General features: G+C 60.4%; 107 protein-coding genes (1 of these 107 cut by a window edge). 65 read left to right on the forward strand and 42 right to left on the reverse strand.

The features are described 5' to 3' along the window. Positions 1-48: 48 nt before the first annotated feature. From M1D99_RS00005 to def, 6 genes are all read right to left on the reverse strand, one after another. Positions 49-495: a tetratricopeptide repeat protein gene (locus tag M1D99_RS00005; protein WP_458131216.1), complete on the reverse strand. Its 447-nt coding sequence runs from the start codon at positions 493-495 to the stop codon at positions 49-51. Positions 496-756: 261 nt separating this feature from the next. After that, positions 757-1,068 carry a tetratricopeptide repeat protein gene (locus M1D99_RS00010; RefSeq protein WP_458131217.1) on the reverse strand — a complete coding sequence of 104 codons (312 nt, stop codon included), beginning with the start codon at positions 1,066-1,068 and terminating at the stop codon, positions 757-759. A 173-nt stretch (positions 1,069-1,241) separates the two neighbouring features. Next, a complete protein-coding gene (gene trkA / locus M1D99_RS00015; RefSeq protein WP_434573301.1) occupies positions 1,242-2,615 on the reverse strand; it encodes a Trk system potassium transporter TrkA in 1,374 nt (457 codons plus the stop codon). 24 nt (positions 2,616-2,639) lie between these two features. After that, positions 2,640-3,950: a 16S rRNA (cytosine(967)-C(5))-methyltransferase RsmB gene (gene rsmB / locus M1D99_RS00020; protein ID WP_434573303.1), complete on the reverse strand. Its 1,311-nt coding sequence runs from the start codon at positions 3,948-3,950 to the stop codon at positions 2,640-2,642. Then, positions 3,947-4,906 (reverse strand): methionyl-tRNA formyltransferase, encoded by a 960-nt coding sequence (fmt, locus tag M1D99_RS00025; protein WP_458131218.1) that lies wholly within the window; start codon positions 4,904-4,906, stop codon positions 3,947-3,949. Before fmt ends, rsmB begins: the two co-directional genes overlap by 4 nt. A 71-nt stretch (positions 4,907-4,977) precedes the next feature. After that, positions 4,978-5,484 carry a peptide deformylase gene (gene def / locus M1D99_RS00030; protein WP_030138961.1) on the reverse strand — a complete coding sequence of 169 codons (507 nt, stop codon included), beginning with the start codon at positions 5,482-5,484 and terminating at the stop codon, positions 4,978-4,980. A 154-nt stretch (positions 5,485-5,638) separates the two neighbouring features. Here def and M1D99_RS00035 point away from each other — a divergent pair, with 154 nt between their 5' ends. The 3 genes from M1D99_RS00035 (at position 5,639) to M1D99_RS00045 (ending at position 8,458) form a co-directional block, all read left to right on the forward strand. Continuing rightward, positions 5,639-6,664: a LysM peptidoglycan-binding domain-containing protein gene (locus M1D99_RS00035; protein ID WP_458131219.1), complete on the forward strand. Its 1,026-nt coding sequence runs from the start codon at positions 5,639-5,641 to the stop codon at positions 6,662-6,664. Between the two features lie 80 nt (positions 6,665-6,744). Then, the gene (dprA, locus tag M1D99_RS00040) at positions 6,745-7,839 is read left to right on the forward strand and encodes a DNA-processing protein DprA (RefSeq protein WP_458131220.1); all 1,095 of its coding nucleotides are present in this window, start codon (positions 6,745-6,747) and stop codon (positions 7,837-7,839) included. Between the two features lie 61 nt (positions 7,840-7,900). Continuing rightward, positions 7,901-8,458 carry an L-threonylcarbamoyladenylate synthase gene (locus M1D99_RS00045; RefSeq protein ID WP_014335849.1) on the forward strand — a complete coding sequence of 186 codons (558 nt, stop codon included), beginning with the start codon at positions 7,901-7,903 and terminating at the stop codon, positions 8,456-8,458. A 396-nt stretch (positions 8,459-8,854) separates the two neighbouring features. On the opposite strand, the gene M1D99_RS00050 is transcribed toward M1D99_RS00045, so the two are convergent. Continuing rightward, complete coding sequence (locus tag M1D99_RS00050) at positions 8,855-9,832, reverse strand: NADPH:quinone reductase (protein WP_458131221.1); 978 nt, start codon at positions 9,830-9,832, stop codon at positions 8,855-8,857. Positions 9,833-9,996: 164 nt separating this feature from the next. Here M1D99_RS00050 and hemF point away from each other — a divergent pair, with 164 nt between their 5' ends. Continuing rightward, the gene (gene hemF / locus M1D99_RS00055; RefSeq protein ID WP_186706406.1) at positions 9,997-10,911 is read left to right on the forward strand and encodes an oxygen-dependent coproporphyrinogen oxidase; all 915 of its coding nucleotides are present in this window, start codon (positions 9,997-9,999) and stop codon (positions 10,909-10,911) included. Positions 10,912-10,924: 13 nt separating this feature from the next. Beyond that, a complete protein-coding gene (gene aroE, locus M1D99_RS00060; protein WP_458131222.1) occupies positions 10,925-11,746 on the forward strand; it encodes a shikimate dehydrogenase in 822 nt (273 codons plus the stop codon). A gap of 203 nt (positions 11,747-11,949) precedes the next feature. On the opposite strand, the gene M1D99_RS00065 is transcribed toward aroE, so the two are convergent. The 3 genes from M1D99_RS00065 to betC all read right to left on the reverse strand — a co-directional run bounded on the left by M1D99_RS00065 (position 11,950) and on the right by betC (position 16,130). Continuing rightward, positions 11,950-13,518, reverse strand: a complete 1,569-nt coding sequence (locus M1D99_RS00065) for a SulP family inorganic anion transporter (RefSeq protein WP_186706408.1) — start codon at positions 13,516-13,518, stop codon at positions 11,950-11,952. Positions 13,519-13,678: 160 nt separating this feature from the next. Then, on the reverse strand, positions 13,679-14,599 hold the full coding sequence (gene choX / locus M1D99_RS00070) for a choline ABC transporter substrate-binding protein (protein WP_434573315.1): 921 nt from the start codon (positions 14,597-14,599) through the stop codon (positions 13,679-13,681). A gap of 16 nt (positions 14,600-14,615) precedes the next feature. Continuing rightward, complete coding sequence (gene betC, locus M1D99_RS00075) at positions 14,616-16,130, reverse strand: choline-sulfatase (protein WP_458131223.1); 1,515 nt, start codon at positions 16,128-16,130, stop codon at positions 14,616-14,618. Positions 16,131-16,244: 114 nt separating this feature from the next. Here betC and M1D99_RS00080 point away from each other — a divergent pair, with 114 nt between their 5' ends. Then, positions 16,245-17,195, forward strand: coding sequence for a choline sulfate utilization transcriptional regulator (locus tag M1D99_RS00080; RefSeq protein WP_186728495.1), 951 nt, complete (start codon positions 16,245-16,247; stop codon positions 17,193-17,195). Positions 17,196-17,268: 73 nt separating this feature from the next. On the opposite strand, the gene M1D99_RS00085 is transcribed toward M1D99_RS00080, so the two are convergent. Further along, entirely contained in the window at positions 17,269-17,928 is a 660-nt protein-coding gene (locus M1D99_RS00085; RefSeq protein WP_186728494.1) for an NAD(P)-dependent oxidoreductase, read from the reverse strand. 84 nt (positions 17,929-18,012) lie between these two features. On the opposite strand from M1D99_RS00085, the gene M1D99_RS00090 reads away from it, so the two are divergent. From M1D99_RS00090 to M1D99_RS00115, 6 genes are all read left to right on the forward strand, one after another. Continuing rightward, positions 18,013-18,351 (forward strand): DOPA 4,5-dioxygenase family protein, encoded by a 339-nt coding sequence (locus M1D99_RS00090; RefSeq protein ID WP_186706413.1) that lies wholly within the window; start codon positions 18,013-18,015, stop codon positions 18,349-18,351. A 447-nt stretch (positions 18,352-18,798) separates the two neighbouring features. Then, entirely contained in the window at positions 18,799-20,106 is a 1,308-nt protein-coding gene (locus M1D99_RS00095) for a CitMHS family transporter (protein WP_458131224.1), read from the forward strand. A 77-nt stretch (positions 20,107-20,183) separates the two neighbouring features. After that, positions 20,184-20,951, forward strand: coding sequence for a TerC family protein (locus tag M1D99_RS00100; protein WP_186706414.1), 768 nt, complete (start codon positions 20,184-20,186; stop codon positions 20,949-20,951). Between the two features lie 349 nt (positions 20,952-21,300). Next, on the forward strand, positions 21,301-22,959 hold the full coding sequence (locus M1D99_RS00105; RefSeq protein ID WP_458131225.1) for a Na/Pi cotransporter family protein: 1,659 nt from the start codon (positions 21,301-21,303) through the stop codon (positions 22,957-22,959). A gap of 215 nt (positions 22,960-23,174) precedes the next feature. Next, positions 23,175-24,563 carry a M16 family metallopeptidase gene (locus tag M1D99_RS00110; protein WP_458131226.1) on the forward strand — a complete coding sequence of 463 codons (1,389 nt, stop codon included), beginning with the start codon at positions 23,175-23,177 and terminating at the stop codon, positions 24,561-24,563. A 263-nt stretch (positions 24,564-24,826) separates the two neighbouring features. Next, complete coding sequence (locus M1D99_RS00115) at positions 24,827-25,834, forward strand: DUF5924 family protein (RefSeq protein WP_186706417.1); 1,008 nt, start codon at positions 24,827-24,829, stop codon at positions 25,832-25,834. Positions 25,835-26,131: 297 nt separating this feature from the next. Here the strand turns inward: M1D99_RS00115 and M1D99_RS00120 are convergent, their stop codons facing one another. The 5 genes from M1D99_RS00120 to M1D99_RS00140 form a co-directional block, all read right to left on the reverse strand. Continuing rightward, entirely contained in the window at positions 26,132-27,361 is a 1,230-nt protein-coding gene (locus M1D99_RS00120; RefSeq protein WP_458131227.1) for a nucleoside recognition domain-containing protein, read from the reverse strand. 280 nt (positions 27,362-27,641) lie between these two features. After that, positions 27,642-28,973: a glutamate/aspartate:proton symporter GltP gene (gene gltP, locus M1D99_RS00125; protein ID WP_434573328.1), complete on the reverse strand. Its 1,332-nt coding sequence runs from the start codon at positions 28,971-28,973 to the stop codon at positions 27,642-27,644. A 704-nt stretch (positions 28,974-29,677) separates the two neighbouring features. Beyond that, positions 29,678-30,142 (reverse strand): inhibitor of vertebrate lysozyme family protein, encoded by a 465-nt coding sequence (locus M1D99_RS00130; protein WP_186728490.1) that lies wholly within the window; start codon positions 30,140-30,142, stop codon positions 29,678-29,680. Positions 30,143-30,144: 2 nt separating this feature from the next. Then, positions 30,145-30,309 carry a DUF1328 domain-containing protein gene (locus M1D99_RS00135; RefSeq protein ID WP_003177151.1) on the reverse strand — a complete coding sequence of 55 codons (165 nt, stop codon included), beginning with the start codon at positions 30,307-30,309 and terminating at the stop codon, positions 30,145-30,147. 80 nt (positions 30,310-30,389) lie between these two features. Further along, complete coding sequence (locus M1D99_RS00140; RefSeq protein ID WP_186706421.1) at positions 30,390-30,695, reverse strand: hypothetical protein; 306 nt, start codon at positions 30,693-30,695, stop codon at positions 30,390-30,392. Between the two features lie 438 nt (positions 30,696-31,133). On the opposite strand from M1D99_RS00140, the gene algB reads away from it, so the two are divergent. Together algB and M1D99_RS00150 are read left to right on the forward strand one after the other, a co-directional pair. Next, on the forward strand, positions 31,134-32,480 hold the full coding sequence (gene algB / locus M1D99_RS00145) for a sigma-54-dependent response regulator transcription factor AlgB (protein WP_003177149.1): 1,347 nt from the start codon (positions 31,134-31,136) through the stop codon (positions 32,478-32,480). 10 nt (positions 32,481-32,490) lie between these two features. Then, positions 32,491-34,281: an ATP-binding protein gene (locus tag M1D99_RS00150; protein WP_186706422.1), complete on the forward strand. Its 1,791-nt coding sequence runs from the start codon at positions 32,491-32,493 to the stop codon at positions 34,279-34,281. Positions 34,282-34,289: 8 nt separating this feature from the next. On the opposite strand, the gene M1D99_RS00155 is transcribed toward M1D99_RS00150, so the two are convergent. The 7 genes from M1D99_RS00155 to M1D99_RS00185 form a co-directional block, all read right to left on the reverse strand. Further along, complete coding sequence (locus M1D99_RS00155) at positions 34,290-35,903, reverse strand: EAL domain-containing protein (RefSeq protein ID WP_434576653.1); 1,614 nt, start codon at positions 35,901-35,903, stop codon at positions 34,290-34,292. Positions 35,904-35,978: 75 nt separating this feature from the next. Beyond that, on the reverse strand, positions 35,979-36,758 hold the full coding sequence (locus M1D99_RS00160; RefSeq protein WP_434573331.1) for an N-acetylmuramoyl-L-alanine amidase: 780 nt from the start codon (positions 36,756-36,758) through the stop codon (positions 35,979-35,981). 103 nt (positions 36,759-36,861) lie between these two features. Next, positions 36,862-38,913 (reverse strand): diguanylate cyclase, encoded by a 2,052-nt coding sequence (locus M1D99_RS00165; protein WP_458131228.1) that lies wholly within the window; start codon positions 38,911-38,913, stop codon positions 36,862-36,864. Then, complete coding sequence (locus M1D99_RS00170; RefSeq protein WP_186706426.1) at positions 38,910-39,788, reverse strand: endonuclease/exonuclease/phosphatase family protein; 879 nt, start codon at positions 39,786-39,788, stop codon at positions 38,910-38,912. The genes M1D99_RS00165 and M1D99_RS00170 overlap by 4 nt, the downstream gene beginning before the upstream one ends. A 15-nt stretch (positions 39,789-39,803) precedes the next feature. After that, the gene (locus M1D99_RS00175; RefSeq protein WP_186706427.1) at positions 39,804-40,445 is read right to left on the reverse strand and encodes a thiol:disulfide interchange protein DsbA/DsbL; all 642 of its coding nucleotides are present in this window, start codon (positions 40,443-40,445) and stop codon (positions 39,804-39,806) included. A 187-nt stretch (positions 40,446-40,632) separates the two neighbouring features. Then, positions 40,633-41,244, reverse strand: coding sequence for a c-type cytochrome (locus tag M1D99_RS00180; RefSeq protein ID WP_186706428.1), 612 nt, complete (start codon positions 41,242-41,244; stop codon positions 40,633-40,635). A gap of 46 nt (positions 41,245-41,290) precedes the next feature. Then, entirely contained in the window at positions 41,291-41,581 is a 291-nt protein-coding gene (locus M1D99_RS00185) for a c-type cytochrome (protein ID WP_003196231.1), read from the reverse strand. Positions 41,582-41,772: 191 nt separating this feature from the next. On the opposite strand from M1D99_RS00185, the gene yihA reads away from it, so the two are divergent. After that, positions 41,773-42,414 (forward strand): ribosome biogenesis GTP-binding protein YihA/YsxC, encoded by a 642-nt coding sequence (yihA, locus tag M1D99_RS00190; protein WP_186706429.1) that lies wholly within the window; start codon positions 41,773-41,775, stop codon positions 42,412-42,414. A gap of 399 nt (positions 42,415-42,813) precedes the next feature. Here the strand turns inward: yihA and polA are convergent, their stop codons facing one another. After that, entirely contained in the window at positions 42,814-45,582 is a 2,769-nt protein-coding gene (gene polA / locus M1D99_RS00195; protein ID WP_434573338.1) for a DNA polymerase I, read from the reverse strand. Positions 45,583-45,656: 74 nt separating this feature from the next. Here polA and M1D99_RS00200 point away from each other — a divergent pair, with 74 nt between their 5' ends. After that, on the forward strand, positions 45,657-45,944 hold the full coding sequence (locus M1D99_RS00200; protein ID WP_053126892.1) for a DUF2782 domain-containing protein: 288 nt from the start codon (positions 45,657-45,659) through the stop codon (positions 45,942-45,944). Positions 45,945-46,002: 58 nt separating this feature from the next. Continuing rightward, positions 46,003-46,953, forward strand: a complete 951-nt coding sequence (locus M1D99_RS00205; RefSeq protein ID WP_434573340.1) for a homoserine kinase — start codon at positions 46,003-46,005, stop codon at positions 46,951-46,953. Between the two features lie 135 nt (positions 46,954-47,088). On the opposite strand, the gene znuA is transcribed toward M1D99_RS00205, so the two are convergent. After that, a complete protein-coding gene (znuA, locus tag M1D99_RS00210; protein ID WP_411386060.1) occupies positions 47,089-48,021 on the reverse strand; it encodes a zinc ABC transporter substrate-binding protein ZnuA in 933 nt (310 codons plus the stop codon). A 66-nt stretch (positions 48,022-48,087) separates the two neighbouring features. Here znuA and zur point away from each other — a divergent pair, with 66 nt between their 5' ends. The 4 genes from zur to M1D99_RS00230 are packed head-to-tail and all read left to right on the forward strand — an operon-like array spanning position 48,088 to position 50,884. Continuing rightward, on the forward strand, positions 48,088-48,570 hold the full coding sequence (gene zur, locus M1D99_RS00215) for a zinc uptake transcriptional repressor Zur (protein WP_245145387.1): 483 nt from the start codon (positions 48,088-48,090) through the stop codon (positions 48,568-48,570). Then, entirely contained in the window at positions 48,570-49,352 is a 783-nt protein-coding gene (gene znuC, locus M1D99_RS00220) for a zinc ABC transporter ATP-binding protein ZnuC (protein ID WP_186728484.1), read from the forward strand. The genes zur and znuC overlap by 1 nt, the downstream gene beginning before the upstream one ends. Then, complete coding sequence (gene znuB / locus M1D99_RS00225) at positions 49,345-50,133, forward strand: zinc ABC transporter permease subunit ZnuB (RefSeq protein WP_186728483.1); 789 nt, start codon at positions 49,345-49,347, stop codon at positions 50,131-50,133. Before znuC ends, znuB begins: the two co-directional genes overlap by 8 nt. 37 nt (positions 50,134-50,170) lie before the next feature. Further along, positions 50,171-50,884 (forward strand): PA5502 family lipoprotein, encoded by a 714-nt coding sequence (locus tag M1D99_RS00230; protein WP_186706435.1) that lies wholly within the window; start codon positions 50,171-50,173, stop codon positions 50,882-50,884. A 133-nt stretch (positions 50,885-51,017) separates the two neighbouring features. On the opposite strand, the gene katE is transcribed toward M1D99_RS00230, so the two are convergent. After that, positions 51,018-53,234 carry a catalase HPII gene (katE, locus tag M1D99_RS00235; RefSeq protein ID WP_458131229.1) on the reverse strand — a complete coding sequence of 739 codons (2,217 nt, stop codon included), beginning with the start codon at positions 53,232-53,234 and terminating at the stop codon, positions 51,018-51,020. A gap of 186 nt (positions 53,235-53,420) precedes the next feature. On the opposite strand from katE, the gene M1D99_RS00240 reads away from it, so the two are divergent. From M1D99_RS00240 to M1D99_RS00250, 3 genes are all read left to right on the forward strand, one after another. Further along, positions 53,421-54,428, forward strand: coding sequence for an ATP-binding cassette domain-containing protein (locus M1D99_RS00240; protein WP_186706437.1), 1,008 nt, complete (start codon positions 53,421-53,423; stop codon positions 54,426-54,428). Further along, positions 54,428-55,090, forward strand: a complete 663-nt coding sequence (locus M1D99_RS00245) for a methionine ABC transporter permease (protein WP_030139002.1) — start codon at positions 54,428-54,430, stop codon at positions 55,088-55,090. Before M1D99_RS00240 ends, M1D99_RS00245 begins: the two co-directional genes overlap by 1 nt. 79 nt (positions 55,091-55,169) lie before the next feature. Beyond that, entirely contained in the window at positions 55,170-55,943 is a 774-nt protein-coding gene (locus M1D99_RS00250; RefSeq protein ID WP_186706439.1) for a MetQ/NlpA family ABC transporter substrate-binding protein, read from the forward strand. 285 nt (positions 55,944-56,228) lie between these two features. On the opposite strand, the gene M1D99_RS00255 is transcribed toward M1D99_RS00250, so the two are convergent. Then, entirely contained in the window at positions 56,229-56,588 is a 360-nt protein-coding gene (locus M1D99_RS00255; RefSeq protein ID WP_434573349.1) for a DUF6124 family protein, read from the reverse strand. 678 nt (positions 56,589-57,266) lie between these two features. Between M1D99_RS00255 and M1D99_RS00260 the strand changes: the two genes are divergently transcribed. Then, positions 57,267-57,641: a lysozyme inhibitor LprI family protein gene (locus tag M1D99_RS00260; RefSeq protein ID WP_033062452.1), complete on the forward strand. Its 375-nt coding sequence runs from the start codon at positions 57,267-57,269 to the stop codon at positions 57,639-57,641. A gap of 81 nt (positions 57,642-57,722) precedes the next feature. Here the strand turns inward: M1D99_RS00260 and M1D99_RS00265 are convergent, their stop codons facing one another. Beyond that, positions 57,723-58,373 (reverse strand): glutathione S-transferase, encoded by a 651-nt coding sequence (locus tag M1D99_RS00265; RefSeq protein WP_458131230.1) that lies wholly within the window; start codon positions 58,371-58,373, stop codon positions 57,723-57,725. Positions 58,374-58,569: 196 nt separating this feature from the next. On the opposite strand from M1D99_RS00265, the gene M1D99_RS00270 reads away from it, so the two are divergent. Both M1D99_RS00270 and M1D99_RS00275 read left to right on the forward strand, forming a co-directional pair. Beyond that, a complete protein-coding gene (locus tag M1D99_RS00270) occupies positions 58,570-59,133 on the forward strand; it encodes a TetR/AcrR family transcriptional regulator (protein ID WP_458131231.1) in 564 nt (187 codons plus the stop codon). A gap of 187 nt (positions 59,134-59,320) precedes the next feature. Next, positions 59,321-60,445 carry a diguanylate cyclase gene (locus M1D99_RS00275; protein WP_458131232.1) on the forward strand — a complete coding sequence of 375 codons (1,125 nt, stop codon included), beginning with the start codon at positions 59,321-59,323 and terminating at the stop codon, positions 60,443-60,445. Between the two features lie 96 nt (positions 60,446-60,541). Here the strand turns inward: M1D99_RS00275 and M1D99_RS00280 are convergent, their stop codons facing one another. Further along, positions 60,542-60,907 carry an NIPSNAP family protein gene (locus tag M1D99_RS00280; RefSeq protein ID WP_434573357.1) on the reverse strand — a complete coding sequence of 122 codons (366 nt, stop codon included), beginning with the start codon at positions 60,905-60,907 and terminating at the stop codon, positions 60,542-60,544. 399 nt (positions 60,908-61,306) lie between these two features. Here M1D99_RS00280 and M1D99_RS00285 point away from each other — a divergent pair, with 399 nt between their 5' ends. After that, positions 61,307-61,726 (forward strand): organic hydroperoxide resistance protein, encoded by a 420-nt coding sequence (locus tag M1D99_RS00285; protein WP_458131233.1) that lies wholly within the window; start codon positions 61,307-61,309, stop codon positions 61,724-61,726. Between the two features lie 26 nt (positions 61,727-61,752). After that, positions 61,753-62,160: a hypothetical protein gene (locus M1D99_RS00290; protein WP_434573359.1), complete on the forward strand. Its 408-nt coding sequence runs from the start codon at positions 61,753-61,755 to the stop codon at positions 62,158-62,160. 114 nt (positions 62,161-62,274) lie between these two features. Here the strand turns inward: M1D99_RS00290 and M1D99_RS00295 are convergent, their stop codons facing one another. From M1D99_RS00295 to M1D99_RS00305, 3 genes are all read right to left on the reverse strand, one after another. Further along, positions 62,275-63,063 carry an SDR family NAD(P)-dependent oxidoreductase gene (locus M1D99_RS00295; protein ID WP_186706446.1) on the reverse strand — a complete coding sequence of 263 codons (789 nt, stop codon included), beginning with the start codon at positions 63,061-63,063 and terminating at the stop codon, positions 62,275-62,277. Between the two features lie 164 nt (positions 63,064-63,227). Further along, positions 63,228-63,581: a VOC family protein gene (locus M1D99_RS00300; RefSeq protein WP_458131234.1), complete on the reverse strand. Its 354-nt coding sequence runs from the start codon at positions 63,579-63,581 to the stop codon at positions 63,228-63,230. Positions 63,582-63,768: 187 nt separating this feature from the next. Next, positions 63,769-64,494, reverse strand: coding sequence for a hypothetical protein (locus M1D99_RS00305; RefSeq protein WP_434573364.1), 726 nt, complete (start codon positions 64,492-64,494; stop codon positions 63,769-63,771). 185 nt (positions 64,495-64,679) lie between these two features. On the opposite strand from M1D99_RS00305, the gene M1D99_RS00310 reads away from it, so the two are divergent. Then, the gene (locus M1D99_RS00310; protein ID WP_434573365.1) at positions 64,680-65,138 is read left to right on the forward strand and encodes a hypothetical protein; all 459 of its coding nucleotides are present in this window, start codon (positions 64,680-64,682) and stop codon (positions 65,136-65,138) included. Positions 65,139-65,150: 12 nt separating this feature from the next. Here M1D99_RS00310 and M1D99_RS00315 read toward each other — a convergent pair whose 3' ends face one another. Beyond that, complete coding sequence (locus tag M1D99_RS00315) at positions 65,151-66,038, reverse strand: lysophospholipid acyltransferase (RefSeq protein ID WP_207963584.1); 888 nt, start codon at positions 66,036-66,038, stop codon at positions 65,151-65,153. A 43-nt stretch (positions 66,039-66,081) separates the two neighbouring features. Beyond that, positions 66,082-66,639, reverse strand: coding sequence for a DNA-3-methyladenine glycosylase I (locus M1D99_RS00320; RefSeq protein WP_186706450.1), 558 nt, complete (start codon positions 66,637-66,639; stop codon positions 66,082-66,084). 81 nt (positions 66,640-66,720) lie between these two features. On the opposite strand from M1D99_RS00320, the gene glyQ reads away from it, so the two are divergent. The 4 genes from glyQ to M1D99_RS00340 all read left to right on the forward strand — a co-directional run bounded on the left by glyQ (position 66,721) and on the right by M1D99_RS00340 (position 71,122). Next, on the forward strand, positions 66,721-67,674 hold the full coding sequence (gene glyQ / locus M1D99_RS00325; RefSeq protein WP_003177094.1) for a glycine--tRNA ligase subunit alpha: 954 nt from the start codon (positions 66,721-66,723) through the stop codon (positions 67,672-67,674). Further along, positions 67,671-69,725 carry a glycine--tRNA ligase subunit beta gene (gene glyS, locus M1D99_RS00330; protein WP_434573368.1) on the forward strand — a complete coding sequence of 685 codons (2,055 nt, stop codon included), beginning with the start codon at positions 67,671-67,673 and terminating at the stop codon, positions 69,723-69,725. The genes glyQ and glyS overlap by 4 nt, the downstream gene beginning before the upstream one ends. A 3-nt stretch (positions 69,726-69,728) precedes the next feature. Then, positions 69,729-70,262 (forward strand): D-glycero-beta-D-manno-heptose 1,7-bisphosphate 7-phosphatase, encoded by a 534-nt coding sequence (gene gmhB, locus M1D99_RS00335; protein ID WP_434573370.1) that lies wholly within the window; start codon positions 69,729-69,731, stop codon positions 70,260-70,262. A gap of 80 nt (positions 70,263-70,342) precedes the next feature. Beyond that, positions 70,343-71,122, forward strand: a complete 780-nt coding sequence (locus M1D99_RS00340; RefSeq protein WP_186706453.1) for a lysophospholipid acyltransferase family protein — start codon at positions 70,343-70,345, stop codon at positions 71,120-71,122. A 201-nt stretch (positions 71,123-71,323) separates the two neighbouring features. Here M1D99_RS00340 and M1D99_RS00345 read toward each other — a convergent pair whose 3' ends face one another. After that, on the reverse strand, positions 71,324-72,841 hold the full coding sequence (locus tag M1D99_RS00345; RefSeq protein WP_186706454.1) for a sensor histidine kinase: 1,518 nt from the start codon (positions 72,839-72,841) through the stop codon (positions 71,324-71,326). Positions 72,842-73,059: 218 nt separating this feature from the next. On the opposite strand from M1D99_RS00345, the gene M1D99_RS00350 reads away from it, so the two are divergent. After that, the gene (locus tag M1D99_RS00350) at positions 73,060-73,794 is read left to right on the forward strand and encodes a response regulator transcription factor (RefSeq protein ID WP_186706455.1); all 735 of its coding nucleotides are present in this window, start codon (positions 73,060-73,062) and stop codon (positions 73,792-73,794) included. Positions 73,795-73,914: 120 nt separating this feature from the next. Here M1D99_RS00350 and gabP read toward each other — a convergent pair whose 3' ends face one another. The 5 genes from gabP to dnaA all read right to left on the reverse strand — a co-directional run bounded on the left by gabP (position 73,915) and on the right by dnaA (position 81,822). After that, the gene (gene gabP, locus M1D99_RS00355; protein WP_458131235.1) at positions 73,915-75,309 is read right to left on the reverse strand and encodes a GABA permease; all 1,395 of its coding nucleotides are present in this window, start codon (positions 75,307-75,309) and stop codon (positions 73,915-73,917) included. A gap of 303 nt (positions 75,310-75,612) precedes the next feature. Next, positions 75,613-78,030, reverse strand: coding sequence for a DNA topoisomerase (ATP-hydrolyzing) subunit B (gyrB, locus tag M1D99_RS00360; protein ID WP_434573377.1), 2,418 nt, complete (start codon positions 78,028-78,030; stop codon positions 75,613-75,615). Positions 78,031-78,035: 5 nt separating this feature from the next. Further along, positions 78,036-79,139, reverse strand: a complete 1,104-nt coding sequence (gene recF, locus M1D99_RS00365; RefSeq protein ID WP_092167953.1) for a DNA replication/repair protein RecF — start codon at positions 79,137-79,139, stop codon at positions 78,036-78,038. A 14-nt stretch (positions 79,140-79,153) separates the two neighbouring features. Further along, positions 79,154-80,257 (reverse strand): DNA polymerase III subunit beta, encoded by a 1,104-nt coding sequence (dnaN, locus tag M1D99_RS00370; RefSeq protein WP_003196145.1) that lies wholly within the window; start codon positions 80,255-80,257, stop codon positions 79,154-79,156. Positions 80,258-80,295: 38 nt separating this feature from the next. Next, on the reverse strand, positions 80,296-81,822 hold the full coding sequence (gene dnaA / locus M1D99_RS00375) for a chromosomal replication initiator protein DnaA (RefSeq protein WP_186728442.1): 1,527 nt from the start codon (positions 81,820-81,822) through the stop codon (positions 80,296-80,298). A 568-nt stretch (positions 81,823-82,390) separates the two neighbouring features. Here dnaA and rpmH point away from each other — a divergent pair. The 27 genes from rpmH (at position 82,391) to M1D99_RS00510 (ending at position 109,928) form a co-directional block, all read left to right on the forward strand. Next, positions 82,391-82,525 carry a 50S ribosomal protein L34 gene (gene rpmH, locus M1D99_RS00380; protein WP_003213577.1) on the forward strand — a complete coding sequence of 45 codons (135 nt, stop codon included), beginning with the start codon at positions 82,391-82,393 and terminating at the stop codon, positions 82,523-82,525. Positions 82,526-82,541: 16 nt separating this feature from the next. Beyond that, positions 82,542-82,943, forward strand: coding sequence for a ribonuclease P protein component (rnpA, locus tag M1D99_RS00385; RefSeq protein ID WP_003207107.1), 402 nt, complete (start codon positions 82,542-82,544; stop codon positions 82,941-82,943). After that, positions 82,936-83,181 (forward strand): membrane protein insertion efficiency factor YidD, encoded by a 246-nt coding sequence (gene yidD, locus M1D99_RS00390; RefSeq protein WP_010465488.1) that lies wholly within the window; start codon positions 82,936-82,938, stop codon positions 83,179-83,181. The genes rnpA and yidD overlap by 8 nt, the downstream gene beginning before the upstream one ends. Before the next feature lie 2 nt (positions 83,182-83,183). Next, positions 83,184-84,866 (forward strand): membrane protein insertase YidC, encoded by a 1,683-nt coding sequence (yidC, locus tag M1D99_RS00395; protein ID WP_411386043.1) that lies wholly within the window; start codon positions 83,184-83,186, stop codon positions 84,864-84,866. Between the two features lie 79 nt (positions 84,867-84,945). Continuing rightward, positions 84,946-86,316, forward strand: coding sequence for a tRNA uridine-5-carboxymethylaminomethyl(34) synthesis GTPase MnmE (gene mnmE / locus M1D99_RS00400; RefSeq protein WP_458131236.1), 1,371 nt, complete (start codon positions 84,946-84,948; stop codon positions 86,314-86,316). 691 nt (positions 86,317-87,007) lie between these two features. Beyond that, the gene (gene mnmG / locus M1D99_RS00405) at positions 87,008-88,906 is read left to right on the forward strand and encodes a tRNA uridine-5-carboxymethylaminomethyl(34) synthesis enzyme MnmG (RefSeq protein WP_434573382.1); all 1,899 of its coding nucleotides are present in this window, start codon (positions 87,008-87,010) and stop codon (positions 88,904-88,906) included. Positions 88,907-88,911: 5 nt separating this feature from the next. Then, on the forward strand, positions 88,912-89,547 hold the full coding sequence (gene rsmG / locus M1D99_RS00410) for a 16S rRNA (guanine(527)-N(7))-methyltransferase RsmG (RefSeq protein ID WP_458132175.1): 636 nt from the start codon (positions 88,912-88,914) through the stop codon (positions 89,545-89,547). 18 nt (positions 89,548-89,565) lie between these two features. Beyond that, positions 89,566-90,363: a ParA family protein gene (locus M1D99_RS00415; protein WP_003187199.1), complete on the forward strand. Its 798-nt coding sequence runs from the start codon at positions 89,566-89,568 to the stop codon at positions 90,361-90,363. A gap of 9 nt (positions 90,364-90,372) precedes the next feature. Then, positions 90,373-91,245 carry a ParB/RepB/Spo0J family partition protein gene (locus M1D99_RS00420; protein ID WP_053126822.1) on the forward strand — a complete coding sequence of 291 codons (873 nt, stop codon included), beginning with the start codon at positions 90,373-90,375 and terminating at the stop codon, positions 91,243-91,245. Between the two features lie 148 nt (positions 91,246-91,393). Continuing rightward, positions 91,394-91,801, forward strand: coding sequence for a F0F1 ATP synthase subunit I (locus M1D99_RS00425; protein WP_053126821.1), 408 nt, complete (start codon positions 91,394-91,396; stop codon positions 91,799-91,801). Between the two features lie 16 nt (positions 91,802-91,817). Then, on the forward strand, positions 91,818-92,687 hold the full coding sequence (gene atpB / locus M1D99_RS00430) for a F0F1 ATP synthase subunit A (protein ID WP_039593180.1): 870 nt from the start codon (positions 91,818-91,820) through the stop codon (positions 92,685-92,687). Positions 92,688-92,818: 131 nt separating this feature from the next. After that, positions 92,819-93,076: a F0F1 ATP synthase subunit C gene (gene atpE / locus M1D99_RS00435; RefSeq protein WP_003097235.1), complete on the forward strand. Its 258-nt coding sequence runs from the start codon at positions 92,819-92,821 to the stop codon at positions 93,074-93,076. A gap of 58 nt (positions 93,077-93,134) precedes the next feature. After that, a complete protein-coding gene (locus M1D99_RS00440) occupies positions 93,135-93,605 on the forward strand; it encodes a F0F1 ATP synthase subunit B (RefSeq protein ID WP_003187193.1) in 471 nt (156 codons plus the stop codon). Positions 93,606-93,617: 12 nt separating this feature from the next. Beyond that, positions 93,618-94,154: a F0F1 ATP synthase subunit delta gene (locus M1D99_RS00445; protein ID WP_003207094.1), complete on the forward strand. Its 537-nt coding sequence runs from the start codon at positions 93,618-93,620 to the stop codon at positions 94,152-94,154. A gap of 21 nt (positions 94,155-94,175) precedes the next feature. Continuing rightward, the gene (gene atpA / locus M1D99_RS00450) at positions 94,176-95,720 is read left to right on the forward strand and encodes a F0F1 ATP synthase subunit alpha (protein ID WP_003207093.1); all 1,545 of its coding nucleotides are present in this window, start codon (positions 94,176-94,178) and stop codon (positions 95,718-95,720) included. Positions 95,721-95,770: 50 nt separating this feature from the next. Then, positions 95,771-96,631, forward strand: coding sequence for a F0F1 ATP synthase subunit gamma (atpG, locus tag M1D99_RS00455; RefSeq protein ID WP_014340988.1), 861 nt, complete (start codon positions 95,771-95,773; stop codon positions 96,629-96,631). A 27-nt stretch (positions 96,632-96,658) separates the two neighbouring features. Then, positions 96,659-98,035, forward strand: a complete 1,377-nt coding sequence (gene atpD / locus M1D99_RS00460; protein WP_014340987.1) for a F0F1 ATP synthase subunit beta — start codon at positions 96,659-96,661, stop codon at positions 98,033-98,035. Between the two features lie 45 nt (positions 98,036-98,080). After that, positions 98,081-98,497 (forward strand): F0F1 ATP synthase subunit epsilon, encoded by a 417-nt coding sequence (locus tag M1D99_RS00465; RefSeq protein ID WP_186706462.1) that lies wholly within the window; start codon positions 98,081-98,083, stop codon positions 98,495-98,497. 123 nt (positions 98,498-98,620) lie between these two features. Then, positions 98,621-99,988 (forward strand): bifunctional UDP-N-acetylglucosamine diphosphorylase/glucosamine-1-phosphate N-acetyltransferase GlmU, encoded by a 1,368-nt coding sequence (gene glmU / locus M1D99_RS00470; RefSeq protein ID WP_458131237.1) that lies wholly within the window; start codon positions 98,621-98,623, stop codon positions 99,986-99,988. A gap of 211 nt (positions 99,989-100,199) precedes the next feature. After that, complete coding sequence (locus M1D99_RS00475; RefSeq protein ID WP_060739917.1) at positions 100,200-100,976, forward strand: DeoR/GlpR family DNA-binding transcription regulator; 777 nt, start codon at positions 100,200-100,202, stop codon at positions 100,974-100,976. Between the two features lies 1 nt (position 100,977). Beyond that, positions 100,978-102,810 carry a glutamine--fructose-6-phosphate transaminase (isomerizing) gene (gene glmS, locus M1D99_RS00480; protein WP_186706464.1) on the forward strand — a complete coding sequence of 611 codons (1,833 nt, stop codon included), beginning with the start codon at positions 100,978-100,980 and terminating at the stop codon, positions 102,808-102,810. A gap of 505 nt (positions 102,811-103,315) precedes the next feature. After that, positions 103,316-104,287 carry a tripartite tricarboxylate transporter substrate binding protein gene (locus tag M1D99_RS00485; RefSeq protein ID WP_434573389.1) on the forward strand — a complete coding sequence of 324 codons (972 nt, stop codon included), beginning with the start codon at positions 103,316-103,318 and terminating at the stop codon, positions 104,285-104,287. Between the two features lie 76 nt (positions 104,288-104,363). Then, positions 104,364-104,837, forward strand: a complete 474-nt coding sequence (locus tag M1D99_RS00490; RefSeq protein ID WP_434573391.1) for a tripartite tricarboxylate transporter TctB family protein — start codon at positions 104,364-104,366, stop codon at positions 104,835-104,837. Positions 104,838-104,846: 9 nt separating this feature from the next. Further along, positions 104,847-106,367 (forward strand): tripartite tricarboxylate transporter permease, encoded by a 1,521-nt coding sequence (locus M1D99_RS00495; RefSeq protein WP_207963613.1) that lies wholly within the window; start codon positions 104,847-104,849, stop codon positions 106,365-106,367. A 70-nt stretch (positions 106,368-106,437) separates the two neighbouring features. Then, positions 106,438-107,595, forward strand: coding sequence for an L-talarate/galactarate dehydratase (locus M1D99_RS00500; protein ID WP_458131238.1), 1,158 nt, complete (start codon positions 106,438-106,440; stop codon positions 107,593-107,595). 14 nt (positions 107,596-107,609) lie between these two features. Then, the gene (locus M1D99_RS00505; protein ID WP_458131239.1) at positions 107,610-109,043 is read left to right on the forward strand and encodes an FAD-binding oxidoreductase; all 1,434 of its coding nucleotides are present in this window, start codon (positions 107,610-107,612) and stop codon (positions 109,041-109,043) included. A gap of 342 nt (positions 109,044-109,385) precedes the next feature. After that, positions 109,386-109,928 (forward strand): hypothetical protein, encoded by a 543-nt coding sequence (locus M1D99_RS00510; RefSeq protein WP_458131240.1) that lies wholly within the window; start codon positions 109,386-109,388, stop codon positions 109,926-109,928. Between the two features lie 75 nt (positions 109,929-110,003). On the opposite strand, the gene M1D99_RS00515 is transcribed toward M1D99_RS00510, so the two are convergent. Together M1D99_RS00515 and M1D99_RS00520 are read right to left on the reverse strand one after the other, a co-directional pair. Next, positions 110,004-110,711 carry an NUDIX hydrolase gene (locus M1D99_RS00515; RefSeq protein WP_458131241.1) on the reverse strand — a complete coding sequence of 236 codons (708 nt, stop codon included), beginning with the start codon at positions 110,709-110,711 and terminating at the stop codon, positions 110,004-110,006. After that, on the reverse strand, positions 110,701-111,258 hold the full coding sequence (locus M1D99_RS00520) for an adenylyltransferase/cytidyltransferase family protein (protein WP_434573400.1): 558 nt from the start codon (positions 111,256-111,258) through the stop codon (positions 110,701-110,703). The genes M1D99_RS00515 and M1D99_RS00520 overlap by 11 nt, the downstream gene beginning before the upstream one ends. 179 nt (positions 111,259-111,437) lie before the next feature. On the opposite strand from M1D99_RS00520, the gene M1D99_RS00525 reads away from it, so the two are divergent. The 3 genes in view from M1D99_RS00525 to nadE are tightly spaced (at most 9 nt apart) and all read left to right on the forward strand, a layout consistent with a single transcriptional unit that may run on beyond the window. Continuing rightward, on the forward strand, positions 111,438-112,085 hold the full coding sequence (locus M1D99_RS00525; RefSeq protein WP_186706471.1) for a nicotinamidase: 648 nt from the start codon (positions 111,438-111,440) through the stop codon (positions 112,083-112,085). 9 nt (positions 112,086-112,094) lie between these two features. Further along, the gene (gene pncB, locus M1D99_RS00530) at positions 112,095-113,324 is read left to right on the forward strand and encodes a nicotinate phosphoribosyltransferase (protein ID WP_186706472.1); all 1,230 of its coding nucleotides are present in this window, start codon (positions 112,095-112,097) and stop codon (positions 113,322-113,324) included. Position 113,325: 1 nt separating this feature from the next. Next, positions 113,326-113,992 carry the 5' portion of an ammonia-dependent NAD(+) synthetase gene (gene nadE / locus M1D99_RS00535; protein WP_458131242.1) on the forward strand. It continues 167 nt past the right edge of the window, so the window shows 667 of its 834 coding nt (coding positions 1-667); its start codon is at positions 113,326-113,328; its stop codon lies beyond the right edge, outside the window.

Consider the following 113,992-nt stretch of genomic DNA (forward strand, 5'->3'; position numbering starts at 1 on the left):
CAGCACCCATAACACGGCTAACAACCGGGAGTCCGCTTCATCGCTTTTTCACCCTGCGTCAAAATCAGCACGTGTCCTGAGAAAAGCCAAGTAGCGGACGTCTTCCGCGGCGAAAATCTGTGGGCCAGCTCCCATGTATGCACGCATTAACTCATCCGCTGCACGATCATCTTGACCATCATCGAGCAAAACCTGTCCAAGACGCAGGTGCAAAAAAGGATTTCCAATCCCGCCGGGACAAGTCATTGCGTACTGCAAAGCTTCGCGAGCGGAGGTCGTAAATCCGGATAGGAAGCAAGCGTCAGCGATAGCCGCCAGGATCCAGGTTGCAGCCTCCCAATCATTTTTTGGGGAAGGGATTAATGCCCACGCCTTGTTATATTGAGCTACTGCTTCCTCAAAGCGGCCTGACTCGGCCAGCAGATCTCCGTCACTACTGAATTTCAGTATTTGCGAGTGTAGATCCGGACTTAATTCTCTATTTTCGTTCGTCATTGTCCACTCCATAGATTTGGTAAAAATCGGTGGGCATCCTATTAAGAAGCAAATCTCTGTTAGTTTCCGGTACATCAGACAAACCGCGTTGGCTGTTTTGGGGCTGCTGCGCAGCCCAGCGGGGATAAATCCCCTCGCCACAGGGTTTTGTGTGTTGGCTGGTTGGCGGGGTGGTATTGAGAACGCGGTGGGCTTTTTTGTGAGTGCTTCGCACTCAAGCGGGAGCAAGCTCCCTCGCCACAAAAGCAGTTTTGTGTGAAGTCAGGGGTGGCGATCCAGCTTCTTGAGGAACACGGTCATTTCTTTTTCGGCTTGTTTGTCGCCGTGGGCTCGGGCGGCTTCAAGGCCTTGTTGCCAGGCTTGGCGGGCTGCGGCGGCGTCGCCTTGGCCTTGGTGGGCTTTGCCCAGTAGTTTCCAGGCGGCTGAGTATTTGGGGTCGAATTCGACGCAGCGTTGGAGATGTTCGGCGGCGCGGGGGTAATCGCCTAGGTCGAGGTAGCCTTTGCCGAGGCCGAAGCGCAGGAGGGGGTTGTCCATGCCCTTGGCGAGCATTTTTTCCAGGGAGTCGAGCATGGGGGCGCTTCCTCGGGGGTGTCAGTGATTGATCTGTTGGCCGTTGGTGCGCTTTCGCGAGCAAGCCCGCTCCCACAGTAGATCTTTGTTGCTCACCATTGTCGTGAACAACAGCAAACCTGTGGGAGCGGGCTTGCTCGCGAAGGCAGAGGACCAGCACCGCAGATGCTGGATCAGAAGAAACTCAACCCCACATGAAACAGCTTCTCGACATCGCGAATGTGCTTCTTGTCCACCAGGAACAGGATCACATGGTCGCCGGTCTGGATCACGGTGTCGTCGTGGGCGATCAGCACTTCTTCGTCGCGGATGATCGCGCCGATGGTGGTGCCCGGTGGCAGGCCGATGTCGCGGATGGCTTTGCCGATCACTTTGCTGGATTTGGCGTCGCCGTGGGCAATCGCCTCGATGGCTTCGGCCGCGCCGCGGCGCAGGGAGTGGACGCTGACGATGTCGCCGCGGCGTACGTGGGCGAGCAAGGTGCCGATAGTTGCCAGTTGCGGGCTGATGGCGATGTCGATGTCGCCGCCCTGGATCAGGTCGACGTAGGCCGGGTTGTTGATGATGGTCATGACCTTTTTCGCGCCCAGACGCTTGGCCAGCAGCGAGGACATGATGTTGGCTTCGTCGTCGTTGGTCAGGGCCAGGAAGATGTCGGCGTCGGCGATGTTTTCTTCCAGCAGCAGGTCGCGGTCGGAGGCGCTGCCTTGCAGCACCACGGTGCTGTCGAGGGTGTCGGAGAGGTAGCGGCAGCGTGCCGGGTTCAACTCGATGATCTTGACCTGGTAGCGGCTTTCGATGGCTTCGGCCAGGCGCTCGCCGATCTGGCCGCCGCCGGCGATGACGATGCGTTTGTAGTTTTCATCGAGGCGGCGCATTTCGCTCATGACGGCGCGAATATTCGCCTTGGCGGCGATGAAGAACACTTCGTCGTCGGCTTCGATCACCGTGTCGCCCTGGGGCAGGATCGGCCGGTCACGGCGGAAAATCGCGGCGACGCGGGTTTCGACATTCGGCATGTGTTCGCGCAATTGGCGCAGTTGCTGGCCCACCAACGGGCCGCCGTAGTAGGCCTTGACCGCCACCAGTTGCGCCTTGCCCTCGGCGAAGTCGATCACCTGCAAGGCGCCGGGGTGTTCGATCAGGCGCTTGATGTAGTTGGTCACCACCTGCTCGGGGCTGATCAGCACGTCCACCGGGATCGCTTCGTTGTCGAAGAGGTCGGCGCGGGTCAGGTAGGCGGCTTCGCGCACCCGGGCGATCTTGGTCGGGGTGTGGAACAGGGTGTGGGCGACCTGGCAGGCGACCATGTTGGTTTCGTCGCTGTTGGTCACGGCCACGAGCATGTCGGCGTCGTCGGCGCCGGCCTGGCGCAATACCGTCGGCAAGGAACCGCGCCCTTGCACGGTGCGGATGTCGAGACGGTCGCCGAGGTCGCGCAGGCGTTCACTGTCGGTGTCGACCACGGTGATGTCGTTGGCCTCGCTGGCCAAATGTTCCGCCAGCGAACCGCCGACCTGCCCTGCACCCAGGATGATGATTTTCATCCATTCACTCCTATCGAATCGGTTTTAACCGCGTGCGGCGGCGATTTTGATCAGCTTGGCGTAATAGAACCCATCGTGGCCGCCTTCCTGGGCCAGCAACTGGCGGCCGTGAGGCTGCTTGAGGCCGGCCTGGGTGGCGATGTCCAGCTCACGGGCGCCCGGCGTGCGGGCGAGGAAGGCTTCGATCACTTCGGTGTTTTCGGTCGGCAAGGTCGAGCAGGTGGCGTAGAGCAGCATGCCGCCCACGTCCAGGGTCTGCCACAGGGCATCGAGCAGTTCGCCTTGCAACACGGCCAATGCGGCGATGTCGTCCGGCTGGCGGGTGAGCTTGATGTCCGGATGGCGACGGATCACGCCGGTGGCCGAGCACGGCGCGTCGAGGAGGATGCGCTGGAACGGCTTGCCGTCCCACCACGCCGCCGTGTCGCGACCGTCGGCGGCGAACAGTTCGGCGTCCAGGCCCAGGCGTTCGAGGTTTTCCTTCACTCGCACGAGGCGCTTGGCTTCCAGGTCCACGGCCACGACGCCGGCCAGTTTCGGCTCAGCTTCGAGGATGTGACAGGTTTTGCCCCCTGGCGCGCAGCAGGCGTCCAGTACCCGTTGGCCGGGCGCCAGCTCCAGCAGGTCGGCGGCCAGTTGCGCAGCTTCGTCCTGGACGCTGATCCAGCCCTCGGCGAAGCCCGGCAGTGCGCGCACATCGCCTGGGGTTTCCAGGACGATGCCGTCGCGGCTGTACTGGCACGGGATGGCCGGGATGCCCGCCTCGCCCAGCAACGCCAGGTAGGCATCGCGTGTGTGGTGGCGACGGTTGACCCGCAGGATCATCGGCGGATGGGCATTGTTGGCGGCGCAGATGGCTTCCCATTGCTCGGGCCAGAAGGCCTTGAGGGACTTCTGCAACCAGCGCGGATGGGCGGTGCGGACCACCGGATCGTGCTCCAGTTCGGCCAGCAGGGTTTCGCTTTCCCGTTGGGCGCGGCGCAACACGGCGTTGATCAGGGCCTTGGCCCAAGGTTTTTTCAGCTTGTCGGCGCAGCCCACGGTTTCGCCGATGGCGGCGTGGGCCGGGACGCGGGTGTAGAGCAGTTGATAGAGGCCCACCAGCAGCAGCGCCTCGACGTCGGCATCGGCGGCCTTGAACGGCTTTTGCAACAGCTTCGCCGCGAGGGCCGAGAGGCGCGGCTGCCAACGGGCGGTGCCGAACGCCAGGTCCTGGGTGAAACCGCGATCACGGTCTTCGACCTTGTCCAGCTGGGTCGGCAGGGAACTGTTCAGCGAGGCTTTGCCGCTGAGGACGGCGGCCAGTGCCTTGGCGGCGGCCAGACGCGGGTTCATGAGGCGTCCGCCGCTTGGCCGAGGACGGTGCCGACGGCGAATTTCTCACGGCGGCTGTTGAACAGGTCGCTGAAGTTCAGCGCCTTGCCGCCGGGCAGTTGCAGACGGGTCAGGCACAGGGCCTGCTCGCCACAGGCAACGACGAGGCCGTCCTTGCTGGCGCTGAGGACTTCTCCTGGTGCGCCCTTCCCTTCGGCCAAGTTGGCGGCCAAGACTTTCAGGGCTTCACCGTTCAAGGTGCTGTGGCAGATCGGCCAAGGGTTGAAGGCCCGCACCAGGCGCTCCAGCTCGACGGCCGGGCGGCTCCAGTCGATGCGGGCTTCGTCCTTGTTCAGTTTGTGCGCGTAGATGGCGAGGCTGTCGTTCTGCACTTCGCCTTCCAGCGTGCCAGCGGCCAGGCCGGCGATGGCTTGGACCACCGCTGGCGGGCCGATCAGCGCGAGGCGGTCGTGCAGGCTGCCGCCGGTGTCTTCGGCGCTGATGGGGGTGCTGGCCTTGAGCAGCATCGGCCCGGTGTCCAGGCCGGCTTCCATGCGCATCACGGTCACGCCGCTTTCGGCATCGCCCGCCTCCACCGCACGTTGGATCGGCGCCGCACCGCGCCAGCGCGGCAGCAGCGAGGCGTGGCTGTTGATGCAGCCCAGGCGCGGGATGTCCAGCACCACTTGCGGCAGGATCAGGCCGTAGGCGACCACCACCATCAAGTCGGGCTTGAGCGCCGCCAGTTCGGCTTGGGCTTGCGCGTCGCGCAGGGTCGGCGGCTGCAACACCGGCAAACCATTTTCCAGTGCGAGTTGTTTGACCGGGCTGGGCATCAATTTTTGCCCGCGACCGGCAGGACGGTCCGGTTGGGTGTAGACCGCGACGATTTCGTGGGGGCTGGCCAGCAGGGCCTTGAGGTGTTCGGCGGCGAACTCGGGAGTGCCGGCAAAGACGATGCGCAGTGGCTCAGTCATGGAAAACTCTCAATTACAAAGCAGTCGCAAAAAGAAAAAGGCTTGCCGCGGCAAGCCTTTGAAGAGGGGCATCAAGCGTTCTGGCGATGGATCTTTTCCAGTTTTTTCTTGATCCGGTCACGCTTGAGATTAGACAGGTAATCGACGAACAACTTGCCGTTGAGGTGGTCGCATTCGTGCTGGATGCACACCGCCAGCAGGCCTTCGGCGATCAGCTCGTAAGGCTGGCCGTCACGGTCCAGGGCCTTGATCTTGACCTTCTGCGGACGGTCGACGTTTTCGTAGAAGCCCGGCACCGACAGGCAGCCTTCCTGGTATTGGTCCATCTCGTCGGTCAGGGTTTCGAACTCGGGGTTGATGAACACCCGGGGCTCGCTGCGGTCTTCGGAGAGGTCCATGACGACGATACGCTTGTGCACGTTGACCTGGGTCGCGGCGAGGCCGATGCCCGGCGCCTCATACATTGTTTCAAACATGTCATCGACCAGCTGACGCACTTCGTCGTCCACTACGGCCACCGGTTTGGCGATAGTGCGCAGGCGCGGGTCCGGAAATTCGAGAATGTTCAAAATGGCCATAAGCTTGATAAATGCACGTGTGAGGTAAAGTCGGGTGGCTGGCCTGGCGTGTGTCGGGATGCAGGCTACCGTTGTAAAACGTTGCTCTTGAACAGAGCGAGCCACGGGGGCTCTGGCGTTTTACGCGAACGCACATAATAAAGGGATTCACCGCATGAGGAAATCACTACTCGCCCTGCTGCTCCTGGCCTCGGCCGGTATCGCGCACGGGCAAGTGCAACTTCGGGAAGGTTTTCCCCAGCAATACACGGTGGTGACGGGGGACACGCTGTGGGACATTTCCGGTAAATACCTGCGCGAGCCGTGGAAATGGCCGGAGCTGTGGCAGGCCAACCCACAGATCGAAAACCCCAACCTGATCTATCCGGGCGACACCCTGTCGCTGGTCTACGTCAACGGCCAGCCGCGCCTGACCCTCAATCGCGGCGCCTCGCGGGGCACCATCAAGCTGTCGCCGCGCATTCGCAGTTCGCCGGTGGCCGACGCCATCCCGAGCATTCCGCTGCAGGCCATCAACAGCTTTTTGCTGAGCAACCGCATCGTCGACACGGCGGAAGATTTCAACAAGGCGCCCTACGTCGTCGCCGGCAATGCCGAGCGGGTGCTCAGTGGCATGGGGGACCGGGTCTTTGCTCGTGGTGCGTTCGATGAGAGCCAGACGGCGTACGGCATCTTCCGCCAGGGCAAGGTCTACACCGACCCCGAGACCAAGGAATTCCTGGGCATCAACGCCGACGACATCGGCAGCGGCGAAGTGGTCGCCAGCGAGGGCGACGTCACCACCCTGGCCCTGCAACGCACCACCCAGGAAGTGCGCCTGGGTGATCGGCTGTTCAGCGGCGAAGAGCGCTCGATCAATTCGACTTTCATGCCCAGCGCGCCGAAATCGGACATCCAGGGCTTGATCCTGGACGTGCCTCGGGGCGTGACGCAGATCGGCGCGATGGACGTGGTCACCCTGAACAAGGGGCGGCGCGACGGGCTGGTGGAAGGCAACGTGCTGGCGGTGATGAAGACCGGTGAAACCGTGCGCGACCGCATCACCGGCGAGCCAGTGAAAATCCCCGATGAACGGGCCGGCCTGCTGATGGTGTTCCGCACTTACGACAAACTCAGTTACGGCTTGGTGCTGTACGCCTCGCGGTCGTTGGCGATCCTCGACAAGGTGCGCAATCCGTAACGGGTCTCACAAGTTACCAACAGAGTTATCCACAGCTTGTTCCCGTTTCAACGGGACGATAATGATCAAGGATTGATCACATGCCATTGCCTGAATCTGCTTCGGTTCCGCCTGCGGAACTGGAGGCCCGTCTGCGCTTGCATCGCTTGCCGGAGCTGGGACCTAAACGTTTCATGACCTTGATGGAGGCCTTTGGCTCAGCGTCCAAAGCCATCAGCGCACCGGCCAGCGCCTGGCGGGCGCTGGGGTTGCCGGCCACGTGCGCCGAGGCCCGACGCGCCCCGGACATACGCGACGGCGCCGCCCACGCACTGGCCTGGCTAGACGGCCCGGCCCAGCATTTACTGATGTGGGACCAGCCTGACTACCCGGCGCTGTTGGCACAGATCAGCGATGCGCCGCCGCTGCTGTTCGTCGCTGGCGCCCCCTCGATCCTGGAAAAACCGCAGCTGGCGATGGTCGGCAGTCGCCGGGCATCGCGTCCCGGAATGGACACGGCGGCGGCGTTTTCCAGAAGCCTGGCCGGCGCTGGTTTTGTCATCACCAGTGGCTTGGCGTTGGGCATCGATGCGGCGGCCCATCAGGCGGCGCTGGACGTTGGCGGATGCACCGTCGGCGTGCTCGGCACTGGCCTGGAAAATTTTTATCCACAGCGCAATCGTCGGTTGGCGGACGCGATGATTGCCCAGGGCAGCGCGGTGGTTTCGGAGTTCCCGCTGGACGCAGCGCCCAACGCCAGCAACTTTCCGCGTCGCAACCGGATCATCAGTGGTTTGTCCCTCGGTGTGCTGGTGGTGGAGGCCAGTGTCGCCAGCGGCTCGCTGATCACCGCCCGTCTGGCGGCGGAACAGGGTCGCGAGGTGTATGCCATTCCAGGGTCGATCCATCACCCTGGGGCCCGGGGCTGTCATCAACTGATCCGCGACGGGGCGGCACTGGTGGAAACCGTCGAGCACATTCTCGAAGCATTGCGCGGTTGGCAGCGGCTGCCGCTGGCCGCCGAGCCTGTGCCCGTGACCCATCCGCTGCTGCGCCTGCTGCATGCCGCGCCGCAGAGCAGCGAGGCGTTGGCCGATGCCAGTGGCTGGGGTTTGCCCAAAGTGCTGGCGGCGCTGACTGATCTGGAAATGGAGGGGCGCGCCACTCGTGACAACGGACGCTGGTTCGCACGCTAGGTTTTATGGGGAAGATCGGTAAACTGCCCACAGCCTTAATTGCGTTGCGGGAGAATCTTTCATGGTCAACAGTTGGCGTGTGCAACAAGCCGCGCGAGAAATTCGCGCCGGGGCGGTGATTGCCTATCCAACCGAAGCGGTCTGGGGCCTGGGTTGCGACCCATGGAACGAGGAGGCCGTGGAACGCCTGCTGGCGATCAAGTCGCGGCTGCCTGACAAAGGCCTGATCCTGGTGGCGGACAATATCCACCAGTTCGACTTTCTGTTCGAAGACTTCCCCGAAACCTGGATGGACCGCATGGCCAGCACCTGGCCAGGGCCCAATACCTGGCTGGTGCCGCACCAGAATCTGCTGCCGGAGTGGATTACTGGCGTGCACGACACCGTCGCGCTGCGGGTCAGCGATCATCCCACCGTGCGTGATTTGTGTTCGCTGGTCGGGCCGCTGGTGTCCACCTCGGCCAACCCCCAGGGGCGCCCGGCAGCGCGCACGCGGATTCGCGTCGAGCAGTATTTCCGCGGGCAGATCGACCTGGTGCTGGGCGGCAACCTGGGCGGGCGCAAGAACCCCAGCGTGATTCGCGACCTGGCGACCGGCAAGGTCGTGCGGCCGGACTGAGCCCGAACACAAACTCTGCACTTGCATAAACCACTGTGGGAGCGAGCTTGCTCGCGATGGCGCCAGGTCAGTTGGCATTGATGTTGGCCGATCCACCGCTATCGCGAGCAGGCTCGCTCCCACAGGGTTTTGTGTTGCACACAGTACTTATGAACACCACCAAACAAGTGTGGGAGCGGGCTTGCTCGCGAAGGCGTCGGCACATTCAACATTGATGCAAGCTGACCCACCGAATTCGCGAGCAAGCCCGCTCCCACAGGGGATTTGCGGCGGCCAGGGAAATCGAACTCGCCTTCACAAGGTTTTGTGTTGTACCCAGTATTTATGAGCACCACAGAGCAAGTGTGGGAGCGGGCTTGCTCCCACATTGGTTTTTGCGAATACCTTCAGCTCAACTCAAGGCAGGAGAACGGTCGACCCCGTCGTGCGCCGCGCTGATAACTCGGTATGGGCCTTGGCCGCTTCCGCCAGTGGATAACGCTGGTTGATATCCACCGTGAGCTTGCCGCTGGCGATCATCCCGAACAACTCATCCGCCATGCGCTGCAGGTTTTCGGCGTTGTTCGCGTAGGTCGCCAGGGTTGGGCGGGTGACGTACAGCGAGCCCTTGGCCGAGAGAATCCCCAGGTTCACGCCGTCCACCGCGCCGGAGGCGTTGCCGAAGCTCACCACCAGGCCACGGGGCGCCGTGCAATCCAACGACGTCAGCCAGGTGTCCTTGCCAACGCCGTCGTACACCACCGGGACTTTCTTGCCGTCAGTCAATTCCAACACGCGCTGCGGGACGTTTTCCTTGCTGTAGTCGATGACTTCCCAGGCGCCGTGGGATTTGGCGATGGCGGCCTTTTCCACCGAGCTGACGGTACCGATCAGCTTCACGCCCAAGGCCTTGGCCCACTGGCAGGCCAAGGACCCCACACCACCGGCGGCGGCGTGGAACAAAATGGTTTCGCCGCCCTTGAGTTCATAGGTCTGGCGCAACAGGTATTGCACGGTCAAACCCTTGAGCATCACCCCAGCGGCCTGTTCGAAACTGATGGCTTCGGGCAGGTGCACCAGGTTGGCTTCGGGCAACACATGCACATCGCTGTAGGCCCCCAGCGGGCCGCTGCCGTACGCCACCCGGTCGCCAACCTTGAACCGCGTAACGTCTGCGCCGATCGCCTCGACCACGCCCGCGCCCTCGGCGCCCAGGCCAGAAGGCAACGCCGGTGGCGGATACAGGCCGCTGCGGTAATAGGTGTCGATGAAATTCAGGCCGATCGCCTTGTTGCTGACGCGCACCTGCTGCGGGCCGGGCTCGGCAGGCGAGTAATCGACGTACTCGAGCACTTCGGGACCGCCGTGGGAACTGAACTGGATACGTTTGGCCATCTTCACTTTCTCCTTGTCGCAGGACTTTTTACCAAGCCTGCTATCGGACTCCTAAGCTTGACCGTCGTCAACTGTGGCGTGGGCAAGTGCGGTGGTATCCTGTGCGCCCATTTGCCACCGGCCCGCTATACGCCGCGTAGCGTAGCCCTGATCAAGGTGATGTCATGTCCACTCGCACCGAGGCCGTGAAAGCCTACCTGCTCGACCTGCAAGACCGTATCTGCGCCGCCCTGGAAACCGAGGACGGCGGCACGCGCTTCGTCGAAGACGCCTGGACCCGGCCTGCCGGCGGTGGCGGTCGCACGAGGGTGATCGAAAACGGCACGGTGATCGAAAAGGGCGGCGTCAACTTTTCCCACGTCTTCGGCAGCGGTCTCCCTCCGTCGGCAAGCGCCCATCGGCCCGAATTGGCCGGTCGCGGCTTTGAAGCCCTGGGCGTGTCGCTGGTGATCCACCCGCACAACCCCCACGTGCCGACTTCCCACGCCAACGTGCGCTTTTTCATCGCCGAAAAGGAAGGCGAAGAGCCGGTCTGGTGGTTTGGCGGTGGCTTCGACCTGACGCCTTATTACGGCGTGGAAGAGGATTGCGTGCACTGGCACCGCATCGCCCAGCAAGCCTGCGAACCGTTCGGCCCGGACGTCTATTCGCGCTACAAGGCCTGGTGCGACAGCTATTTCCACATCAAGCATCGCAACGAGCCCCGTGGCATTGGCGGCCTGTTTTTCGATGACCTGAACGAGTGGGACTTCGACACCAGCTTCGCCTTCATGCGCGCCATCGGCGACGCCTACATCGATGCCTACCTGCCGATCGTGCGTCGTCGCAAGCACGATGCGTTCACCGCCCAGCAACGGGAGTTCCAGGAATACCGCCGCGGGCGCTACGTGGAATTCAACCTGGTCTACGACCGCGGCACCCTGTTCGGGCTGCAATCGGGCGGGCGTACCGAATCGATCCTGATGTCCCTGCCGCCGCAAGTACGCTGGGGCTACGACTGGAAAGCCGAACCGGGCAGCGAAGAAGCGCGGCTGACCGAGTATTTCCTGCAGGATCGCGATTGGCTGGCTACGGCCTGAACGGGGATTATCCATGGACCGCTACGTTGTAATGGGTAACCCGATCGGCCACAGCAAGTCGCCGTTGATCCATCGCCTGTTTGCCGAGCAGACCGGGCAACGCCTGGACTACAACACGCTGCTGGCACCGCTGGAGGATTTTTCCGGGTGCGCCCAGGCATTTTTCCGCGAGGGGCGTGGGGCGAACGTCACGGTGCCGTTCAAGGAAGACGCCTTTCGCCTGGCCGACAGCCTGACCGAGCGGGCTCAACGGGCCGGGGCGGTCAATACGTTGAGCAAGCTGGCCGACGGTCGCCTGTTGGGTGACAACACCGACGGCGCCGGCTTGGTCCGCGACCTGACCGTCAACGCCGGCTTCAGCCTCAAGGGCAAGCGCATCCTGTTGCTGGGGGCCGGCGGCGCGGTGCGCGGCGCCCTGGAACCGCTGCTGGCCGAGGCGCCGGCCTCGGTGATCATCGCCAATCGCACGGTGGAAAAAGCCGAATTGCTCGCCGAGTTGTTCGCCGACCTGGGGCCGGTTTCGGCCAGTGGCTTCGACTGGCTGCAAGAGCCGGTGGACCTGATCATCAACGCCACCTCCGCGAGCCTGTCAGGGGACGTGCCACCGATTGCCGCCAGCTTGATCGAGCCCGGCAAGACGGTTTGCTACGACATGATGTACAGCAAGGAACCGACTTCATTCTGCCGTTGGGCCCGTGAGCACGGGGCGACAGTGGCGATGGATGGCCTGGGCATGCTCGCCGAGCAGGCGGGCGAAGCCTTCTACCTGTGGCGCGGGGTACGCCCGGACACCGCGCCGGTGCTGGCCGAGCTGCGCCGCCAGTTGGCGCTATGAACGGTGAACTGAACCTGTGAACTGTGAACTGTGAACTGTGGCGAGGGAGCTTGCTCCCGCTCGGGTGCGAAGCGCCCGCCTGACTGACCGCACGACATTTAAGGTTGGCAAGCCCTCTAGGACTGCTTCGCAGCCCAGCGGGAGCAAGCTCCCTCGCCACAGGGAATGTCTGCCTTGAGCACAGGGGATGTCTGCCTTGAGCCCTAGTCTTCGAAATGAATCGGGCACGCCTGCGCCCCTTCCAACTTCAACAACTCCTCCACCACCTGCGGCCGGGCCATGCGCAACGTCAGGCTACGCCCCTGGCCGCGCAGGCGCCGGGCTTCCTGATGGAGCATTTCCACCCCGGAATAATCAATGAAGTTGATCTGCTGGGCATCGATGACCACCCGCTGCGCCTGCAACCGTTGCAGGCGCACTTGCAGGTAATGGCTGGCGCCGAAAAAGATCGAGCCGCCGACCCGCAAAATCTCCGCCTCCCCTTCGCGAAAATGCTGCACACGGGGCTGCGAGGTGCGCTTGAGGTAAAAGAACAGCGAAGCGAGCACGCCGGCATAAATGGCGGTTTGCAGTTCCAGCAGCAACGTGGCCAGGCAGGTCAGGCTCATCACCACGAATTCGGCGCGACTCACGCGGTACAACGCACGGATACCCCGGTGATCCACCAGCCCCCAGGCGATCAGCAAAATGCTGCCAGCCATGGCGGGAATCGGGATGTGCGCGATCAGTTTCGCCCCGGCGACCGCAAACAACGCCACCCACAAGGCCGAGAACACCCCGGCCAGGGGCGAACAGGCTCCGGCTTCATAGCTGAGGCCGGAACGGGTAAAGGAACCGGCTGACAATGATCCGGAGAAAAATCCTCCGACAATGTTGGAAAGCCCCTGCGCCCTCACCTCCTGATTCGCATCGAGCAATTGCCCGGACCGTACCGACAATGAACGAGCGATAGACAAGCTGGTGACCAACCCGAGCATGCCCACCGCGACGGCACCGGGCAGCAGACGCAGGATCAGCTCCAGGTCCAGCGGCAGCAAAGTGAGCGGCGGCAGGCGCCCGGCGAAAGCACTGACCAGCGCCACATGCCCGAACATCGCCGGCCACAACCAGACCACCAGGCTGCTGATGACTAAAGTTATCAACAGGCTCGGCCAGCGCGGCAGCAAGCGCTTGAGCAGGACACCCAGAATCAAAGTGCCCAATCCCAGCAGCAGCGATGGCTTATCCACAGCCCCGATGTGGTCGACCAGCATCAGCAGGCCCCTCAACGCCGTGGCTTCGTTCGGCAGGTCGAGGCCCAGCAGGTTCGGCAACTGCCCCAGGGCAATGACCACCGCCGCGCCCAGGGTGAAACCCAGCACCACCGAGTGGGAGACGAAATTCACCAGCGCCCCGAAACGCAGCAAACCCAGCAACCATTGGAAGATACCCGCCAGCACCGTCAGCAGCAGGATCAAGGTGATGTAGTCCTGGGATGCGGGCACGGCCAGGGGACTGACGGTGGCGTACAGGACGATGGAAATCGCCGCCGTTGGCCCGCAGATCAGGTGCCACGACGAACCCCACAGGCAGGCGATCAGCACCGGCACGATCGCCGCGTACAAGCCGTACTCGGGGGGCAGACCGGCAATCAGGGCGTAGGCAATGGACTGCGGCAACGCGAGAATCGCGCCGCTGAGGCCGACGATCAGGTCACGGCCGACACTGGCCCGGGTCTGCCGGGGCAGCCAGCTCAGGAAGGGAAAGAGTGAATGGCGCGTGGGGATTGCCATGGGGCCTCAGGGATGGGGTTTGGCGCAAGAGTATCAGGTGAACCCATGTGGCGAGGGAGCTTGCTCCCGCTCGGTCGCGCAGCGGCCGCAAAAAATCGGGACCGCTGCGCAGTCCAGCGGGAGCAAGCTCCCTCGCCACAAAAGCCGCTCGCCATTATGCCTAGAGCTTGGCCTTCACCGCCGTCAACGCGTCCTTGCCATCCAGGGTCTTCACACCGTCCAGCCATTTATCCAGCACCGCCGGGTTGGCCTTGATCCAGGCCTTGGCCGCATCGGCGTTGCTGACCTTCTTGTTGACCACCTCGGCCATGATGCTGTTTTCCATTTCCTGGGTGAAGCTCAGGTTGGTCAGCAGCTTGCCCACGTTCGGGCAGGCCTGTGCATAACCTTTGCGCGTCAGCGTATAGACGCTGCCGGTGTCGCCGAAGTATTTCTCGCCGCCCTTGAGGTAGTGCATTTTCAATTGCACGTTCATGGGGTGCGGGGTCCAGCCGAGGAAGGTCACGAACTTCTGTTTTTTCACCGCCCGGGAGACTTCCGCCAACATCGCCTGCTCGCTGGACTCCACCAGTTTCCACTCACCCATGCCGAAGTCGTTGGTCTTGATGATTTCTTTCAGCGAGAGGTTGGCCGGGGCGCCGGAACCGATGCCGTAGATTTTCTTGTCGAACTTGTCGGCGAATTTGTTCAGGTCGGCAAAGTTATGCACACCCGCATCCCAGACGTAATCCGGGACCGCCAGGGTGAATTCGGTACCGTCCAGGTTCTTGGCCAGTTGCGTAACGTCGCCATTGGCCACGAATTTGTCATAGAAGCCCTGCTGCGCCGGCATCCAGTTACCCAGGAACACATCCACCTGGCCGTCCTTGAGGCCACCGAAGGTGATCGGCACGGCGAGGGTGTCAACCTTGGCCTTGTAGCCCATCCCGTCCAGCAGGAAACCGGTGATGGCGTTGGTGGCGGCAATGTCGCTCCAGCCCGGATCGGCCATCTTCACCGTTTCGCAGCTCTGCTCGGCCCAGGCCGAAACACTGCTCAATGCCAACAGCCCAGCGGTCAGTACTGTGGATAACTTTTGCATGGCTTTGCCCCTTACGTTATTGGTTTTGGCAGGGTTGTGGATAACGGGCCTTGCGCTCCAGATCGTCGAGGTCGATGTGGTTGCGCATGTATTGCTGGCTGGCGTCCACCAGCGGCTGGTGATCCCAGCTCTTGAGTTTGCCCAGGGTCAGCGCCTGGGCGACGAAACGGCGGCGGCGTTGACTGGCGAGTACCTGTTGGTGAATCGTCGGGATATCCCACTTGGCGCGGGCTTCGGTGAGAAAATCGGCGAATAGGGTTTGATGCTCCGCAGATTGGCTGAGATCTTCCAGTTCCTTGGGGTCATTGCGAACGTCGAACAGCAGGCACGGGTCATCTTCGCTGTAGATGAATTTCCACGGGCCACGACGAATCATCATCAGCGGGCTGATGGTGCCTTCGGCCATGTATTCACCGAAGACTTCATCATGGCCGCCCTGCCCTTGCAGGTGCGGCACCAGCGAACGGCCATCCAGCGGCAAGCCCGGTTCCAGCGTGCCGCCGGCCAGTGCCACCAGGGTCGGCAGCAAGTCGGCGGTGGACACGGCCGCGCCCACCCGGCCGCTGGCGAATTGCCCCGGTGCGCTGATCAGCAGCGGTACGCGAGCGGCCATTTCGAACCAGTGCATTTTGTACCAAAGGCCTTTTTCGCCGAGCATGTCCCCGTGATCGCCGGAGAACACGATAATCGTATCGTCCAGCAGACCGGTGTCTTCCAGGGTTTGCAGCAGCTTGCCGACGTTGCTGTCAATGTAGCTGCACGCACCGAAATAGGCGCGACGGGCGTCGCGAATCTTATCCACAGGCAGCGGCTTGTCCCACAGGTCGTAGACTTTCAGCAACCGCTGGGAATGTGGATCGAGGTCCGTTTGCGCCGGGGTCTGGGGCAATGGGATGTCGTTGTCGTCATACAAATCCCAGAAAGCCTTGGGAATTGTGTACGGGTCGTGTGGGTGGGTCATCGACACGGTCAGGCAGAACGGCTGGTCACCGTCCTCGCGAATGTGGTCGAACAGGTACTGCTGGGCCTTGAACACCACTTCTTCATCGAAATCCAATTGGTTGGTGCGCACGCAAGGCCCGGCCTGCAACACCGACGACATGTTGTGGTACCAACTGGGCCGCACGTCCGGCTCGTCCCAGTTCACCGCCCAACCGTAGTCGGCCGGGTAGATGTCGCTGGTCAGGCGCTCTTCGTAGCCGTGCAGTTGGTCGGGGCCACAAAAGTGCATCTTGCCGGATAACGCCGTGCGGTAGCCGAGGCGGCGCAGGTAATGGGCGTAGGTCGGCACATCTGCGGGAAAGTCCGCCGCGTTGTCGTACGCGCCGATCTTGCTCGGCAACTGGCCGCTCACCAGGGTAAACCGCGATGGCGCACACAGCGGGCTGTTGCAATAGGCGGCGTCGAACACCACGCCCTCGGCGGCCAGGCGCGACAGGTTCGGCAGCTTGATCGGTGAAGGACCGTAGAACGGCAACATTGGCGCGGCCATTTGATCGGCCATGATGAAAAGAATGTTCTTGCGCTTCATGTATTCGCGGCATTCCATAGTAGGCAGTTATGCGACATTGCTGCGATTGAGCATGTAGCCCCCGGGTTTTGGGGTAAAGCCCATGCAGGATAATGACTAGGATAAGCACAGTTTATGTATGACGCCCTGGGTAACCTGTCCCTGGAACTGTTCCGAGCCTTTGAAGCCGCGGCTCGCCAACAGAGCTTTACCGCGGCGGCGATTGAGCTGGGCACCACGCAACCGGCCATCAGCCAACAGATCAAGCGCCTGGAAGAGCAACTGGGTACGCGGTTGTTTGATCGCATCTACCGTGGCATCGAACTGACCGAGGCCGGGACGATCCTGTTCGAGCAGGTGCAGGCCGGTTTGCAGAGCATCGATGCCGGGCTCAGCGCCATCACCGCCCAGCACCAGCACGAGGTGCTGCAAGTCGCCACGGACTTCGCCTTCGCCGCCTATTGGCTGATGCCGCGCCTGCATCGCTTTCACGCCGCCAACCCGCAGGTGGACGTGAGCCTGGTGACCAGTGAACGCAATCACAACATGCTCCGCACCGATATCGACGTTGCCGTGCTGTTCGGCGACGGTCGCTTCAAACAGGGCGAAAGTCGCTGGCTGTTCAGCGAAGAAGTCTTTCCGGTGTGCAGCCCGCTGCTGCTCAAGGAGCGTCCCCTGCCCTTGCCCGCCCAGGCCTTGGCGGAATTTCCTTTGCTGCATTTGCGCGCGAGCAATAGCAACAGCTGGTTCGACTGGAGTGGTGTATTCCGCGAATTGGGCATCACCTCGCCGCCGGCGCCCGGGCAGTTGCGCTTCGACAACTACACGCTGCTCATCCAGGCGGCGATTGGCGGCCAAGGCGTCGCGATTGGCTGGCGTCACCTTGTGGATAACTTACTGGCCCAGGGCCTGTTGTGCCGTCCGATCGCGGAAACGGTGCTGTCGCGGCTGGGGTATTACGTGGTTTTGCCCCAGCGTAAACGGCGCGGTGTGTTGATCCGGCAATTCGTTGATTGGCTGATGGAAGAACAGGCTAACAGCGCCGAGTCGCTCACGGGATTGCCGTTGCCGTCGATTGCTGTTTGAGTACGTGGCCGTCTTTTTGGGGCCGCTACGCGGCCCAGCGGGAGCAAGCTCCCTCGCCACGGGATGTCCATCTCTAATTGGCGGGCACGAAGCTGACGTGCTCGCCCACGTGCAGGTTCAGGCGCAGCTCGTCGGCGATGCCGACCGCCACGCGGTTGAGCCGCTCCAAGGTTTCGGCCAGGCCAGGTTCCAGGCTGGTGCTGACCTGGCTGAAATGTTCGATGCCCAGGCCAGGCGCGGCGTAGGGCGCGTTGATCAGGGTCCACTGCAAGGCACTGCTCTTCAGGGCGTCGAGCATTTCTTCGGCGGCGTGGCGCTGCAAATCATCGTCGGCCTGTTCTTCGTCCAGCAGCGCAAAATCGCCCACCAGGAACAGCCGTGTAATGTTCACCGCCTGCATGCCGGCGATCAGGGCATCCACCGCCAAGACCTGCTCCACCGGGCCGGGAACCAGGGTGCGCTCCACCTGTTCGCTGTTCATCGGCAACCCTGGCGCGTTCAACAGGCACACCACGGCGCTGGCGCCGGCGACACTTTGCTTGACCCGCTCCGGGTCGAACAGATCGCCGGTCTTGGTCCGCAGGCCCGGGCGTGGGGCCAGGGCGGTGAGGTCATCGAGAATGGCGATGACCTCATGCTGGCGCCGTAGCAGTTCAGCCATCAACGCACTGCCGAGGCTGCTCATGGCACCATAGAGCACCACTTTGATGACCGGGGTTTCGGCGTTTTTCATGGCTGTTTTCCTCGTTGTCCCGCCTGTAAAGGCTCTGACCCGCGGCAAACGGCGAGGGTTCGGCCTCTTTTCAAGGAGAAACAGATGCAGCGGATCAAGGGCTACCACGCTCACGTGTATTTCGACGCCAATACCCTCGACCAGGCGCGGGCGCTGTGTGAGGAAGCGGCGCAGTTGTTCCCGCTGAAAATGGGCCGCGTCCATCAACGCCCGGTCGGCCCGCACCCGGACTGGAGTTGTCAGTTGGCCTTCGATCCGCAGTACATCGGCGTGGTCCTGCCGTGGCTGGCCCTGAATCGCAAGGGGCTGGTGATTTTCCTGCACCCGGAAACCGGCGATGACCTGGCCGATCACACCGACCATGCGATCTGGATGGGCGCGGTGCGGCCGTTGAATCTTTCAGCCTTCAAAGCAAAAACCTGACTGCTTTTGTGGCGAGGGAGCTTGCTCCCGCTCGGTTGCGCAGCGGCCGCAAAATCCTGGGGCCGCTGCGCAGCCCAGCGGGAGCAAGCTCCCTCGCCACAAAAGCACAGCAGCACAGCAGCACAGCAGCACAGCAGCACAGCAGCACAGCAGCACACAACAACACCGCAACACGGCTCGCTTGGCCAGTCATCAACCATTGCAGCGGCGAAAGGCTGCTGAAAGCTTGCGCGATTAGGATCGCCTCACCTACCGGCAACAGACCGGTGGCCTACAACGAGTCTTTCTGATGCTCGTTCGGCCTTTTTAACAACAACAATGGTGATTCTGATGTCCGCTGCTACCCGTCCCGCTGCACCCACTCCATCCGTCCGCCCCGTGCTTTGCATCCTGCGCTGACCTGTCCGGTTCGCCTTCCATAGCCGCGCCACGCCTGGAGTATTTCCCATGCTGACTTTCCTTGGCTTCGCCATGGTCATCACGTTCATGTTCCTGATCATGACCAAGCGCCTGTCCGCGCTGATCGCCCTGATCGTCATCCCGATCCTGTTCGCCCTGTTCGGTGGCTTCGCGCCGAAGATCGGCCCGATGATGCTCGAAGGCATCACCAAGCTCGCCCCGACCGGGGTGATGCTGATGTTCGCGATTCTGTATTTTGCCCTGATGATCGACTCCGGCCTGTTCGACCCGGCCGTGCGCAAGATCCTCAAGCTGGTCAAGGGCGACCCGTTGAAAGTCTCGGTCGGTACCGCCGTTCTGGCGCTCGTCGTTTCCCTTGATGGTGACGGCGCGACCACTTACATGATCTGCGTGGCCGCGATGCTGCCGCTCTACAGCCGCATCGGCATGAGCCCGCGCATCATGGCTGGCCTGATCATTCTCGCCGGCGGCGTGATGAACATGACCCCGTGGGGCGGTCCAACCGCCCGGGCGGCCAGTGCGCTGCATGTGGACCCGTCCGACATCTTCGTGCCGATGATCCCGGCGATGCTGGCCGGTGTCGTGGCGATCCTGGCGATTTCCTACATGTACGGCAAGCGCGAACGTGCGCGCCTGGGTGAATTGCACCTGGCGGGCGATGAGATCGACCACAGCGAAATCAGCGTGTCCCAGTTCCCGGACGCCCGCCGTCCGAAGCTGATCTGGTTCAACGGCGCGCTGACCCTGGCCCTGATGTGCACCCTGATCGCTGGCCTGTTGCCATTGCCGGTGCTGTTCATGGTGGCCTTCAGCATCGCGATGATCGTCAACTACCCGTGCCTGCAACAGCAGAAAGACCGCGTCGCGGCGCACGCCGGCAGTGTACTGGCGGTGGTCGGGCTGATTTTTGCGGCAGGGATTTTCACCGGCATCCTGTCCGGCACCGGCATGGTCGACGCCATGTCCAAGAGCCTGCTGGCGGTGATTCCGGAATTCCTCGGTCCTTACCTGGCGGTCATCACCGCACTGGTGAGCATGCCGTTCACGTTCTTCATGTCCAACGATGCATTTTATTACGGGGTGTTACCGGTTTTGGCCGAAGCCGCCAGTCATTACGGCATCACCGCCGTAGAAATGGCCCGTGCCTCCATCGTTGGCCAGCCCGTGCATCTGCTGAGTCCGCTGGTTCCGTCGACTTATCTGCTGGTGGCCCTGGCGGGAATCGAGTTCGGCGATCACCAACGCTTCACCTTGAAGTGGGCAGTACTGGTTTGCCTGTGCATAATGTTCGCCGCCTTGCTGATGGGGATTTTTCCGCTGTTCAGCACTCTATAAAAGCAACGCCCGCTGCGTCGCCCCTCTCGGGTAACCGAAGGCGCGGCGCGGCCTAACACTCGCTCAAAGGAACTCACATGGAATGGCTGACCAACCCGGAAATCTGGGTTGCCTTCTTTACCCTGACCGCCCTGGAAATCGTCCTGGGCATCGATAACATCATCATGATCTCGATCCTGGTCAGCCGCATGCCCAAGCACATGCAGGCGCGCACCCGGATTTTCGGTCTGGCACTGGCCATGATCACGCGGATCCTGTTGCTGCTGTCCATCACCTGGGTCATGCGCCTGACGGCCGATTTGTTCGAAGTGTTCGGCCAGGGCATCTCCGGTCGTGACCTGATCCTGTTCTTCGGCGGCCTGTTCCTGCTGTGGAAAAGCTCCCAGGAGATGTACCACGCGCTGGAAGGCGAAGATGAAAGCAGCGACGCGCCTTCGGGCAAGGGCGGCAACTTCATCTACACCATCATCCAGATCGCGATCATCGACATCGTGTTCTCCCTGGATTCGGTCATCACCGCGGTCGGCATGGTTTCCCATGTGCCGGTCATGGTCGCGGCAATCATCGTCGCCGTACTGGTGATGATGCTGGCCTCGGGCACCATCAGCACGTTCATCGACAAGCACCCGTCGCTGAAGATGCTGGCGCTGTCGTTCCTGCTGGTGGTCGGTACCGTGCTGATCGCCGAGTCGTTCGACGTGCACGTGCCAAAAGGCTACGTCTACTTCGCCATGGCGTTCTCCCTGGCGGTGGAAGCAGTCAACATCAAGATGCGCACCGCGATGGCGCGCAAGCGCAAGCAACAGGATCCGGTGAAACTGCGCAAGGACATGCCGGGTCAGTAAGGTAGAGGGCAGTGAATGAAAGGGGCTCTTGGAGCCCCTTTTTCATGCCTGCGGGTAAGTGGCCAGGTCATTAAGCTGGAATGCATCCCCCTGTGGGAGCGGGCTTGCTCGCGAAGGCGGTGGATCAGATAGCACCGATGCGACTGACCTACCGCTTTCGCGAGCAAGCCCGCTCCCACAGGATCTTTGTCGTTCTGGACGACCTGTTTTCATGACAGTTTTGTTTCAATCGATTCTTTAGCTGTGCAATGCTGGCGCCCGTACCGTTCGCCAACTACAGCTTAAGTACAAGAACGAAGAATGTCGCATCACTCATTTGTTCCTTTGGGACGCTAACAGGGGGCCTCTCATGCTGACCCTGCTCAATTTGCTCTCCGCCGTGGCCCTGCTGATCTGGGGCACGCATATCGTGCGTACCGGCATCCTGCGGGTCTATGGCTCGAACCTGCGCCACGTCATCAGCCAGAACATGTCCCGGCGCTGGCTGGCGTTCATCGCCGGCATCATGGTCACGGCCATGGTCCAGAGCAGCAACGCCACGGCCATGCTCGTTACCTCGTTCGTCGGCCAGGGCTTGATGGCGCTGACCCCGGCCCTGGCGACCATGCTCGGCGCCGATGTCGGCACCGCGTTGATGGCACGGGTGCTGACCCTCGACCTGTCGTGGCTGTCGCCGCTGCTGATTTTCCTCGGGGTGATTTTTTTCCTCTCGCGCAAACAGACGCGCGTCGGGCAAATGGGCCGGGTCAGCATCGGCCTGGGCCTGATCATCCTCGCCTTGCAGTTAATCGTCGAAGCCGCGGCGCCCATCACCCACGCCCAAGGCGTGAAAGTGATCTTCGCCTCACTGACCGGCGACATCCTGCTCGATGCGTTGGTCGGCGCGCTGTTCGCGATGGTCTCCTATTCCAGCCTCGCTGCCGTGCTGCTGACCGCGACACTGGCCGGCGCCGCGGTGATCAGCCTGCCGGTGGCCATCGGCCTGGTGATCGGCGCCAACATCGGCAGCGGCATCCTGGCGTTCCTCAGTACCAGCATGCAGAACACCGCCGGACGCCAGGTGGCGCTGGGCAGCCTGCTGTACAAACTGATCGGGCTGGTGCTGATCATTCCGGTGCTCGATCCGCTGGTGGGCTGGCTCGATAGCCTGGATTTCAGCCCCCAGGAAACCGTGATCGGCTTCCATCTGCTCTACAACGCCGTGCGGTGCCTAGTGTTGCTGCCCAGCGTCGGCCCGATGGCCAAGCTTTGTGCCTGGCTGCTGCCGGAGCGGCCCGAGACCAACGGCACGGCCAAGCCCCGCCACCTGGACGCCACCGCCCTCGCCACCCCGAGCCTGGCCCTGGCGAACGCGGCCCGGGAAACCTTGCGCATCGGCGACCTGATCGAAAACATGCTCGAAGCCATGCTGGACGTGCTGCGCGGAGCGCAAACGGCGGTGACCCAGGACGTCCGGCGCATGAGCGATGACGTCGAAGCGCTGTGCAGTGCCATCAAGTTGTACATGGCGCAAATGCCCCGTGAGGACCTCAGCGAACAGGACAGCCGCCGCTGGGCGGAGATCATCGAACTGGCGATCAACCTCAAGCTGGCCAGCGACCTCATCGAGCGCATGTTGCGCAAGGTCCAGCAGCAGAAAACCTCGCAACGTCGTTCCTTTTCCGAGGTCGGCCTGGAGGAATTGGCGGGGCTGCACAGCCACTTGATCGCCAACCTGCGATTGGGCCTGTCGGTATTCCTCAGCGCCGACCGGGAAAGCGCCCGGCAGTTGCTGCGTGAGAAACGTCGCTTTCGAGCGCAGGAGCGGCGCATGGCCCACGCCCATGTCAGCCGTTTGCAACGCAAAGTCGTACAAAGCATGGAGACCAGTTCCCTGCACCTGGAGCTGATCGCTGACATGCGACGCCTCAATTCGCTGTTTTGCGGCAGTGCCTACGTGGTGCTAGAGACGTCCGAGATCGGCGCGCTGGCGGCCGATGAAACTAGCGACATTACCCATTCGCCGTGAACGACTGGCGCATTGATCAGTCAGTAACAATGTCAGTGAAAAACGTCAGTCAAAAACAATGGCTCGGGCCTGAAACCGTTCACCGGCCCGCCTGCTCCCGTTGTCATGAACACCGCATAGATTCAATAGGGGGAGCGAGCCGACTCCGGGCGACACTCCGCCGTTGACGGCCTGCCCGACACCATGGACCTCCACCCAGCCGCCAGGAAGCCTTTATGCGTTGTCTGTTGCTCGCCGTTCTTTTGCTCGGTTCACTGCCCGTGGTCGCCCTGGACCGGTTCCAGGTCGAAGGCTACATGCTGCCCAACGGCCTGCAACTGCTGCTCAAGCCCGGCCCCGAGCGCGGGCACGTGGCGATCCGGCTGGTGGTGGGCGTGGGCCTGGACGACTTCAGTTGCGCCGACAAGGAACTGCCGCACCTGCTCGAACACCTGCTGTTCAGCGGCGTCGACGAAAGCGGCGAAGGCGGCCTGGAAGAGCGCATGCAAGCCTTGGGTGGCGAGTGGAACGCGTTCACCAGCAACGCCGACACCACGTTCGTCATCGAGGCCCCGGCACGCAATCAACGTAAGGTCCTGGACCTGCTGCTGGCGCTGTTGACCCGCACCCGCATCGATGAAAAAGCCCTGGAAGCGGCCAAGCGGGTGGTGGAGCGCGAAGACGGCGGCCACTACACCCACTTGCAACGCTGGCTCGATCGCCAAGACCTGGGCCACAAGGCCAGCAATCAGTTGGCGGTTGAGTTGGGCCTGCGCTGCGCGGAACGGCCCGAGGTCCAGCGCCATACCCTCGCCCGCCTCGAACAAGTGCGAAAGGACTGGTATGCGCCGAACAACATGACGCTGATCATGGTCGGCGATCTCGACCGACTGCTGCCGGCCTACCTGGAACGCGCCTTTGGCGAGCTCGAACCGGTGGAGCCCAGCGTCCACGAGGCGCTGCCGCAGATCCGCTACAAGGCGGTCACCAAGCGCAATCTGATCCGTGGCCTGGTCGGCGACAGCGCCAAGCTGCATTGGCTGTTCCCCGAGCCGGTGTTGGACGAGCAACATGACGAGACGTTTGACCTGCTCAAGGATTACCTGGATTGGGCGCTCTATCGCCAATTGCGCCTGGACCGCAGCCTGTCCTACGGGCCGTGGACCGAGCGCGAAGTGTTCGGCGGCGTTGGCTTCTTCAGCCTGAACGCCGACCTGTCCCGCGAGGACCTGCCCGAAGCCGAACAAGCCCTCGAAGAACTGCGCAAGACCTTGCTCAAGGATGGCCTTGACCCGGCCAGTTTCGTGCGCATCAAACGCGCGGCCATCGCCCATCAGTCCTGGGCGGTTCAAGGCAACAGCGCACTGGCCGATTACTATTGGAGCGCCCTGGGTGACTACGAAGACGGCCGCTTCGCCAACCCGGCGGTCCGCCTGCAGGGGGTGAGCCTGGAACAGGCCAACGCGGCCCTGCGCGAACTGCTCAAGGACCCGGGGTATTTGCGCATCGAGAAGCCGTTGCTCAGCGATGATGAGCTTGTCTGGGGGCTGGCTGGTTTGCTGGGGTTGCTGCTGGTGGGGATTGGGTGGCGATGGAGTCGCAGGGCGCGACCGACGTCTGATTGAGCGAGCTTGCTCGCGATGACCCTCGCTCAGGAGCACTCAAATCCCGTGGCGAGGGAGCTTGCTCCCGCTCGGCTGCGCAGCAGTCGCAACCCCGGGCAATGCGGTCTGTCTGAAGAAATGCAGGGGCCTGCTTCGCAGGCCAGCGGGAGCAAGCTCCCTCGCCACAAAAGATAGCCACGGTAGGCGTCGCGCTCCTCGCCTTGTCATCGTCCTGGCGATACTCTGTCAGGGATATTTCCTACGACTTACTGTGAAACCACTGAATGCAAAACCTGACGGTCTATCTCCAGCGCATCCTTGAATTGATGAAGCGCTATCCAGGGGTCATTGCGCTCGGCGGTTTCATCTCCGGGGTCGGCAGTTTCATGCTGGTGGACCGCCAGCAGGGCCTGGCGACCTGGATTGCCATCATGATGCTGGTGAGTTGGCTCTGGCTGATGGTGGAGAACAGCATGACCCGGCTGTTCACGCGGATTTTCAAACGGGAAATCCCCCAGCCGCTGTTGCGCTATGCCACGCAGATGATTCACCAGGAAAGCCTGTTTTTTGTCCTGCCGTTCTTCTTTATCACCACCACCTGGAACAGCAGCCAGCTGCTTTTCACCGGGCTGCTGACCATCGCGGCGTTGATTTCGATCACCGATCCGCTGTACTACAAATGGCTGGCGCCCCGGCGCTGGGCGTTCCTGGCGCTGCACACGCTGACGCTGTTCGCCGCCCTGCTCACCGCGTTGCCGGTGATCCTGCACCTGACCACCGACCAGAGCTTCAAGCTGGCGCTGGGCACTGCCATGTTGCTGTCGTTTCCCAGCCTGGCCTCGATCTTCCCGATCCGCACCGTGCGCAACGCCCTGGCGATCCTCTGCATCACCGTGGGGATTGGGGCCGCTGGGTGGATGCTGCGCTCCTGGGTGCCACCGGCCACGCTGTGGATGACCGAAGTGGCCATCAGCACCCAACTGGAGGACCGCACGCCGGGCGCCAGCCTCAAGCAGGTCAGCGCGGCGCAGATCCGCGGCAATGGCCTGTACGCCTACACGGCCATCAATGCGCCGCGAGGGCTCGACGAGCGGATTTATCACGTCTGGCAGTTCAACGGCAAAGAAGTCGACCGCATCGCCCTGGACATCCATGGCGGGCGCAAGGAAGGCTATCGCGCCTGGACCCACAAGCAGAACTTCCCGGAAAATTCGACCGGCAAATGGCAAGTGCGAGTGCTCACGGAAAACGGCCAGATGATCGGCGTGCTGCGTTTCGAGGTGACGGACTGAAGGTCCTTCGGACCTTATCGCGAGCAAGCTCGCTCCCACGGGGATTCGCGGTGACCTGTGGGAGCCGAGCTTGCTCGCGATGGCAGCGCCTGGGTCTATCCGCTACACCGAGGTGTTTGCATCGCGGGCAAGCCTTGTTCCCACAAGCTCAGCTTCCACAGTGGTTCTGAGGTGTAGCCAATATTTATGTCCGGCTCTGGACCCTGTGGGAGCCGGGCTTGCTCGCGATGACGGCGGCACATCCAGCAGCGCTGTCAGCTGAATCACCGCTATCGCGAGCAAACTCATTCCCGCCGCTTAGCCAAAGAACCAGTAGCACACACCAATCGCCGCCACGACTCCGGCGAACTCCGCCAGCAACGCGCAGCCCACGGCATGACGCGCCCGCTGGATGCCCACGGCACCGAAATACACTGCCAGCACGTAGAACGTGGTCTCGGTGCTGCCCTGGATGGTCGCGGCCACCAGGGCCGGGAAGCTGTCCACGCCGGAGGTCTTCATGGTCTCGATCAACATGGCCCGGGCGGCGCTGCCAGAGAACGGCTTGACCATGGCAGTCGGCAAGGCATCGACGAACCGCGTGTCCAGGCCGGCCCACTGCACCAGGTGACGGATACCGTCCAAGCCGAAATCCAGCGCGCCCGAGGCCCGCAGCACGCCGACGGCGCAGAGCATGGCCACCAGGTACGGCAGCAGGCTCTTGGCAACGTCGAACCCTTCTTTGGCGCCTTCGACAAAGGCTTCATACACCTTGACCTTGCGCAGTGAGCCCACCACCAGGAACAAGATGATCAGGCCGAACAGCGTCAGGTTGCCGAGGATCGATGACAACCCCGCCAGCGCCGTGGCCGAGAGCGTCGCCAACAGCGCCATGAAACCACCCAGCACCAGCGCACCCGGAATCAGGTAAGCCAGCACCACCGGGTCCCACAGGCGCAGGCGTTGCATGAACGCCACGGACAGCAGCCCCATCAGGGTCGAGGCGCTGGTGGCGAGCAGGATCGGCAGGAACACCAGGGTCGGATCCGGCGCGCCTTGCTGGGCGCGGTACATGAAGATGGTCACCGGCAGCAGGGTCAGCGACGAGGCATTGAGCACCAGGAACAGGATTTGCGCGTTGCTGGCGATGGTCGGGCTGGGGTTGAGGTCTTGCAGGACGCGCATGGCCTTGAGGCCGATGGGGGTGGCCGCGTTGTCCAGCCCCAGGCCGTTGGCGGCGAAGTTGAGGGTGATCAGGCCGATCGCCGGATGGCCGGCAGGCACTTCCGGCATCAAGCGCAAGAACAGCGGGCCGAGGGCCTTGGCCAGCCAGTCGACGATCCCGGCCTTTTCGGCGATGCGCAGGAAGCCCAGCCACAGGGTCAAGGTACCGAACAGCAGGACCATCACCTCCACCGACAGCTTGGCCATGGCGAAGATGCTTTCCACCATGGCCGCGAAGATCCCGGCGTTGCCGCCAATCAGCCACTGCGCCAGCGCCGACACGGCTGCCACGATAAAGAAGCCAAGCCACAGGCCATTGAGCATCGGTTAAGTCCCTCGGAAGATGCCGCGAATGATAGCGGGGCTGACAGAAACGACAAACCCCGGATTGCTCCGGGGTTTGGTTGGCACTGCACTGGGATCACAAAGAGCTTGTGGGGGGCATCCCTGTGAGAAGCACCTGTGGGAGCCGAGCTTGCTCGCGATGGCGGCGGATCAGTCAATATTGATGTTGGCTGACACACCGCAATCGCGAGCAAGCTCGGCTCCCACAGTGACCGGGGTTGTTCAGGCACTTTGCTGCTGGCCCAACCTCCCTCAGCGATTAGCGGCTGGAAGTTTCCCCCGCCGGCAGTGGCTCCTTGCTGCGCCAGTGCGGCAGGGAGTTCCAGTAGCGCTGCCCCTTGGCATCGTCGTACATGCCTTCCCAACGCGCGATGACCAACACCGCCAGGGCGTTGCCAATAACGTTCAGCGCAGTACGGGCCATGTCCATGATGCGGTCGACACCAGCGATGAAGGCCAGGCCTTCCAGCGGAATACCCACGCTGCCCAAGGTGGCCAGCAGCACCACGAACGACACGCCCGGCACGCCGGCAATGCCCTTGGACGTGACCATCAGCGTCAGCACCAGCAGCAATTGCTGGCTGATGGACAGGTCGATGCCGTACAGCTGGGCGATGAAAATCGCCGCGATGCTCTGGTACAGGGTCGAGCCATCAAGGTTGAACGAATAACCGGTCGGCACCACGAAGCTGCAGATGGCTTTCGGCGCACCGTAGGCTTCCATCTTCTCGATCACGCGCGGCAGCACGGTTTCGGAACTGGCGGTGGAGTAGGCCAGCACCAGCTCATCCTTGAAGATGCGCATCAGCTTGAGCACCGAGAAGCCGAACAGGCGGGCGATCAGGCCCAGCACGACGAAGGCGAAGAAGGCGATGGCGACGTAAACCAGGATCACCAGTTTCGCCAACGGCAGCAGGGAGGCGAAGCCGAAGTTGGCGACTGTCACCGCGATCAGGGCAAACACACCGATCGGGGCGTACTGCATGATCATGTGGGTGACTTTGAACATGCTTTCCGACACGCCCTGGAACATTTTCACCAGCGGCTCGCGCAAGTCCGATTGCAGGCTGGACAGGCCCAGGCCGAACAAGACGGAGAAGAAAATGATCGGCAGCATCTCGCCACGGGCGACGGCGGCAAAGATGTTCGACGGGATCAGGTTGAGGATGGTCTCGATGAACGCATGTTCATGCTGGACTTCCGCCGCCGTGGCCTGGTACTTGGAAATATCCACCGTACCCAGGGTGCTCATGTCGATGCCACTGCCCGGCTGGAAGAAGTTGGCCAACAGCAGGCCGACGACGATGGCGATGGTGGTGACGATTTCGAAGTAAAGGATGGTCTTGAGACCGATACGCCCGAGCTTCTTGGCATCACCCACTCCGGCGATGCCGACGATCAGCGAGGAAATCACGATCGGGATCACGATCATCTTGATCAGACGGATAAAGATATCGCCCGCCGGTTGCAGCACGTTGCTGATCCACCAGGCCTTCTCGGCACTGAAATGGTTGAGCAGCGCGCCCAATGCAATCCCTAGCACCAGACCGATGAGGATCTGCCAGGCGAGGCTTAGTCGTGCCTTCTTCATATCGTTACCCTTACTTCAGTTGGACTCGGACAGGGGCGCGAATGGCTCGTCGATGACGAAAAACATTCGCGCCCCTGCCCCCGTATAAGGTCACCCCGAGCACGCGCGAGCGGCTTACTGGCAGGCGAAAAAAGGCGCAACTATTGCGATGCCAGGGGGGATCGTCTAATGCCGTAAACGCCTACCCCATGCCGAATCGGCATGAGATTTTCCAAACGAAACCCGCCTAACAAGCGGTTCGAATGCGCCATTTATGCAGGCATAAGTGCCGTGGAGCGGCCATTTCAGCGTAGCTGGGCTGATTCAGCCTGGGTTGGTAAACCGATGAAATGGCAACGCATCGAAGCGCAGCCCACGAGACAATTTATCTCGGCATTCTCCGATATACGGTCAGGGAAAGGGCAATAAATTGGCGGGAGGAGACAAAATGCCGCATCGCGGCCGGCGTATGACGCCAGAAGAACCCAATCGCTCTGGCTCACGCATTGTGCGACACGAAGCTCTACGCAAGTTCGCCAAGCCATGCGGGCTTTGCGAACTTGCGTCGCAGCTTTTACCTGACCCGGCCCTTTCGCAGGCACCCCTTGTGCCCGTAGGTCACTCCGACGCTCATCCGTCAGAACGTCCCGGCCCCCTGGTCATGCACCGGCCCTCCTCGGGCTGTGCAGCAGGGAAAAGCAGGGCTGCTTTTCCCGTTTTCAGAATCAGTACCAGTTCGGATCTTTCTTGAGTTGTTCCATCAACAGTTCTTGCATACCTTCATTGGGATTACCGAGGAAACGGTAATCGGCATGACGGGTTGGGGACTTGTCGGCGGGCAGTCCGGCAGGGACTTCCACCAACATGGCATAGGCCTCGTCCTTGTCGAAACTGAAGGCAACGATCAGACGCTTGTTGCGGCACGTCGCCTGGGCTTCACAGAGCGGCCCCACCAAGTACTTGTCGCCGTCTTCCTCGACAGCATTCATCTGTTCCGAATCGCCTGTCAGGTTCATCACCCATTCCGGCAGGCGTTCTTCTTTTTTCACGACGTGCTGCCAAGTCTCGCGGTATTGCGGGTCCGCCTGCAGCACTTGGTTGACGCGCATCTGTCCGTCATTGGCAGCCATTGCCATGGCACTGCCGCCCAGCAACAGGGCGGCGGCCAGTCCTTTGAATGAAACGCTCATGGTCAGCCTCGGCCACGACGGCCAAAGAAGAAGGAAGCAATGAACATCACCAGGAACACGACAAAGAGAATCTTGGCGATGCCCGTGGCGGTGCCTGCGATACCACCGAAGCCCAGTACGGCGGCGATGATGGCAATGATCAGGAAGGTAATTGCCCAGCTCAACATGGTGATTCTCCTTACGCTTTTCTATTTAGTGAGGGTCTGGCGGTGATGGTTCCGGCGCAGTGGACGACCGGTACATCGGGTTAAAACACCCAGCGCTCTTCACGCGGCATGTCGGTCATTGGCTGAACCTGATCGACATCCATCATGCGCATGGCAGAGGAAGCGTCCTTGAGGTTGCTGACGGCGCTGAAGTGGGTTTGTGGGGCGCGATGAATCGAAACTTGCGGCGCTTCTGGTTGCTGACGCTCCTGCCAGAGCAACCATTGCTGGCCAATCACGAGCGTGACCAACAGGGCCAGGGCTGCCCACAAGCCCTGCTGGAGGTGCAGAGAAGAGAGTCGAAATTGGGCGGCGCTTTTAAATTGGGCGGCACTTTGACGATTCATCCTGAAATTCCTCCCCACCCGGGTGTGGTGTCTGGTTGAGGCGCTTATACGCCAACGTTGACCAGAGCATTGCAGCCGCCGTGCCAGGATTTTGTTCAGATAAATCTCTTTAAAATCAATATGTTGTGGAATCACCACAAAACTCAGGGAACGCATCCTGCACGATGGCCCGCGCGCCTGTCGTGCGTATTGCACGAGTGGAAAAAGAAAACGCGTCAGGTTGTTTTGGAACTGCCTGTCAGACGCAACCGTCGGAATCAGCGATACGAACCGTCCGACCCGTAGGAAGCAGAAAAAAAGGAACTCAAATCAGGCTTTTAGGAGTCAGACATCCACAGAGGCACGCTCGGTGGGTAATATCCCCTCAGAATCGACCATGCAACTTGCCCGATTTTTCTGACACTAACCAACATCATTCAATAAAGGAGCGTAGGAAAAATGGAATCCGCCACTGAGCACCAAGGCCGCATTCTGCTGGTAGACGACGAGTCCGCCATCCTGCGTACGTTCCGTTACTGCCTGGAAGACGAAGGCTATACCGTCGCCACGGCCAACAGCGCTGCCCAAGCCGACGCACTGCTGCAACGCCAGGTGTTCGACCTGTGTTTTCTCGACCTGCGCCTGGGGGAAGACAACGGCTTGGATGTCCTGGCACAAATGCGTATCCAAGCCCCGTGGATGCGAGTGGTGATCGTCACCGCCCACTCGGCCGTCGACACCGCGGTCGATGCCATCCAGGCTGGCGCCGCCGATTACCTGGTCAAGCCTTGCAGCCCGGATCAGCTGCGCCTGGCCACCGCCAAGCAACTGGAAGTGCGCCAACTGTCGGCAAGGCTCGAAGCCTTGGAAGGCGAGGTGCGCAAACCCAAGGACGGCCTCGACTCCCACAGTCCGGCGATGAAAGTCGTGCTGGAGACCGCGCGCCAGGTGGCCAGCACCGACGCCAACATCCTGATCCTCGGCGAATCCGGCACCGGTAAAGGCGAGCTGGCTCGAGCGATCCACGGTTGGAGCAAGCGCGCGAAGAAATCCTGCGTCACCATCAATTGCCCGTCACTGACCGCCGAATTGATGGAAAGCGAGTTGTTTGGCCATAGCCGAGGGGCGTTCACCGGCGCCAGCGAAAGTACCTTGGGCCGGGTCAACCAGGCCGACGGCGGTACACTGTTTCTCGACGAGATCGGCGATTTTCCACTGACTTTGCAACCAAAGTTGTTGCGTTTTATCCAAGACAAGGAATATGAGCGGGTAGGGGACCCGGTCACCCGCCGCGCCGATGTGCGAATTCTCGCCGCCACCAACCTCAACCTCGAAGACATGGTGCGCGACGGGCGTTTTCGCGAAGACCTGCTGTATCGCCTGAACGTCATCACCCTTCACCTGCCGCCGCTGCGTGAGCGCGCCGAAGACATCCTGACCCTGGCCGATCGCTTCCTGGCCCGCTTCGTCAAGGAATACGCGCGCCCGGCCCGGGGCTTCAGCGACGAGGCGCGGGAAGCGCTGCTAGGCTATCGCTGGCCCGGCAACATCCGCGAACTGCGCAACGTGGTCGAGCGCGCCAGCATCATCTGCCCACAGGAAAAAGTCGAAATCAGTCACTTGGGCATGGCCGAGCAGCCTGTCAACAATGCGCCGCGCATCGGTGCCGCTTTGAGCCTCGATGAATTGGAAAAGGCCCACATCGGTGCGGTGCTGGCCACGGCCGATACCCTCGACCAGGCGGCCAAGACCCTGGGTATCGATGCTTCCACGCTGTATCGCAAACGCAAGCAGTACAACCTGTGAGCGACACCTTATGAAACTGGCGATGAAGCTGCGCACGCGACTGTTTCTCAGCATTTCGGCGCTGATCACCGTGGCCTTGCTGGGGCTGGTGCTTGGCTTGGTCAGCGTGATGCAGATGGCCAACACCCAGGAACAATCGGTACGCGACAACTTCATCCTGCTGGACCTGGGCCTCAAGCTGCGCCAGACCCTGGGCGATCAGTTGATGATCATGCTCGACGACAAGCCCAACCTGGCTGCGCTGGAGGCGTCCAAGCAGCAATACCTGGCGTTGATCGACGAGGGGATTGCCCACGAACGAAAACTGGACGATGCAGCGGTCAGCTTCAGCCGGGCCAAGGCCGACTATGTCGAGTTTCTCGAGGCTTTCACCGCGTCTCGCCAGCAGGCGAGCCAGCTCACCGGTATCAAGGCGCTCACCGAGAAATTCAACGTGCTGCGTAACGGGTTGATCGAGGGTTATCGCGAGGCCTTGACCAACATCAGTGAAACCCAGGACCGCGCCCGGAAACGTGCGATGTGGATTTCCGGGCTGCTGGGCCTGGTGGGGCTGGCGGTGCTGGTCATCGGCTTTATTACGGCCCACGGCATTGCCCGGCGTTTCGGCGCGCCGATCGAGGCGCTGGCCGCGGCGGCGGATGACATCGGCCAGGGCAATTTCGAGGTCACGCTGCCCATTTCTTCCGCCGCCGAGTTGAATCTGCTGACCCGTCGTTTCGGGGTCATGGCCCAGGCACTGCGCGAACACCAAGCCACCAATGTCGATGAACTGCTCGCCGGCCAGCAACGTTTGCAAGCCGTGCTCGACAGCATCGACGACGGCTTGCTGATGATCGACCGCCAAGGCCGGTTGGAACACCTCAACCCGGTGGCCCAGCGCCAATTGGGCTGGGATGAGGCGCGCCTGGGCCAAGGGCTGGGCGAGGCCTTGGGACGCTTGGAACTGGATGAAGAATTGCACCTGGTATTGCGCGGTGGAACCCTGGAGCGCGCACCGGAAGACCTGAGCATCGAGGTCGACGGCGAATCGCGGGTGCTGACCTACAGCCTCACGCCGGTCAGTCATACCCAGGGCCACATCCTCGGCGCGGTCATGGTGCTGCATGACGTCACCGAACAGCGCGCCTTCGAACGGGTGCGCAGCGAGTTCGTCCTGCGTGCCTCCCACGAGCTGCGAACGCCGGTGACGGGCATGCACATGGCATTCGGCCTGTTGCAGGAACGCCTGCACTTCCCGCCGGAGTCCCGCGAGGCGGACCTGCTTAACACCGTCACGGAAGAAATGCAGCGGCTGATGCAACTGATCAATGACCTGCTGAATTTCTCTCGCTACCAGAACGGCCTGCAAAAGCTGACCCTGGCGCCTTGCTCCATCGACGACCTGCTGGAGGACGCCCGGTTGCGGTTCGCCGAACAGGCCCACGCCAAGGGTATCGAGCTGCTCGTGGCCATCCAGGGTCCGTTGCCACGGTTGCACGCCGACGCCGGGCAGCTGGATCGCGTGCTCGACAACCTGATCGACAACGCCATGCGCCACACCGGCGAAGACGGCCAGATCCGCTTGCAGGCCCGACGCCATGGCGAGCGGGTGATCATCAGCGTCGAAGACAACGGTGAAGGCATTGCCTACGGCCAACAGGGACGGATCTTCGAGCCTTTCGTCCAGGTCGGACGCAAGAAGGGTGGCGCCGGTCTCGGCCTGGCCCTGTGCAAGGAGATCGTCCAGCTCCACGGCGGACGCATGGGCGTGTATTCAAGGCCGGGGCAGGGCACGCAGTTCTACATGGCGCTGACGGTCTGACTCACGGCTTAGGCTTCATCATCAAGGCGACGTCCGCGCAGGCGTCGGCCGCGGGTAATCAACTCAATGAGCTGCACCGCGCTAAGAGCATGGGCGAACAGCCAGCCCTGGCCGAACCTCACCCCTTCGCTGCTCAAATAGGAGGCCTGGGCTTCATGCTCGATGCCTTCGGCGATCACTTTGAGTTCCAGGGCGTGGGCCATGCGAATGATATGCGGGGCCACGCCGCTGCTGGCGGCATCGTGGCCCAAGGCGTCGATGAAAGCCTTGTCGATTTTCAGGCAATCCACCGGCAGGGTCTGCAAGTAGGCCAGGCTGCAATAACCGGTGCCAAAATCGTCGATCAATACCTGGTGCCCGACATCACGCAGCGATTGCAGGTTATCCCGGGCGACCAATACATCGATCAGCCCGCGCTCGGTCACTTCGAAGGCAATCTGGTTCGCCGAGACCCGATGTAGGGCTAACAGGCGCGCGATGACTTCGCCTATACGCGGCACCATTACATCGCAGGCCGCCAGGTTCACCGAGATATACAGCTGCGGATTGGCCCGCAACAGCTGGCCCAATTGGTCGAACAGCCGCTGCAGCACGAAATCGGTGATCTGGCGGATCTGCCCGGTGTTCTCGGCCATCGGGATAAACAAGTCCGGGCTGGTCAGGGTGCCGTCCGGTCGTCGCCAGCGCAGCAAGGCTTCGGCGCCGACGCAGTTGCGGCTGTCGAGGTCGAAAATCGGCTGGTACAACACCTGTAGTTCACCGCGCCGAATGGCCCCGTGCAGTTCGGCATCCATGGACTGGCGGTGGCGTGCCAGGAGATACACCTGGAAACCAATCCCCAGGCCCAGCACCAGGCTGATGGGCAACATCCACCAAGCATAGGGCGGAACCTTGAAACCGTTGCGCTGGGCAATCAGCACTAGCTGATATTCCGGGCTGTCGGTGGGCATCCGATAGATCAGCCGGGTCTGCGTTACCTGCAAGGCATTTTGGCTTTTCGGTGGCCAAGGCTCCGCGGGCGGCCAGCGTTGTTGGGTGCCCAACACGGGAATGGCCCGCTCGCCATGATCCAGGACCACTAGAAGACTGCTGCCGGGTGGCAGGTCGACCACGTCGGCCAAATGTCCACGGGAGGTCGCGACGCGGAAATTGCCGCGCCCTAGCATCAACGCCGCGCGGTCTTCATTGGGTTCGGTGGTGGTATTGAGCCAATAACTGTAGGTCGGGCCCCGGAGGTCGGGCGGGCGGGTCACCGACAATCCACTCGGGCGCGGGCGATTGGTACAAACGCCGCTGCCATCGATGTACACCGCTTCATAAACGAAACGGTAGTTGAAGCTGACCTCGCGCAAGGTTGCGATCATGTCATCGTCGCAGCCGCGCAAGGGCTGGTTTTGCAGGTCGTCGAGGCTTTCACGCAGTTGCCCGAAGAGCTGTTCCAGCCGGAGCAGGAAGCGCTCGCCCTGGGCATTCATCTGGTCGCTTTCACGCTGCTGGATCTGCTGCACCACCACGAACAGACTGCCCGCCAGCAGCAGGACGGTACTCAGGGCAGCCGCTATCATCGCCAGGAAAAGGGGGCGATGGAGCCAGCTCTGTAGGTTTTCGCGGGCAGCCGTCATCATCGGTAATCCGAAAGTTACCAATGAGTTATAGCCTCTGATTTGGATTTGGCCCGATTCGTCGGACGGGCGTCATTATTTTGTCTGGTTGAGCACCTGCAGAATCGCCGCGCTTTGCGCGTCCGGTGTGCCGTCGAAGCGGGTCGGACGGTAGTGCATCTGGAAGGCGGCCAGCACCTGTTGGGTGGCCACGTCCCATTCGCCGGTCTGGGGCGTTGGGTAGCCCAGGCGGGCCAGTTCGGCCTGGAACCAACTGGCGGACGGTAGCTGCGCGGCGAAGAGTACCTGCTGGCGCGCGACTGCCTGCTCGTCCGGCCATACTCCCAAGCCCGCCTGCGCCAGGCGCTTCCATGGAAACAGCGGGCCTGGATCGAGCTTGCGCAGGGGCGCGATGTCGCTGTGGCCGATGATGCTGCGCGGGTTGAGCCCGTTGCGCTTCAGGATGTCCTTGAGCAACACGGTCAGCGCCTGGACCTGGACTTCGCTGTAGGGATACCAGAGACGCCCGGTGGGCGTGTCGATGAAACCCGGATTGACGATTTCGATGCCAATGGAACTGGAATTGAGCCAGGTCCGACCTTCCCATTCACTTTCCCCGGCGTGCCAGGCACGTCGGCTTTCATCCACCAACTTGTAGATGGTTGCGTCCTTATCGTCGCCAATCAGGTAATGGGCACTGACTTCGCCGTGGGTCAGCAGGGCCAGGGAACGTTCCAGGGAAGCCGAGGTGTAATGCACCACCACGAATTGGATGCGGTTGTCATGATTGACGGAAGGGTGACTGGTGTCGAACCGCGGGCCGCTGGTGCAGCCGGCCAGGACAATTAAAGCAACGATGAGCGAAAGAAATTTCATGGCGGAAGGCATTACGCGCTGGAAGTAATGCAACAGTGTAACGTATCGCCCCGCGATGATCCGGTGCGCGGGACGATAATAAACAAATTGGAACAATTAGCCCTCAGCCCAACTCCACGCGGTTGCGCCCGGCATTTTTCGCCCGGTAGAGCGCCTGATCGGCTCTTTTAAGCACTGAATCGCTGTGTTCGCCCGGCTTGAAGGCCGTCATGCCCACCGATACCGTCACGGTCACCGGCTCGCCCTTGAAATGGAATGGGCAAGCTTCGATGGCCAGGCGCAGCGCCTCGGCCAGCTTGGCGCCAGCGGCGAGGGGCGTATCCGGCACCAGCAGGACAAACTCTTCGCCACCGAAACGCGCGATGAAATCGCTGCCACGCAGACGCTTGCGCAGGACTGAAGCGATCAGTTTCAACACCCGGTCGCCGGCCAGATGGCCGTAGTTGTCATTGATGCGCTTGAAATGATCGAGGTCGAGCATGGCCAGCAGCAAGCTGTTGCCGTGTTGCTGCCACTGGCCAACTTCATGTTCCAGCCGCTCGGACCAGGCAGCACGGTTGGGCAACCCGGTGAGCGGATCGACCAGCGCTTTTTGCCGTTGCTCTTCGAGATTTTCCCGCACGACCTGGGCATCCTGCTCCATCAGTGCGACACGATCGGCCAGGCTTTTCAGGCGCGTCGAGACTTCCTGCTCGCGCTGATCCCGTTGTTGACGGTGTTGGTCCATCGTGCCGAGCAAGCCTTCAAGATGATTCTCCAGCACCTGCTTGAGGCCTTCCAGGTCATCGGCTTGTTGCACGCTGCTTTGCAGCCCGTCCACCTGTTCGCGAATCTGGGTGTCCATTTGCCGGGAGGCCGACAGGTTGTCGGCGTGGTCTTCACTGGCGGCTTGCAGGCTGCTCTGGAAGGACTCCAGCCGATCATTGAGGCGCTGCAAGTACGCTTCGAACTCATGCTGGCCAGTGTCGGTGATGGCCAGCATCAATACCGCCAGATCATCGAGGATCGGTAGCAGTTCGTACCAATTCAGCCCATTTCGCAGCCGCTCACGCATGGCTTCGGCTTGTGGGCGATGGCGTTCGGGCAAGGTCAGGTCGCCCAACAGGCCCAACAAGGTGTCTTCAATGTGTTTGGCGACCGAGCTGTAGGACGGCTCCGGCGAGTCGGGCAGGGCGTACTGGGCGTCTACGATATCGGCTGCGGCCAGGGGGGCGTCGGGCTCGACTTCTGTTGGCGGCGACGAGGAGGCGGGAAGGGCCTGAGGCTCCTCCTCGGGCATCAGTTCGTCGGGATTCTCCGGGCTGGACGCTGCTACCGGGAGCTCGTGGGCGACCGGTGTTTGCGACGGGGCGGGCTCGGTTGCTTCGTCCGGCTCGCTGGTTGGCTGAATCACTTCGGCGACGGGTATCGGAGTGGGCGTCGGCGCGACTTGGGTCTGCGGCGCAACCGGGCCGACCGGTTCGGGCGTCGCCTCGGCTGCTTGCTCCGCGACCAATGGCTGCGGTGCAGGCCCTGGTGCGACGGAGGCTGCATCATCTGCCGGCTCAACGGCTACCGGCAGAGTCGTTTCTGACGCAGGCGCCACGCTGGCCTGGGCAGGCTCGTGGGGCTGCGGCGTCGCTTCCTCATGGCCTTGGCCGCCAAACAGCCGTTGCAGCAGGCCGGGTCGATTCGGTTCGACAGGGGCGTCCAAGGCGCTCAGGGCCTTGCCTTGCAAACCGCTCAGTTCGCTGAGCAGCAGCGGAATCTCCCGGGCCTGGCCGGCTCGGTCCTCCAGTTGCTTGGCAAACTTCTTCAGCGGCCGGCTGACTTCTTTGGGCAACGGCAGCCTCTGCAACTGGGCGACCAGGGCCGTCAACGCAGCGCTCGTCTGCTCGACCCGGGTTTCGCGGCGTTGCTCGGAATCGAGTACGGCTTTCTCCAGGCGCGGCAGCAGGGCAGCGAGGCCGGCATCCATGTCATCGGTGCGCACTACCTCGCGCATCTCTTTCATGCATTGATCGACAGCCCGGTCAGTGCCCTCGGCGGCCAGGGTGCTGCGCACCAGGCCACGACGCAGCAAGTCGAGCCGAGCATCCCAGCGGCGCTCGAGCTTTTCCTGCTGTTCGATGCTCTTGAGGTATTTCTCTCTCCAGCGTTCGGCGTCGTCGCTCATTCATTCGGATCCGCGAGGGCAGTACTCAGCGCAGGGAATGCATCGGCCGTGAGCGAACCCGGCAAACGAATTTCTACCGCGACCGGCAGGTGATCGGAAATGGGTTGGGCCAGCACCTCGACGCGTTCGAGGGTCAGGGTCGGGCTCAATAGAATATGGTCCAGGCAGCGCTGGGGGCGCCAGCTGGGGAATGTTGCTTCCAGTTGCGGGGCGAGCAAGCCGAGATCGCGCAAGGGCGAGGTCTGCAGCAAGTCGGTGGCGTGAGTGTTCATGTCGCCCATCAGGATCTGATGTTTGTAGCCGCCGATCAGCTCGCGAATGTAGGCCAGTTGCATTGTCCGGGTACGCGCCCCGAGGGCCAGGTGCATCATGACCACGATCAGCGCCTCCGGACCTTCGCCGAAACGCGCCAGGATCGCCCCGCGCCCCTTGGGGCCCGGCAGCGGATGATCTTCAATTGCCCACGGGCGCAGGCGACTCAACACGCCATTGCTGTGCTGGCCGAGGCGTCCGAGGTTGCGATTGAGTTGCTGGTACCAGTAGGGAAAAGCGCCCAGTTGGGCCAGGTGTTCCACCTGATTGACGTAGCCTGACCTCAAGCTCCCGCCGTCGGCCTCTTGCAGCGCCACCAGATCGAAGTCCTTGAGCAGGTCGCCGATTTTCTGCAGGTTGCCGGCACGCCCGGTGTGCGGCAGCAAATGTTGCCAGCCGCGGGTCAGGTAATGCCGGTAGCGCTCGGTGCTGATGCCCACCTGGATATTGAAGCTGAGCAGCCGCAAGCGGCTGTCGCCAGGCAGGCCCGTGGACGTGACATGATGCTCGTTGACCCGTGGTTCATGTAGGCCAACTATGCGTTCGGTACTCCAGCGGGCCATGGGCGTGGGCCGCGCTTAGTTGGCAGCAGCCTTGGTGGCCGCTCGCTCTTTGGCGATTAACTGGTCGGCCAGTTGCAGGGCTTGTTCGGCACCGCCGGCAGAGCCGATGTCAAAGCGGTACTTGCCGTTGACGACCATGGTCGGTACGCCGGTGATTTCGTATTTCTTCGCCAGCTCGCGGGCCTTCTTGATCTGGCCCTGGATAGCGAAGGAATCGAAGGTGGCGAGGAACTTGTCCTTATCGACGCCCTGGGTGGCGAGGAAGTCCGCCATCTCATCTTTCTTGACCAGCTTCTTGCCTTCTTTCTGGATCGCGTTGAATACCGCAGCGTGAACCTTGTGCTCGACGCCCATGGCTTCGAGGGTCAGGAACATCTGGCCGTGGGCGTCCCATGGGCCACCGAACATGGCGGGAATGCGGACGAAATTGACGTCCGAAGGCAGTTTTTCAGCCCATGGGTTGATCACCGGTTCGAATGCGTAGCAATGCGGGCAGCCGTACCAGAACAGCTCCACGACTTCGATCTTGCCAGGCGCTGCCACCGGAACGGGGTTGGCCAGTTCGACATAGGGGGCGGCGGGCTTTTCAGCCGCTTGGGCAGTCACGCCGAACAGGCTGGCGGCGACGAGCGCGGCGCTGATGATCAGATTACGCATGCTTTACTCCTGGACAATGAGGGGGCCTGGCAAGGCCTGTTTCTAAGACAGACCGTGGCGGGTTCAAGTTCTCTAGTGTAACGGCAGCGGCCACAAAAAAGGGCGGCCAAAGCCACCCTTTTGATGCTCGCATCGACAGATTAATCGAGCGTTAACGTTGCAAGAGGTGTATCCCCTCGCAACGGCCTTAGTGCAGGCCCTGGATGTAGCTGGAAACTGCCGCGATATCTTCGTCGCTCAGCTTGCGGGCAATGGTGCGCATGGTCATTGCGTCACCGTCGTTGGCACGACCGCCTTCTTCCTTGCGGAAATCGGTCAATTGCTTGGTGATGTACTGGGCATGCTGGCCGCCCAAGTGTGGGAAACCGGCAGCGGCGTTGCCCTTGCCGTCAGGGGAATGGCAGCCAGTGCAGGCTGGCAGGCCTTTTTCCAGGTTGCCGCCGCGGAACAGCGCTTCACCGCGAGCCACGAGTTTTGGATCGGCGGCGCCGACGCTGCCCTTCTGGCTGGCGAAGTAGGCTGCGATGTCCTCCAGGTCCTGATCGCTCAGGTTGGTCAGCAGGCCGGTCATTTCCAGCACGACACGCTTGCCGTCCTTGATTTCCTTCAACTGCTTGGTCAAGTAGCGCTCGCCCTGGCCCGCCAGTTTCGGAAAGTTGGGCGCCATGCTATTGCCATCCGGGCCGTGGCAGGCCCCGCATACGGCCACTTTCGCCTCACCGGCCTTGGCATCGCCAGCGGCGTGGGCTACGCCGGATATCCCCAAGGTCAACAGCAGACTCACGATCAGTTTGTTCATCAGCTAATCCAACTACGGCTAAGGGTTAAAGAGTTATGGACCGGGTTCACTCGCTCATCCACTGGATGATGGCTCGGTAATCCTCGGCACTGCAGTCCATGCACAAACCACGCGGCGGCATCGCCTTGAAACCCTGGGTCACGTGTTGCACCAGCGTCTCCATACCTTTCGCCAACCTCGGCGTCCAAGCTTCCTGATCGCCCTTGCGGGGCGCCATGGGGAGTTGGCCGGAATGACAGGCACCACAAACACGGTTGTACACAGCTTCCGGATCCTGTGTAGCCTGAGCGCTGTAAAGCGGCATCAAGACACCGGCAGCTAGCAGCCATTTCGTCATAAAACGACCTTTTCAGGGTTGGGAACGAGCTGCGTTCTAATGCGCAATTTCGGTCGGTCGCTCCCGTGAGCTTCATCCTACGCTGGGACAAAGCGCACACAAAATCTGCGGCATTATATACTGGCGTCACTGAAACGGAAACGACACAGCTTGCCGCGTCCATTCCCGACGCCGCCCACATCGGAAATCCCATGCAACTGAAGAACCCTATCCTCGGCCTGTGCCAACAGTCCACCTTCATGCTCAGCGCCGCCAAAGTCGATCAATGCCCAGACGACGAAGGCTTCGAAGTGGCGTTTGCCGGCCGTTCCAACGCCGGCAAATCCAGCGCGCTGAACACCTTGACCCATGCGAGCCTGGCACGCACCTCGAAAACCCCGGGTCGCACGCAGCTCTTGAACTTCTTCAAGCTAGACGATGAACGGCGTTTGGTCGACCTGCCCGGCTACGGCTACGCCAAGGTACCGATCCCGCTCAAGCAACACTGGCAGCGTCACTTGGAAGCCTACCTGGGCAGCCGCGAGAGTCTGAAAGGTCTGATTCTGATGATGGATATTCGCCATCCGATGACCGACTTCGACCTGTTGATGCTCGATTGGGCGGTCGCCAGCGGCATGCCGATGCACATCCTGCTGACCAAGGCCGACAAGCTCACCTACGGCGCGGCGAAAAATACCTTGCTCAAAGTGCAGTCGGACATTCGCAAGGGCTGGGGCGACGCGATCACTATCCAACTGTTCTCGGCACCCAAGCGCATGGGCTTGGAAGAAGCCTATACCGTGCTGGCGGACTGGATGGAATTGGCGGACAAGGGCAGCGAAGAGGCCGAATAAACCAAATCGCAGGCAAAAAAAACCCCGGACTTCTTATGGGGAGGGGGAAGTTCGGGGTCCAAGTTCCGGACCGCTAGGGCGGGGTCCAGATATCTGCCAACACTTAACACAACATAGGAGCATTGAAGGGCTTCACCAGCCATTCAGAATCTCTGAGTGGCGATTCACGGGTTTAGTTCAGATTTTTTTTGGAAATAACCGTAGGAATTTTCCGAGCTAACGAAGCCGTCGCTGGCATTGCGGTGACTCCCTGTGGCGAGGGAGCTTGCTCCCGCTGGCCTGCGCAGCAGGCCCCTGCATTTTTCCAGGCGGACTGCATCGCCCGGTTTGCGACTGCTGCGCAGCCGAGCGGGAGCAAGCTCCCTCGCCACAAAAGCCCTAGGCCTCAGGACGTGGGAATCAGTGCGCCTCGTCCCAGTTATTGCCCACGCCCACTTCCACCAGCAGCGGCACGTCCAGCGTGGCGGCGGCGCTCATGTGCTGGCGGATCTCTTCGCGAACCTGGTCGACCAAGTCTTCACGCACCTCCAGCACCAGTTCGTCGTGGACTTGCAGGATGACTTTCGCATCCAGCCCTGACGCCGTCAGCCAGCCATCCACGGCAACCATGGCTTTCTTGATGATGTCAGCCGCCGTGCCTTGCATCGGCGCGTTGATGGCGGTGCGCTCGGCGCCTTTGCGCAGGGCCGGGTTTTTCGCGTTGATGTCTGGCAGGTACAGGCGACGACCAAAAATGGTTTCGACGAAACCTTGCTCGGCCGCCTGGGCGCGGGTGCGCTCCATGTAGGCCAGCACACCTGGGTAGCGGGCGAAGTAGCGGTCGATGTAGGCCTGGGACTGCTTGCGATCGACGCCAATCTGCTTGGCCAGGCCGAACGCGCTCATGCCGTAGATCAAGCCGAAGTTGATCGCCTTGGCGCTGCGGCGTTGGTCGTGGGTGACGGCTTCCAGGTCGACGCCGAACACCTCGGCCGCCGTGGCCCGGTGCACGTCCAGGTCATTGCGAAAGGCGTGGAGCAACCCTTCATCCTTGGCCAGGTGCGCCATGATCCGCAGTTCGATCTGCGAATAGTCCGCCGCCAGCAGCTTGTAGCCTTTCGGCGCAACGAACGCCTGGCGGATGCGCCGGCCTTCGGCGGTCCGAATCGGAATGTTCTGCAGGTTCGGATCGATGGACGACAAGCGCCCGGTCGCGGCGACGGCTTGCTGGTAATTGGTATGGACGCGGCCGGTGCGGCTGTTGATCTGTTCCGGCAAGCGATCGGTGTAGGTGCTCTTGAGCTTGCTCAGGGAACGGTACTGCATAAGCACCTTGGGCAGCGGGTAATCCTGCTCCGCCAGTTCGGCGAGCACCGCTTCGGCGGTGGAAGCCTGGCCCTTGGCGGTTTTGCTGAGCACCGGCAAGCCGAGCTTTTCGTACAGGATCACGCCCAATTGCTTCGGCGAACCGAGGTTGAATTCCTCACCGGCGATGGCAAACGCCTCACGCTCCAGGGCCACCAACTTCTCGCCCAACTCGACACTTTGTACGCCCAGCAGGTTGGCATCCACCAGCGCGCCCTGGCGCTCGATGCGCGCCAGGACCGGCATCAGCGGCATTTCGATGTCGTTGAGCACCGGGCCCAGGCTTGGCGTGGCGGCCAGCTTTTCCTGCAAGGCCTGGTGCAGGCGGAAAGTCACGTCGGCGTCTTCGGCGGCGTAAGGGCCGGCCAGTTCCAGGGAAATCTGGTCGAAGGTCAGTTGCTTGACCCCTTTGCCGGCGATGTCCTGGAAATCGGTCTTGCTCTGGCCCAGGTATTTGAGCGCCAGGCTGTCCATGTCGTGACGGGTCGCAGTGGAGTCCAGCACGTAGGATTCCAGCATGGTGTCAAAGGCGATGCCCTGGACCAGGATGCCGTTGTTCTGGTCACCGCCAATGGCGCAGTTGGCCAGGATGTTGGTTTCGAACTTGGCGTGCTGGCCAACCTTGAGCTTGTCCGGGTTTTCCAGCAGCGGCTTGAGCACCTTGAGCACTGTGTCGCGGTCCAGTTGCTCCGGCACGCCCATGTAGGAATGGGTCAGCGGGATGTAGGCCGCCTCGAACGGGGCCACGGCGAACGACAGGCCAACGAGTTGCGAATGCTGGGCATCGCCGCCGTTGGTTTCGGTGACAAAGGCAAACAGCGGCGCTTTTTCCAGTTTCGCCAGCCACGCGTCAAAGCGCGCCTGGTCGAGGATGACCTCATACTTGGCCTCGGCAGCGCCGGGCTGTTCGTCGGCCACTTCGACGATCTCCTGGCCGGAACGCTTGGCGTCCCGCTGGTTTTCTTCGAACCAGCTCTTGAACTCCAGCAACGTATACAGCTCGGCCAGTTTCTCGTGGTCGGGCGTGCCCATTTGCAGGTCGTCGAGGCCGACATCCAATGGCACGTCGGTCTTGATGGTCGCCAGTTCGTAGGACAGGAATGCCATTTCCTTGTGTTCTTCGAGCTTGGCGGCGAGGGTCTTGGCGCCACGGATCGGCAAGGTGGCGACGATGTCCAGTTGCGCGTACAGCTCGGTCAGGCCGCCGTTGACGCCCACCAGCAGGCCGGAAGCGGTCTTCGGTCCGATACCCGGGACGCCCGGGATGTTGTCGGACGAATCGCCCATCAACGCCAGGTAATCGATGATCTGCTCCGGAGCGACGCCAAACTTCTCCTTCACGCCAGCCACGTCCAGGGCGCTACCGGTCATGGTATTGACCAAGGTAATGTGCCCGTCGACCAACTGCGCCATGTCCTTGTCGCCGGTGGAGATCACCACCGGACGGTCGGCCGCCGCGCTGCTGCGGGCCAGGGTGCCGATCACGTCATCGGCCTCGACGTTGTCCACGCACAGCAACGGGAAGCCCAGGGCCTTGACGCTGGCGTGCAGCGGTTCGATCTGCACGCGCATGTCGTCGGGCATGCTCGGGCGGTTGGCCTTGTATTCGGCGTACAGCGCATCGCGAAACGTCCCACCCTTGGCGTCGAACACCACGGCGAACGGACTGTCCGGATACTGCTTGCGCAGGCTCTTGAGCATGTTCAGCACGCCCTTGACCGCACCGGTCGGCAGGCCTTTGGACGTGGTCAGCGGTGGCAGCGCATGAAAGGCGCGGTACAGATAAGAAGAACCGTCCACCAGGACGAGGGGGGCTTGGCTCATGAGCAGGATCAACCTTTTCGGCGGGTCCGGGGCTAGAATAGCGGGACCGTTGACGACAAAGGGACAAGGTTATCATGCGTACACTAAATCGCCTGTTACTGGCTGGCTTGTTTGCATTCACCCCGCTGGCCGTCATGGCGGCGGATGACGCGCCCTCGGCGGACCCGGATGTCACCATCCGCACCGAAGGCGATAAAACCATTCAGGAATATCGGCAAAACGGCTTTTTGTACGCGATCAAGGTCACGCCCAAGAACGGCAAGCCTTATTTCCTGGTACGCGCCGACGGCACTGATGCAAACTTCATCCGCTCGGACCAGCCGGATATGCTGATCCCTTCGTGGAAAATCTTTGAGTGGTAATACCGCTCGCGACTTCAACCGGCGCCCGCTGAAGGGCGCCCGTACTGGCAGTTTAACCATGTCTGTGTTCACGCCCCTGGCTCGGCCCGAGCTGGAAACCTTTCTCGCCCCTTACGGGCTCGGCCGCTTGCTTGATTTCCAGGGGATCGCCGCTGGCAGCGAAAACACCAATTTCTTTATCAGCCTGGAGCAGGGCGAGTTCGTCCTGACCCTGGTCGAGCGCGGCCCGGTGCAGGAAATGCCGTTCTTCATCGAACTGCTGGACGTGCTGCACAACGCCAACCTGCCGGTGCCTTACGCCTTGCGCACCACCGACGGCGTCGCGCTGCGGGAGCTGGCGGGCAAACCGGCGCTGCTGCAACCGCGCCTGGCCGGCAAGCACATCAAGCAGGCCAACGCCCAGCATTGCGCCCAGGTCGGCGAATTGCTCGCCCATCTGCACCTGGCGACCAAAGGCAACATGATCAAGCGCAAGACCGATCGCGGCCTGGACTGGATGGAGGAGGAGGGCGGCAAACTGCTTTCGCACCTCGACGCCGAACCGCGTCAGCTGCTGGAGGCTGCGCTGGAAGAAATTTCGTTGAAGAAGGTCGGCATCCTGGCGCTGCCCCGGGCCAACATCCACGCCGATCTGTTCCGCGACAATGCGATGTTCGAAGGCACGCACCTGACCGGGTTGATCGACTTCTATAACGCCTGCTCCGGGCCGATGCTGTATGACGTCGCCATCGCCCTGAATGACTGGTGCTCGGATGACGACGGCGTGCTCGATGGCGCCCGGGCCCGGGCGTTGCTGGGTGCTTATGCAGCGTTGCGGCCGTTCACGGCTGCCGAGGCCGAGCTATGGCCGACCCTGTTGCGCGTGGCATGCGTGCGGTTCTGGTTGTCGCGGTTGATCGCCGCCGAATCGTTTGCCGGGCAGGATGTGTTGATCCATGACCCAAAGGAGTTCCAGCAGCGCTTGGCGCAGCGGCAGACGGTTCATACGGTGTTGCCGTTCGCCCTCTGACACTCGGTGGATCTGAATGCCTTTGTGGCGAGGGAGCTTGCTCCCGCTCGGTTGCGCAGCGACCGCAAGATCTTTAGGGCCGCTTCGCGGCCCAGCGGGAGCAAGCTCCCTCGCCACAGGTTCTGCGTTGGCAGGCTATAACGACTCCAGGCACCCCGCCAAATCATTGCCCAACTTCTCCAACAACTGCTCATACCCCTGCGCCGTCGCCGGGGTATAGCCGCCCAGTGCATCCAGTTCCGCCAGTTTCACCGGCAACCCGGCCACCAAGGTTTCGGCCAGGCGCGGGCGCAGGGGCGGTTCGCTGAAGACGCAGGTCTTGCCCACCGCCTGTAAGCGCGTGCGCATCGCCGCCACGTGCTGGGCGCCGGGCTGGACTTCGGCGGCCACGGCGAACACCCCGGCGTGCTTGAGGCCGTAGTTGTCTTCGAAATAATCGAACGCCTCGTGGAAGACGAAGTACGGCTTGCCCGCAACCCCGGCCAGGCGCGTCTTGAGGCGCGTGTCCAAGGCATCGAGGCGCTGGTTGAAGCCCTTGAGGTTGTTTTGATAGCGGGCCGCATTCGCTGGATCCGCCGCGCTCAGGTCAGCCGCCATCCTGGCGGCGATCACCCGCGCATTGTGCGGCGACAGCCACAGGTGGGCGTCCACGGTGCCGGGGCGATGGTCGTGATCGTGATCATCGCCCTCATCATGGTCATGATCCTCGTGGGACGCGCTGTCCTGGGCGAAGTGACGCAACTTGAGCCCGGGCAGCTCCTGCACCGCAACGGAGGGCAGGGTACGACCGTTCAACACGCGCGGTAGGAAACCTTCCATGTCCGGCCCAATCCAGTACAGCAGGTCCACCGACTGCACCTTGCGTACATCGGAGGGCCGCAACGCGTAGTGATGCGGCGAAGCCCCCGGGGGCAGCAACACTTCCGGAACGGCCACGCCGTCCTGCACGGCGGCGGCGATCAGTTGCAGCGGCTTGATGCTGGTGAGGACCTTGACGTCGGCCTGGGCCGGGCCGATCAGTAGAAAACTTGCGACAAAAGCGACAAAGAGCGAAAAAAATCGGGACACGATGACCACTCGTAGAGGCGAGAACGGGTAACATAATAACGTCTCTCACTAAACTCGTCGCTGCCCATGCCTATTACACCCCTTGCCAGTCGTCCCCACGATCACTCCCACTGCGTGCACAGCGCGCTGTCCGAGGCCGACGCCATCTGCGCGCGCCAAGGGTTGCGCCTGACCGCCCTGCGGCGGCGCGTGCTGGAACTGGTCTGGCAAAGCCACAAGCCACTGGGCGCCTACGACATCCTCGCGGTGCTCAGCGAGCAGGACGGCCGCCGCGCCGCGCCGCCAACCGTCTATCGGGCGCTGGACTTCCTCTTGGAAAACGGCCTGGTACACCGGATTTCGTCGCTCAACGCCTTCGTCGGCTGCAACCATCCGGAGCACGCCCACCAAGGCCAATTCCTGATCTGCCGCGAATGCCACGCCGCCATCGAGCTGGAACAGAAATCCATCAGCGATGCCATCGTCGCCAGCGCCAGGGATGTCGGCTTCGTCGTCGACACCCAGACCGTCGAAGTCGTCGGCCTCTGCTCCGGCTGCCAGGGGGCCTGATGAGCAACGCGCTGATCCGCCTCGAGCAGGTGGCCGTGACGTTCGCCGGGCAGAACGTGCTGGACAACATTCACCTGAGCGTCGAGCCGGGGCAGATCGTGACCTTGATCGGCCCCAACGGCGCCGGCAAGACCACCCTGGTGCGCGCCGTGCTGGGTTTGCTCAAGCCCGACAGTGGCAGCGTCTGGCGCAAGCCCAGGTTGCGCGTCGGCTACATGCCGCAAAAACTCCACGTCGACCCGACGCTGCCGCTGTCGGTGCTGCGTTTCCTGCGCCTGGTGCCTGGGGTGGACCGCGCCCGGGCCTTGGCTGCGCTCAACGAGGTCGGCGCCGAACAGGTGATCGACAGCCCGGTGCAAAGCGTGTCCGGTGGCGAGATGCAACGCGTGCTGCTGGCCCGCGCCTTGCTGCGCGAACCCGAATTGTTGGTGCTCGATGAGCCGGTGCAAGGCGTCGACGTGGCAGGGCAGGCCGAGCTGTACAGCCTGATCACCCGCCTGCGCGACCGCCATGGCTGCGGCGTGCTGATGGTCTCCCACGATTTGCACCTGGTGATGAGCACCACCGACCAGGTGGTCTGCCTCAACCGCCACGTCTGCTGCTCCGGGCACCCCGAGCAGGTCAGCGGCGATCCGGCCTTCGTCGAGTTGTTCGGAAAGAACGCACAAAGCCTGGCGATTTATCACCACCACCATGACCACGCCCACGACCTACATGGCTCGGTGGTCAGCGCCCCTTCTGCTTCCAAACATGTTCATGGAGACGGCTGCAAGCATGGCTGATTTTCTGTTGTACGCCCTGCTCGCAGGCTTGGCACTCGCCCTGGTCGCCGGTCCGCTGGGTTCGTTCGTGGTCTGGCGGCGCATGGCCTATTTTGGCGACACCTTGTCCCACGCAGCACTGCTGGGCGTGGCCCTGGGGTTTCTGCTGGATGTCAGCCCGGCCATCGCGGTGACCGTTGGCTGCCTGTTGCTGGCGGTGGTGCTGGTCACCCTGCAACAGCGCCAGCCACTGGCGTCCGACACGCTGCTGGGCATCCTCGCGCCGAGCACGTTGTCCCTCGGGCTGGTGGTGCTGAGCTTCATGCGCGACGTGCGGATCGACCTGATGGCCTATCTGTTTGGCGACCTGCTGGCGATCAGTCCGACGGACCTTGCCTGGATCCTGGGCGGCAGCGCGGCGGTGTTGCTGCTGCTGGTGGCGCTGTGGCGACCGTTGCTGGCGGTCACCGTCCATGAAGAACTGGCGCGGGTCGAGGGTTTGCCGGTGGTCAGCCTGCGCTTGGCGCTGATGCTGTTGATTGCGGTGGTCATCGCCGTGGCGATGAAGATTGTCGGTGTGTTGCTGATTACGTCATTGCTGATCATTCCGGCGGCTGCGGCACAGCGTCACGCCCGCTCGCCCGAGCAAATGGCCTTGGGTGCGAGCCTGCTGGGCATGCTCGCGGTGTGCGGCGGCCTGGCCCTTTCCTGGTTCAAGGACACCCCGGCCGGCCCGTCGATCGTGGTCAGCGCCGCTGCGTTGTTTCTGCTGAGTTTTGTCCTGCCCCGTCGAGGGGTGTAGACTTGCTCGCTTTTTGCGCAAATAGAGAGTCGCAGGAATGAAGCCGTTCGCCTCCCGTTATCTGCTCCTTGTCGCATTTTCCCTGCTGCTGGGCGCGTGCCAGAGTACTCCGCCGGTCACCCAGGCCCCCGATACGCGGGGCCCGGCCATCGCGCAGCTCGAACAAAGCTTGGCCAGCAATGAGCTGGCCACCGCTGAAGGCCAGTTGGCCGCCTTGCAAGCCCAGTCGCCCGAAGACCCGACGCTGGAACCGTACCAGCGGCAATTGGCCGAGGCGTACCTGCGCCGCAGCCAGATCGACCTGCAAAAAGGCGATGTCAACGCCGCCGCCACCGCCCTGAGCCGTGCCCGAGCGTTGATGCCCAAGGCCCCAGCGCTCACTGGCGAGGTCAACAGCGCCATTGCCGAAGCCCGCAAGGCTGATCTGGAAAAAGCCGAGGCCGACCTCAAGGCCGCCGAAGCCAAACCGGTCGCCAAGGTGATCGACCCGAGCGCACCCAGCACTACCGTTGCGCTCAACATAGCCGATATCCAGCAAATGCGTCGGCAATTGGACGCCATCGCCGCCGATGTGGTGAATTATCAGTGCGACGTCAGCATCCAGGCGCCGCGTACCGATGATTATCCGTGGTTGGCGACGTTGCTGAGCAAGCGGGTCAAGAAACTGGATCCGGGGTTTGACCTGAAGCTGCAGAAGCAGATTTTGCGCAGTGTGCCGGCGCAGGTTGTGCTGACGCCGCGTAAGCCCTAAAAAGCTTCGTCGGAACGCCGCCCGGAGCAAGCTCGCTCCCACAGTGGTTTTGTGTCGATCACAAAATCTCATGTGGGAGCGAGCCTGCTCGCGAAGGCGTCCCTACTAGCAACAAGCTTCTTTCAGGCAGCCATCAAGCCGGAACCGCCTTCGCCTTGGGCTCCCGCGCCCAAACCCGATGCTGAGCAATCGCCGCGAAAAACCGCGAAAAACCGCTCGCATCCGCATCTTCGATCAACCCCGCATCCACCTCCAGCTTCAACTCCACCAACAACTGCCGGGCCTCACCATGAAGCCCGATGGCTTTCAGATGCTTGTAGGCCTCCAGCACGTAATGCAACGCCACGCCGTCGCGACTCAAGGCCTTGATCGACTCCGCGCCACCGGGCACGAACACCGCGTCAAAGGCAATCGACGGCAAGCCTTCCATGGACGCATCCACCGCCAGGGTTTTCCCATCGGCCGTGGTGACCGGCGCCGAGGTCGGCCCCAGCACTTTGGCGTGGGCGCCCTCAGCCTCCAGAGCCTGCTTGAGCGTATCGATGATTGCGCCATCGACACCGTTGGCCACCAACACCGCCACTTTGCGCGTCTTGATGTCGCCGGACAGCAGGTTCGCCTGGCTCAAGGCCGGGGATTGCTCCAGCGATGGCGTTGGAACATCGACAGTTCCAGCGGTCGGTGCCGGCAAGCCGAGGTTTTTCGCTACCCGCCCGGCCAGTTCCAGGTCGATGTTGGCCAGGATCTCATTGACCTGCCGCGCCCGGATGACCTCCCGCTCGACCTTGCCCAGCTCGAAGCTGTAGGCGGCGATGATGTGCTCTTTTTCGTGGGGGCTCATGCTCTTGTAGAACAGCCGCGCCTGGGAGAAATGATCGGCGAACGAATCGCTGCGTTGGCGGATCTTGTAGGCATCGATACGCTCTGGGTAACTTTCGAAGCCGCCGTCCTGCGGGCCGGGCGGGGTTTCTTTTGGCCAGCCGCCGTCAATGGAGTTCGGCTCGTAGGACGCACGCCCCTTATCGATGGTGGTGCGGTGCATCGCGTCACGCTGGCCGTTGTGCACGGGCGTAATCGCACGGTTGATTGGCAGCTCATGAAAGTTCGGCCCGCCGAGTCGGCTGATCTGCGTATCGGTGTAGGAAAACAGCCGGCCTTGCAGCAGCGGGTCGTTGGAAAAGTCGATGCCCGGCACGATGTGCCCAGGGCAGAAGGCGATTTGCTCGACTTCGGCGAAGAAGTTGTCCGGGTTGCGGTTCAGCACCATCTTGCCCAACGGGGTGATAGGCACAAGTTCTTCGGGAATGATCTTGGTCGGGTCAAGTAGGTCGAAGTCGAATTTGTGCTCGTCCTCCTCGGCAACGATCTGCACGCCGAACTCCCATTCCGGGTAGTCGCCCATCTCAATGGATTCCCACAGGTCGCGACGGTGGTAATCGGTGTCCTTGCCCGCGAGTTTCTGGGCTTCGTCCCACACCAGGGAACAGGTCCCGGCCTTGGGTCGCCAGTGAAACTTGACGAAGCTACTGCGGCCTTCCGCATTGATCATACGGAAGGTGTGCACCCCAAAGCCCTGCATCGTGCGTAGGCTTTTTGGAATGGCCCGGTCAGACATCGCCCAGATCACCATGTGGGCCGATTCCGGCACCAGCGAGACGAAATCCCAGAACGTGTCGTGGGCCGAGCCGCCCGTAGGAATTTCGTTATGGGGCTCGGGTTTTACCGCGTGGACAAAGTCTGGAAACTTCACCGCGTCCTGAATGAAAAACACCGGCATGTTGTTGCCCACCAGGTCGAAGTTGCCTTCGTCGGTGAAGAACTTCACGGCAAAGCCGCGCACGTCCCGCACGGTGTCACCGGACCCCCGTGGACCTTGCACGGTGGAAAAGCGCACGAACACTGGCGTCTTTTTACTCGGGTCTTGTAGGAAACCAGCCTTGGTCAGGGCCGCATGGGATTCATAGGCCTGAAAGTAGCCATGGGCACCGGTGCCGCGGGCGTGAACGATGCGCTCCGGGATGCGCTCATGGTCAAAGTGCGTGATTTTCTCACGCATGATGAAATCTTCCAGCAACGAGGGCCCGCGTGGGCCGGCGCGCAAGGTGTTCTGGTTATCGGCGATCTTCACGCCCTGGTTGGTGCGCAGCGCCTGCTCGGTGGCGTCGGAGCGAAACTGTTCCAGGCTTTCGAGCTTGGCGTTGGTGTTACCGCGGTCCAGGGTGTCGGTCCCGGCCAGCTGGCTCTTGTCGACCGTGGGCTTGTTGATACTCATCAGGCATGACTCCTCTTTGCGTTCCTCGCTGTGGCCAGGACTCTTGAGTTCGATGCCGCAGGTGCAGGACCCGGGCATTTGGAGTGGCTTAATGAGTGACCCATGCCGTTTGGCTGTGTTCCTTTTTTATGGCCTTTGATCGCGTTATTGCCAAATGACTGGTCCGATCGCAAATAAATGCTAAGAACCTCTATACGGACAGGCTAAAATGCGCGCCCGGCTAACCGCTGATCCTTTTCCAACGCGCCCCACAAGGTTCGCTACGTGATCGAGTTTCAAAACGTCCATAAAACCTACCGGGTTGCCGGTAGGGATATCCCCGCCCTGCATCCGACCAGTCTGACGATTGAGAACGGTCAGGTCTTCGGCCTGATTGGCCATTCCGGTGCAGGAAAAAGTACCCTGCTGCGCCTGATCAATCGCCTGGAAGATTCCACGGGCGGCAAGATCATTGTCGACGGCGAAGAAGTCACCGCCCTGGACGCCAGCGGCCTGCGCCGCTTCCGCCAGCAAGTCGGGATGATCTTCCAGCACTTCAACCTGCTGGCGTCCAAGACCGTGGCCGACAACGTGGCACTGCCGCTGACCCTGGCCGGCGAGTTGTCCCGCAGTGACATCGACCGCCGCGTCGCCGAGTTGCTGGCGCGGGTAGGGCTGTCCGACCACGCCCGCAAATACCCGGCGCAGCTGTCCGGCGGCCAGAAGCAGCGCGTCGGCATCGCCCGCGCCCTGGCGACCAAACCCAAGATCCTGCTGTGCGACGAGGCCACCAGCGCCCTCGACCCGCAGACCACTGCCTCGGTGCTGCAACTGCTGGCAGAGATCAACCGCGAGCTGAAGCTGACCATCGTGCTGATCACCCATGAAATGGACGTGATCCGCCGCGTTTGCGACCAAGTGGCCGTGATGGACGCCGGCGTGATCGTCGAGCAGGGCCCGGTGGCCGAGGTGTTCCTGCATCCGAAGCACCCGACCACCAAGCGTTTCGTCCAGGAAGACGAGCAGATCGACGAAAGCGAACAACGCGACGATTTCGCCCACGTCCCAGGACGCATCGTGCGTCTCACGTTCCAAGGCGACGCAACCTACGCGCCATTGCTCGGCACCGTCGCCCGGGAAACCGGTGTGGACTACAGCATCCTGGCCGGTCGCATCGATCGCATCAAAGACACCCCCTACGGGCAACTGACCCTCGCCATCACCGGCGGTGACATGGAGGCGGCGTTTGCCCGCTTCACCGCGGCTGATGTCCACATGGAGGTGCTGCGCTGATGGAATTTTTTGCAAACGTCGACTGGCTGGAAATCTGGCTAGCCACCGGCGACACCTTCCTGATGCTGTTCGGCTCGCTGCTGTTCACCGTGCTGCTCGGCTTGCCCCTGGGCGTGCTGCTGTTCCTGTGCAGCCCGCGCCAGTTGCTCGAAGCCCGCGGCGTTTATGCGCTGCTGTCGCTGATCGTGAACATCCTGCGTTCGCTGCCGTTCATCATCCTGTTGATCGTGATGATCCCGTTCACGGTACTCATCACCGGCACCTCCCTGGGCGTGGCCGGCGCGATCCCACCGCTGGTGGTCGGCGCGACACCGTTCTTCGCCCGCCTGGTGGAAACCGCCCTGCGCGAAGTCGACCGCGGCATCATCGAAGCCACCCAGGCCATGGGCGCGACCACGCGGCAGATCATCGTAAACGCCTTGCTGCCAGAAGCCCGCCCGGGCATTTTTGCCGCAATTACGGTGACAGCGATTACGCTGGTGTCCTACACGGCCATGGCCGGTGTAGTCGGCGCCGGTGGTCTGGGCGACCTGGCGATCCGCTTCGGCTACCAGCGTTTCCAGACCGATGTGATGGTGGTTACGGTGGTGTTGCTGCTGGTACTGGTGCAAGTCCTACAGACCGTGGGCGACAAACTGGTTGTGCATTTCTCTAGAAAATAAGGCCTCGCGGCCAATAAACCATGAGCCGGCCATTCGCTGGCAGGCGCCAAGAGCAGGCGCCCCACAAGGAGTTAGCTGAATGAAAAAACTACTGGTTGCCTTCGCTGCCGCCGCCGCGTTTTCCGCCCACGCCGCCGACACCCTCACCGTCGCGGCCACGCCGGTGCCGCACGCGGAAATCCTCGAATTCGTCAAACCGGCCTTGGCGAAGGAAGGCGTGGACCTCAAGGTCAAAGTCTTCACCGACTACATCCAGCCCAACGTGCAGGTGGCGGAAAAGCGCCTGGACGCCAACTTCTTCCAGCACCAGCCGTACCTGGATGAGTTCAACAAGGCCAAGGGCACGAACCTGGTGAGCGTGGCCGGTGTGCACCTGGAACCCCTGGGCGCGTATTCCAGCAAGTACAAGGCACTGACCGAACTGCCGGGCGGCGCCAACGTGGTGATCCCGAACGACGCCACCAACGGCGGCCGTGCGCTGTTGTTGCTGGCTAAAGCTGGGGTGATCAAGTTGAAGGACTCGGGCAACATCCTGTCCACCACCAAGGACATCACCGAGAATCCAAAGGATCTGAAATTCCGTGAGCTGGAAGCGGCGACCATTCCGCGGGTGCTGACCCAGGTGGATCTGGCGTTGATCAATACCAACTATGCGTTGGAGGCCAAGCTTGATCCTTCCAAGGATGCGCTGGTGATCGAAGGTAACGACTCGCCTTATGTGAACATCTTGGTGGCCCGTCCGGATGACAAGGACAGCGAGGCGATGAAGAAGCTGGTTGCGGCGCTGCATACGCCGGAAGTGAAGGCTTTTATTCTTGAGAAGTATAAAGGCGCGGTTTTGCCGGCGTTTTGAGCTGATTAGGTGGTGAAAAAACGGGGCTGCGTGGGAATGCGGGCCCGTTTTTTATGCTCGGAAATATGCGTGTCGCGCAGAGATTCGCAAGATCGGCATTCATCAAATTTGATTGACCGAGTGTCCTGCAACAATACTGATCCCAACGCATGAGGGGTGACTCTCGTGCCTACCTTCCGAGGCCCGCTTGAGAGAAATCTCTGTGGGCTTTCGTGTTTCTAGAGCGTTAATAAAGCGAACCCGACACAAGATGTCAGGTTTGCTTTTGGGAAGAATGTTTATCTGCTATCGCGGGTCAACGTTATCCAACACCCGATTCGCCAGCAACGAACTCAGCTCAATCAGTTGCTGGATGCCGAGGAGGATGTGACGGCGAGGGCCTTCCAGGTCGAAAGCCAAGTTGCTGACCATCGCATCAGCTGCCGCCAGGGTTTCGCTGAGGTTGGCGAGGAGGGATTCGTTGTCGGCGTTTTTTGTGACGGTGAAGAGCTGGTCCGGTTGGGACGTATCTTCGGATTTTTCCGGTTTTGGTCGCAGGTAATAATCCAAGGCGCGATTGGTGGCTTCGTCGTGTTTCTTGGCTTTGGATTTGGTTCTCGGGGTCGCTTGGTCCGCCTCTGGCGGATTCGGGGTAGGCTTGAACATGTACTAAGTCCTGTAAGTGATGCCGCAACCCTCTAGCTACTAAACAAGGGGTGGCAGCTGTACGCAGGTTAGTAGACCGGGGACTTAGCAAGCCGGCGCGCCCGAGGGCGCCCTGCGCACAACCGCCATCAAATACAGGCATGGAAATACCTGACTGATAGGAGCCTTGCACCTTACTAAATACCAACGGGCTACTAAACCCGACCACTGATGGGCAGTGGCAGGAAAACAATAGAGCCCTGGGGACAAGGTGCCAAGCCGGCGAATTCTGGCGTAGTTGTAGGCAAAGGCGCAAGGATGTGTGGCTCGGTGAAAGGGATTACAGCGCAAGAGTAAACAGATCGTCTAATTACTCCTCGATACCGTGGCGAGGGAGCTTGCTCCTGCTCGGCGGCGCAGCCGTCACAACTGATTTATGCGGTTTGTTTGTAGGAATGTGTCGGTCTTTTTGGGGCTGCTGCGCAGCCCAGCGGGAGCAAGCTCCCTCGCCACGAATGGTTGACCGGCTTGAGGATGCGGGGAGATGCCCCTCGCTCGATACGGAGGCTACTTGTCTTTCGGTCCAAAAAGGAGGGGCGGAGGGCCGATCCATAGTTCCGCTTCATTGTTCGACAACCCTCATGATAAATTCCCGCCGCGACCTCTAATCGATAGAGGGCATTCAGGGAGAGAAAATCAGTGATCAAGTCTTTGTTGGTTGGGGCGTTGCTGGCAATGGCATCCGCATCGGCATCCGCGATGAGTTGCGATAACCCTAGAAACGCCTATGACAGAACCTACTGCGCGTCGCTGAAAATGGTTCAGTCGGATCAGGACATCAACGATCAATACAAGAAGACGATGAGTGCCCTGAACCCGGATCAAAAGAAAAAGGTGAAAGCCGCTCAAATCCAGTGGATCAAAAATCGTGACAGCGCCTGCTCCAACGATGGCCTGCTCTATCTGGACTGTGCCAACGAGAAGACCGAGGCGCGCATCGTCATTCTCAAGGCTGTCGAGCGCGAGTGCCGTGCCGCCGGTTGCGACGACGCCAAGCTGTCGCAAGTCGAGTAACCGATAAGCTCGTCGGACTTGCCGTCGTACTCCAAGAAAAAACCCGACTTTAAGCGTCGGGTTTTTTCTTTGTGAGCCGTGCTACGCAGCGCCACGCTCAACCATCGCGCGCCATGTTTGGACACTAGGACGTTCTTGCATCCTGGCGTGCCACGCGCGCAGTGCGGCACATTCATCAGGCACGGGGAGCTGCACCAGCGAGGCGAAGATCATGCCGCCCAATACCGCAATGTCGGCCATCGAAAATCTGTCGCCCGCCACAAAGGGCTGGTCTTTGAGCAAGTTGTCGAAATAGCGCATGCCTCTGATCGCCTTATCGCGCATCCGGCCGCCCCACTCGGCATTCTGGTACAGCTCGACCTCTGGGCCGAGGCCCGGCGTGGCATGGTGGAAGTATGTGCTGATGGCGTCGAGAAACTCGATCTCGGCACGCTTGGTCATCATGTGGATGAGGCCTTTTTCAACAGGCGTTTCGCCCGTCAGCGTCGGTTCGCCGACCAGGCGGTCCAGGTACTGGGTAATCGCCGTGCATTCGGCGATCCGCGTCCCATCGCTCAGCTCCAGGACGGGCAATGTCCCCGAGTAGTTGATGGCGCGGAATTCCGGTTTCTTATGCTCACCGGTCCAGAGATTCACTGGAATGAATTCGATTTTTGGCAACAGGCCTTTTTCCGCCAGTGCAATGCGCACGCGGGCGGGGTAGGGGCCGTTGAACCAATCGTAGATTTTCATTTCAGGAACCGTGGAAATGTCAGCGTGTGGATGTGAAGAAGACATGATTGGAATACCTGCCTGTCAATTGGTAGGTAAAAGACTGGACCGATATTTTGGCACTGTCAATCCCCTACCTGACAATTGGCAGGTAAGCGAATCTGGGCGTAGAATCGCATTCAAATGAGTGCATCGACTAGGTAAACGAGGCTGCAACGTGAACGAAAATGCTCGAGAAGCCATCTTGGCGGCGGCGAAATCCGCTGCCCAACTGCACGGTTACAGCGGGATCAATTTCCGTAGCATTGCCGACCAAGTAGGCATCAAGAACGCCAGCATTTACTACCACTTTCCGAGCAAGGCGGGGTTGGCTGCTGCGGTCGCGGAACGCTATTGGCGGGACGTGCAGCGGGCACTAGACGAGATACTCGCCGCCAATGCCGAGCCAAAAGTGTGCTTGCAGCTGTACCCGTCCCTTTTTCGAAAATCGCTTGAGGACGGCAACAGGCTGTGTCTGTCCAGCTTCATGGCCGCCGAATACGAGGACCTTCCCGATGAAGTCTTGCGGGAAATCCGGGCATTTGCGGACGTTAACGTAACGTGGCTCGCCCAGGTGTTGGCGGATGCCGGAATGGGCAGCGCAGCGGAGTGTGAACGTAGAGCCCTGGCCATTTACACCGCTGTGGCGGGTGCTCAGTTAATCGCGCGGACTCGGGCGGATGTCGGTCTGTTCGATGATCTGATTTTGAGCTACCGGGAGGCAGGATTGATCCCGGCCTGATTCCTGTAAAGAAGATGATGCAGTTTGTTTGTAGGAATGGTTGGGGCTGCTGCGCAGCCCAGCGGGAGCAAGCTCCCTCGCCACGGGGTTTCGGTTCAATCGGGGCCTTGGGTGTAATTCAGTTGTTTGCGTTGGTGGCAGGGTGCCACAATCGCCGTTTTCGTTGCGTCACGATCAGGTGGATCAAATGGATGGCCCAAGATCTCGGAACGGCCAGGCTTCTTTCATAGCCGAGCAGGTGCGAACGGACCGATTGCAGCAACTGTTTCGCCAGTCCGTTTCTGCGGTTTTCGGCAGTTACCTGGCTGCCATCATGCTGAGTTGGCTGTGTTGGGATCGGTTTGAGCACAGCGTCATTTTTTGGTGGATTGCCATCCTGACCGCATCGACGCTGTTGCGTATCGCGATGTTTGTCGCCTATTTCCGCAGCGACGAAAGTGAACGTACACCGCAACGCTGGGAGCGCCGATACTGGGTCACGCTGGTGCTGTCCGCCAGCATCTGGGGCGGCGGGGCGTTTGTGCTCATGCCGGCGGATGATCTGTTGTCCCAGGCGTTGGTCATGCTCTTCACCGTCGGAATGTCCGTCAGCGCGGTGTCCTGCTATTCGGCTTACCGCGACATGACGCTGGCTTCCATTGGCGTGGTGCTGTTCCCTTGCACCGCCTGGCTGCTGTTTCAACCGTCGCCGATTCAAGTCGGCATGGCCCTTTCGATCCTGGTGTTTGCGGCATTTGCCGCCCGGGCCACGCACAAAATGTCCGAGGCACTGGAAATCGCCTTTCGACTCACCCGTGAAATGGAACAGGCGAACAGCATTTCGACCCGTGCCGCACAAACCGATGAACTGACCGGCCTGAAGAGTCGGCGGGCTTTTTTCGAGCATGCCCAGCAGCTATATGACGAATGTAAGAGCAGCCGGTTAGGGTTGTGCGCCGTCATGTTGGACATGGATCACTTCAAGCACATCAACGACACCTACGGCCATCAAGTGGGAGACCAGGTTTTACGCGAGATGGGGACGGTGATCAGTTCATCGTTTAGGGCAACCGATATCCACGGACGACTCGGTGGGGAAGAGTTCGCCATTCTGCTTCCGGATACGTCCATCGAAGTCGCGACCCAAATTGCAGAACAGCTCATCGATACGATTTCGGGCTTGATGATCGAGCCTGTTCAGGGCATATCCGCCAGCCTTGGCGTGGCGTCGACGGGGGCCTGTAATAAGGACCTTCACAGCTTGATGAACGATGCGGATAAGGCCCTGTATCGGGCGAAGGCGTTGGGGCGTAATCGAGTGGCGGTTGCTTAGTTGGGTTGATTTGTATTAACAGTCGGAATTCGATCGTTCCTCACGCTCTGCCTGGGAACGATCTCAATAGACTGGGCCTGCCTTTGTCGATGTCGGCTACGCGGATCGAGCTTCGGCTTTAGACAGGTCTATGGAAGCTCTGATGGCATCAATTGCGTCTTGAGCGAGCGCCATAACGATCGTTGTACTGGTTTCAATCCGACTGATGATGTCTTCTCTCGGACCCTGCTTCCAGGCAGCGCTTGCATAAAAAACTGCTTGAGATACCTGGCGATGGCTTTCGTTTTCATAGGAGCGAATCAGGTGATAGCTGTCACTATCATGTAATGAGCAGCCATAAGAAACGACATCCATGCCCGCCTCCAGGTGAAGCGGAACACTGACATTCTGCATTACTTTGTGAAAATCCAATCCCGATCCTGGGCTTAAGGTGTACGTCAGGATTTCAATAATTCGAGTCATTCCAAATCTTCCATGTGGCGTTTCCACGGGAGCATCCGCGCATTTCAGCTTACGCCATCAGGGCGAGCTGCGTTACGGCACGCGTTGGATGATCGAGAAGCCCATCATCGGCCTGTGAGTTTCCCTCCCTTTGAGAGTCTGCAATTGCGCGGGCCCTGCTGATTCCCTAGGCGCGTCCTCCCCTTGCTTCACCTCGCGGCTCACGCGGGCTGGCGATACTGCAAAGCCTAAAAAATAATTTTGCTTCCATATCAACTAGTTAATTCAGATTCAAAAGATTTTCCAAAATTTATCTTGCGCGCAAATTATTCATCCGTTAACTTTATCGCAACTAGTTAGCGCGCAAACATTTAGCGCCAACCTAAATCGATCAAACCCATCAGCAAGCGAGGAAACACCATGAACGTTCTCTACACCGCAATCGCAACCTCCACCGGTGGCCGTGATGGCCGTGCTGTTTCCAGCGACAAGATTCTCGACGTGAAACTGGCCACTCCAAAAGCCCTGGGCGGCGCTGGTGGTGAAGCTACGAACCCTGAGCAGTTGTTCGCCGCCGGCTACTCGGCCTGCTTCATCGGCGCATTGAAGTTTGTCGCCAGCCAGAGCAAACGCAGCATTCCTGCTGACGCCTCGATCACGGCACACGTCGGCATCGGCCAGATCCCTGGCGGTTTCGGCCTGGACATCGACCTGCACATCAGCCTGCCAGGCCTGGATCAAGCCGATGCTCAAGCGCTGGTCGACGCGGCTCACCAGGTTTGCCCGTACTCCAACGCGACTCGCGGCAACGTCGACGTCCGTTTGCACGTCACCGTCTAACTCACATCATCTAAAAGGATCAGGACATGAACACTCTCGGCAAAACTCTCGTTGGCTCGCTTCTGGCGCTGTCGCTCAGCAACGCGTTTGCGACTTCTTTTGTTCAACCTACGTTCGCTGAGGGTGGTTCGGATCGCCTGATCGAAAGCCGTGTCGCTGAAGGTGGCTCGGATCGATTGATCCAGAACCGCGTCGCTGAAGGCGGCTCCGATCGACTGATCCAAAACCGCATAGCCGAGGGCGGCTCGGATCGACTGATCCAAAACCGCATAGCCGAGGGCGGCTCGGATCGACTGATCCAAAACCGCATAGCCGAAGGTGGCTCGGATCGACTGATCCACAACCGTGTCGCCGAAGGTGGCTCGGATCGACTGATCGAAAACCGCGTGGCCGAAGGCGGCTCGGATCGTCTGATGGAAAACAGAGTGAGCTGAACGATCCCTTCACCACTCCGAAAGCCGGTCGAACCCACCCATGTTGCTTCCAAAACAAAAGCGCCGCTTATCTCTCACGAGGAAGCGGCGTTTTTTTTCAACGTGGCATAAGTCCTAGACGATGCTATCCACCACACCGCCATCGACGCGCAGCGCCGCTCCGGTGGTGGCCGAGGCCTGTTCCGAACTGGCGTAGATGATCATGTTGGCGACTTCCTCGACGCGCGCCGCGCGCTGGATGATCGAGGTGCTGCGGTGCTCGTTGACGAAATCTGCCGCGACCTTTTCCAGGCTTTCCCCGCTGCGCTCGACGTCTGCCTGGAGCATCTGGGCAACGCCTTCGGAAAGGGTCGGCCCTGGCAACACCGAGTTCACCGTCACACCCGTGCCGGCGAGGCGCTTGGCCAGGCCGCGAGCGATGGACAGTTGCGCGGTTTTGGTGAAGCCGTAGTGGATCATGTCGGCAGGAATGTTCACGCCCGATTCCGACGAGATAAACACAATCCGCCCCCAACCGCGCTCGACCATGCCCTGGGCGTAGGCCCTGGAAATTCGCACGCCGGACATTACGTTGGTTTCGAAGAAGCGCTGCCATTCGCTGTCTGGCGTTTCGAAGAAGTCTTGCTGTTTGAAAATGCCCAGGTTGTTGATGACGATATCGAAGCTTGGGTGCTTGGTGACGAGTGCCTGGCAACCGGACTCATGGCTGAGATCGCCGACAAAGCCAGTCGCCCTTGAAGAGAGGGTGCCCAAGCGTTGCAACGCATCCTCCACACTGCTCTCGCTGCGACCGTTGATGACCACGTGGGCGCCGGCTTCCAGGAAGCCTTTGGCGGTCGCAAAACCTATACCGCTGGTGGAACCGGTGACCAGGACGTGACGTCCGGTGAAGTCGATGTTCATGAGGGGACTCCTTGATGAATAGACCAGAGGAAGTGCGATCGTTCTGGCTGGACAGTCATCCAACGGACGTAGAGATGGCGTTGCCATCCCGACGTCGCCGATATCGCAGGTCTTTAATCATGGACACAATTGAGGCTTTGCGCCTCTTTGTGATCAGTCAGTCATCAGGAAGCCGACCACACGGCCAGTTCATAACCATCCGGATCGATAAAGTGGAAACATCGGCCACCCGGAAAAGCGAACACTTCACGGCAGATGGTCGCCCCTGCGGCTTCGAGCCTGGATTGAGTGGCTTCAAGGTCATCGGCGTACAAGATGATCAACGGGCCGCCCGGGCGCACCGGTTCGCCGGTCGTGAAGCCACCGGTCAGGCGACCGTCGCTGAATTCGGTGTAGGTCGGGCCGTAGTCGACGAAATTCCAGCCAAACACACCGCCATAGAAGTCTTTGCTTCGGGCGATGTCGTTGACATTGAACTCGATGTTATCGATCTGACGGTCTTTTCCGCGAATGCCCATTGATGCTTCCTTGGCGAGTGGGGACAAGCAAGCTTAGGGCATCAGCCGACATTCATGTAAATGTGCCGGCCTCTTCGCGAGCAAGCTCGCTCCCACAGGGGTTGGTGGTGTTTGCTCATGGGGTGGGGCTGCTGCGCAGCCCAACGGGAGCAAGCTCCCTCGCCACAAGATTCGGTAGACCAACCTTTCAGGCCTGCGCGCTGAATCGCTGTGCAGCACGCCGTGCAAGCATCGCGGCTTCGGTCTCTCGCGTCGCCCGTTCGCCTTTGTAGGCCAGTTGGTTGAAAAACAACCCGTCCGAAAACTCCTGGGGAGACACCGAGCCTCTGGGTTTGAGCATCGGCGCCAAGTCGATGGTGTTGGCGAAGTTTTCCTTGGTCAGGTTGTAGCGGCCCAAGTAGCTGCCGGACCAGGGCGAGTCGGCGTCGACCATGTCGATAGAGGCGTCGCGGAACGCAACGGCTGCGGTTTTCAGGTCGCTGGATTCATTGAGCAAATCGGTCAGCCGCTGGGTGTCTGCGCTGCTGAGTTGGCCGGCCGTGTTGAGCACCTTGAGTCGGCCATCGGCCTCGACGGTGAAGCCGTACTTCTTGCCGGCCAGGTCCGGATGGGTTGCCGACAGCGTTGACTGGAAGGTCTCGAAAGAGGTCTTCAGGGTGTTTTTCGCGCTCTCGGCAAGTGCGGCGAATCGAGGGAAGTCTGGCGATTGGGAGCGACCGACCCAGGTTTCGATGACCACTGGCGATTCCACCATGATCTGGGCGTCGTCACTGGGGTGGTAGATCGCTGCAGGGCCGGCGTTTGCCAGCTGCTTTACGGCGTCTGCGGGAGGATTGGTTACCAGCTTCTGGTCGGAGCGGGTGAGGTTGGTGTTGGCGGGAGCGATAGCGGCAGAGCTAACTGAGAATTCCATTTCATCGGTCCATGATTGGCGGATACATCGGGTTATCGACAGCGGGGGACCGAGCTTTAGGAGCGAGGGCTGCTGCGCAGCCCGGCGGGAGCCAAGCTCCCTCGCCACAGGAGAGTGGCGTCCGTGGTTATGCGGCGGCTGACGGGGCGCTATCGCGAGCAGGCTCGCTCCCACAGGGATTTGGGATGGATGTGATGCGTGTGAATGACCTGGAAAAATTGTGGGAGCTGAGCTTGCTCGCGATGGCGGCGGCGCATTCAACATCGATGCAAGCAGACCCACCGCTATCGCGAGCAGGCTCGCTCCCACAGGGATTTGGGATGGATGCGATGCCTGTGAATGACCTGGAAAAACTGTGGAAGCTAAGCTTGCTCGCGATGGCGGCGGCGCATTTAACATCGATGCAGGCAGACCCACCGCTATCGCGAGCAGGCTCGCTCCCACAGGGATTTGGGATGGATGCGATGCCTGTGAATGACTTGGAAAAACTGTGGGAGCTGAGCTTGCTCGCGATGGCGGTGGCACATTCAACATCGATGCAGGCAGACCCACCGCTATCGCGAGCAAGCTCGGTTCCCACCGGGGTCTTGGGTGTTCACAGTTTCTGCATCCACCATAAATCCCAAGCCGCCTCGCTCATATGAAGCAACAGGCCTTCAGTACCACCGCGCCTCGCCCGGCGGGCGTTTCTTGAAGCGTTTCATGCTCCACATGTACTGGCTTGGGTAGGCCCGTACATAGCGCTCCACCACTTGGCTCATGGCGGCGCACGAGGTTTCGGTGTCGGTGCTGTACATCGCGTCCGGGGCGGCTTCGAGGATGACTTTGTAGCCCGAGCCGTCCGGCAGGCGCAGGGCATGAAGGAACACGCCGACTGCTTTACCGCCAGCCAGCATGTTCGGCACGAACTTGCTGGTCAGGGCCTGGGTGGCGAAGAAGGGCACGAAGATGCCGGCGGATTCGGACGGTTCCGGGTCGGCGGGAATGCCCACCTGGCCGCCTTTGCGCACTTCCTTGATGACGCTGAGAATGCCTTCCTTGGTCGACGCCGCGACTTTGTTGCCCAACTGTACGCGTTGTTTTTGCAGCAGTTCATCCACCGCCTTGAGCTTGGGCGGACGGTAGAAAATGATCGGTTTGCACTGGCTGCAATAGAAGTGGTTGAGCACTTCCCAATTGCCCAGGTGGCTGGTGATGCCAACCACGCCTTTGCCGGAAGCCAGGGCTTCTTTCAGCACTTCCAGGCCTTCGACTTCGCGCACCAGTTCGATGGAACGCTGGGCCGGCCAGATCCAGGCGCAGGCGCTTTCGGTCAGGGATTTGCCGATGTCCTTGAGGCTCTGGCCCACCAGGCGTTCGCGCTCGGCCGGGTCCATCTCGGGAAAGCACTTGGCGAGGTTGATCCGCACCACGTCGCGGGAACGGTTGGGAAATTTCCACATGAGCCAGCCAATCGCCGAACCCACTGCCTGCACCGCTCGCCAGGGCAGCAGCGCAAACAACCGCAGAGCGCCGACCAGCAAGGCGCCTTTCAACTTATCCACAGGTCACTCCTGAATGTATGGGCCGTGTTGCGAGCCGGCTATTCTAACCGCCGTTTACCAACTCGGCGTAGCGGTCGCAGTCCTGGGTGTGGTCCATGACCATGCCCGAGGCCTGCATCAACGCATAACAAATGGTCGGGCCGACGAAAGTGAATCCGGCTTTCTTCAGGCCTTTGCTCATCGCCACTGCCTCGGGCGTGATGGCCGGCACTTCGGTGCGGTCCTTGAAATGATTGATGATGGGTTGGTCGCCCACGAACGACCAGAGGAACGCCACCGGGTCTTCCAGCGCCAGCCAGGCCTGCGCATTGCGGCGGGCGGCCTTGAGCTTGAGACGGTTGCGGATGATACCGGGGTCGAGCATCAGTTCATCGATTTCCGCATCGCTCATTTGCGCCACCCGCTGCACATCGAAGCCGTACAACACTTCCCGGTAGCGCTCGCGTTTGCGCAAAACGGTGATCCAGGACAACCCGGCCTGGAACCCTTCGAGCAAAAGCAACTCGAACAAACCCTGCGCATCGCGCAGCGGCGTGCCCCACTCCTGATCGTGATAAGCCATGTACAACGGATCGTCAGAACACCAAAAGCAGCGTGGCATAAGGCTCCAGGGGGCGTGCGCACGAACGAATCGGGTATACTCCCGCTCTTTAAATCGCAGCCCAAGAAACAGGTGAATTTCGTGAGCCAGCCTACGCCAGCCGTGCGTACCTTCCAAGACTTGATCCTCGCCCTCCAGCAATACTGGGCCGAGCAAGGTTGCGTGGTACTTCAGCCCTACGATATGGAAGTAGGCGCCGGCACTTTCCACACTGCCACGTTTCTGCGTGCCATCGGCCCGGAAACCTGGAACGCCGCTTATGTGCAGCCCAGCCGCCGCCCGACTGACGGCCGCTACGGCGAAAACCCGAACCGCCTGCAGCACTACTACCAGTTCCAGGTGGTGCTGAAGCCGAACCCGGAAAACTTCCAGGAACTGTACCTGGGCTCCCTCAAGCACGTCGGCCTCGACCCGCTGGTGCACGACATTCGTTTCGTCGAAGACAACTGGGAATCGCCAACCCTGGGCGCCTGGGGCCTGGGCTGGGAAGTCTGGCTCAACGGCATGGAAGTGACTCAGTTCACTTACTTCCAGCAAGCGGGCGGCATCGAGTGCTACCCGGTTACCGGCGAGATCACCTATGGCCTGGAACGCCTGGCCATGTACCTGCAGGGCGTGGATTCGGTCTACGACCTGGTGTGGGCCGACGGCCCGTTCGGCAAAGTGACCTACGGCGACGTGTTCCACCAGAACGAAGTGGAGCAGTCCACCTACAACTTCGAACACGCCAACGTCGAGAAGCTGTTCGAGCTGTTCGATTTCTATGAGAGCGAAGCCAAGCGCCTGATCGAGCTGGACCAGCCGCTGCCGTTGCCGAGCTATGAAATGGTGTTGAAGGCGTCCCATACCTTCAACCTGCTGGACGCACGCCGGGCGATTTCCGTGACCGCGCGCCAGCAATACATCCTGCGTGTACGCACCCTGGCGCGTTCTGTTGCGCAAGCCTACCTGCTGGCCCGTGCCAAGCTGGGCTTCCCGATGGCGACCCCGGACCTGCGTGATGAAGTGTTGGCTAAGCTGGAGGCTGCACAATGAGTGCTCAAGATTTTCTGGTTGAACTGGGCACCGAAGAACTGCCACCCAAAGCCCTGAACACCCTGGCCGATGCGTTCCTGGCCGGTATCGACAAGGGCCTGCAAGCCGCCGGCCTGAGCTACGAAGCCAAACAGGTGTACGCCGCGCCGCGCCGCCTGGCCGTGCTGATCACCGCCCTGGCGACCCAACAGCCGGACCGCAGCATCAACCTCGATGGCCCGCCGCGCCAGGCCGCGTTCGATGCCGACGGCAACCCGACCCAGGCCGCCCTGGGCTTCGCCAAGAAGTGCGGCGTGGACCTGAGCGAAATCGACCAGAGCGGTCCGAAGCTGCGCTACAGCCAGAGCATCAAGGGCAAGCCGACCGCCAGCCTGTTGCCGACCATCGTCGAAGACTCGCTCAATGACTTGCCGATCCCCAAGCGCATGCGCTGGGCTGCGCGCAAGGAAGAGTTCGTACGTCCAACTCAGTGGCTGGTCATGCTGCTCGGTGACCAGGTCATCGATTGCACGATCCTGGCCCAGAAGGCCGGTCGCGATTCCCGCGGTCACCGCTTCCATCACCCGCAAAGCGTGCGCATCACCTCGCCGGCCAACTACCTGGCCGACCTGCGTGCCGCCTACGTGCTGGCCGACGCCAACGAGCGCCGCGAGCTGATCAGCAAGCGCACCGAAGAGCTGGCCACCCTGCAGGAAGGCACCGCCATCGTGCCGGCCAGCTTGCTGGACGAGGTGACCGCGCTGGTGGAATGGCCGGTGCCGCTGGTGTGCTCGTTCGAGGAACGTTTCCTTGAAGTGCCGCAGGAAGCACTGATCACCACCATGCAGGACAACCAGAAGTACTTCTGCCTGCTGGACGCCGAAGGCAAGTTGCTGCCGCGCTTCATCACGGTCGCCAACATCGAAAGCAAGGACCCGCAGCAGATCATCGCCGGTAACGAAAAAGTCGTTCGCCCGCGCCTGACCGATGCCGAGTTCTTCTTCAAGCAAGACAAGAAACAACCCCTGGAAAGTTTCAACGAGCGCCTGCGCAACGTGGTGTTCCAGGAGAAACTCGGCAGCGTCTACGACAAGGCCGAGCGCGTGTCCAAACTGGCCGCGTTCATCGCCCCACGCATCGGCGGCGATGCCCAGCGCGCCGCCCGTGCCGGCATCCTGTCCAAGTGCGACCTGTCCACCGAAATGGTCGGTGAGTTCCCGGAGATGCAAGGCGTCGCCGGTTACTACTACGCCCTCAACGATGGCGAACCGCAGGATGTGGCCCTGGCACTGAACGAGCAGTACATGCCCCGCGGTGCCGGCGCTGAGCTGCCGACCACCCTGACCGGTGCGGCCGTGGCAATCGCCGACAAGCTCGACACCCTGGTGGGCATCTTCGGCATCGGCATGCTGCCCACCGGCAGCAAAGACCCGTATGCCTTGCGTCGCGCGGCGCTGGGCGTGTTGCGGATCCTGATCGACAAGCAATTGGACCTGGACCTGAACGACGCCGTGGCGTTCGCCGTCAATGCGTTCGGCAGCAAGGTCAAGGCCGCCGGCCTGGCCGATGCGGTGCTGGAATTCATCTTCGACCGTCTGCGTGCGCGTTATGAAGATGAAGGCGTCGACGTTGCGACCTACCTGTCGGTGCGTGCCCTGAAGCCGGGCTCCGCCCTGGACTTCGACCAGCGCGTACAAGCGGTGCAGGCGTTCCGCAAATTGCCGGAAGCGGCAGCGTTGGCGGCGGTGAACAAGCGCGTGTCGAACCTGCTGGGCAAGGCCGAAGGCAATATCGCGGCCACCGTCGAAGCCAAGTACTTCGACAATGCCAACGAGTTCTCCCTGTATTCGGCGATCCAACAGGCGGACCAGGCGGTCCAGCCGATGGCGGCAGCGCGTCAGTACAGCGAAACCCTGGCGCGCCTGGCGGCACTGCGCGAGCCGGTGGATGCGTTTTTCGAGGCGGTGATGGTCAATGCCGAAGACCCCAAAGTACGGGCCAACCGTTACGCGCTGCTGGCGCGTCTGCGTGGGCTGTTCCTCGGCGTCGCCGATATTTCGCTGCTGGGGTAACGCTTGAAACTGCTGATTCTCGATCGGGACGGGGTGATCAATCACGACTCCGACGCTTACATCAAATCCGTGGAGGAGTGGCTGCCGCTGCCCGGATCGATCGAAGCCATCGCGCAGTTGAGCAAGGCCGGCTGGACGGTGGCGGTGGCCACCAACCAGTCGGGCATTGGCCGCGGTTACTATGACCTCACGGTCCTGGACGCCATGCACGAGCGCTTGCGCGCCCTCGTGGCGGAGCAGGGCGGGGAAGTCGGCTTGATCGTCTATTGCCCGCATGGGCCGGACGACGGCTGCGATTGCCGCAAGCCCAAGCCGGGCATGTTGAAAACCATTGCCGCGCATTACGATGTGGCTTTGGCAGGTGTGTGGTTCGTCGGTGACAGTCTCGGTGACCTGGAGGCGGCCAAGGCCGTCGATTGTCAGCCAGTTTTGGTAAAGACCGGGAAAGGCGAGAAGACTCTGGGCAAGACCCTGCCGGTGGGCACCTTGATTTTTGACGACCTGGCGGCGATTGCCGCTGAACTTATCCACAATTAGAGCTCCCAAGACATCCTGATCAAGGACTGTTCGGGAAGCGCTTAAACAGGCGGGCAGTGCCCGCAACGGTAAACGCCGCTATGTCGATATTGCAGGCCATCAGAAGCTTCCTCTTTTACCTGCTGCTGGGCACCAGTTCCTTGTTGTGGTGTTCCTTGAGTTTTTTTATCGCGCCTTTTTTGTCGTTCCGGGCGCGCTACCGTTTCATTAACGTGTACTGGTGCCGCTGCGCACTGTGGCTGAGCAAGGTGTTCCTGGGCATTCGCTATGAAGTGAAGGGCGCCGAGAACGTGCCGGACCGGCCCTGCGTGATTCAGTCCAATCACCAGAGCACCTGGGAGACGTTCTTTCTCTCGGCCTATTTCGAGCCGTTGAGTCAGGTTCTCAAGCGTGAACTGCTGTTCGTACCGTTCTTCGGCTGGGCCATGGCGATGCTGCGCCCGATTGCCATCGATCGCGACAACCCCAAACTGGCGCTCAAGCAAGTGGCGAAGAAGGGTGACGAGCTGCTGAGGGACAACACCTGGGTGCTGATCTTTCCCGAGGGCACTCGTGTTCCTTACGGGACGGTTGGAAAGTTCTCCCGCAGCGGTTCCGCATTGGCGGTAAACGCTGAACTGCCGGTGCTGCCGATTGCACACAATGCCGGCAAATTCTGGCCAAAGGCTGGCTGGATCAGGACGCCGGGGGTCATCACCGTGGTGATCGGCGCGCCGATGTATGCCGAAGGCACTGGCCCCCGCGCCATCGCCGAGCTCAATGACCGCGTACAAGCCTGGAATGAACAGGCACAACGGGACATGGGTTCGCTTCCTCCCGGCCCTGTGGCGGAAGTCCCCACGGAACAAGCCGCTGTTTGAGATCTGTGGATAACCTGTGTACCGTTTTTTCGGAATTCGTTGTTTTTATGCTGTATGTGTTTGTTTTTAATACATATTTCATAAACACATAAAAGCCGTGTTCAGGTGCATAAGTTTTTATAGCACTCAAAAGATCGCAGCCTTCGGCAGCGCCTACGAGGATTGGATAGGTCCTGTAGGCGCTGCCGGAGGCTGCGATCCTTAATCTTCCAGCAACGGGAAGCGCAGGCTGAACGTCGTCCCCTTGCCCACTACGCTGTGGCACTCGATTTTCCCCTCGTGATGGTCCACCACGGCCTTGACCATCGATAATCCCAGGCCAATGCCATCCACCCCTTGGGCCGACGAAAATCGTCGATACTGGCTGAACAGGTCCGGCAGTTCTTCGGCGCTGATGCCTTTGCCCTGGTCGGCGACATTGCAGATCAACCAGCCCGACGCGCAATGCACCTGCAGGGAAATGCAGGCGTCGGGCGGGCTGTACTTGATGGCATTTTCCAGCAGATTGAACAGCGCACGGGTCAGCAACGATTGATCCGCCCTCACCATCGCCTCTTCATCTTCCAGTTCATGAACCAACTGGATGCGCTTTGCCTGGGCGATGGGTAGCGCTTGGTCGAGCACATCCAGCACCAGCATCGCGAACAGCGTGGGTTGGAACTGATACGCCTCGGATTCCGCCTTGGCCAATTGCACGAAGCCCTCGGTCAGGTCCAGCGCGCGACGTACCTGGCGCTCGATCTGGTCGAACAACGGATGATCGCCGCCCGCCTGGTGCCGCTGCACATCGAGCAGCGCAAGGATTGCCGAGTGAGGCGCGCGTAAATCATGGGAGAGGAAACGCAGCATGACGCTACGCTGTTCTTCCGCCTCGCGTTCGGCGCTCAGATCCGTGAGGCTCAGCAACCAGCCAATCGGCGCATCGCCATCAACCGGGAACAGCGCCGCCCGTTCCAGGCGCAAGCTGCGCTCGCGAATATCGCGAAACTCCACCAAGGGCAGTGTGGATAACCGGTGATGCGCCCCATGCTCCAACCCGGGATAACCCAGTTGCGCGAGATGCTCGAGCACATCGCCGCCCGCCAGGCCATGGCCGAAAAGCTCACGGGCCTTGCGATTACCGAGCAGCAACTTGCCTTGAGGATCGCTGATCATAGTCGCCACGGGCAGGTATTCCAAGCCATCGGCGATGAAGCGCCGGGTGTCGCGGGTTCGGCTCATGGCTTGTTCCAGGGCCATGATCTGCCCCTGCAAACGATCGCTGCCGGTGTATGAAGTACGACGACGCTCCGGAAAAACCTTGGGCTCCGCGTCCAGACGCGCCAGCTCCCAGCCGAAATAGGCCAGCACCACACTCAGGCGTCGCCAATTCCAAATCAAGTAGCCGAACATGATGCCCAGCACACTGGCCATGGGCGACCACCACCAGCCCTGCGCGCCCAGTACGGCACTGATCAGCAGGGCCAGGCTCATGCCGCCCACGGTTGTCCACAGGGCCAGGCGCGGGCGCAACAGCAACAAACCCAACACGCCCCCCACCAGGCACACCGACAACAACGCAGCACCTGAATGGTCACCCGTTGATTGGCTGCTCAATGACAGCAAGGCCGTCAACGGCAACAGCAGCAGACTTATCCACAACCACTCCCGCACCAACTGGCGGAACAACCGCTGGACCTGGGTGGGCTCACGACTCTCACGGCGACGCTGGTTACTCATAGGCCTCCTGGCCGAACTCAAGAACTGGGGATCTCTTCACAGGTCTGTATCAAGCCCACGACTATAACGAACTCGATGGGTGGCGCGCTGCTGCCTTTCCCTCCGTGCGGCGAGCCGGTATTGTCGCAGCCAGCGACAGGTCAATGGATCAGCCCCTGGCTGCCTTTTATTGCCACCTGAAGATGTCCGTTATTTTCGAGATCAAGGAATCGCATTCCATGCGTGTCGCCATACTGGACGATGAACCGGCCGAGCTGCGCCGGGTAGAACAGACCTTGCAACAAATCCCCGGCAGGAACGAGCCAGCCTGGACGCTGCACAGCTTTGAGCGAGGCGAAGACCTGTTACGGCAATTGCGCCGGGAAACCTTCGACTTGTTGATCCTCGACTGGCAACTGCCCGACCTCAGTGGGCTCTCGCTACTGCGCTGGACCCGCGAACACATGGATTCGCCACCGGCCGCCATCATGCTGACCAGCCGCGACGGCGAACACGACATCGTCCAGGCCCTCAACGCCGGTGCCGACGACTACGTGAGCAAACCCTTCAGGCCCAACGAGCTCAAGGCCCGGGTCACCGCTGTGCTGCGCCGTCATAACCTGCAACGCGCGCCCGCCAGCGACGTGCTGGTGTTCAACGACCTGGCGTTCGACGACGCCGAACTGACCATCACCCGCGCCGGCATTCCCATCAGCCTGACCGAACGGGAATACCGCCTGGCCCGGTGCCTGTTCGCCAACCTGGGCCGGCCGCTGTCCCGGGAATACTTCTACGAGCGCTTCTGGACCCATGAGGAAATGACCTCGTCCCGCCCGCTCGACACCCACATCTACCGTCTGCGCAACAAGCTCGGGCTGACGGCGGATCGGGGTTGGCAGTTGCTGACGATTTATGGGTATGGGTATCGGTTGGAGAGTGTCGCGGCGGGGAGTGAGGCGTCTGTCGCAAGTTAAAAAAGATCAGTTGGATACCTCTGTGGCGAGGGAGCTTGCTCCCGCTGGGCTGCGCAGCAGCCCCTTTTCTGTGAGTGCTCCGTCCTCAAGCGGGAGCAAGCTCCCTCGCCACAACGAATATCAACTGACCGTCCGCACCAGGCTCCCAGCCTTTGCGATCCGGCGGCGCTGTATCAGCAATCCGGACACGACCACCAGTACGCTGAGCAGCGCCGTCGCCAGGATCTCCACACGGTGGGCTTCCTGGAACAGCATGATGGTCAAGGCCCCGACGATGAAGAGAATCACCGCGTAGGTCAGGCCGGGGAACAGCCACATGCTGAAGGCGATTTTTTCACCACGGGCTATACGTTGCTTGCGCATACGCAGCTGCGAAACCGCGATGACCAGGTACACCAACAACGCAATGGCACCCGAACTGGCCAGCAGGAATTCAAAGACCGCCGCCGGTGCCACGTAGTTGGCAAACACCGCGAGGAAGGCCGCACCGGTTGACAGCATCACCGCCCAATAAGGCGTACCGCTCTTGTTAGTGCGCTGGGAAACGGCCGGCGCATCACCGCGCTTGCCTAACGAGAACATCATCCGGGAGGCCGTGTACAGCGCCGAGTTCAAGCAACTGGTGACCGCCACCAACACCACGATATCGACGATCAGCTTGGCATTGGGAATGCCCATGCGTTCCAGCACCGTCTGGTAGGAGCCGACGCTGGCCAGGAGTGGGTCGTTCCACGGCACCAGGGCCACGACGATGAAGATGGAGACGAGGTAGAACAAGCCAATCCGCCAGATCACCGAGTTGGTCGCCTTGGAAATCTGCTGGCCTGGGTTCTTCGATTCGGCCGCGGCGATGGTCACGATCTCGGTGCCCATGAACGAAAACATGGTGGTCAGGATCGCCCCCAGCACCGCGCCCATACCGTTGGGCAGGAAGCCCTGGGTGTCGAACAGATGAGAAACGCCGCTGACCTGGCTGGAGGGCAGAAAACCAAAGATCGCCATCACACCCAGCCCGATGAAGCCAATGATCGCCAGCACCTTGACCAGGGCGAACCAGAATTCGAACTCGCCGTAATTCTTCACGCTGAACAGGTTGGTGACCGTCAACAGCAGGGTAATGACCAGCGTGAAGGCCCAGATTGCAATGTCCGGGAACCACGCATGAAGAATCGTTGCGGCAGCGTTGGCCTCCAGCGGAATCACCAGGACCCAGAACCACCAGTAGAGCCAGCCGATGGTGAAACCGGCCCAGTGCCCAATCGCTCGGTCCGCATACGTCGAGAAGGAGCCGGTGTCCGGCGAAGCCACTGCCATTTCGCCGAGCATCCGCATCACCAGCACCACCAAGGCACCCGCGGCAGCGTAGGCCAGCAGCACGGCGGGACCGGCCGCAGCGATCGCGTGGCCGGAGCCGACGAACAGGCCGGCGCCAATCACACCGGCGATGGAGAGCATCGTCACATGACGGGGCTTGAGCCCTTGCGTCAGATTATCGGAAGTTTGCGTACCACTCATTGAGACAACCCTTGGCATTTGGATTTATTCGTACCACCTCGATTCCATCGTTTTCTGTAAATTTAAAAAAACGATGTGTAAGTTATTAAACACGCAAGTTTTACGCCAGAAAACCCGAGGCCCCCGGTAGCCGGGGCTCTTCACAGATTCCTAACCCATTGAGAATGAAGGCTTTATGCCAGGATGTTACCCAGCTACCCCGTTTGGGCTGATTGGTTTTTGAGGAAGCGGGCATTTTCAAGCGTAAAAAAAAAGCCAACGCATGTGCGTTGGCTTTTGTTGGAGCGGAGCGCTGCAGAAGAATCAGAAATCCAGGTTGGATACCGCCAGCGCGTTGCTCTCGATGAAGTCACGACGAGGCTCGACCGCATCACCCATCAGGGTGTTGAAGATCTGGTCCGCGCCAATGGCGTCTTCGATGGTCACTTTCAGCATCCGGCGCGAGCCCGGGTCCATGGTGGTTTCCCACAGCTGATCCGGGTTCATTTCACCCAGACCTTTGTATCGCTGGATGGTGTGGCGCTTGGTGCTTTCGGCCATCAGCCATTCAAGGGCTTCCTTGAACTCGGTCACGGCTTTCTTGCGTTCGCCACGTTGGATGTAGGCACCTTCGTCCAGCAGCGTGCTCAGTTGCGCGCCGAGGGATACCACGGTCTTGTAGTCGTTGCTGCCGAAGAAGTCGCGGTTGAAGGTGACGTAGTTCGACAGGCCGTGGGAGATCAGTTCGACCTCCGGCAGCCAGACGTTACGCTCACGGTCTTCACGCAGGCTGGCTTTGTAGACCAGGCCGGATTTCTCAACCGTGCGCAGGCGTACTTCGTACTGGGCCAGCCAATCCTGCATCGCTGCATGATTGGACAGTTGCTCCAGGCTCACGGCTGGCAGGTAGATGAAGTGCTCGGTCAGTTCCTGTGGGTACAGGCGCGACAGGCGCTTGAGGGTCTTCATCACCAGGCGGAAGTCGTTGACCAGGCGCTCAAGGGCTTCGCCGGAAATGCCTGGGGCATCTTCGTTCAGGTGCAGGCTCGCGTCTTCCAGGGCCGACTGCGTCATGTACTCTTCCATGGCGTCGTCGTCTTTGATGTATTGCTCTTGCTTGCCTTTCTTGACCTTGTACAGCGGCGGCTGGGCGATGTAGATGTAGCCGCGCTCGATCAGCTCCGGCAATTGACGGAAGAAGAACGTCAGCAGCAGGGTACGGATGTGCGAACCGTCGACGTCAGCATCGGTCATGATGATGATGTTGTGATAGCGCAGCTTGTCGATGTTGTACTCTTCGCGGCCGATGCCACAGCCCAGCGCGGTGATCAAGGTGCCGACTTCCTGGGAAGAAATCATCTTGTCGAAGCGCGCCTTCTCCACGTTGAGGATCTTGCCTTTGAGCGGCAGGATGGCCTGGGTGCGGCGGTTGCGGCCCTGCTTGGCGGAACCGCCAGCAGAGTCACCTTCCACGAGGTACAGCTCGGACAGGGCAGGGTCCTTTTCCTGGCAGTCAGCCAGTTTGCCCGGCAGGCCGGCGATGTCCAGCGCACCTTTACGACGGGTCATCTCACGAGCCTTGCGCGCCGCTTCACGGGCACGGGCGGCGTCGATCATCTTGCCGACCACCAGCTTGGCTTCGTTCGGGTTCTCCAGCAGGAAGTCGGAGAAGTACTTGCCCATCTCCTGTTCAACCGCGGTCTTCACTTCGGAAGACACCAGCTTGTCCTTGGTCTGGGAACTGAACTTCGGATCCGGCACCTTCACCGAAATGATCGCGGTCAGGCCTTCACGGGCATCGTCACCGGTGGTGGCGACTTTATGCTTCTTCGCCAGGCCTTCCTGTTCGATGTAGTTGTTCAGGTTACGGGTCAGCGCCGAACGGAAGCCCACCAGGTGAGTACCGCCGTCACGCTGGGGAATGTTGTTGGTGAAGCACAACAGGTTCTCGTTGAAGCTGTCGTTCCACTGCAGGGCGATTTCCACGCCGATGCCATCTTCACGCTGGACGTTGAAGTGGAACACCTGGTTGACCGGGGTCTTGTTGGTGTTCAGGTATTCAACGAACGCACGCAGGCCACCTTCGTACTTGAACAGTTCTTCCTTGCCGCTGCGCTCGTCCTTGAGGACGATGCCGACACCGGAGTTGAGGAAGGACAGTTCACGAATCCGCTTGGCCAGGATGTCCCAGCTGAAGTGGATGTTCTTGAAGGTTTCGCTCGAGGCCTTGAAATGGATCTGGGTGCCGGTGGACTCGCTGTCACCAACGATCGCCATCGGTGCCTGGGGCACGCCGTGGACATAGGTCTGTTCCCAGATCTTGCCGCTACGGCGAACCGTAAGAACAAGCTGTTCGGACAGTGCGTTCACTACCGAAACACCTACGCCGTGCAGACCGCCGGATACCTTGTAGGAGTTGTCGTCGAACTTACCGCCGGCGTGGAGGACGGTCATGATGACCTCGGCGGCGGAAACGCCTTCCTCTTTGTGCACGTCTACCGGGATGCCACGGCCGTTGTCGCGAACGGTGATGGACTCATCCGGGTGGATGATGATGCTGATGTCGTCGCAATGGCCGGCGAGGGCTTCGTCGATGGAGTTGTCGACCACCTCGAACACCATGTGGTGCAGACCGCTGCCATCGTCGGTGTCACCAATGTACATACCGGGACGTTTGCGTACGGCATCCAGGCCTTTCAGCACTTTAATGCTCGTTGAGTCGTACGTATTTTCTTCGCTCAATGCCTTCACTCCCGATGGTCGTGGGTCTGGGTGATACGGCCCTGTTCCACGTGGAACAGGGCGACTGGCGTTTCCGTCTGCCAGCCTTCCCTCAATAATTCGTGGTCTACACAGGTGATGAACACCTGGCAGCGTAAGTCTTCCAGCAAGCGGCACAGGGCGCGACGGTGGGCTTCGTCCAGCTCGGACGGCAAGTCATCCACCAGATAAATACACTGACCGCGACGGGCCTGGCTAACCAGATGCCCCTGGGCGATACGCAAGGCACACACCACCAACTTCTGCTGCCCCCGGGACAAGATGTCCGCGGCGTTATGTGCGCCCAATCTGAGGCGCAAGTCAGCGCGTTGTGGTCCAGCCTGGGTATGGCCCATCTGCTGGTCTCGCTGCAGCGAGCCAGCCAGCACGGTGCTCAGTTCCCGGTCCTTGTCCCAGCCTCGGTAATAGCTGAGCGTCAGGCCCTCAAGCTCAACCAGTTCGCTCAAGGTCTGCTCGAAGACCGGTTTCAAGGCTTTGATGTAAGCGCGGCGGTATTCATCGATTTCAGCGCTGGCCTGACACAGTTCCCTGTCCCAAACCGCTTGCGAAACGGCGTCAAGTGTACCATGCCGCAGCCAAGAGTTTCGCTGGCGCAGCGCCTTCTGCAAGCGTTGCCACGTCGACATGAAACGCGGTTCCACGTGGAACACGCCCCAATCGAGGAACTGCCGGCGAATCTTCGGTGCGCCTTCCAGCAGACGGAAGCTGTCCGGGTTGATCAGCTGCAACGGCAGGATCTCGGCCAGCTGTGCCGCACTGCGAGCGTTCTGCCCATCGATGCGGATCTGAAACTCGCCTTGCCGATCTCGCGATATCCCCAGGGCGCTGTGGCCGCCTTCCGCCAGCTCCACCTGGCCAAACACCGTGCACGCCAACTGATCGTACTGGATGACAGGTAACAGGCGGGTGCTGCGAAACGAACGGGCAAGCCCGAGCAAGTGCACGGCTTCCAGGACGCTGGTTTTGCCGCTGCCGTTGGCGCCGTAAAGGATATTGATGCGGGGGGAAGGGGAGAAGGTCACCGGGTGCAGATTGCGCACCGCGGTGACCGAGACGCGACTTAAGGACATCTAGCTGATTCTGATTACAGACGCATCGGCATGACAACGTAAGCCGAGTCGTCGTTGTCGGACTCTTGCACCAGCGCACTGCTGTTGGAGTCAGACAGGATCAGACGCACTTGCTCGGTAGTCATCACGCCCAGCACGTCGAGCAGATAGCTGACGTTAAAGCCGATTTCCAGGGAGCCGCCGTTGTACTCAACGCCTACTTCTTCTTCCGCTTCTTCCTGCTCCGGGTTGTTCGCCTGGATCTTCAGCTGACCATTGGCCAGTTGCAGACGAATGCCACGGTACTTCTCGTTGGACAAGATCGCGGTACGGCTGAAGGCTTCGCGCAGCGCTTGGCGATCGCCCAGCACCAGCTTGTCGCCGCCTTTTGGCAGCACACGTTCGTAGTCCGGGAACTTGCCGTCCACCAGTTTCGACGTGAAGGTGAACTCGCCCGTGGTGGCGCGGATGTGGTGCTGGCCCAGCACGATGCTGACATTGCCGTCCGGCTCGGTCAGCAGGCGGGCCAGCTCCAGGATACCTTTACGCGGCACGATCACCTGATGGCGATCCGGCTGGCCGATATCGGCCTGCATCGAGCACATGGCCAGGCGGTGCCCGTCGGTGGCAACAGCGCGGATAACGCCGGCCGACACTTCCAGCAGCATGCCGTTGAGGTAATAACGCACGTCCTGCTGGGCCATAGCGAAACTGGTGCGTTCGATCAAGCGACGCAGTTTGCTCTGGTCCAGGCTGCAAGTCAGAGAACCCGGGCCTTCTTCAACGGTCGGGAAATCGTTGGCTGGCAGTGTGGACAAGGTAAAGCGGCTGCGACCGGCCTTGACCACGAGCTTCTGCTCATCGACCTTGATGTCGATCAGCGCGTCGTTGGGCAGGCTCTTGCAGATGTCCATCAGCTTGCGCGCCGGCACGGTGATGGAACCCGGATCAGCCGGTTCCTCAAGTTGCACGCGACCGACCAGCTCGACTTCCAGGTCGGTACCGGTCAGCGATAATTGCTGGCCTTCGACAACCAGCAGCACGTTGGAAAGTACCGGCAAGGTCTGGCGGCGTTCGACGACGCCTGCGACCAGTTGCAGGGGTTTCAACAGGGCTTCGCGTTGAATGGTGAAATGCATGGTCTAGTCCCTTGCCTTAAAAGCTGCGCTGGTGGTCATCAAGTGGTCAGAGTACGCAGCAGGTTCTTGTAGTCCTCGCGGATGTCCGCGTCGGATTCCTTAAGTTCGTTGATCTTGCGGCAGGCGTGCAACACGGTGGTGTGGTCGCGTCCGCCAAACACATCGCCGATTTCCGGCAGGCTGTGGTTGGTCAGTTCCTTGGACAGGGCCATGGCCACCTGGCGTGGACGTGCCACCGAACGCGAACGGCGTTTGGACAGCAGGTCGGAGATCTTGATTTTGTAGTATTCGGCAACCGTTCGCTGAATGTTATCCACAGAAACCAATTTGTCCTGGAGCGCCAGCAGGTCCTTCAAGGATTCGCGAATCAGCTCGATGGTGATATCGCGACCCATGAAGTGCGAGTGAGCGATCACCCGCTTGAGGGCACCTTCGAGTTCACGCACGTTCGAGCGAATACGCTGGGCAATGAAGAAGGCGGCGTCGTGAGGCAGCTCGACCTTGGCCTGGTCGGCTTTCTTCATCAGGATCGCCACCCGGGTTTCCAGTTCCGGCGGCTCGACGGCCACCGTCAGGCCCCAGCCGAAACGCGACTTGAGGCGTTCCTCGAGGCCCTCGATCTCTTTCGGGTAGCGGTCACTGGTGAGAATGACCTGCTGCCCGCCTTCAAGCAATGCGTTGAAGGTGTGGAAAAACTCTTCCTGGGAACGTTCCTTGCGGGCGAAGAACTGAATGTCGTCGATCAGCAAGGCATCCACCGAACGGTAGAAACGCTTGAATTCGTTGATGGCGTTCAGTTGCAGCGCCTTGACCATGTCGGCCACGAAACGCTCGGAATGCAGGTACACGACCTTGGCATTCGGGTTCTTCTTTAATAAGTGGTTGCCCACGGCATGCATCAAGTGGGTCTTACCCAAGCCTACGCCGCCATACAGGAAGAGCGGGTTATAGCCGTGCTTGGGGTTGTCCGCCACCTGCCAGGCCGCCGCGCGGGCCAGTTGGTTGGATTTACCTTCGACGAAGTTTTCGAAGGTAAAGGTCCGGTTCAGGTAGCTGGTGTGCTTGAGCGCGCCTTCGACCTGGACGGTGCGCTGTTCGGCTCGCACCGGTGCCTGCTGGGAGCTGGCGCCGGCCATAGGGTCGAAGCTGTCCCGGGAAGGCTCTTCGCTGACTTCGGCAACCTTTTGTGTATTGCGCTTGCTCGAAGCAGGCGCGGGCGCCGGGGCTGCATGGTTGTTGACCGGTGCCGGCGCAGCCTGCTGGGCCTGTGACGCGGCGGCAGCCAGCGGCGCATTGGGCGCGGCGCGGGGTGCCGAGCTGCGTTTGCTGCCTATTAATAAGGACAGCGCAGGCGCCATGCCATTGCCATGCTCGTCGAGCAGTTCCATGACCCGGCCCAGGTACTTTTCGTTGACCCAGTCGAGAACGAAACGGTTCGGTGCATAGACACGCAACTCGTCGCCTTCGGCTTCGACCTGTAGTGGACGGATCCAAGTGTTGAATTGTTGGGCAGGCAGCTCATCGCGCAAAAGCTCCACGCACTGCTGCCAAAGTTCCACTGACACGGATATCCCCTAAGTTGAAAGCCGGTGAGGCAAAAACAAGCGGCCATTGTAGCGAGCAGACGTGCACTTATCCACACGCAGCTTGCTCATCGGCCATGATTTATCAGTGCGTTAACCGAGAGAAAGACGACCAGCGGTCGGTGGATAAGCTCTGTGGATAACCGCGCCTGAGGTCGTTGCACAACTGGGGGCGAAACTCGGTGGATAACCGGCCTGTGGATAACCAGGCATTTCACCCACAGCTTATCCGACAGCGCAGCACAGGCTGGCCACTGCTTTCCCGTGTAGTTGTCATTCTCTGTACATGGCGGATTACAAGGTCTTGGCATGGTTATCCACAGACAAGTGGCGGCCTAGCTTTTATAAGCTTTACAGAAAAGCTTTAAATAATTCCCTTCTTTATATCTATATCTAGCGCTCGGTGATGAATCCGCGAAAAACGCCTGGATATCTATTTAAAGGAAACGCTGGTTGGAAATTGACCTAGAGGCTTGCTTTCTCTAGAATCCCCGGTCTCTTAAAACGGGGGCCATTCCGGCCCGTTGTGGACGAACCAGGTAACACGACAATGAAACGTACTTTCCAACCAAGCACTATCAAACGCGCTCGTACCCACGGTTTCCGTGCTCGCATGGCTACCAAGAACGGTCGTGCCGTCCTGTCGCGTCGTCGCGCCAAAGGTCGTGCGCGTCTGGCAGTTTGATAATCCGGCACTGGAGGTGAGTCAGGACTTCAGTCGGGAAAAGCGTCTGCTTACCCCCCGGCATTTCAAGGCAGTCTTTGACTCCCCTACCGGCAAGGTTCCGGGGAAAAATCTCCTGCTCCTTGCGCGCAGTAACGATCTCGATCACCCCCGACTAGGGCTGGTCATCGGGAAAAAGAGCGTCAAGCTCTCCGTTCAGCGCAATCGCCTCAAACGTCTGATGCGCGAATCGTTTCGCCTGAACCAGGATTCACTGGTCGGATGGGACATCGTTATCGTCGCGCGCAAAGGTTTGGGTGACGTAGAAAACCCCGAATTGATTCAGCATTTCGGCAAGCTCTGGAAGCGTCTGGCACGCAACAAGCCAGTACCAGCAGTCAACACCGAAACTGTAGGGGTAGACAGTCCCGATGCGTAAACTGGCACTCGTTCCGATCCAGTTTTATCGCTATGCCATTAGTCCTTTGATGGCCAGTCACTGTCGTTTCTACCCCAGTTGTTCCTGCTACGCGTACGAAGCCATAGAAAATCATGGCCTCCTGCGCGGTGGCTGGCTGACCTTTCGTCGTTTAGGTCGCTGTCATCCGTGGAATCCCGGCGGTTATGACCCGGTTCCGCCTATCCCTACCTCCCGTTCTTCTTCGATGGCCGAGTAATCATGGATATCAAACGCACGATCCTGATCGTCGCCCTGGCAATCGTGTCCTACGTCATGGTCCTTAAATGGAACCAGGACTATGGCCAGGCTGCCCTGCCGACTCAGAATGTTGCAGCCAGCAATACCGCACCGAGCCTGCCGGATGCTCCAGTTGGCAACAACGCTGCCAGCAATGACGACATCCCGCGCGCGGCAAGCGATACCAGCGCTCCTGCCGAAGCCCCAGTGGCCGTAAGCAAAGATCTCATCCAGATCAAGACGGACGTGCTCGAGCTGGCAATCGATCCACAAGGTGGTGACGTCGCCCAGCTGAAGCTGCCGCTGTACCCACGTCGCCAGGATCATCCGGAAATCCCGTTCCAGTTGTTCGACAACGGTAACGAGCGCACCTATCTGGCCCAAAGTGGCCTGATCGGTACCAACGGTCCGGATTCGAACCCGGCCGGTCGCCCGATCTACTCTGCCGAGAAGAAGACTTATCAACTGGCTGATGGCCAGGACCAACTGGTCGTGGACCTGAAGTTCAGCAAGGATGGCGTCAACTACACCAAGCGTTTCACTGTGAAACGTGGCATGTACGACGTAACCGTCTCTTACCTGATCGACAACCAGAGCGCCCAGCCTTGGTCCGGTGCGATGTTCGCGCAACTCAAGCGTGACGCCAGCGACGATCCTTCTTCCAGCACCGCCACCGGCACCGCGACTTACCTGGGCGCAGCCCTGTGGACAAGTTCGGAACCGTACAAAAAAGTGTCCATGAAGGACATGGACAAGGCTCAGCTGAAGGAAACCGTCCAAGGTGGCTGGGTTGCCTGGCTGCAGCACTATTTTGTAACAGCCTGGATCCCGCAGAAAGGCGACAGCAACGTCGTCCAGACGCGTAAAGACAGCAAAGGCAACTTCATCATCGGTTACACCGGCCCGACATTGACTGCCGCGCCCGGTGCAAAAGCCGAAACCAGTGCCGTCCTGTACGCCGGTCCAAAAAGCCAGGCCGTGCTGAAAGAGTTGTCCCCAGGCCTGGAACTGACCGTTGACTATGGCTTCCTGTGGTTCATTGCCCAGCCTATCTTCTGGCTGCTGCAACATATCCACAGCCTTGTCGGCAACTGGGGTTGGTCGATCATTTTCCTGACCATGCTGATCAAGGGGATCTTCTTCCCGTTGTCGGCCGCCAGCTACAAGTCGATGGCGCGCATGCGTGCAGTGGCACCGAAACTGGCCGCCCTGAAAGAACAACATGGCGATGACCGGCAGAAAATGTCCCAGGCCATGATGGAGCTGTACAAGAAAGAGAAGATCAACCCGCTGGGTGGTTGCTTGCCGATTCTTGTGCAGATGCCTGTGTTCCTGGCGCTTTACTGGGTTCTGCTGGAAAGTGTGGAGATGCGCCAGGCGCCGTTCATGCTGTGGATTACCGACCTGTCGATCAAGGATCCGTTCTTCATCCTGCCGATCATCATGGGCGCGACCATGTTCATCCAGCAGCAACTGAACCCAACGCCTCCGGATCCGATGCAAGCGAAGGTCATGAAAATGATGCCAATCATCTTCACCTTCTTCTTCCTGTGGTTCCCGGCGGGTCTTGTGCTGTACTGGGTTGTGAACAACGTGTTGTCCATCACTCAGCAGTGGTACATCACACGTAAGATCGAAGCGGCGACGAAAAAAGCCGAGGCGTAACTTGCTCTGTGGATAACCACACAAAACGCCCCCTAGTGGGGCGTTTTGCTATCTGCCACTTTTGTCTGGATACCGGTTTATGAGCGCACCGCGTGAAACCATCGCCGCCGTCGCCACCGCCCAAGGTCGCGGTGGTGTCGGCATCGTCCGTATTTCCGGGCCGTTGGCCAGTGTCGCGGCCAAGGCCATCAGCGGCCGTGAGCTCAAGCCGCGGTTCGCCCATTACGGCCCGTTTTTCAGTGATGACCAACAGGTGCTCGACGAAGGACTGGCCTTGTATTTCCCGGGGCCGAATTCGTTCACGGGCGAAGACGTGTTGGAACTGCAAGGGCATGGCGGCCCTATCGTGCTGGACATGCTGCTCAAGCGTTGCCTTGAACTGGGCTGCCGCCTGGCCCGGCCGGGGGAATTCAGTGAACGCGCCTTTCTCAACGACAAGCTCGACCTGGCCCAGGCGGAGGCGATTGCCGATTTGATCGAAGCCAGTTCCGCACAGGCCGCTCGCAACGCCTTGCGTTCGTTACAGGGAGCGTTTTCCCAGCGTGTGCATAACCTCACCGAACAATTGATCGGCCTGCGGATCTACGTCGAAGCCGCCATCGACTTTCCAGAGGAAGAAATCGACTTCCTCGCCGATGGCCACGTGCTGAGCATGCTCGATAACGTGCGCGATGAGTTATCCACAGTACTGCGCGAAGCCGGGCAGGGCGCCTTGTTACGCGATGGCATGACCGTGGTAATCGCTGGACGACCGAATGCCGGTAAATCCAGCCTGTTGAATGCCCTGGCCGGTCGCGAGGCGGCTATTGTCACTGAGATCGCCGGCACCACCCGGGACATCCTCCGTGAACATATCCACATCGACGGCATGCCGCTGCACGTGGTGGATACCGCCGGTTTGCGCGACACCGAGGACCAGGTGGAAAAAATCGGCGTTGAACGGGCACTCAAGGCCATTGGCGAAGCCGATCGGGTATTGCTGGTGGTGGATGCCACCGCACCGGAAGCGGACGATCCCTTTGCCTTGTGGCCGGAGTTCCTGGAGGTGCGCCCGGATCCGGCGAAAGTCACCCTGATTCGCAACAAGGCCGATTTGACCGGGGAAGCGATTGCCCTCGACATCAGTGATGACGGGCACGTGACCATCAGCCTGAGCGCGAAGTCTGCAGGTGAAGGCCTGGAGCTGCTGCGCGAGCATCTCAAGGCCTGCATGGGCTATGAACAGACCTCGGAAAGCAGCTTCAGCGCTCGCCGGCGGCACCTTGAAGCGTTGCGCCATGCCAGCGCGGCCCTCGAACACGGTCGCGCGCAGCTGACCTTGGCAGGGGCAGGGGAGTTGTTGGCTGAAGATTTGCGCCAGGCGCAACAGTCCCTGGGGGAAATTACCGGCGCCTTCAGCTCCGATGACTTGCTGGGACGAATCTTTTCCAGCTTCTGCATCGGTAAATAACCCCACCGGACTGACGACGAACCCGTGGCGAGGGAGCTTGCTCCCGTTCGGCTGCGAAGCAGTCGTAAACCGGCAGGTGTGGTGTGTCAGGTACTCCGCATTCGGCGGGTTTTGGGGCCGCTTCGCGACCCAGCGGGAGCAAGCTCCCTCGCCACAGGCCTATCGAGCGCAACACAAACCCGCTACCACCTCTCTTTTTTGAACTGATTGCCGTTAATGGCGGCTTGCCTGTGGGCGCTTCGGCGACCCCTTGTCGGCTGTTTTCTGTGGATTAAGGCCTGTGAATAACTGCTATTGAGGTCGGTTGATAAACCGCCTTCAAAACTGAAGATAACCGCCTCTGTGGATAACCACCTCATTCATCCACAGGCTTACACCGGTTATCCAAGCCCCTCAGTGGCACATGACCACAGGGTTTTGAATCTCTGTACACATTGAAAATGAAGGCCTGTAGGACTTTACCCACAGATAGTGGGCTCAGTAAGAATAAACATAAAAACAAAGATTTTATAAATTTCTTTCTTTTTTATTTTTTTAACCGCGAGTTCTCCACAGCTGGTTAAATTTTGTGCAAAGGGTTCTTTAGAAAGGGCGAAGTCCCTATACTTGCCGACCTGGTTCGAAAAACGCCCAGGGCCAGACTCAAAACCTATTTCCGAATTACCTGAATAAAGCAGGCACGAGGTGCGTGGTGGATTTCCCTTCCCGTTTTGAAGTGATCGTCATCGGCGGCGGTCATGCCGGTACCGAGGCAGCACTTGCATCAGCACGCATGGGGGCAAAAACCCTGTTGCTGACGCATAACGTGGAAACCCTCGGCGCCATGAGCTGCAACCCTGCCATTGGCGGGATCGGCAAAAGCCACCTGGTCAAGGAGATCGATGCCCTTGGGGGCGCGATGGCCATGGCCACCGATAAGGGTGGTATCCAATTTCGCGTATTGAACAGCCGCAAAGGCCCGGCCGTGCGCGCTACTCGCGCCCAGGCCGACCGAGTCCTCTACAAGGCCGCTGTCCGCGAAATCCTGGAAAACCAGCCGAACCTGTGGATATTTCAACAAGCGGCCGATGACCTGATCGTCGAGCAGGACCGGGTACGTGGTGTCGTCACACAAATGGGCCTGCGTTTCTTCGCCGATTGTGTGGTGTTGACCACCGGGACCTTCCTCGGCGGACTTATCCACATTGGTTTGCAGAATTTTTCCGGCGGTCGCGCCGGGGATCCGCCGTCGATTGCTCTGGCTCACCGTCTGCGTGAGTTGCCATTGCGTGTCGGGCGCCTGAAAACCGGTACGCCACCTCGCATCGATGGCAAGTCCGTGGATTTCTCGGTGATGACCGAGCAGCCTGGCGATACTCCAATCCCGGTGATGTCGTTCATGGGCAACAAGGAACAGCATCCACGGCAAGTCAGTTGCTGGATCACCCATACCAACGCCCGCACCCACGAAATCATCGCGGCGAACCTCGATCGTTCGCCGATGTACTCCGCCGCCGGTGAAATCGAAGGTGTCGGCCCGCGCTATTGCCCGTCGATCGAAGACAAGATCCATCGCTTTGCCGACAAGGAAAGCCATCAGGTGTTCATCGAACCGGAAGGCTTGACCACCCATGAGCTGTATCCGAACGGAATATCCACAAGCCTGCCGTTCGACGTGCAGTTGCAGATCGTGCAATCGATCCGTGGCATGGAAAGCGCGCACATCGTGCGTCCGGGTTATGCGATCGAGTACGACTACTTCGATCCGCGCGATTTGAAATACAGCCTGGAAACCAAGGTTATCGGCGGTTTGTTCTTTGCCGGGCAGATCAACGGCACCACCGGTTACGAAGAAGCGGGTGCCCAGGGTTTGCTCGCCGGCGCCAACGCCGCACTGCTCGCCAAGGGCAAAGAAGCCTGGTGCCCGCGCCGCGATGAGGCGTACATCGGTGTGCTGGTAGACGACCTGATCACCTTGGGTACCCAGGAACCGTATCGGATGTTCACCTCCCGCGCGGAATATCGCCTGATCCTGCGGGAAGACAACGCCGACCTGCGCCTGACCGAGAAAGGTCGTGAACTGGGATTGGTGGATGAAGCGCGCTGGGCCGCGTTCTGCCAGAAACGCGAAAGTATCGAGCTGGAAGAGCAGCGCCTGAAAAGCACCTGGGTGCGTCCCGGTACCGAGCAGGGCGATGCCATCGCGGCGAAATTCGGCACGCCGCTGACTCACGAATACAATCTGCTGAACCTCCTGAGCCGCCCTGAAATCGACTATGCCGGGCTGGTGGAAGTGACCGGCCAGGGCGCCGAAGATCCACAGGTGGCCGAACAGGTCGAGATCAAGACCAAGTACGCCGGTTACATCGACCGCCAGCAGGACGAAATCGCCCGTCTGCGCGCCAGTGAAGACACCAAGCTGCCTGTGGATATCGATTACACCGGCATTTCCGGGTTGTCGAAGGAAATCCAGAGCAAGCTCGGTGCGACCCGTCCAGAGACCCTGGGCCAGGCTTCGCGCATTCCCGGCGTCACGCCGGCGGCGATTTCCCTGTTGATGATTCATTTGAAAAAACGCGGCGCCGGCCGCCAGTTGGAGCAAAGCGCTTGAGTTCGATGGTCACCTCGCAACACGCTGAAGAGTTATCCACAGGTGCCCGTCAGCTCGGCGTCAGCCTGAGCGAAGCCCAGCACACGCAATTGCTGGGTTATCTGGCGCTGTTGATCAAGTGGAACAAGGCCTACAACCTGACCGCCGTACGCGATCCGGATGAAATGGTCTCGCGGCATCTGCTCGACAGTCTCAGTGTCATGGCCTTCATCGAAAACGGTCGCTGGCTGGATGTCGGCAGTGGCGGCGGCATGCCGGGAATCCCGCTGGCAATCCTGTTTCCCGACTCGCAAGTGACCTGTCTGGACAGTAACGGCAAGAAAACCCGCTTCCTGACCCAGGTCAAACTCGAACTCAAACTGGATAACCTGCAAGTTATCCACAGCCGCGTCGAAGCGTTCCAGCCTGCCGAGCCGTTCAATGGGATCATCTCCCGGGCGTTCAGCAGCATGGAGAACTTCAGCAACTGGACTCGCCACCTGGGCGATACCAATACGCGCTGGCTGGCAATGAAGGGCGTTCATCCGGCCGATGAGCTGGTAGCATTGCCGGCAGACTTCCACCTCGATAGCGAACACGCCTTGGCCGTACCCGGTTGCCAAGGCCAACGCCATCTGCTGATACTGCGCCGCACGGCATGATTGGGAACACAAGCAAGAATGGCTAAGGTATTCGCGATAGCGAACCAGAAAGGTGGTGTGGGCAAGACCACCACCTGCATCAACCTCGCAGCATCCCTGGTCGCGACCAAGCGCCGGGTGCTGTTGATCGATCTCGATCCACAGGGCAACGCCACCATGGGCAGCGGTGTGGATAAGCATGGCCTGGAAAACTCCATCTACGACGTCCTGATCGGCGAATGCGATCTGGGCCAGGCCATGCACTTCTCTGAACATGGCGGTTATCAACTGCTGCCGGCCAACCGCGACCTGACGGCGGCGGAAGTGGTACTTCTGGAAATGCAGATGAAGGAAAGCCGCCTGCGCAGCGCCTTGGCGCCGATCCGGGAAAACTATGACTACATCCTGATCGATTGCCCGCCGTCGCTGTCGATGCTGACCCTCAACGCCCTGGTGGCCGCCGATGGGGTCATTATCCCCATGCAGTGCGAGTACTTCGCGCTGGAAGGGTTGAGCGACCTTGTGGATAACATCAAGCGCATCGCCGAACTGCTGAACCCGGAACTGAAGGTCGAAGGCCTGTTGCGAACCATGTACGACCCGCGCCTGAGCCTGATGAACGACGTTTCGGCCCAGCTCAAGGAACATTTCGGCGAGCAGCTCTACGACACCGTCATCCCGCGAAACATCCGTCTGGCCGAAGCCCCGAGCTACGGCATGCCGGCCCTGGCCTACGACAAACAATCCCGTGGTGCGTTGGCTTACCTGGCCCTGGCGGGCGAGATGGTTCGCCGTCAGCGCCGCAACCCACGCACCGCTGCAGCCCAGCCAACTTAAGGAAACCCCATGGCCGTCAAGAAACGAGGTCTCGGACGTGGACTGGATGCACTGCTCAGCGGTCCGACTGTCAGCTCGCTGGAAGAACAGGCCGTGCAGGCCGACCAGCGCGAGTTGCAGCACCTGCCCCTGGACCTGATCCAGCGCGGCAAATACCAGCCGCGCCGGGACATGGACCCGCAGGCGCTGGAAGAACTGGCCCAGTCGATCAAGAGCCAGGGCGTGATGCAGCCGATCGTGGTCCGGCCGATCGCCAATGGCCGCTTCGAGATCATCGCCGGAGAACGTCGCTGGCGCGCCAGCCAGCAGGCCGGCCAGGAAACCATCCCGGCAATGGTCCGTGACGTCCCGGATGAAACGGCCATCGCCATGGCGTTGATCGAGAACATCCAGCGCGAAGACCTCAACCCGATCGAGGAAGCCGTTGCCCTGCAGCGCTTGCAGCAGGAATTCCAGCTGACCCAGCAACAAGTTGCCGAGGCGGTGGGCAAATCCCGCGTGACCGTGGCCAACCTGTTGCGCCTGATTGCGTTGCCTGAAGTCATCAAGACCATGCTGTCCCATGGCGACCTGGAAATGGGTCATGCCCGGGCATTGCTCGGTTTGCCGGAAAATCAACAGGTTGAAGGGGCGCGACATGTTGTCGCACGCGGCCTTACCGTGCGCCAGACCGAGGCACTGGTTCGTCAATGGTTGAGCGGTAAACCCGCCCCTGTCGAAGCACCAAAACCTGATCCGGATATTGCCCGTCTTGAACAGCGCCTAGCCGAGCGCCTGGGCTCTGCGGTGCAGATTCGCCACGGAAAGAAGGGCAAAGGGCAATTGGTGATTGGCTATAACTCTCTCGATGAGCTGCAAGGTGTTCTTGCGCACATTCGCTGAAACAATTGCTCTTGTAGCGCGCAGTCGGAAATCACTACCTGAAGGTTGAATAGGGGCAGAACCGCCCCTATACTCTGCGCGCATTTTGTCGGCACAAATTATGCCAAGTTATTGAATTATGGCGGCCGACTATTGGAGAGCAAAAGCGATGGAAACCCGCACGCCAAACCGCTTGCCGTTCCATCGTCTGGCAGTTTTCCCGGTTCTGATGGCTCAATTTACCGTCGTACTGATCGCCACATTGGCGCTCTGGCAATGGAAAGGAGTCGTCGCCGGATACTCAGGGCTTTGCGGAGGCCTGATAGCCTTGCTTCCCAATATTTACTTTGCTCACAGGGCCTTTCGGTTTTCCGGCGCCCGAGCAGCCCAGGCTATCGTCCGGTCTTTTTATGCCGGCGAGGCGGGGAAACTGATTTTGACGGCAGTGCTGTTTGCATTGACGTTCGCAGGTGTGAAGCCATTGGCGCCGCTGGCTGTATTCGGCGTCTTCGTGCTGACCCAACTGGTCAGCTGGTTCGCTCCCCTGCTAATGAGAACAAGACTTTCGAGACCTTAGGGCGTTTGAGGCAACCATGGCAGAGACAACCGCTTCGGGCTATATCCAGCACCACTTGCAGAACCTGACCTTCGGTCAGCTACCCAACGGCGGCTGGGGCTTCGCCCATACCGCAGCAGAAGCCAAGGAAATGGGCTTCTGGGCTTTCCACGTCGATACCCTCGGCTGGTCGGTCGCACTGGGCCTGATCTTCGTTCTTCTTTTCCGCATGGCGGCCAAGAAGGCGACTTCCGGTCAGCCAGGTGCACTGCAGAACTTCGTTGAAGTACTGGTCGAATTCGTCGATGGCAGCGTGAAAGACAGCTTCCATGGGCGCAGCCCGGTGATCGCACCGCTGGCACTGACCATCTTCGTCTGGGTGTTCCTGATGAACGCCATCGACCTGGTACCGGTCGACTGGATTCCTCAGTTGGCCATCCTGATCTCCGGCGATGCACACATCCCATTCCGCGCCGTGTCGACCACCGACCCGAACGCGACCCTGGGCATGGCGTTCTCGGTTTTCGCACTGATTATTTTCTATAGCATCAAGGTCAAGGGCATCGGCGGCTTCATCGGCGAACTGACCCTGCACCCGTTCGGCAGCAAGAACATCCTCGTTCAGGCCCTGCTGATCCCGGTGAACTTCCTGTTGGAATTCGTGACCCTGATCGCCAAACCGATTTCTCTGGCACTGCGTCTGTTCGGCAACATGTATGCCGGCGAACTGGTGTTCATCCTGATCGCTGTGATGTTCGGCAGCGGCCTGCTGTGGCTCAGCGGCCTGGGTGTAGTCCTGCAATGGGCGTGGGCTGTGTTCCACATCCTGATCATCACCCTGCAGGCGTTCATCTTCATGATGCTGACCATCGTCTACCTGTCGATGGCGCACGAAGAAAACCATTAAGGCCAGTCTCGACTAGTCTGATGTCCTTCCCGGTCAAACGGGAAGGAGCCCGAACCGGGCTGAGAAACGATTTGTTTTACCGCTTTAATCTAAAAAACCTAAACCATACGACGTAAAAGTCGGGAGGAAAGATGGAAACTGTAGTTGGTCTAACCGCTATCGCTGTTGCACTGTTGATCGGCCTGGGCGCACTGGGTACCGCAATTGGTTTCGGCCTGTTGGGCGGCAAGTTCCTGGAAGGCGCCGCGCGTCAGCCAGAAATGGTTCCAATGCTGCAAGTCAAAATGTTCATCGTGGCCGGTCTGCTCGACGCCGTGACCATGATCGGTGTTGGTATCGCGCTGTTCTTCACCTTTGCGAACCCGTTCGTTGGTCAAATCGCTGGCTAATTACTCGGATGTCTCGAGTAGATTGGTGTGATGGACAACGTAACTGCGAGGTGTTGGCGTGAACATTAATGCGACCCTGATTGGCCAGTCCGTTGCGTTCCTGATTTTTGTACTGTTCTGCATGAAGTTCGTATGGCCTCCGGTCATTGCGGCATTGCACGAACGTCAAAAGAAGATCGCTGATGGTCTGGACGCTGCCAGCCGTGCAGCTCGCGACCTGGAGTTGGCCCATGAGAAAGTGGGTCAGCAACTGCGCGAAGCGAAAGCTCAGGCAGCTGAAATCATCGAGCAAGCCAAGAAACGCGGTACCCAGATTGTCGACGAAGCCCGTGAACAGGCTCGCGTCGAAGCTGACCGTGTGAAGGCTCAGGCTCAAGCCGAGATCGAACAGGAACTCAACAGTGTCAAAGACGCGCTGCGTGCCCAAGTGGGTGCCCTGGCCGTTGGCGGTGCTTCGAAGATCCTGGGTGCCACAATCGATCAAAACGCGCACGCAGAGCTGGTTAACCAACTGGCTGCTGAAATCTAAGCGAGGGCGATCATGGCAGAACTGACCACGTTGGCCCGACCTTACGCTAAGGCGGCCTTCGAGCACGCTCAGGCCCACCAGCAACTGGCCAATTGGTCAGCCATGCTCGGCCTGGCTGCAGCGGTGTCGCAAGACGACACCATGCAGCGCGTGCTCAAGGCCCCGCGACTGACGAGCGCAGAAAAGGCCGCCACGTTCATTGACGTGTGCGGCGACAAGTTCGATGCCAAGGCACAGAATTTCATTCACGTCGTTGCCGAAAACGACCGTCTCCTGCTTCTGCCGGAGATCGCCACTCTTTTCGACCTGTACAAGGCCGAGCAAGAGAAGTCGGTAGACGTGGAAGTGACCAGTGCTTTCGCATTGAACCAAGAACAGCAAGACAAACTCGCCAAGGTTCTCAGTGCACGACTCAACCGGGAAGTGCGCCTGCAAGTCGAGGAAGACAAGTCCCTGATAGGGGGCGTTGTAATCCGCGCCGGCGACCTGGTTATCGATGGCTCGATTCGCGGCAAAATCGCGAAACTTGCCGAAGCATTGAAATCTTGAGTTTGAAGGGGCAGCAGAGCAATGCAGCAACTCAATCCTTCCGAAATAAGTGAAATTATCAAGGGCCGCATCGACAAGCTCGATGTGACCTCCCAAGCCCGTAACGAAGGCACTGTCGTCAGCGTATCTGACGGTATCGTGCGGATTCACGGTCTGGCCGACGTCATGTACGGCGAGATGATCGAGTTTCCGGGCGGCGTCTACGGTATGGCCCTCAACCTGGAGCAAGACTCCGTAGGTGCCGTTGTACTGGGTTCCTACCAGTCGCTGGCCGAAGGCATGAGCGCCAAGTGCACCGGCCGCATCCTCGAAGTTCCGGTTGGTAAGGAACTGCTGGGTCGCGTCGTCGACGCACTGGGCAACCCTGTTGACGGCAAAGGTCCGCTGAACAACACCGAGACCGACGCGGTCGAGAAAGTTGCTCCTGGCGTGATCTGGCGTAAGTCGGTAGACCAGCCTGTACAGACTGGCTACAAGGCTGTCGATGCCATGATCCCTGTCGGCCGTGGCCAGCGTGAGCTGATCATCGGTGACCGTCAGATCGGTAAGACCGCTCTGGCGATCGACGCGATCATCAACCAGAAGAACAGCGGCATTTTCTGCGTCTACGTAGCCATTGGTCAGAAGCAATCGACCATCGCCAACGTGGTTCGCAAGCTGGAAGAAAACGGCGCCCTGGCCAACACCATCATCGTGGCGGCCAGCGCATCGGAATCTCCTGCGCTGCAGTTCCTGGCACCGTACTCCGGTTGCACCATGGGCGAATACTTCCGCGACCGCGGTGAAGACGCGCTGATCGTTTATGACGATCTGTCCAAGCAGGCAGTGGCTTACCGCCAGATCTCCCTGCTGCTGCGCCGTCCACCAGGCCGTGAAGCCTACCCAGGCGACGTGTTCTATCTCCACTCCCGTCTCCTGGAGCGCGCATCCCGCGTTTCGGAAGAGTACGTAGAGAAGTTCACCAACGGCGCAGTGACCGGCAAGACCGGCTCCCTGACCGCTCTGCCGATCATCGAAACCCAGGCTGGCGACGTTTCCGCGTTCGTTCCGACCAACGTGATTTCCATCACCGACGGTCAGATCTTCCTGGAATCGGCCATGTTCAACTCCGGGATCCGTCCTGCTGTGAACGCCGGTGTTTCGGTATCCCGTGTGGGTGGTGCCGCTCAGACCAAGATCATCAAGAAGCTGTCCGGTGGTATCCGTACCGCCCTGGCCCAGTATCGTGAACTGGCGGCATTCGCCCAGTTCGCTTCTGACCTGGACGAAGCGACCCGTAAGCAACTTGAGCATGGTCAGCGCGTTACCGAGCTGATGAAGCAGAAGCAATACGCACCAATGTCGATCGCTGACATGGCGCTGTCGCTGTATGCCGCTGAGCGTGGGTTCCTGACTGACGTTGAAATCGCCAAGGTCGGCAGCTTTGAACAAGCGCTGATTGCTTACTTCAACCGCGATCACGCCGACTTGTTGGCCAAGATCAACGTGAAGGGTGACTTCAATGACGAAATCGACGCTGGCATGAAAGCCGGTATCGAGAAGTTCAAGGCCACCCAAACCTGGTAAGCCGCAGCGGGAGTCGCAAGGCTCCCGCTTGCTAACCTGATAGGTGTTACATGGCAGGCGCAAAAGAGATTCGCAGTAAGATTGCGAGCATCAAAAGCACGCAAAAAATTACCAGCGCCATGGAAAAAGTGGCGGTCAGCAAAATGCGCAAGGCTCAAATGCGCATGGCTGCTAGCCGCCCTTATGCGGAGCGCATCCGCCAGGTTATTGGTCATCTGGCCAACGCCAACCCGGAATATCGCCACCCGTTCATGATCGACCGTGCTATCAAGCGCGTCGGTTACGTCGTGGTGAGCAGTGACCGTGGTCTGTGTGGTGGCTTGAACACCAACCTGTTCAAGGCCCTGGTCAAGGACATGGCTGTAAACCGCGAACAAGGCGTCGAGATCGATCTGTGCGTGATTGGTAGCAAGGGTGCGGCTTTCTTCCGCAACTTCGGCGGCAACGTCGTCGCTGCTATCAGCCACCTGGGTGAAGAACCGTCGATCAATGACCTGATCGGCAGCGTCAAGGTGATGCTGGATGCTTACCTGGAAGGCCGGATTGACCGCCTGTCCGTGGTATCCAACAAGTTCATCAACACCATGACGCAACAGCCAACCGTGGAGCAATTGGTTCCACTGGTGGCGACCCCGGAACAGGAACTCAAGCACCACTGGGACTATCTCTACGAACCGGATGCCAAGGAGCTGCTTGACGGCTTGATGGTCCGCTACGTGGAGTCGCAGGTCTACCAGGCGGTGGTCGAGAACAACGCAGCTGAACAAGCGGCGCGGATGATCGCGATGAAGAACGCTACCGACAACGCCGGTGATTTGATCAGCGATTTGCAGCTGATCTACAACAAGGCGCGTCAGGCTGCGATCACCCAAGAGATCTCGGAAATCGTCGGCGGCGCTGCCGCGGTTTAACGGTTCAAATATTCAGAGGATCCAGCTATGAGTAGCGGACGTATCGTTCAAATCATCGGCGCCGTTATCGACGTGGAATTCCCACGCGACAGCGTACCGAGCATCTACAACGCGCTGAAAGTACAAGGCGCGGAAACTACCCTGGAAGTTCAGCAGCAGCTGGGCGACGGCATCGTTCGTACCATTGCGATGGGTTCTACCGAAGGCTTGAAGCGCGGTCTGGACGTTGTCGACTCTGGCGCTGCCATCTCCGTACCGGTCGGTAAAGCGACCCTGGGCCGGATCATGGACGTACTGGGTAACCCGATCGACGAAGCGGGTCCGATCGACACCGAAGAGCGCTGGGGCATTCACCGTCCTGCGCCATCCTTCGCTGAACAGGCGGGCGGCAACGACCTGCTGGAAACCGGCATCAAGGTTATCGACCTGGTTTGCCCGTTCGCCAAGGGCGGTAAAGTCGGTCTGTTCGGTGGTGCCGGTGTAGGCAAGACCGTAAACATGATGGAACTGATCCGTAACATCGCCATCGAGCACAGCGGTTATTCCGTGTTCGCGGGTGTGGGTGAGCGTACTCGTGAGGGTAACGACTTCTACCACGAGATGAAGGATTCCAACGTTCTGGACAAAGTGGCACTGGTCTACGGCCAGATGAACGAGCCGCCGGGAAACCGTCTGCGCGTAGCCCTGACCGGCCTGACCATGGCCGAGAAGTTCCGTGACGAAGGTAACGACGTTCTGCTGTTCGTCGACAACATCTACCGTTACACCCTGGCCGGTACCGAAGTTTCCGCACTGCTGGGCCGTATGCCTTCGGCCGTAGGTTACCAGCCGACCCTGGCTGAAGAGATGGGCGTTCTGCAAGAACGTATCACTTCGACCAAGGAAGGTTCGATCACTTCGATCCAAGCGGTATACGTACCTGCGGATGACTTGACCGACCCGTCGCCAGCGACCACCTTCGCCCACTTGGACGCCACCGTCGTTCTGTCCCGTGACATCGCTTCCCTGGGTATCTACCCAGCGGTTGACCCACTGGACTCGACTTCGCGCCAGCTGGACCCGAACGTGATCGGCCAGGAGCACTACGACACCGCTCGCGGCGTCCAGTACGTGCTGCAGCGCTACAAAGAGCTGAAGGACATCATTGCGATCCTGGGTATGGACGAGCTGTCGGAAGCCGACAAGCAGTTGGTATCCCGCGCTCGTAAGATCCAGCGCTTCTTGTCGCAGCCGTTCTTCGTGGCTGAAGTCTTCACCGGTGCCTCGGGTAAATACGTTTCCCTGAAAGACACCATTGCTGGCTTCAAAGGCATCCTCAACGGTGACTACGACCACCTGCCAGAACAAGCGTTCTACATGGTCGGCGGCATCGAAGAAGCGATCGAGAAAGCCAAGAAACTGTAATCCCGGCGCCCGGCAACGGGCGCTAATTTAGGTTGAGGCAATCAGATGGCTATGACAGTCCATTGCGATATCGTCAGTGCGGAAGGGGAAATCTTCTCCGGTCTGGTCGAGATGGTGATTGCGCATGGTGAGCTGGGGGATCTTGGTATCGCTCTGGGTCACGCACCGCTGATCACTAATCTGAAACCGGGTCCGATCCGCTTGATCAAGCAGGGCGGGGAAGCCGAGGTGTATTACATCTCCGGTGGTTTCCTCGAGGTTCAGCCGAACATGGTCAAGGTCCTTGCCGACACTGTGCAACGTGCTGCCGACCTGGACGAAGCCTCCGCTCAGGAGGCCGTCAAGGCCGCCGAGAAGGCCCTGCACGAGCGAGGCGCGGAGTTCGACTACGGTTCTGCTGCTGCACGTCTGGCAGAAGCCGCAGCCCAGCTGCGTACGCTTCAGCAGATCCGCAAGAAGTAAGCGGCTAAGCCGTCTGCTTTCTGTGCGATTGATTAAAAAGGGTAGCCTCGGCTACCCTTTTTTCTTTTCCCGACATTCATTACCTGGTCGCAGCCGCTGACCACCCAGGATTGGTAGCCAGTCATGTCTCTTGAAATCGTTATCCTCGCGGCCGGCCAAGGCACCCGCATGCGTTCGGCGTTGCCCAAGGTCTTGCACCCGATCGCCGGCAATTCCATGCTCGGTCATGTTATCCACAGCGCCCGGCAACTTGATCCACAGCGCATTCACGTGGTGATCGGCCATGGTGCCGATGCGGTGCGCGAGCGCCTGGCGGCGGACGACCTGAATTTCGTCCTGCAGGACAAGCAACTGGGCACTGGCCATGCCGTGGCCCAGGCCGTGCCGTTCATCACGGCCAATACGGTGCTGATTCTCTACGGCGATGTGCCGCTGATCGAAGTCGAGACCTTGCAGCGCTTGCTCAAGCAGGTCGCGCCACAGCAGTTGGGTTTGCTGACCGTCGAACTGGATGATCCCACCGGCTATGGCCGCATTGTGCGCAACGCCGACGGCCAAGTGACGGCAATCGTCGAGCAAAAAGACGCCAACGAAGCCCAGCGCGCGATCACCGAGGGCAACACCGGTATTCTCGCGGTGCCGGCCGAGCGCCTGGGTGACTGGATGAGTCGTCTGTCGAACAACAACGCCCAGGGCGAGTATTACCTGACCGATGTGATTGCCATGGCCGTTGCCGACGGGCTGGTCGTCGCCACCGAGCAGCCGCTGGACGCCATGGAAGTGCAGGGCGCCAACGATCGCCGACAACTGGCCGAGCTGGAGCGCCACTACCAACTGCGCGCCGCCCGCCGCCTGATGGCCCAAGGCGTGACCCTGCGCGACCCTGCCCGTTTTGACGTGCGCGGTGAAGTCAGCGTAGGTCGCGACGTGGTCATCGACATCAATGTCATTCTCGAAGGCAAGGTCGTCATCGAAGATGACGTGATCATCGGCCCGAACTGCGTGATCAAGGACAGCACCCTGCGCAAAGGCGTGGTGATCAAGGCCAACAGCCATCTCGACGGCGCGGTCATGGGCGAAGGCAGCGATGCCGGCCCGTTTGCCCGCTTGCGCCCAGGCTCGGTGCTGGAAGCCCGGGCCCATGTGGGTAACTTCGTCGAGCTCAAGAACGCTCATCTGGGCGAAGGCGCCAAGGCTGGCCACCTGACCTACTTGGGTGACGCTGAAGTCGGTGCGCGCACCAACATCGGCGCCGGCACCATCACCTGCAACTACGATGGCGCCAACAAGTGGAAAACCGTTCTAGGCGAAGATGTTTTCATCGGTTCCAACAACTCTTTGGTGGCGCCTGTGGATATCTCCAGCGGTGCGACCACGGCGGCCGGTTCGACCCTGACCCAGAATGTGAATAACGGCCAATTGGCAGTCGGACGCGCCCGCCAGCGCAACATTGATGGCTGGAAGCGACCAGAGAAAATCAAGAAGCCCTGAAGTTATCCACATCCCCCTTGTGGGAGCGGGCTTGCTCGCGAAAGCGGTGGTTCAGCCAATTAATTCGTTGCTGACCCAACGCATTCGCGAGCAAGCCCGCTCCCACATTCGATTTGCGGGATTTCTGAATTTTTCTATCGGCGCCTTGACGATACCGTCGCAATAGGTTTTGATTGCTTACGTTATCTTTCGAATCGAAACTTAAGCCGCCATGTCGAAACGCAACACGCCACAGCGCCGTCACAACATCCTTGCTTTGCTCCAAGAGCAGGGCGAGGTCAGTGTGGATGAGTTGGCCAAGCGCTTCGAAACCTCGGAGGTTACGATTCGCAAGGACCTTGCCGCCCTGGAGACCAATGGCCTGCTGCTGCGTCGCTACGGTGGTGCGGTGCCGATGCCGCAGGAGTTGGTGGCCGATAACGGGCAAACCGTTTCCAAGTACAAACTCGCCATTGCCCGGGCCGCTGTGAAGCGGATCCGCGAACATGCGCGGATCATCATCGACAGCGGCAGCACGACCGCCGCCATGATCCCTCAACTCGGCCAACAGCCGGGCCTGGTGGTGATGACCAATTCCCTGCATGTCGCCAATGCCTTGAGCGAACTGGAGCACGAACCGGTACTGTTGATGACCGGCGGTACCTGGGACCCTCACTCCGAGTCGTTCCAGGGGCAGGTGGCCGAGCAAGTGCTGCGTTCCTACGATTTCGACCAGTTGTTCATCGGCGCCGACGGCATCGATCTGGTTCGAGGTACCACCACCTTCAACGAACTGCTGGGCCTGAGCCGCGTGATGGCTGAGGTTGCCCGGGAAGTGATCGTGATGGTGGAGGCCGACAAGATCGGCCGCAAGATCCCCAACCTGGAACTGCCGTGGAGCAGCGTCCATACCCTCATTACCGATGATCGCCTGCCCGTAGAGGCCCGCGATCAGATTCAGGCCCGCGGCATTACCGTGATCTGCGCGCCTGTCAGCCAGGAGAAGTAGCATGTGTGGAATTGTCGGCGCCGTTGCTGAACGCAACATCACTGCCATCTTGCTTGAAGGTCTCAAGCGTCTCGAATATCGCGGCTACGACAGCGCGGGTGTAGCGGTGTTCACCCAAGACGAGAAGCTCGAGCGCATGCGTCGCCCAGGCAAGGTCAGCGAGCTGGAACAGGCGCTGGACGCCGAACCACTGCTCGGTCGCCTGGGCATCGCCCACACCCGTTGGGCCACCCATGGCGCGCCATGCGAGCGTAACGCTCACCCGCATTTCTCCGGCGACCTGGCGGTGGTGCACAACGGCATCATCGAAAACCATGAAGCCCTGCGTGAACAGCTCAAGGCGCTCGGTTATGTGTTCACTTCGGACACTGACACTGAAGTCATCGCCCATCTGCTCAACCACAAGCTCAAGGACCTGGCAGACCTGACTGTCGCCCTCAAGGCAACCGTCAAGGAACTGCACGGTGCCTACGGCCTGGCGGTCATCAGCGCGAAACAACCCGATCGCCTGGTGGCAGCCCGCAGCGGCAGCCCCTTGGTCATCGGCCTGGGCCTGGGGGAAAACTTCCTCGCTTCCGATCAGTTGGCGCTGCGTCAGGTCACCGACCGCTTCATGTACCTGGAAGAAGGCGACATCGCCGAGATTCGCCGCGACAGCGTGCAGATCTGGGACCTGGATGGCAAAAGCGTGGAACGTGAAACCGTCCAGTACCGCGACGGGGCCGAAGCCGCCGACAAGGGCGAGTTCCGCCACTTCATGCTCAAGGAAATCCACGAGCAACCGGCCGTGGTGCAACGCACCCTGGAAGGCCGCCTGAGCCAGAGCCAGGTGCTGGTCCAAGCGTTCGGTCCACAGGCGGCCGAGTTGTTCGCCAAGGTCCGCAACGTGCAGATCGTCGCCTGCGGCACCAGTTACCACGCCGGCATGGTCGCCCGTTACTGGCTGGAAGAGCTGGCCGGTATCCCGTGCCAGGTCGAAGTCGCCAGCGAGTTCCGTTATCGCAAGGTAGTGGTGCAACCCGACACGCTGTTCGTCACCATTTCCCAATCCGGCGAAACCGCCGACACCCTGGCTGCCCTGCGTAACGCCAAGGAACTGGGTTTTCTCGCCAGCCTGGCGATCTGCAACGTCGGTATCAGCTCGCTGGTGCGTGAGTCCGACCTGACCCTGCTGACCCAGGCCGGTCGTGAGATCGGCGTGGCGTCGACCAAGGCGTTTACCACGCAACTGGTGGGGCTGCTGTTGCTGACACTGTCCCTGGGCCAGGTCCGTGGCACGCTGGGTGAGGGCGTCGAGGCCAAGCTGGTGGAAGAACTGCGTCGCCTGCCGGCCCGCCTGGGCGAAGCCTTGGCCATGGACAGCACCGTGGAAAAAATCGCCGAGCTGTTCGCCGAGAAGAACCACACCCTGTTCCTGGGCCGTGGCGCGCAATTCCCGGTGGCGATGGAAGGAGCCTTGAAGCTCAAGGAAATCTCCTACATCCACGCCGAGGCCTACCCGGCCGGCGAGCTCAAGCACGGCCCGCTGGCGCTTGTGGATAACGACATGCCCGTGGTCACGGTCGCGCCCAACAACGAGCTGCTGGAAAAGCTCAAGTCCAACCTGCAGGAAGTGCGCGCCCGTGGCGGCCAGTTGATTGTCTTTGCCGACGAGAAGGCCGGCATGACCAACGGCGAAGGCACCCACGTGGTGCACATGCCGCACATCCACGACATCCTGTCGCCGATTCTCTACACCATCCCGCTGCAGTTGTTGTCGTACTACGTGGCGGTGCTCAAGGGCACCGATGTGGACCAGCCGCGTAACCTGGCGAAATCGGTCACGGTCGAGTAAGGCCGGAGCGCGGGCCAGGGAGCTAGCCTGTCGGCTAGGATCCGAAACGCTCAAAAACCAACCCCCTGAAATTCAGGGGGTTTTTTATTGGGAGCAAAAAACTTCAGGCCGACTTCGCCCAAGGAGCAACGATTCGATACGCCTGGTTCACCCGCCCTGTTCGTCGTATTCACGGTACGCCGCTGAACAACTGCGTTGACAACGTGAGGCATAGGTGATGATATCGAGTCATACGACAACGTATGACATCAAAAATAATAAAAACGAAAGGCGCAGTCATGTTTTCTACATTTGCCGCCCAGCGAATTTGCAGTCCATCGGCCCCACGCGTTATCGCCGTGCGCCCGCTATCTTCTTTTTTACCTTCCGAAAAACCCTGCCCTCCAATGCAGTCGAATTCCGCGATCTCAACGCTCGATCAGTCTCGCCTGGCGTTAGTGCTGGGCCTGTTCGTTTCCTGCTCAACTTCAAACCCACAATGAATGGCCGTACCCGGAGAACAATAATGAAGAAAACACTCTGCGCCTCTTTGATCGCCTCGTTCCTGAGCCTGACCGCCGGCACGGCAGTGGCCGCCGACGCAAGCGATTGGCCAAGTCGTCCGGTACAGGTCGTAGTGATCGCCAACGCCGGCGGTGACACTGATTTCAACGCACGGATGATGGCCAAGTACTTCACCAAGGTCACTGGCAAGACCATGGTGGTCACCAACATGGCCGGTGGGGGCGGCACCATCGCCGCCGATGCGGTCAAGAGCGCAGCGCCGGATGGCAATACCATCCTGTTTACTCACACCGGCCAGTTGATCGTCAACGAGGTCGCGGGGCTGTCCGAAGACCGTTTCGATGCGTTCGATATTTCCTGCATTGCTGGCGTCGACAAGGGCGCGGTGTTCGTCTCGGCGAAAAGCTCGGGCATCGACAGCCTCGACCAGTTGATCGAGAAGGCCAAGGCCAAGCCGGGCACCATCACCTACGGCACCGAGATGGGCAACTTCTCGCACCTGCAAGGCTTGATGTTCGAGAAGCTCGCCGGCGTGAAATTGAAAATGGTCGACAGCGGCACCGTCTCGGAAAAAATCGTTGCCTTGCTGGGCAAGCGCATCGACCTCGGTGCGATCAGCTATGGCTCGGTCCAGGATTACATTTCCAGCGGCAAGATGACCGCCCTGGGCCAGCCTAACGCCGAGCGCAACGCGCTGCTGGGCGACGTCAAAACTTTCAAGGAGCAAGGCGTTGACCTGGTCCTGGACAAGCCTTACGTCGTCGCTTTCCCGAAAGGCACCGACCCGGCCATCGTCAAGAAAATGGCCGACACCATGAAGAAAATCACCGAAGAGCCGGAATATGCCGAAGAACTGAAGAAGTCCTTCAAGCAGCCGGTCAGCTTCCAGGGCACCGAAGAAGCCATCGCTACGTTGAACAAAACCCGCGACAGCTTCATGCAGTTCAAGGACGAGATGCGTAAAGCCAAATAATTTTGCGTAACGGTTCGGGTGCGCGCCGCGCTGGCCAGCACCCGACACCCCGTCCTTCCCAGCAAGAGGAGCCTGTATGGATTCCTATAAAAGAAACGAGTTGATCGCCGGCCTGGCCATGCTCGGCGCCGGCATCGCTTACTTGGTATTGACCATGAACCTGCCGCGTCGCGGGACGGTCGATGCCGCGTTTGTCCCTTGGGTGCTCGCCGTGGCGTTGTGCCTGTTGGGTGCGTTGCAGTTGTGGGCCTGGCGAAAGCTGCCGGACAAAAGTGCCGAACCGGCGGAAAAGCCCGAGGCGATCGATTACCCAACGGTTATTAAATCCGTGGCATTGGTGCTGCTTTATACGGCGCTGATGGAGCCGGTGGGTTTCGTGATCACCACTGTGCTTTATCTCTATGCCCAGTTCATCGTACTCACTCCGGCGGATGAAAAGGTCAAGCACCTGCGATACGCGTTGATCGCGGTCGTCTCGTCTGTCCTGATCTTTTACATCTTTCGTCATGGCTTCGACTTGCTCCTGCCTGTCGGTTTATTGGATTTCTAGGGGACGGCCATGATTGAGCTCATGCAAACAGGCTTCGCAGCCGTACTGACACCCTACGTTTTTCTGCTGATCACCCTTGGCGTTGCAGTGGGGATCGTTTTTGGCGCGGTGCCCGGCCTCTCGGCCACCATGGCGATCGCGCTGTGCTTGCCGCTGACGTACTCGATGGGCCCCGGCCCTGGCCTGGCGCTGTTGGTTGCGTTGTTCGTTGGCGCTACCTCGGGAGGGCTGATATCGGCGATATTGCTCAACATACCGGGAACGCCGGCCTCCATCGCGACGACGTTCGATGGTTGGCCGCTGATGAAGAAGGGACTGGGCGTGAAGGCGCTTGGGATTGGCGTGGTGTTCTCGTTCCTCGGCACGATTTTCAGTATCGCCGCGCTGATGTTCATCGCCCCGATCCTGGCGGAACTGGCCCTGAGCTTTGGCCCGCACGAATATTTCTCCATCGCGATCTTTTCGCTGACGTTGATTGCCACGCTGTCCACCGGCTCGCTGGTCAAAGGCTTGTTTGCCGGTGCCCTGGGCTTTGCTTTCTCCACCGTGGGGATCGCCCCGGTCGAGGCTATCCGTCGGTTCACCTTTGACCTGCCGAGCCTCAATGGCGGCTTCGCCATGCTCACCGTGATGATCGGTATGTTCGCGGTCGCCGAGGTGCTGAAGTTCGCGGAAAGCGCGCGCCTGAGCCACCGAGCCAAACCCCAGCACGTCAGCATGAAAGGCGTGAAAGGTTTTGGTTTTTCGATGAAGGAATTCGTTGGCCAGTTGCCCAACGCCACTCGTTCATCGCTGATCGGCCTGGGCATCGGCATCTTGCCCGGCATCGGTGCCGGTACGTCGAATATCGTCTCCTACATCGTGGCGAAGAAACGTTCCAAGACCCCGGAGGAGTTCGGCAAAGGCAAGATCGACGGCGTGGTCGCCAGCGAGACGGCGAACAATGCCGGTATTGGCGGCGCGATGATTCCCCTGCTGACGCTGGGCATTCCCGGCGACACCACCACGGCGGTGATGCTCGGTGGTTTCATGATCCACGGCATCCAGCCCGGGCCTCTGCTGTTCATCAGCCAGGCACCGTTGGTCTATACGATCTTCGCCGCGCTGATCCTCGCTTCCGTGCTGATGCTGGTGCTGGAGTTCTACGGCCTGCGCATGTTCATCAAGTTGCTGGCGGTGCCCAAGCACATCCTGTTGCCGATCATCCTGGTGCTTTGTGTGGTCGGTGCCTTTGGCCTGAACAGCCGGATCTTCGACGTCTGGGCGGTGCTGCTGTTTGGCTTGCTGGGGTATGGGTTCGTCAAGGCCGGTTTGCCGATTGCACCGTTCATCATCGGTTTCATCCTCGGTCCGATGGCTGAAACCAACTTGCGTCGCGGCTTGATGCTGTCCGATGGCAATTTCGGCGGCTTCCTGACCAATCCCATCTCGGCGGGCTTCCTCATCCTGGCCGCCGCGTCCATCTCCTGGCACCTGGTGACGGTCATTCGCAACCGCAAAAGTGCGGCGATTGAATTGATGCGCAGCTAGCCCATTGCATTCGCTGCTGTAACACGACGCCGTGTTGCAGCAGCCGAACCCAACCGTTCGGAGCACAGTCATGCAAGACACGCCTCAAACGCCTTCGGCCGACGACGACCGCATTGCCTGGGTGCGCGTGGCCTCGGTTTCCCTGCCGTTGGCCAACCCCATCAGCGACGCCAAGGTGTTGACCGGTCGGCAAAAGCCAATGACCGAAATCGCCATTCTGTTCGTGGAGATCGAAACCAGGGACGGCCACCGTGGCCTGGGGTTCAGCTATTCCAAGCGCGCCGGTGGCCCCGGGCAATTTGCCCATGCCCAGGAAGTCGCCCCCAGCCTGCTTGGCGAAAACCCCAGCGACATTTCCAAACTGTGGGACAAGCTCTGCTGGGCAGGTGCCTCGGTGGGGCGCAGCGGCCTGGCAACCCAGGCGATCGGCGCATTTGATGTCGCCCTGTGGGATTTGAAAGCCAAGCGGGCCAATCTTTCCCTGGCTCGCTTGCTGGGTGCCCATCGCGATTCTGTTCAGTGCTACAACACATCGGGTGGATTCCTGCATACCCCGCTTGATCAATTAATGATCAATACTGACCTCTCTCGGGAGAAGGGTATCGGCGGGATCAAGCTCAAGGTCGGCCAGCCTGACCAGGCGCTGGATCTGCACCGGGTCAGCACCATCCGCAAACACCTGGGGGATGACTTCCCTTTGATGGTCGACGCCAACCAGCAATGGGACCGGCCCACTGCGCAGCGCATGTGCCGCCGTCTTGAGCCGCTTAACCTGGTCTGGATCGAGGAACCGCTGGATTGCTACGACGCCGAAGGTCATGCCGCGCTGGCCGAGCAATTCGATACGCCGATCGCGACCGGTGAAATGCTCACCAGCGTTGCCGAGCATTGGGAATTCATCAAGCTGCGTGCGGCGGATTATCTGATGCCCGACGCGCCTCGTGTCGGTGGCATCACCCCCTATCTCAAGGTCCAGGCATTGGCCGAGCAAGCGGGGCTGATGATCGCGCCGCACTTTGCCATGGAATTGCACATCCATTTGGCCGCCACTTACAGCCGCGAGCCTTGGGTGGAACATTTCGAATGGCTGGAGCCGTTGTTCAACGAACGCATGCAAACCCGCGATGGGCGCATGCTGGTGCCCACCCGGCCTGGCCTTGGGCTGTCCCTGAGCGAGCGCGTGGCGGGCTGGACGGCCGGTCAGGCAGAGTTCGGGCAGCGTCCGTAACCGGGAGAGGAAGTATGTCGTCGTTGAGCGATGAAGTGCTCCAGCGGATCGAGCAAGTGGTCGGGCAGGCAGGGTTGGTGCGCGACCCTGAACTGATGCACCGCTATCTGACGGACTGGCGTAACGCCTATCAAGGCCGGGCTGCGTTGGTGGTGCGCCCGGCAACGACCAAAGAAGTCGCCGAGGTTGTCCGCATCTGCCATGACGCCCAGGTTGCCTTGGTGCCGCAGGGCGGCAACACCGGGTTATGTGGCGGCTCGATCCCTGATGCCTCCGGCAACCAAGTGGTGTTGTCCTTGACCCGTATGCGGCGCATCCGTGAAATCGACCTGGCCAATGAAACCATCACGGTCGAGGCCGGGGTGATCCTGCAGCAGCTACAGGACGCCGCCAGCCAGGCCGGTCGCCTGTTCCCGCTGTCGTTGGGGGCGGAGGGCAGTTGCACGGTGGGCGGTAATCTGGCGACCAATGCCGGCGGCACGGCGGTGCTGCGCTACGGCAACATGCGTGAGCTGACCCTCGGGCTGGAAGTGGTGCTGCCTGACGGTCGTGTCTGGAATGGCTTGCGAGGCTTGCGCAAGGACAACACCGGTTACGATCTCAAGCATTTGTTCATCGGCTCGGAGGGCTCGCTGGGCATCATCACGGCGGCGGTGCTGAAACTGTTTCCGGCGACCCACAGCACCGCGACAGCCTGGGTGGCGCTGCCTTCGCCGCAAGCGGCGGTGGACTTGATCGGCCATGTGCGCAGCCTGTGCGCCGACCGCTTGACGGGCTTCGAGATGATGTCGCGCCAGAGCCTGGAGTTTGTCCTGGACCATGTGGCGGGTTGTACGGATCCCTTGGAAGCGAAGCACCCTTGGTATGCCTTGATTGAACTGCGCGACACCGTGCCCGACGCGCCCTTGGGACTGTTGCTGGAAAACGGCCTGGCCCATGCCTTCGAATGCGGTTGGGTCATCGACGCGGTATTGGCCAGCAGCCAGGCGCAGGCCGCCGCGTTGTGGGCGCTGCGCGAAGGTATTTCCGAGGCGCAAAACCATGAAGGCCCCAGCCTCAAGCACGACATCAGCGTGCCCGTGAGTCGGATACCGGAATTCATTGAACGCACCGACAAAGCCCTGCAACAGGATTTTCCCGGCGTGCGCATCGTTTCCTATGGCCACATGGGCGACGGCAACCTGCACTACAACATCAGCAAGCCGGTCGGCGATGACGACGCCTCGTTCAAGGCCCGCGAACACGCGATCATGCAAGTCATCTACCGGATGACCAGTGCCTTCAATGGCAGCATCAGTGCTGAACATGGGCTGGGACAAGCCAAGCCTCATGCCGCAGCCCAGTTCAAGGATCCCCTGGAGATCGAGCTGATGCGTGCCATCAAACGCACGCTAGACCCGGCGGGGCTGATGAACCCTGGCAAGGTCTTTACTGCCGGGCTGGAGTGATTGAAAGTATTTTTCGATTATTCTCGCAATGATGAAAAAATATTTTCATCCGGTGATCTGACCGACATTCACTGAGAACTGGAAGCCGCTAGAAAACAACAGCATTCATTGCAACTGGTGGCCGATAGCTGGCAACGTTACCAAGCCTTGCAAGAGCAATACATGAATTGAAGCGACAGCGAGCTCTTGGAATCAGAAAAACTAGCGCTGGGCAGCTTCAGGGTGGCCGGTCTATAGTCGTTCTATAATTGTCTATAAATGCCCAATGAGACGCGATGTCTAAAAAAATAATTGGGCTATAGTCGCTCTATAATTTTCTATAGAATCCCGCCAGGGGCCTCCATGGTTCAATTTCCAACCCTGGATCAGGATTTCATAAACTGGTTCTGCGCGAATATCGACCTCGCCTATCCGCTCGATCCCTCTAATGTGTTCGAGTTGTTCAAGGAGAGTGGTTACCGACCTGAGTTGCTAGGTGCCGCCGCCGATGAAATCAGGTTCGATTTTGCGTTGGATCCTGCAACCATCCCCGAGCGATTCGCAGTGTTGGTTCGGGCACAAGCTGACGAGCTCAACGCAAACCTTAAGAAAGTTCTCCATAGCCTGACCCCTATCCAGTCCGCCGTTATCCGTGTCATGAGTGCCAAAGGCGATAACTATGCGCCCTTCGAGGCACCTACCATGGAACTCTATGCGAAAGCGATGGAGCAGGCTGGTATCGCTGAACGCGATATAAAGGTCGAAGTGCCGGGTGTTCAGCAAGCGCTCATCGCCCTTCAGGAAAAGAAGCTGGTCTGGAAAGCCTCTCGTGGGGTCTACGCGGTTGACGAGCATGTCATCGTGGACTTATTGGGCGAGGCCGGATTGCTCGAAGGCCTCTCCTAAGCTGTTTTCTGATCTAGCAGAGACTCCATGGCCTCTGATATCGGGCCAGGAAGGTGTGCTGGCCATACGCAAAAGTCACTCCAGAAAACACCGATCAAAAAGATAAACGCTAGCCGGTTTGAGATTTTCCACCGTGCGTTGCGGGCGTCCGCCGTCGCCGGCTTTTTTACGGCCGGTTTCCTGCAAATAGCCCGCCTCGGTCATCTTCAGCAAACGCTGGCGCATGCTGGTCTTGAGCACCGGGCGGTCGAGTACTACGGAGAAGATGTTCACCGCTTCCGGCGCGCTGAATTCCGGGCCCAGGAACATCAGCGGCAGGCTGCTGTAGAGGGCTTTGGACAGCAACCGCTCCTGGACCGTCGCCACCAGGCTGTTGTGATCAAAAGGGAGTTTGATCGAGGCGTTCGCGACGTCCTTGAATGGGAAAAACCCCTGGTGTTCGGCGAGCTGGACCGCTTCGCTGACAATCGCCAGGTAGAACGTCGAGGACGACCAGCAGCGCGGATCGCGGAACGCGTCGCCGACGGTGCCGACCTGTTCGATCCAGGCCAGCGGCATGCCGACCTTGTTTGAATTGCGCAGGCGCTCCACGGCGTCGTTCAGCGTGAGGTCTTCGACGTCGCCATTGACCACGATCCCGGGCAGCGCCCAATGGCCGGCGAACGGCTCGGCTTCCCGTCTGTTCAGGAGGATTTCCAGCGCCTGGGTCTCCCGGCAACAGCGCAGCACACAGAGGTCGATGGTGTGCAGATAACCGCGCGCAGGGGCTGTGCTAGTGGGCATGTCGATTTCCGTGGGTAGCGTAAAGGTCATAGTTTAACGGGTTCATGCCGGGTGCCATCCAGTCGGTGGGAAGCGGCTTGCCCAAGGCCAGGCGTTCGCGAACCCCGGTGCTGCGCACGTGGATCTTTTCCTCCACGCAAAGGACAGAAAACCGCTCCAGCAATTCCTGGCCGCGATAGAAGGTCGGCAGCGAATCCGCGACATCCTGGCCCACCACCAACGCGATCCGCTTGCCATCCAGGGCCAGGCTGTCGGCGAGGTGGGTGAGCAGGGTGTAACTGTAGATGGCGCCTTCGACGCCACGGGCCACAACTTGCTCCACCCGGCTTGCACGCACTTCGGCGCAACACAGCGGCTGCACGTTCTCGACGATCGATTCCAGCCAGTTCAGGCGCACCTCATAGTCGACCATTTGCTTGCCATAAGGATGCCGGAAGCTGGGGACCACCAGCACGCGCCTGGCCTGGCGTGAGGCCTCGATCATCACTTGGGCGTGGCCGGCGTGAGGGGGATTGAAGGCGCCGCCATACAGGGCAATCTCGAACATGGCCTATCCTCTTCTGGTACATGACGTGTACTCTATCAGCAAAATCTTTTTGACGGAAACCTGCTTTTTTGGTGCGACTTCATTGGGTAAGAATGAATCATCAAAAATATTTCTCCGAATAGCTTGTTATGAAAGTACACCTTATGTACTCTCGTGGCCATGAAGAGGAGAAACCCAGCATGAACAGCCTGACCCGGAAAACCGCTTCTTTCGATGTCGATGCGCAAAAGAGCTTCACGCCGCTATGCCCCGATGAGCTCCCGGTGCCGGGCGGTGACCAGATTGCCGGTGAGCTGAATTTCATCGCGTCCCTGGCCAGCCTCCGCATCGGCAGCAAGGACGCCCATTCGCCCAAGGCCCCTTGGGTGGTCGCCGATCACGCACAGATGTTCGTGCCGACCGGGCTGGAGCACGCCGACATCACTTGGGTCAGCCACTGCGTTCCCGGCACCGAAGGTTTCGCCTTGCTGGACCAACTGCCGACCCCCTACGACTACGACTATTTCGTCTGGAAGGGCGTCGAGCCGGATTTGCACCCGTACGGCGCCTGCTACCACGACCTGCACGGCAAGCTGTCCACCGGGGTGATCGAGTACCTCAAAGGCCAGGCTGTGGAGCAGGTCATCGTTGGTGGGCTGGCGCTGGACTTCTGCGTCAAGACCACCGCGCTGCAACTGGCCGCCGCTGGCTTCAAGGTGATCGTTCACCTTCCGGCCTGCCGGGCCATCAGTGAGCAGGGGGCCGTTCAAGCCATTGCCGACATGCAGCAAGCGGGCATCTCGGTCGCCGCGACGCGCGAAGACATCCTCCGCTTGGCAAACGCATAAGGAACAGACATGGACAGTGCATTCGACACAAACAGCGGCACCATCCAGAGTCTTCTGGATACCGACTACTACACCTTCACCATGATGCAGGCGGTCTTGCACCAGCACCCGAATGTCGAGGTGGAATACCAGTTCATCGTGCGTTCCAAGGAGCGGCTCGGTCACCTGATCCCGGACATTCGTGTCGAACTGGAAAAACTCGCCGGGTTGCAACTGCGCGAGGGAGAGCAGCGGTTTTTGTTCAACAAGCGTTTCCGTGAGTACCTGACACCGGACTTCGAACAGTTTCTCGGCCTGTTTCGCTTCAATTTGCGCTACATCCACGTTTCGGAAGTCGACGGCCAACTGCACATCCGCGTCCGCGGGCCGATGCTGCACTGCATCATGTTCGAGCAACCGGTATTGGCGATGGTCAGCGAACTGCGCAACCGCGAGAAGTACCCCGAAGTCGAGTTGGCCGACGTCACTCGCAAGCTGTACCAGAAGTTCGAATGGCTGGAGAAAAATGCCAGCCGTGAAGAGCTCGCCGAGTTTCGCGTTTCAGACTTCTCCACCCGGCGGCGGCTGTCGTTCTGGGCCCAGCGTGAAGTGGTGAACGTCATGCGCAGCGATTTTCCTGGCGTCTTTGTCGGCACCAGTAACGCGCACCTAGCTTACGAGTTCGATCTCCCCCTGATCGGCACCATGGCCCACCAATGGCTGATGGTGCACCAGCAACTCGGGCGTTTGCGCGAGAGCCAGAACGCGGCGTTGGAAAATTGGGTGCGCGAGTATCGCGGCCGCCTCGGTATCGCCTTGACGGACTGCATCAGCACCGATTTTTTTCTCAAGGATTTCGACCTGTACTTTGCCAAGCTCTATGACGGCCTGCGCCAGGATTCCGGTGACCCGATCGTCTGGGCGGACAAGGTGCTGGGGCGTTACCAGGCGCTGGGCATCGACGCGCGCACCAAGGACCTGATGTTCTCCGATGGCCTCAATTTCGAGAAGTGCCTGCCGATCCTGCGTCATGTTCGCGGCAAGGCCAAATTCGGTTTTGGCATGGGCACCAGCCTGGCCTGTGATGTCGACGGTGTCGAACCGCTGAGCATTGTCATGAAACTGGTGCGGGTCCACGGCGAGCCGGTGGTGAAGTTCTCCGACGATCCGATCAAGAACGTCTGCGAGGATGCCTCGTTCCTGCGCTACGCCGCCCAAGTGTTCAACGTCGCCCTGATCAATCCACAAATGGGAGCCTGATATGACTACGCTCGCGCAAGAACGCATTGCCCGGGAGCTGGGCATCGACCGCCAACTTACTCGGGGTGGCGAAGCCACTGAGATTGCTCGCCGGGTCGAGTTCATCAAGCAGATCCTGCGCGAGTCGGGCTGCCAGTCCCTGGTGCTGGGGATCAGCGGCGGCGTCGACTCGCTCACCGCCGGCCGCCTGTGCCAGTTGGCGGTGGAGCAACTGCGGGGGGAAGACTACGCGGCGCGGTTTATCGCCGTCCGACTGCCGTACAAGGCCCAGGCCGATGAGCAGGACGCCAAGGCGTCCCTTGACTTCATCCGACCGGACGCGATCACCACCAGCAACATCGCCGCGTGTGTCGACGGGCTGATGGGCAGTATCGCCATCGACGGCTTGCAATCTTCGGCCGAACTCACCGACTTTACCAAAGGCAACGCCAAGGCCCGGGCACGGATGCTGGCGCAATACGCCATTGCCAACTTGAGCAACGGATTGGTGGTGGGAACCGATCATGGGGCGGAGGCGGTGATGGGGTTCTTCACCAAGTTCGGCGACGGCGCTTGCGACCTGGCACCGCTGTCCGGGCTGACGAAAACCCAGGTGAGATTATTGGCCGACGCGATGGGTGCCCCCGCGTACCTGGTGCGCAAGGCGCCGACCGCGGATTTGGAGGACC

Source organism: Pseudomonas sp. R3-41, assembly GCF_054161485.1.

Excerpts from the sequence above, each read along its gene's own strand:
- M1D99_RS00005 (WP_458131216.1), bottom strand. The coding sequence starts at position 495 with ATGACGAACGAAAATAGAGAATTAAGTCCGGATCTACACTCGCAAATA.
- M1D99_RS00010 (WP_458131217.1), bottom strand. The coding sequence starts at position 1,068 with ATGCTCGACTCCCTGGAAAAAATGCTCGCCAAGGGCATGGACAACCCC.
- trkA (WP_434573301.1), bottom strand. The coding sequence starts at position 2,615 with ATGAAAATCATCATCCTGGGTGCAGGGCAGGTCGGCGGTTCGCTGGCG.
- rsmB (WP_434573303.1), bottom strand. The coding sequence starts at position 3,950 with ATGAACCCGCGTCTGGCCGCCGCCAAGGCACTGGCCGCCGTCCTCAGC.
- fmt (WP_458131218.1), bottom strand. The coding sequence starts at position 4,906 with ATGACTGAGCCACTGCGCATCGTCTTTGCCGGCACTCCCGAGTTCGCC.
- def (WP_030138961.1), bottom strand. The coding sequence starts at position 5,484 with ATGGCCATTTTGAACATTCTCGAATTTCCGGACCCGCGCCTGCGCACT.
- M1D99_RS00035 (WP_458131219.1), top strand. The coding sequence starts at position 5,639 with ATGAGGAAATCACTACTCGCCCTGCTGCTCCTGGCCTCGGCCGGTATC.
- dprA (WP_458131220.1), top strand. The coding sequence starts at position 6,745 with ATGCCATTGCCTGAATCTGCTTCGGTTCCGCCTGCGGAACTGGAGGCC.
- M1D99_RS00045 (WP_014335849.1), top strand. The coding sequence starts at position 7,901 with ATGGTCAACAGTTGGCGTGTGCAACAAGCCGCGCGAGAAATTCGCGCC.
- M1D99_RS00050 (WP_458131221.1), bottom strand. The coding sequence starts at position 9,832 with ATGGCCAAACGTATCCAGTTCAGTTCCCACGGCGGTCCCGAAGTGCTC.
- hemF (WP_186706406.1), top strand. The coding sequence starts at position 9,997 with ATGTCCACTCGCACCGAGGCCGTGAAAGCCTACCTGCTCGACCTGCAA.
- aroE (WP_458131222.1), top strand. The coding sequence starts at position 10,925 with ATGGACCGCTACGTTGTAATGGGTAACCCGATCGGCCACAGCAAGTCG.
- M1D99_RS00065 (WP_186706408.1), bottom strand. The coding sequence starts at position 13,518 with ATGGCAATCCCCACGCGCCATTCACTCTTTCCCTTCCTGAGCTGGCTG.
- choX (WP_434573315.1), bottom strand. The coding sequence starts at position 14,599 with ATGCAAAAGTTATCCACAGTACTGACCGCTGGGCTGTTGGCATTGAGC.
- betC (WP_458131223.1), bottom strand. The coding sequence starts at position 16,130 with ATGAAGCGCAAGAACATTCTTTTCATCATGGCCGATCAAATGGCCGCG.
- M1D99_RS00080 (WP_186728495.1), top strand. The coding sequence starts at position 16,245 with ATGTATGACGCCCTGGGTAACCTGTCCCTGGAACTGTTCCGAGCCTTT.
- M1D99_RS00085 (WP_186728494.1), bottom strand. The coding sequence starts at position 17,928 with ATGAAAAACGCCGAAACCCCGGTCATCAAAGTGGTGCTCTATGGTGCC.
- M1D99_RS00090 (WP_186706413.1), top strand. The coding sequence starts at position 18,013 with ATGCAGCGGATCAAGGGCTACCACGCTCACGTGTATTTCGACGCCAAT.
- M1D99_RS00095 (WP_458131224.1), top strand. The coding sequence starts at position 18,799 with ATGCTGACTTTCCTTGGCTTCGCCATGGTCATCACGTTCATGTTCCTG.
- M1D99_RS00100 (WP_186706414.1), top strand. The coding sequence starts at position 20,184 with ATGGAATGGCTGACCAACCCGGAAATCTGGGTTGCCTTCTTTACCCTG.
- M1D99_RS00105 (WP_458131225.1), top strand. The coding sequence starts at position 21,301 with ATGCTGACCCTGCTCAATTTGCTCTCCGCCGTGGCCCTGCTGATCTGG.
- M1D99_RS00110 (WP_458131226.1), top strand. The coding sequence starts at position 23,175 with ATGCGTTGTCTGTTGCTCGCCGTTCTTTTGCTCGGTTCACTGCCCGTG.
- M1D99_RS00115 (WP_186706417.1), top strand. The coding sequence starts at position 24,827 with ATGCAAAACCTGACGGTCTATCTCCAGCGCATCCTTGAATTGATGAAG.
- M1D99_RS00120 (WP_458131227.1), bottom strand. The coding sequence starts at position 27,361 with ATGCTCAATGGCCTGTGGCTTGGCTTCTTTATCGTGGCAGCCGTGTCG.
- gltP (WP_434573328.1), bottom strand. The coding sequence starts at position 28,973 with ATGAAGAAGGCACGACTAAGCCTCGCCTGGCAGATCCTCATCGGTCTG.
- M1D99_RS00130 (WP_186728490.1), bottom strand. The coding sequence starts at position 30,142 with ATGAGCGTTTCATTCAAAGGACTGGCCGCCGCCCTGTTGCTGGGCGGC.
- M1D99_RS00135 (WP_003177151.1), bottom strand. The coding sequence starts at position 30,309 with ATGTTGAGCTGGGCAATTACCTTCCTGATCATTGCCATCATCGCCGCC.
- M1D99_RS00140 (WP_186706421.1), bottom strand. The coding sequence starts at position 30,695 with ATGAATCGTCAAAGTGCCGCCCAATTTAAAAGCGCCGCCCAATTTCGA.
- algB (WP_003177149.1), top strand. The coding sequence starts at position 31,134 with ATGGAATCCGCCACTGAGCACCAAGGCCGCATTCTGCTGGTAGACGAC.
- M1D99_RS00150 (WP_186706422.1), top strand. The coding sequence starts at position 32,491 with ATGAAACTGGCGATGAAGCTGCGCACGCGACTGTTTCTCAGCATTTCG.
- M1D99_RS00155 (WP_434576653.1), bottom strand. The coding sequence starts at position 35,903 with ATGACGGCTGCCCGCGAAAACCTACAGAGCTGGCTCCATCGCCCCCTT.
- M1D99_RS00160 (WP_434573331.1), bottom strand. The coding sequence starts at position 36,758 with ATGAAATTTCTTTCGCTCATCGTTGCTTTAATTGTCCTGGCCGGCTGC.
- M1D99_RS00165 (WP_458131228.1), bottom strand. The coding sequence starts at position 38,913 with ATGAGCGACGACGCCGAACGCTGGAGAGAGAAATACCTCAAGAGCATC.
- M1D99_RS00170 (WP_186706426.1), bottom strand. The coding sequence starts at position 39,788 with ATGGCCCGCTGGAGTACCGAACGCATAGTTGGCCTACATGAACCACGG.
- M1D99_RS00175 (WP_186706427.1), bottom strand. The coding sequence starts at position 40,445 with ATGCGTAATCTGATCATCAGCGCCGCGCTCGTCGCCGCCAGCCTGTTC.
- M1D99_RS00180 (WP_186706428.1), bottom strand. The coding sequence starts at position 41,244 with ATGAACAAACTGATCGTGAGTCTGCTGTTGACCTTGGGGATATCCGGC.
- M1D99_RS00185 (WP_003196231.1), bottom strand. The coding sequence starts at position 41,581 with ATGACGAAATGGCTGCTAGCTGCCGGTGTCTTGATGCCGCTTTACAGC.
- yihA (WP_186706429.1), top strand. The coding sequence starts at position 41,773 with ATGCAACTGAAGAACCCTATCCTCGGCCTGTGCCAACAGTCCACCTTC.
- polA (WP_434573338.1), bottom strand. The coding sequence starts at position 45,582 with ATGAGCCAAGCCCCCCTCGTCCTGGTGGACGGTTCTTCTTATCTGTAC.
- M1D99_RS00200 (WP_053126892.1), top strand. The coding sequence starts at position 45,657 with ATGCGTACACTAAATCGCCTGTTACTGGCTGGCTTGTTTGCATTCACC.
- M1D99_RS00205 (WP_434573340.1), top strand. The coding sequence starts at position 46,003 with ATGTCTGTGTTCACGCCCCTGGCTCGGCCCGAGCTGGAAACCTTTCTC.
- zur (WP_245145387.1), top strand. The coding sequence starts at position 48,088 with ATGCCTATTACACCCCTTGCCAGTCGTCCCCACGATCACTCCCACTGC.
- znuC (WP_186728484.1), top strand. The coding sequence starts at position 48,570 with ATGAGCAACGCGCTGATCCGCCTCGAGCAGGTGGCCGTGACGTTCGCC.
- znuB (WP_186728483.1), top strand. The coding sequence starts at position 49,345 with ATGGCTGATTTTCTGTTGTACGCCCTGCTCGCAGGCTTGGCACTCGCC.
- M1D99_RS00230 (WP_186706435.1), top strand. The coding sequence starts at position 50,171 with ATGAAGCCGTTCGCCTCCCGTTATCTGCTCCTTGTCGCATTTTCCCTG.
- katE (WP_458131229.1), bottom strand. The coding sequence starts at position 53,234 with ATGCCCGGGTCCTGCACCTGCGGCATCGAACTCAAGAGTCCTGGCCAC.
- M1D99_RS00245 (WP_030139002.1), top strand. The coding sequence starts at position 54,428 with ATGGAATTTTTTGCAAACGTCGACTGGCTGGAAATCTGGCTAGCCACC.
- M1D99_RS00250 (WP_186706439.1), top strand. The coding sequence starts at position 55,170 with ATGAAAAAACTACTGGTTGCCTTCGCTGCCGCCGCCGCGTTTTCCGCC.
- M1D99_RS00255 (WP_434573349.1), bottom strand. The coding sequence starts at position 56,588 with ATGTTCAAGCCTACCCCGAATCCGCCAGAGGCGGACCAAGCGACCCCG.
- M1D99_RS00265 (WP_458131230.1), bottom strand. The coding sequence starts at position 58,373 with ATGAAAATCTACGATTGGTTCAACGGCCCCTACCCCGCCCGCGTGCGC.
- M1D99_RS00275 (WP_458131232.1), top strand. The coding sequence starts at position 59,321 with ATGGATGGCCCAAGATCTCGGAACGGCCAGGCTTCTTTCATAGCCGAG.
- M1D99_RS00280 (WP_434573357.1), bottom strand. The coding sequence starts at position 60,907 with ATGACTCGAATTATTGAAATCCTGACGTACACCTTAAGCCCAGGATCG.
- M1D99_RS00285 (WP_458131233.1), top strand. The coding sequence starts at position 61,307 with ATGAACGTTCTCTACACCGCAATCGCAACCTCCACCGGTGGCCGTGAT.
- M1D99_RS00290 (WP_434573359.1), top strand. The coding sequence starts at position 61,753 with ATGAACACTCTCGGCAAAACTCTCGTTGGCTCGCTTCTGGCGCTGTCG.
- M1D99_RS00295 (WP_186706446.1), bottom strand. The coding sequence starts at position 63,063 with ATGAACATCGACTTCACCGGACGTCACGTCCTGGTCACCGGTTCCACC.
- M1D99_RS00300 (WP_458131234.1), bottom strand. The coding sequence starts at position 63,581 with ATGGGCATTCGCGGAAAAGACCGTCAGATCGATAACATCGAGTTCAAT.
- M1D99_RS00305 (WP_434573364.1), bottom strand. The coding sequence starts at position 64,494 with ATGGAATTCTCAGTTAGCTCTGCCGCTATCGCTCCCGCCAACACCAAC.
- M1D99_RS00310 (WP_434573365.1), top strand. The coding sequence starts at position 64,680 with ATGGATGTGATGCGTGTGAATGACCTGGAAAAATTGTGGGAGCTGAGC.
- M1D99_RS00320 (WP_186706450.1), bottom strand. The coding sequence starts at position 66,639 with ATGCCACGCTGCTTTTGGTGTTCTGACGATCCGTTGTACATGGCTTAT.
- glyS (WP_434573368.1), top strand. The coding sequence starts at position 67,671 with ATGAGTGCTCAAGATTTTCTGGTTGAACTGGGCACCGAAGAACTGCCA.
- M1D99_RS00340 (WP_186706453.1), top strand. The coding sequence starts at position 70,343 with ATGTCGATATTGCAGGCCATCAGAAGCTTCCTCTTTTACCTGCTGCTG.
- M1D99_RS00345 (WP_186706454.1), bottom strand. The coding sequence starts at position 72,841 with ATGAGTAACCAGCGTCGCCGTGAGAGTCGTGAGCCCACCCAGGTCCAG.
- M1D99_RS00350 (WP_186706455.1), top strand. The coding sequence starts at position 73,060 with ATGCGTGTCGCCATACTGGACGATGAACCGGCCGAGCTGCGCCGGGTA.
- gabP (WP_458131235.1), bottom strand. The coding sequence starts at position 75,309 with ATGAGTGGTACGCAAACTTCCGATAATCTGACGCAAGGGCTCAAGCCC.
- recF (WP_092167953.1), bottom strand. The coding sequence starts at position 79,139 with ATGTCCTTAAGTCGCGTCTCGGTCACCGCGGTGCGCAATCTGCACCCG.
- dnaN (WP_003196145.1), bottom strand. The coding sequence starts at position 80,257 with ATGCATTTCACCATTCAACGCGAAGCCCTGTTGAAACCCCTGCAACTG.
- rpmH (WP_003213577.1), top strand. The coding sequence starts at position 82,391 with ATGAAACGTACTTTCCAACCAAGCACTATCAAACGCGCTCGTACCCAC.
- yidD (WP_010465488.1), top strand. The coding sequence starts at position 82,936 with ATGCGTAAACTGGCACTCGTTCCGATCCAGTTTTATCGCTATGCCATT.
- yidC (WP_411386043.1), top strand. The coding sequence starts at position 83,184 with ATGGATATCAAACGCACGATCCTGATCGTCGCCCTGGCAATCGTGTCC.
- mnmE (WP_458131236.1), top strand. The coding sequence starts at position 84,946 with ATGAGCGCACCGCGTGAAACCATCGCCGCCGTCGCCACCGCCCAAGGT.
- rsmG (WP_458132175.1), top strand. The coding sequence starts at position 88,912 with ATGGTCACCTCGCAACACGCTGAAGAGTTATCCACAGGTGCCCGTCAG.
- M1D99_RS00415 (WP_003187199.1), top strand. The coding sequence starts at position 89,566 with ATGGCTAAGGTATTCGCGATAGCGAACCAGAAAGGTGGTGTGGGCAAG.
- M1D99_RS00420 (WP_053126822.1), top strand. The coding sequence starts at position 90,373 with ATGGCCGTCAAGAAACGAGGTCTCGGACGTGGACTGGATGCACTGCTC.
- M1D99_RS00425 (WP_053126821.1), top strand. The coding sequence starts at position 91,394 with ATGGAAACCCGCACGCCAAACCGCTTGCCGTTCCATCGTCTGGCAGTT.
- atpB (WP_039593180.1), top strand. The coding sequence starts at position 91,818 with ATGGCAGAGACAACCGCTTCGGGCTATATCCAGCACCACTTGCAGAAC.
- atpE (WP_003097235.1), top strand. The coding sequence starts at position 92,819 with ATGGAAACTGTAGTTGGTCTAACCGCTATCGCTGTTGCACTGTTGATC.
- M1D99_RS00445 (WP_003207094.1), top strand. The coding sequence starts at position 93,618 with ATGGCAGAACTGACCACGTTGGCCCGACCTTACGCTAAGGCGGCCTTC.
- atpA (WP_003207093.1), top strand. The coding sequence starts at position 94,176 with ATGCAGCAACTCAATCCTTCCGAAATAAGTGAAATTATCAAGGGCCGC.
- atpG (WP_014340988.1), top strand. The coding sequence starts at position 95,771 with ATGGCAGGCGCAAAAGAGATTCGCAGTAAGATTGCGAGCATCAAAAGC.
- atpD (WP_014340987.1), top strand. The coding sequence starts at position 96,659 with ATGAGTAGCGGACGTATCGTTCAAATCATCGGCGCCGTTATCGACGTG.
- M1D99_RS00465 (WP_186706462.1), top strand. The coding sequence starts at position 98,081 with ATGGCTATGACAGTCCATTGCGATATCGTCAGTGCGGAAGGGGAAATC.
- glmU (WP_458131237.1), top strand. The coding sequence starts at position 98,621 with ATGTCTCTTGAAATCGTTATCCTCGCGGCCGGCCAAGGCACCCGCATG.
- M1D99_RS00475 (WP_060739917.1), top strand. The coding sequence starts at position 100,200 with ATGTCGAAACGCAACACGCCACAGCGCCGTCACAACATCCTTGCTTTG.
- glmS (WP_186706464.1), top strand. The coding sequence starts at position 100,978 with ATGTGTGGAATTGTCGGCGCCGTTGCTGAACGCAACATCACTGCCATC.
- M1D99_RS00485 (WP_434573389.1), top strand. The coding sequence starts at position 103,316 with ATGAAGAAAACACTCTGCGCCTCTTTGATCGCCTCGTTCCTGAGCCTG.
- M1D99_RS00490 (WP_434573391.1), top strand. The coding sequence starts at position 104,364 with ATGGATTCCTATAAAAGAAACGAGTTGATCGCCGGCCTGGCCATGCTC.
- M1D99_RS00495 (WP_207963613.1), top strand. The coding sequence starts at position 104,847 with ATGATTGAGCTCATGCAAACAGGCTTCGCAGCCGTACTGACACCCTAC.
- M1D99_RS00500 (WP_458131238.1), top strand. The coding sequence starts at position 106,438 with ATGCAAGACACGCCTCAAACGCCTTCGGCCGACGACGACCGCATTGCC.
- M1D99_RS00505 (WP_458131239.1), top strand. The coding sequence starts at position 107,610 with ATGTCGTCGTTGAGCGATGAAGTGCTCCAGCGGATCGAGCAAGTGGTC.
- M1D99_RS00510 (WP_458131240.1), top strand. The coding sequence starts at position 109,386 with ATGGTTCAATTTCCAACCCTGGATCAGGATTTCATAAACTGGTTCTGC.
- M1D99_RS00515 (WP_458131241.1), bottom strand. The coding sequence starts at position 110,711 with ATGCCCACTAGCACAGCCCCTGCGCGCGGTTATCTGCACACCATCGAC.
- M1D99_RS00520 (WP_434573400.1), bottom strand. The coding sequence starts at position 111,258 with ATGTTCGAGATTGCCCTGTATGGCGGCGCCTTCAATCCCCCTCACGCC.
- M1D99_RS00525 (WP_186706471.1), top strand. The coding sequence starts at position 111,438 with ATGAACAGCCTGACCCGGAAAACCGCTTCTTTCGATGTCGATGCGCAA.
- pncB (WP_186706472.1), top strand. The coding sequence starts at position 112,095 with ATGGACAGTGCATTCGACACAAACAGCGGCACCATCCAGAGTCTTCTG.